This is a genomic window from Nonomuraea angiospora (assembly GCF_014873145.1).
GTDB classification, from domain to species: Bacteria; Actinomycetota; Actinomycetes; order Streptosporangiales; family Streptosporangiaceae; genus Nonomuraea; species Nonomuraea angiospora.
Genome location: NZ_JADBEK010000001.1, coordinates 2,096,991 through 2,211,928 on the forward strand (window position 1 = coordinate 2,096,991; position 114,938 = coordinate 2,211,928).

100 protein-coding genes, 5 pseudogenes and 1 riboswitch (2 of these 106 cut by a window edge) are annotated in these 114,938 nt (G+C 71.5%); of the genes and pseudogenes, 48 read left to right on the forward strand and 57 right to left on the reverse strand.

From position 1 onward, the window contains the following. Positions 1–1,192, reverse strand: the 5' portion of a protein-coding gene (locus H4W80_RS09540) for an aromatic ring-hydroxylating dioxygenase subunit alpha (RefSeq protein WP_192784756.1). Its footprint begins 23 nt before the window's first position; the window shows 1,192 of its 1,215 coding nt (coding positions 1–1,192); its start codon is at positions 1,190–1,192; its stop codon lies off the left edge, out of view. Between the two features lie 206 nt (positions 1,193–1,398). Between H4W80_RS09540 and H4W80_RS09545 the strand changes: the two genes are divergently transcribed. Both H4W80_RS09545 and fdxA read left to right on the forward strand, forming a co-directional pair. Continuing rightward, positions 1,399–2,373 carry an NAD(P)/FAD-dependent oxidoreductase gene (locus tag H4W80_RS09545; RefSeq protein WP_192784757.1) on the forward strand — a complete coding sequence of 325 codons (975 nt, stop codon included), beginning with the start codon at positions 1,399–1,401 and terminating at the stop codon, positions 2,371–2,373. A gap of 15 nt (positions 2,374–2,388) precedes the next feature. Beyond that, a complete protein-coding gene (fdxA, locus tag H4W80_RS09550; RefSeq protein WP_192784758.1) occupies positions 2,389–2,730 on the forward strand; it encodes a ferredoxin in 342 nt (113 codons plus the stop codon). Here the strand turns inward: fdxA and H4W80_RS09555 are convergent, their stop codons facing one another. The 8 genes and pseudogenes from H4W80_RS09555 to H4W80_RS09590 form a co-directional block, all read right to left on the reverse strand. Then, a complete protein-coding gene (locus tag H4W80_RS09555; RefSeq protein ID WP_192784759.1) occupies positions 2,731–3,501 on the reverse strand; it encodes an enoyl-CoA hydratase/isomerase family protein in 771 nt (256 codons plus the stop codon). Positions 3,502–3,509: 8 nt separating this feature from the next. Then, positions 3,510–5,846 (reverse strand): CaiB/BaiF CoA-transferase family protein, encoded by a 2,337-nt coding sequence (locus tag H4W80_RS09560; protein ID WP_192784760.1) that lies wholly within the window; start codon positions 5,844–5,846, stop codon positions 3,510–3,512. Positions 5,847–5,938: 92 nt separating this feature from the next. After that, the gene (locus H4W80_RS09565) at positions 5,939–7,507 is read right to left on the reverse strand and encodes an AMP-binding protein (protein WP_192784761.1); all 1,569 of its coding nucleotides are present in this window, start codon (positions 7,505–7,507) and stop codon (positions 5,939–5,941) included. A gap of 102 nt (positions 7,508–7,609) precedes the next feature. After that, positions 7,610–7,735: pseudogene (locus H4W80_RS09570) on the reverse strand (respiratory nitrate reductase subunit gamma); the annotation flags it as partial. 169 nt (positions 7,736–7,904) lie between these two features. Continuing rightward, entirely contained in the window at positions 7,905–11,234 is a 3,330-nt protein-coding gene (locus H4W80_RS09575; RefSeq protein WP_192784762.1) for a fibronectin type III domain-containing protein, read from the reverse strand. A 31-nt stretch (positions 11,235–11,265) separates the two neighbouring features. Continuing rightward, a complete protein-coding gene (locus tag H4W80_RS09580; protein WP_192784763.1) occupies positions 11,266–12,189 on the reverse strand; it encodes a carbohydrate ABC transporter permease in 924 nt (307 codons plus the stop codon). Beyond that, a complete protein-coding gene (locus H4W80_RS09585; protein WP_192784764.1) occupies positions 12,186–13,085 on the reverse strand; it encodes a carbohydrate ABC transporter permease in 900 nt (299 codons plus the stop codon). Before H4W80_RS09585 ends, H4W80_RS09580 begins: the two co-directional genes overlap by 4 nt. Positions 13,086–13,132: 47 nt before the next feature. Then, on the reverse strand, positions 13,133–14,422 hold the full coding sequence (locus tag H4W80_RS09590; protein ID WP_192784765.1) for an ABC transporter substrate-binding protein: 1,290 nt from the start codon (positions 14,420–14,422) through the stop codon (positions 13,133–13,135). Positions 14,423–14,618: 196 nt separating this feature from the next. On the opposite strand from H4W80_RS09590, the gene H4W80_RS09595 reads away from it, so the two are divergent. Both H4W80_RS09595 and H4W80_RS09600 read left to right on the forward strand, forming a co-directional pair. Further along, a complete protein-coding gene (locus tag H4W80_RS09595) occupies positions 14,619–15,356 on the forward strand; it encodes a GntR family transcriptional regulator (RefSeq protein WP_318786777.1) in 738 nt (245 codons plus the stop codon). A gap of 105 nt (positions 15,357–15,461) precedes the next feature. Continuing rightward, positions 15,462–16,532: a mannonate dehydratase gene (locus tag H4W80_RS09600; protein ID WP_192784766.1), complete on the forward strand. Its 1,071-nt coding sequence runs from the start codon at positions 15,462–15,464 to the stop codon at positions 16,530–16,532. Here H4W80_RS09600 and H4W80_RS09605 read toward each other — a convergent pair. Then, positions 16,511–17,524: a LacI family DNA-binding transcriptional regulator gene (locus H4W80_RS09605; RefSeq protein ID WP_192784767.1), complete on the reverse strand. Its 1,014-nt coding sequence runs from the start codon at positions 17,522–17,524 to the stop codon at positions 16,511–16,513. The two genes, H4W80_RS09600 and H4W80_RS09605, sit on opposite strands and share 22 nt — an antisense overlap. Positions 17,525–17,660: 136 nt before the next feature. After that, positions 17,661–19,676 carry a beta-galactosidase gene (locus H4W80_RS09610; RefSeq protein WP_318786778.1) on the reverse strand — a complete coding sequence of 672 codons (2,016 nt, stop codon included), beginning with the start codon at positions 19,674–19,676 and terminating at the stop codon, positions 17,661–17,663. A 99-nt stretch (positions 19,677–19,775) separates the two neighbouring features. On the opposite strand from H4W80_RS09610, the gene H4W80_RS09615 reads away from it, so the two are divergent. Together H4W80_RS09615 and H4W80_RS09620 are read left to right on the forward strand one after the other, a co-directional pair. Next, positions 19,776–20,558 carry an SDR family NAD(P)-dependent oxidoreductase gene (locus tag H4W80_RS09615; protein WP_192784768.1) on the forward strand — a complete coding sequence of 261 codons (783 nt, stop codon included), beginning with the start codon at positions 19,776–19,778 and terminating at the stop codon, positions 20,556–20,558. A gap of 46 nt (positions 20,559–20,604) precedes the next feature. After that, positions 20,605–21,465 carry an SMP-30/gluconolactonase/LRE family protein gene (locus tag H4W80_RS09620; RefSeq protein WP_192784769.1) on the forward strand — a complete coding sequence of 287 codons (861 nt, stop codon included), beginning with the start codon at positions 20,605–20,607 and terminating at the stop codon, positions 21,463–21,465. An 11-nt stretch (positions 21,466–21,476) separates the two neighbouring features. Here the strand turns inward: H4W80_RS09620 and H4W80_RS09625 are convergent, their stop codons facing one another. Further along, the gene (locus H4W80_RS09625) at positions 21,477–23,567 is read right to left on the reverse strand and encodes an NHL repeat-containing protein (protein ID WP_192784770.1); all 2,091 of its coding nucleotides are present in this window, start codon (positions 23,565–23,567) and stop codon (positions 21,477–21,479) included. 153 nt (positions 23,568–23,720) lie between these two features. On the opposite strand from H4W80_RS09625, the gene H4W80_RS09630 reads away from it, so the two are divergent. From H4W80_RS09630 to H4W80_RS09680, 10 genes are all read left to right on the forward strand, one after another. Then, the gene (locus H4W80_RS09630) at positions 23,721–24,746 is read left to right on the forward strand and encodes a LacI family DNA-binding transcriptional regulator (RefSeq protein WP_192784771.1); all 1,026 of its coding nucleotides are present in this window, start codon (positions 23,721–23,723) and stop codon (positions 24,744–24,746) included. A gap of 613 nt (positions 24,747–25,359) precedes the next feature. After that, positions 25,360–26,535 carry a LacI family DNA-binding transcriptional regulator gene (locus H4W80_RS09635; protein WP_318786779.1) on the forward strand — a complete coding sequence of 392 codons (1,176 nt, stop codon included), beginning with the start codon at positions 25,360–25,362 and terminating at the stop codon, positions 26,533–26,535. 97 nt (positions 26,536–26,632) lie between these two features. After that, complete coding sequence (locus H4W80_RS60455) at positions 26,633–28,552, forward strand: glycoside hydrolase family 36 protein (protein WP_225963340.1); 1,920 nt, start codon at positions 26,633–26,635, stop codon at positions 28,550–28,552. Between the two features lie 23 nt (positions 28,553–28,575). Then, positions 28,576–31,395, forward strand: a complete 2,820-nt coding sequence (locus tag H4W80_RS09650) for a hypothetical protein (RefSeq protein WP_192784772.1) — start codon at positions 28,576–28,578, stop codon at positions 31,393–31,395. Between the two features lie 29 nt (positions 31,396–31,424). Beyond that, positions 31,425–32,675: an enolase C-terminal domain-like protein gene (locus H4W80_RS09655; protein WP_192784773.1), complete on the forward strand. Its 1,251-nt coding sequence runs from the start codon at positions 31,425–31,427 to the stop codon at positions 32,673–32,675. 25 nt (positions 32,676–32,700) lie between these two features. Further along, entirely contained in the window at positions 32,701–34,032 is a 1,332-nt protein-coding gene (locus H4W80_RS09660) for an ABC transporter substrate-binding protein (protein WP_192784774.1), read from the forward strand. 1 nt (position 34,033) lies between these two features. After that, positions 34,034–34,933 (forward strand): carbohydrate ABC transporter permease, encoded by a 900-nt coding sequence (locus H4W80_RS09665; RefSeq protein WP_192784775.1) that lies wholly within the window; start codon positions 34,034–34,036, stop codon positions 34,931–34,933. Continuing rightward, complete coding sequence (locus tag H4W80_RS09670; protein ID WP_318786780.1) at positions 34,930–35,775, forward strand: carbohydrate ABC transporter permease; 846 nt, start codon at positions 34,930–34,932, stop codon at positions 35,773–35,775. The genes H4W80_RS09665 and H4W80_RS09670 overlap by 4 nt, the downstream gene beginning before the upstream one ends. After that, positions 35,772–39,662, forward strand: a complete 3,891-nt coding sequence (locus H4W80_RS09675; protein WP_192784776.1) for a hypothetical protein — start codon at positions 35,772–35,774, stop codon at positions 39,660–39,662. The genes H4W80_RS09670 and H4W80_RS09675 overlap by 4 nt, the downstream gene beginning before the upstream one ends. Then, the gene (locus H4W80_RS09680; protein ID WP_192784777.1) at positions 39,659–40,450 is read left to right on the forward strand and encodes an NAD-dependent epimerase/dehydratase family protein; all 792 of its coding nucleotides are present in this window, start codon (positions 39,659–39,661) and stop codon (positions 40,448–40,450) included. The genes H4W80_RS09675 and H4W80_RS09680 overlap by 4 nt, the downstream gene beginning before the upstream one ends. Before the next feature lie 73 nt (positions 40,451–40,523). Here H4W80_RS09680 and H4W80_RS09685 read toward each other — a convergent pair whose 3' ends face one another. Genes H4W80_RS09685 through H4W80_RS09695 form a run of 3 tightly spaced genes read right to left on the reverse strand, consistent with a single transcriptional unit; the run spans position 40,524 to position 44,805 of the window. Further along, positions 40,524–42,476 (reverse strand): ABC transporter ATP-binding protein, encoded by a 1,953-nt coding sequence (locus H4W80_RS09685; RefSeq protein ID WP_318786781.1) that lies wholly within the window; start codon positions 42,474–42,476, stop codon positions 40,524–40,526. Then, entirely contained in the window at positions 42,473–44,209 is a 1,737-nt protein-coding gene (locus H4W80_RS09690) for an ABC transporter ATP-binding protein (protein WP_192784778.1), read from the reverse strand. The genes H4W80_RS09685 and H4W80_RS09690 overlap by 4 nt, the downstream gene beginning before the upstream one ends. After that, a complete protein-coding gene (locus H4W80_RS09695) occupies positions 44,209–44,805 on the reverse strand; it encodes a TetR/AcrR family transcriptional regulator (RefSeq protein ID WP_225963341.1) in 597 nt (198 codons plus the stop codon). Before H4W80_RS09695 ends, H4W80_RS09690 begins: the two co-directional genes overlap by 1 nt. Before the next feature lie 105 nt (positions 44,806–44,910). Here H4W80_RS09695 and H4W80_RS09700 point away from each other — a divergent pair, with 105 nt between their 5' ends. From H4W80_RS09700 to H4W80_RS09720, 5 genes are all read left to right on the forward strand, one after another. Further along, a complete protein-coding gene (locus H4W80_RS09700; RefSeq protein ID WP_192784780.1) occupies positions 44,911–45,861 on the forward strand; it encodes a DMT family transporter in 951 nt (316 codons plus the stop codon). Between the two features lie 94 nt (positions 45,862–45,955). Next, positions 45,956–47,038, forward strand: coding sequence for a hypothetical protein (locus H4W80_RS09705; protein ID WP_192784781.1), 1,083 nt, complete (start codon positions 45,956–45,958; stop codon positions 47,036–47,038). Positions 47,039–47,053: 15 nt separating this feature from the next. After that, positions 47,054–48,196 carry a toxic anion resistance protein gene (locus H4W80_RS09710; RefSeq protein WP_192784782.1) on the forward strand — a complete coding sequence of 381 codons (1,143 nt, stop codon included), beginning with the start codon at positions 47,054–47,056 and terminating at the stop codon, positions 48,194–48,196. After that, the gene (locus tag H4W80_RS09715; protein ID WP_192784783.1) at positions 48,193–49,755 is read left to right on the forward strand and encodes a VWA domain-containing protein; all 1,563 of its coding nucleotides are present in this window, start codon (positions 48,193–48,195) and stop codon (positions 49,753–49,755) included. Before H4W80_RS09710 ends, H4W80_RS09715 begins: the two co-directional genes overlap by 4 nt. Further along, entirely contained in the window at positions 49,742–50,362 is a 621-nt protein-coding gene (locus tag H4W80_RS09720) for a hypothetical protein (RefSeq protein WP_192784784.1), read from the forward strand. Before H4W80_RS09715 ends, H4W80_RS09720 begins: the two co-directional genes overlap by 14 nt. Before the next feature lie 71 nt (positions 50,363–50,433). On the opposite strand, the gene H4W80_RS09725 is transcribed toward H4W80_RS09720, so the two are convergent. Next, a complete protein-coding gene (locus tag H4W80_RS09725) occupies positions 50,434–51,483 on the reverse strand; it encodes an aldo/keto reductase (RefSeq protein ID WP_192784785.1) in 1,050 nt (349 codons plus the stop codon). Positions 51,484–51,776: 293 nt separating this feature from the next. On the opposite strand from H4W80_RS09725, the gene H4W80_RS09730 reads away from it, so the two are divergent. After that, positions 51,777–52,271 (forward strand): hypothetical protein, encoded by a 495-nt coding sequence (locus tag H4W80_RS09730; protein WP_192784786.1) that lies wholly within the window; start codon positions 51,777–51,779, stop codon positions 52,269–52,271. On the opposite strand, the gene H4W80_RS09735 is transcribed toward H4W80_RS09730, so the two are convergent. After that, positions 52,220–54,352 (reverse strand): ATP-binding protein, encoded by a 2,133-nt coding sequence (locus tag H4W80_RS09735; RefSeq protein WP_192784787.1) that lies wholly within the window; start codon positions 54,350–54,352, stop codon positions 52,220–52,222. The two genes, H4W80_RS09730 and H4W80_RS09735, sit on opposite strands and share 52 nt — an antisense overlap. A gap of 237 nt (positions 54,353–54,589) precedes the next feature. On the opposite strand from H4W80_RS09735, the gene H4W80_RS09740 reads away from it, so the two are divergent. Then, positions 54,590–55,819 carry an MFS transporter gene (locus tag H4W80_RS09740; RefSeq protein ID WP_225963342.1) on the forward strand — a complete coding sequence of 410 codons (1,230 nt, stop codon included), beginning with the start codon at positions 54,590–54,592 and terminating at the stop codon, positions 55,817–55,819. Between the two features lie 52 nt (positions 55,820–55,871). Here the strand turns inward: H4W80_RS09740 and H4W80_RS09745 are convergent, their stop codons facing one another. Beyond that, positions 55,872–57,230, reverse strand: coding sequence for a serine/threonine-protein kinase (locus tag H4W80_RS09745; RefSeq protein ID WP_192784788.1), 1,359 nt, complete (start codon positions 57,228–57,230; stop codon positions 55,872–55,874). Positions 57,231–57,424: 194 nt separating this feature from the next. Here H4W80_RS09745 and H4W80_RS09750 point away from each other — a divergent pair, with 194 nt between their 5' ends. Next, on the forward strand, positions 57,425–57,844 hold the full coding sequence (locus H4W80_RS09750) for a hypothetical protein (RefSeq protein ID WP_185075970.1): 420 nt from the start codon (positions 57,425–57,427) through the stop codon (positions 57,842–57,844). 42 nt (positions 57,845–57,886) lie between these two features. On the opposite strand, the gene H4W80_RS09755 is transcribed toward H4W80_RS09750, so the two are convergent. After that, entirely contained in the window at positions 57,887–58,921 is a 1,035-nt protein-coding gene (locus H4W80_RS09755; protein WP_192784789.1) for a hypothetical protein, read from the reverse strand. Positions 58,922–58,948: 27 nt separating this feature from the next. After that, complete coding sequence (locus H4W80_RS09760) at positions 58,949–60,049, reverse strand: YeiH family protein (protein WP_192784790.1); 1,101 nt, start codon at positions 60,047–60,049, stop codon at positions 58,949–58,951. A gap of 70 nt (positions 60,050–60,119) precedes the next feature. On the opposite strand from H4W80_RS09760, the gene H4W80_RS09765 reads away from it, so the two are divergent. The 3 genes from H4W80_RS09765 (at position 60,120) to H4W80_RS09775 (ending at position 62,796) form a co-directional block, all read left to right on the forward strand. Next, positions 60,120–61,016 carry a LysR family transcriptional regulator gene (locus H4W80_RS09765; RefSeq protein ID WP_192784791.1) on the forward strand — a complete coding sequence of 299 codons (897 nt, stop codon included), beginning with the start codon at positions 60,120–60,122 and terminating at the stop codon, positions 61,014–61,016. A 56-nt stretch (positions 61,017–61,072) separates the two neighbouring features. Then, on the forward strand, positions 61,073–61,540 hold the full coding sequence (locus H4W80_RS09770; protein WP_192784792.1) for a hypothetical protein: 468 nt from the start codon (positions 61,073–61,075) through the stop codon (positions 61,538–61,540). Positions 61,541–61,683: 143 nt separating this feature from the next. Beyond that, the gene (locus H4W80_RS09775; RefSeq protein ID WP_192784793.1) at positions 61,684–62,796 is read left to right on the forward strand and encodes a hypothetical protein; all 1,113 of its coding nucleotides are present in this window, start codon (positions 61,684–61,686) and stop codon (positions 62,794–62,796) included. Between the two features lie 58 nt (positions 62,797–62,854). Here the strand turns inward: H4W80_RS09775 and H4W80_RS09780 are convergent, their stop codons facing one another. Both H4W80_RS09780 and H4W80_RS09785 read right to left on the reverse strand, forming a co-directional pair. Beyond that, entirely contained in the window at positions 62,855–63,574 is a 720-nt protein-coding gene (locus H4W80_RS09780; RefSeq protein WP_192784794.1) for a hypothetical protein, read from the reverse strand. Positions 63,575–63,677: 103 nt separating this feature from the next. Next, positions 63,678–65,036, reverse strand: coding sequence for a lactonase family protein (locus tag H4W80_RS09785; RefSeq protein ID WP_192784795.1), 1,359 nt, complete (start codon positions 65,034–65,036; stop codon positions 63,678–63,680). Positions 65,037–65,349: 313 nt separating this feature from the next. Here H4W80_RS09785 and H4W80_RS09790 point away from each other — a divergent pair, with 313 nt between their 5' ends. After that, the gene (locus tag H4W80_RS09790) at positions 65,350–66,408 is read left to right on the forward strand and encodes a helix-turn-helix transcriptional regulator (RefSeq protein ID WP_225963343.1); all 1,059 of its coding nucleotides are present in this window, start codon (positions 65,350–65,352) and stop codon (positions 66,406–66,408) included. A 78-nt stretch (positions 66,409–66,486) separates the two neighbouring features. Here H4W80_RS09790 and H4W80_RS09795 read toward each other — a convergent pair whose 3' ends face one another. The 4 genes from H4W80_RS09795 to cobF all read right to left on the reverse strand — a co-directional run bounded on the left by H4W80_RS09795 (position 66,487) and on the right by cobF (position 69,504). Beyond that, positions 66,487–67,329: an SMP-30/gluconolactonase/LRE family protein gene (locus H4W80_RS09795; protein ID WP_192784796.1), complete on the reverse strand. Its 843-nt coding sequence runs from the start codon at positions 67,327–67,329 to the stop codon at positions 66,487–66,489. A 157-nt stretch (positions 67,330–67,486) separates the two neighbouring features. Next, complete coding sequence (locus H4W80_RS09800) at positions 67,487–68,089, reverse strand: superoxide dismutase (protein ID WP_192784797.1); 603 nt, start codon at positions 68,087–68,089, stop codon at positions 67,487–67,489. Between the two features lie 50 nt (positions 68,090–68,139). Beyond that, the gene (locus tag H4W80_RS09805; RefSeq protein WP_192784798.1) at positions 68,140–68,568 is read right to left on the reverse strand and encodes a Fur family transcriptional regulator; all 429 of its coding nucleotides are present in this window, start codon (positions 68,566–68,568) and stop codon (positions 68,140–68,142) included. Between the two features lie 186 nt (positions 68,569–68,754). After that, complete coding sequence (gene cobF / locus H4W80_RS09810) at positions 68,755–69,504, reverse strand: precorrin-6A synthase (deacetylating) (protein WP_192784799.1); 750 nt, start codon at positions 69,502–69,504, stop codon at positions 68,755–68,757. Positions 69,505–69,566: 62 nt separating this feature from the next. Between cobF and H4W80_RS09815 the strand changes: the two genes are divergently transcribed. The 4 genes from H4W80_RS09815 to H4W80_RS09830 are packed head-to-tail and all read left to right on the forward strand — an operon-like array spanning position 69,567 to position 72,773. After that, positions 69,567–69,953, forward strand: coding sequence for a pyridoxamine 5'-phosphate oxidase family protein (locus H4W80_RS09815; RefSeq protein ID WP_192784800.1), 387 nt, complete (start codon positions 69,567–69,569; stop codon positions 69,951–69,953). Further along, positions 69,950–71,164: a precorrin-6y C5,15-methyltransferase (decarboxylating) subunit CbiE gene (cbiE, locus tag H4W80_RS09820; protein ID WP_192784801.1), complete on the forward strand. Its 1,215-nt coding sequence runs from the start codon at positions 69,950–69,952 to the stop codon at positions 71,162–71,164. The genes H4W80_RS09815 and cbiE overlap by 4 nt, the downstream gene beginning before the upstream one ends. After that, a complete protein-coding gene (gene cobM / locus H4W80_RS09825) occupies positions 71,161–71,916 on the forward strand; it encodes a precorrin-4 C(11)-methyltransferase (RefSeq protein ID WP_192784802.1) in 756 nt (251 codons plus the stop codon). The genes cbiE and cobM overlap by 4 nt, the downstream gene beginning before the upstream one ends. Then, entirely contained in the window at positions 71,901–72,773 is an 873-nt protein-coding gene (locus tag H4W80_RS09830) for a cobalt-precorrin-6A reductase (protein WP_192784803.1), read from the forward strand. The genes cobM and H4W80_RS09830 overlap by 16 nt, the downstream gene beginning before the upstream one ends. 24 nt (positions 72,774–72,797) lie before the next feature. On the opposite strand, the gene cobJ is transcribed toward H4W80_RS09830, so the two are convergent. From cobJ to H4W80_RS62565, 3 genes are read right to left on the reverse strand one after another with little or no spacing between them, the layout of a single operon-like run. Continuing rightward, positions 72,798–74,288 carry a precorrin-3B C(17)-methyltransferase gene (gene cobJ, locus H4W80_RS09835; RefSeq protein WP_192784804.1) on the reverse strand — a complete coding sequence of 497 codons (1,491 nt, stop codon included), beginning with the start codon at positions 74,286–74,288 and terminating at the stop codon, positions 72,798–72,800. Between the two features lie 5 nt (positions 74,289–74,293). Then, on the reverse strand, positions 74,294–74,914 hold the full coding sequence (locus H4W80_RS09840; RefSeq protein WP_192784805.1) for a precorrin-8X methylmutase: 621 nt from the start codon (positions 74,912–74,914) through the stop codon (positions 74,294–74,296). Further along, positions 74,911–76,425: a nitrite reductase gene (locus H4W80_RS62565; RefSeq protein WP_192784806.1), complete on the reverse strand. Its 1,515-nt coding sequence runs from the start codon at positions 76,423–76,425 to the stop codon at positions 74,911–74,913. Before H4W80_RS62565 ends, H4W80_RS09840 begins: the two co-directional genes overlap by 4 nt. A 17-nt stretch (positions 76,426–76,442) precedes the next feature. Further along, a riboswitch (cobalamin riboswitch) is annotated at positions 76,443–76,638 on the forward strand. A 36-nt stretch (positions 76,639–76,674) separates the two neighbouring features. On the opposite strand from H4W80_RS62565, the pseudogene cobN reads away from it, so the two are divergent. Further along, positions 76,675–80,261, forward strand: a pseudogene (gene cobN, locus H4W80_RS09850) (cobaltochelatase subunit CobN). On the opposite strand, the gene H4W80_RS09855 reads toward cobN, so the two are convergent. After that, positions 80,216–80,641, reverse strand: coding sequence for a hypothetical protein (locus H4W80_RS09855; RefSeq protein ID WP_192793382.1), 426 nt, complete (start codon positions 80,639–80,641; stop codon positions 80,216–80,218). The pseudogene cobN and the gene H4W80_RS09855 sit on opposite strands and share 46 nt — an antisense overlap. A 592-nt stretch (positions 80,642–81,233) precedes the next feature. Between H4W80_RS09855 and H4W80_RS09860 the strand changes: the two genes are divergently transcribed. The 3 genes from H4W80_RS09860 to H4W80_RS09870 all read left to right on the forward strand — a co-directional run bounded on the left by H4W80_RS09860 (position 81,234) and on the right by H4W80_RS09870 (position 84,280). Next, positions 81,234–82,391, forward strand: coding sequence for an FAD-dependent oxidoreductase (locus H4W80_RS09860; RefSeq protein WP_192784807.1), 1,158 nt, complete (start codon positions 81,234–81,236; stop codon positions 82,389–82,391). A 155-nt stretch (positions 82,392–82,546) separates the two neighbouring features. Further along, positions 82,547–83,086: a hypothetical protein gene (locus H4W80_RS09865; protein WP_192784808.1), complete on the forward strand. Its 540-nt coding sequence runs from the start codon at positions 82,547–82,549 to the stop codon at positions 83,084–83,086. A 12-nt stretch (positions 83,087–83,098) separates the two neighbouring features. After that, on the forward strand, positions 83,099–84,280 hold the full coding sequence (locus tag H4W80_RS09870) for a cytochrome P450 (protein WP_192784809.1): 1,182 nt from the start codon (positions 83,099–83,101) through the stop codon (positions 84,278–84,280). Positions 84,281–84,289: 9 nt separating this feature from the next. On the opposite strand, the gene H4W80_RS62570 is transcribed toward H4W80_RS09870, so the two are convergent. From H4W80_RS62570 to H4W80_RS09880, 3 genes and pseudogenes are all read right to left on the reverse strand, one after another. Continuing rightward, the gene (locus H4W80_RS62570; protein WP_264085972.1) at positions 84,290–84,940 is read right to left on the reverse strand and encodes an FAD-dependent oxidoreductase; all 651 of its coding nucleotides are present in this window, start codon (positions 84,938–84,940) and stop codon (positions 84,290–84,292) included. A gap of 31 nt (positions 84,941–84,971) precedes the next feature. Next, positions 84,972–85,370, reverse strand: a pseudogene (locus H4W80_RS64450) (FAD-dependent oxidoreductase); the annotation flags it as partial. After that, complete coding sequence (locus tag H4W80_RS09880; RefSeq protein WP_192784811.1) at positions 85,367–86,752, reverse strand: amidohydrolase; 1,386 nt, start codon at positions 86,750–86,752, stop codon at positions 85,367–85,369. The pseudogene H4W80_RS64450 and the gene H4W80_RS09880, both read right to left, overlap by 4 nt. A 70-nt stretch (positions 86,753–86,822) precedes the next feature. Here H4W80_RS09880 and H4W80_RS09885 point away from each other — a divergent pair, with 70 nt between their 5' ends. After that, entirely contained in the window at positions 86,823–87,416 is a 594-nt protein-coding gene (locus H4W80_RS09885) for a TetR/AcrR family transcriptional regulator (protein WP_192784812.1), read from the forward strand. Between the two features lie 22 nt (positions 87,417–87,438). Here the strand turns inward: H4W80_RS09885 and H4W80_RS09890 are convergent, their stop codons facing one another. From H4W80_RS09890 to H4W80_RS64460, 4 genes and pseudogenes are all read right to left on the reverse strand, one after another. After that, positions 87,439–87,735 (reverse strand): hypothetical protein, encoded by a 297-nt coding sequence (locus H4W80_RS09890; RefSeq protein WP_192784813.1) that lies wholly within the window; start codon positions 87,733–87,735, stop codon positions 87,439–87,441. Between the two features lie 132 nt (positions 87,736–87,867). Further along, the gene (locus tag H4W80_RS62580) at positions 87,868–88,227 is read right to left on the reverse strand and encodes a TetR/AcrR family transcriptional regulator (protein ID WP_192784814.1); all 360 of its coding nucleotides are present in this window, start codon (positions 88,225–88,227) and stop codon (positions 87,868–87,870) included. Between the two features lie 99 nt (positions 88,228–88,326). Next, positions 88,327–88,437 (reverse strand): annotated as a pseudogene (locus H4W80_RS64455) (TetR/AcrR family transcriptional regulator); the annotation flags it as partial. Positions 88,438–88,703: 266 nt separating this feature from the next. Beyond that, positions 88,704–89,129 (reverse strand): annotated as a pseudogene (locus H4W80_RS64460) (FAD-dependent monooxygenase); the annotation flags it as partial. Here H4W80_RS64460 and H4W80_RS60485 point away from each other — a divergent pair. From H4W80_RS60485 to H4W80_RS09925, 4 genes are all read left to right on the forward strand, one after another. Continuing rightward, on the forward strand, positions 89,035–89,529 hold the full coding sequence (locus H4W80_RS60485) for a TetR-like C-terminal domain-containing protein (RefSeq protein WP_318786783.1): 495 nt from the start codon (positions 89,035–89,037) through the stop codon (positions 89,527–89,529). The pseudogene H4W80_RS64460 and the gene H4W80_RS60485 sit on opposite strands and share 95 nt — an antisense overlap. A 156-nt stretch (positions 89,530–89,685) precedes the next feature. Beyond that, the gene (locus tag H4W80_RS09915) at positions 89,686–90,045 is read left to right on the forward strand and encodes a DoxX family protein (protein WP_192784815.1); all 360 of its coding nucleotides are present in this window, start codon (positions 89,686–89,688) and stop codon (positions 90,043–90,045) included. A gap of 58 nt (positions 90,046–90,103) precedes the next feature. Beyond that, entirely contained in the window at positions 90,104–90,724 is a 621-nt protein-coding gene (locus tag H4W80_RS09920; protein WP_192784816.1) for a TetR/AcrR family transcriptional regulator, read from the forward strand. Between the two features lie 134 nt (positions 90,725–90,858). Then, positions 90,859–91,254, forward strand: coding sequence for an MFS transporter (locus H4W80_RS09925; RefSeq protein WP_192784817.1), 396 nt, complete (start codon positions 90,859–90,861; stop codon positions 91,252–91,254). A gap of 315 nt (positions 91,255–91,569) precedes the next feature. Here the strand turns inward: H4W80_RS09925 and H4W80_RS09930 are convergent, their stop codons facing one another. Further along, on the reverse strand, positions 91,570–94,338 hold the full coding sequence (locus H4W80_RS09930; RefSeq protein ID WP_192784818.1) for a helix-turn-helix transcriptional regulator: 2,769 nt from the start codon (positions 94,336–94,338) through the stop codon (positions 91,570–91,572). Positions 94,339–94,610: 272 nt separating this feature from the next. After that, positions 94,611–95,660, reverse strand: a complete 1,050-nt coding sequence (locus H4W80_RS09935; RefSeq protein WP_192784819.1) for a saccharopine dehydrogenase family protein — start codon at positions 95,658–95,660, stop codon at positions 94,611–94,613. A gap of 100 nt (positions 95,661–95,760) precedes the next feature. Between H4W80_RS09935 and H4W80_RS09940 the strand changes: the two genes are divergently transcribed. Further along, positions 95,761–96,363: a TetR/AcrR family transcriptional regulator gene (locus H4W80_RS09940; protein ID WP_192784820.1), complete on the forward strand. Its 603-nt coding sequence runs from the start codon at positions 95,761–95,763 to the stop codon at positions 96,361–96,363. Positions 96,364–96,377: 14 nt separating this feature from the next. On the opposite strand, the gene H4W80_RS09945 is transcribed toward H4W80_RS09940, so the two are convergent. From H4W80_RS09945 to H4W80_RS09955, 3 genes are all read right to left on the reverse strand, one after another. Then, positions 96,378–97,019, reverse strand: coding sequence for a carboxymuconolactone decarboxylase family protein (locus tag H4W80_RS09945; protein ID WP_192784821.1), 642 nt, complete (start codon positions 97,017–97,019; stop codon positions 96,378–96,380). 5 nt (positions 97,020–97,024) lie between these two features. After that, positions 97,025–97,918 (reverse strand): SDR family NAD(P)-dependent oxidoreductase, encoded by an 894-nt coding sequence (locus H4W80_RS09950; RefSeq protein ID WP_192784822.1) that lies wholly within the window; start codon positions 97,916–97,918, stop codon positions 97,025–97,027. 112 nt (positions 97,919–98,030) lie between these two features. After that, positions 98,031–98,222 carry a hypothetical protein gene (locus H4W80_RS09955; protein WP_192784823.1) on the reverse strand — a complete coding sequence of 64 codons (192 nt, stop codon included), beginning with the start codon at positions 98,220–98,222 and terminating at the stop codon, positions 98,031–98,033. Positions 98,223–98,488: 266 nt separating this feature from the next. Between H4W80_RS09955 and H4W80_RS09960 the strand changes: the two genes are divergently transcribed. Then, entirely contained in the window at positions 98,489–98,734 is a 246-nt protein-coding gene (locus tag H4W80_RS09960) for an alpha/beta hydrolase family protein (protein ID WP_192784824.1), read from the forward strand. A 59-nt stretch (positions 98,735–98,793) separates the two neighbouring features. Here the strand turns inward: H4W80_RS09960 and H4W80_RS09965 are convergent, their stop codons facing one another. From H4W80_RS09965 to H4W80_RS09975, 4 genes are read right to left on the reverse strand one after another with little or no spacing between them, the layout of a single operon-like run. Continuing rightward, positions 98,794–99,510, reverse strand: coding sequence for a hypothetical protein (locus H4W80_RS09965; protein WP_192784825.1), 717 nt, complete (start codon positions 99,508–99,510; stop codon positions 98,794–98,796). A 25-nt stretch (positions 99,511–99,535) separates the two neighbouring features. Next, positions 99,536–99,745, reverse strand: a complete 210-nt coding sequence (locus H4W80_RS63495) for an AMP-binding enzyme (RefSeq protein WP_318786784.1) — start codon at positions 99,743–99,745, stop codon at positions 99,536–99,538. Beyond that, on the reverse strand, positions 99,664–100,284 hold the full coding sequence (locus tag H4W80_RS63500) for a hypothetical protein (protein WP_318786785.1): 621 nt from the start codon (positions 100,282–100,284) through the stop codon (positions 99,664–99,666). The genes H4W80_RS63495 and H4W80_RS63500 overlap by 82 nt, the downstream gene beginning before the upstream one ends. A gap of 34 nt (positions 100,285–100,318) precedes the next feature. Continuing rightward, a complete protein-coding gene (locus tag H4W80_RS09975) occupies positions 100,319–100,936 on the reverse strand; it encodes a DUF4158 domain-containing protein (protein ID WP_192784827.1) in 618 nt (205 codons plus the stop codon). Positions 100,937–101,166: 230 nt separating this feature from the next. On the opposite strand from H4W80_RS09975, the gene H4W80_RS09980 reads away from it, so the two are divergent. After that, positions 101,167–102,132 (forward strand): endonuclease/exonuclease/phosphatase family protein, encoded by a 966-nt coding sequence (locus tag H4W80_RS09980; protein ID WP_225963346.1) that lies wholly within the window; start codon positions 101,167–101,169, stop codon positions 102,130–102,132. A gap of 102 nt (positions 102,133–102,234) precedes the next feature. On the opposite strand, the gene H4W80_RS09985 is transcribed toward H4W80_RS09980, so the two are convergent. From H4W80_RS09985 to H4W80_RS09995, 3 genes are all read right to left on the reverse strand, one after another. Continuing rightward, positions 102,235–102,858, reverse strand: a complete 624-nt coding sequence (locus H4W80_RS09985) for a hypothetical protein (protein ID WP_225963347.1) — start codon at positions 102,856–102,858, stop codon at positions 102,235–102,237. Between the two features lie 153 nt (positions 102,859–103,011). After that, the gene (locus H4W80_RS09990) at positions 103,012–103,473 is read right to left on the reverse strand and encodes a hypothetical protein (RefSeq protein WP_192784828.1); all 462 of its coding nucleotides are present in this window, start codon (positions 103,471–103,473) and stop codon (positions 103,012–103,014) included. A gap of 303 nt (positions 103,474–103,776) precedes the next feature. Further along, positions 103,777–104,268: a hypothetical protein gene (locus H4W80_RS09995; protein ID WP_192784829.1), complete on the reverse strand. Its 492-nt coding sequence runs from the start codon at positions 104,266–104,268 to the stop codon at positions 103,777–103,779. 157 nt (positions 104,269–104,425) lie between these two features. Between H4W80_RS09995 and H4W80_RS10000 the strand changes: the two genes are divergently transcribed. Further along, positions 104,426–104,818, forward strand: coding sequence for a RidA family protein (locus H4W80_RS10000; RefSeq protein WP_192784830.1), 393 nt, complete (start codon positions 104,426–104,428; stop codon positions 104,816–104,818). A 4-nt stretch (positions 104,819–104,822) separates the two neighbouring features. Here H4W80_RS10000 and H4W80_RS10005 read toward each other — a convergent pair whose 3' ends face one another. Next, the gene (locus H4W80_RS10005; RefSeq protein WP_192784831.1) at positions 104,823–105,815 is read right to left on the reverse strand and encodes a DUF5937 family protein; all 993 of its coding nucleotides are present in this window, start codon (positions 105,813–105,815) and stop codon (positions 104,823–104,825) included. A 128-nt stretch (positions 105,816–105,943) separates the two neighbouring features. On the opposite strand from H4W80_RS10005, the gene H4W80_RS10010 reads away from it, so the two are divergent. Next, on the forward strand, positions 105,944–106,117 hold the full coding sequence (locus tag H4W80_RS10010) for a hypothetical protein (protein WP_192784832.1): 174 nt from the start codon (positions 105,944–105,946) through the stop codon (positions 106,115–106,117). A 98-nt stretch (positions 106,118–106,215) separates the two neighbouring features. Here H4W80_RS10010 and H4W80_RS10015 read toward each other — a convergent pair whose 3' ends face one another. From H4W80_RS10015 to H4W80_RS10030, 4 genes are all read right to left on the reverse strand, one after another. Then, entirely contained in the window at positions 106,216–107,646 is a 1,431-nt protein-coding gene (locus tag H4W80_RS10015) for an FAD-dependent monooxygenase (protein WP_225963348.1), read from the reverse strand. After that, positions 107,643–108,260, reverse strand: coding sequence for a TetR/AcrR family transcriptional regulator (locus tag H4W80_RS10020; RefSeq protein ID WP_192784834.1), 618 nt, complete (start codon positions 108,258–108,260; stop codon positions 107,643–107,645). The genes H4W80_RS10015 and H4W80_RS10020 overlap by 4 nt, the downstream gene beginning before the upstream one ends. A gap of 128 nt (positions 108,261–108,388) precedes the next feature. After that, on the reverse strand, positions 108,389–109,357 hold the full coding sequence (locus H4W80_RS10025) for a quinone oxidoreductase family protein (RefSeq protein WP_192784835.1): 969 nt from the start codon (positions 109,355–109,357) through the stop codon (positions 108,389–108,391). Next, positions 109,354–110,826 carry an FAD-dependent monooxygenase gene (locus tag H4W80_RS10030; RefSeq protein ID WP_192784836.1) on the reverse strand — a complete coding sequence of 491 codons (1,473 nt, stop codon included), beginning with the start codon at positions 110,824–110,826 and terminating at the stop codon, positions 109,354–109,356. The genes H4W80_RS10025 and H4W80_RS10030 overlap by 4 nt, the downstream gene beginning before the upstream one ends. Positions 110,827–111,302: 476 nt before the next feature. Here H4W80_RS10030 and H4W80_RS10035 point away from each other — a divergent pair, with 476 nt between their 5' ends. Then, a complete protein-coding gene (locus tag H4W80_RS10035) occupies positions 111,303–111,500 on the forward strand; it encodes a TetR/AcrR family transcriptional regulator (protein WP_192784837.1) in 198 nt (65 codons plus the stop codon). Here H4W80_RS10035 and H4W80_RS10040 read toward each other — a convergent pair. Next, positions 111,484–111,813: a RidA family protein gene (locus tag H4W80_RS10040; protein WP_192784838.1), complete on the reverse strand. Its 330-nt coding sequence runs from the start codon at positions 111,811–111,813 to the stop codon at positions 111,484–111,486. The two genes, H4W80_RS10035 and H4W80_RS10040, sit on opposite strands and share 17 nt — an antisense overlap. Before the next feature lie 177 nt (positions 111,814–111,990). Between H4W80_RS10040 and H4W80_RS10045 the strand changes: the two genes are divergently transcribed. Then, positions 111,991–113,238 carry an MFS transporter gene (locus H4W80_RS10045; protein WP_192784839.1) on the forward strand — a complete coding sequence of 416 codons (1,248 nt, stop codon included), beginning with the start codon at positions 111,991–111,993 and terminating at the stop codon, positions 113,236–113,238. On the opposite strand, the gene H4W80_RS10050 is transcribed toward H4W80_RS10045, so the two are convergent. Together H4W80_RS10050 and H4W80_RS63505 are read right to left on the reverse strand one after the other, a co-directional pair. Continuing rightward, a complete protein-coding gene (locus H4W80_RS10050; RefSeq protein WP_192784840.1) occupies positions 113,208–114,164 on the reverse strand; it encodes an NADP-dependent oxidoreductase in 957 nt (318 codons plus the stop codon). The two genes, H4W80_RS10045 and H4W80_RS10050, sit on opposite strands and share 31 nt — an antisense overlap. Before the next feature lie 245 nt (positions 114,165–114,409). Continuing rightward, positions 114,410–114,938, reverse strand: the 3' portion of a protein-coding gene (locus H4W80_RS63505; RefSeq protein WP_192784841.1) for a winged helix-turn-helix transcriptional regulator. Its footprint extends 161 nt past the window's final position; 529 of the gene's 690 nt are visible here — the last part of the coding sequence; its start codon lies off the right edge, out of view; its stop codon occupies positions 114,410–114,412.

Consider the following 114,938-nt stretch of genomic DNA (forward strand, 5'->3'; position numbering starts at 1 on the left):
TGAGGCGTTCCGCGCGCTCCTCCGTGACCTCCTCGGCCAGCTTGCGCCACTGCAGGAGCGAGTCGTCGGGGCGGTACAGCCGCTCCGGCGGCGCGTCGGTCACCTCGACCATCCACTTGTCCTGGCCGGAGAACTGGCCGTGGAAGAGCCAGCGCACGGCGCCGAGGTATTTGGCGTAGAAGGGCAGCGTCCTGATGCCCTTCTCGAAGTTGGCCATCACGCCGACGTAGAGGTGATTGTCCGCGTCGACCGGCACGTAGAACTCGTAGTGGATGAAGGTCGGGTAGACGATGCGCAGGACGCCCGGCATGCTGACCGAGGCGAACCCGGGGAACTCCTCGGCGGCGATGGCCGGGTTCACCTTGCGGTGGCTGCCCGTGTTGCCGATGTTGGCGACCTGCTTCGGCGGCTTGAGCTTGTACCACGCCTGGTTGCTCCACCTGCCCAGGCCGGGGAAGTCGGCGTCCCAGTGCTGGGCGTCCTGCACCCGGAAGATCCACCGGCCGCGGCGGACGATCCGGGTCTCGTTCCACACCGGCATGGCCTTGAACAGCCGCCACAGCGCCGTGCGGTGCAGGTATTTGGCGTGTCCCTCGTCGTAGCCGTTCTCGCAGGCGAAGCGCCAGTTGCCCACGCGGGACTGGATGCGCGCGCCGATCACGGCGGGGTTGTCGCGCAGTTCCTCGGGGAGCTGGTCGTCGATGGGCGGGGCGTCCTCGCCGTCCCCCACGAAGATCCACACCATGCCGAGGCGCTCCTCGACCTCGTAGGTGGGCTGGGTCACCTTCCCGCAGATCGGCGACCGCGGCCCGTCCGTGATCACCGCCTTGAGCGCGCCGGTCTCCAGGTCGAACGTCCAGCCGTGGTACGGGCAGGAGATCGTGCCGGGGAACTGCTGGTTGCCGTAGCTCAGCGGCACGCCCCGGTGCGGGCAGCGGTCCTTCAGCGCGTAGGCTTTCCCGCCGTCCCGGATGACGACGATGCGCTCGCCGAGCAGCGTGATCGCCTTCGGCTTCCCCGTGATGTGCGAGGAGAACGCCACCGGATACCAGTAGCCGCGGAACCCGCTGGCCGCCGCCTGGTAGTGGGGCCAGCTCGACCAGTCCTGCCGGCCCGGCAGCCGGCCCCGCCGCGATGGCCGGCGCCTGGCGTCTCCCCCGATCGCAGCCGGCGTACCCGCCTCCGCACTCATTCTCGCCTCCGCTTCCATGGCTTGTCCGCGGCTCCCGATGCGCCGCGACAGGCAGTTCACCACCCGCGGGGCCGAGCGGCCCAGCGCGGCATCCCGCCCAGCGGACCGTGTCCCGCTGAGCGAGCCGTGTTCCGGTCAGCGGGCCGCGACCCGCGGGGAGCGGCGCGGGCGCTGTGTAGCTTCCGTGGCCGGAAAGGAGTGCGACGTTGGAGATCGAAACCGATATCGCGATCATCGGAGCGGGGCCGACCGGGCTCTACGGCGCCTACTGCGCCGGGTTCCGCGGCCTGCGCACCGTGCTCGTCGACGCGCTGCCCCAGGTCGGCGGGCAGATCTCGGCGCTGTACCCGGAGAAGGAGATCCGGGACGTGGCCGGGATCCCCGGCGTTCCCGGGCGTTCGCTGGTGGCGGCGCTCTCGGCCCAGGCGGCCGCGTACGATCCGGTCCACCTGCTCGGGCGGCAGGCGGTCGAGCTGCGCCGCGACGCGGACCCGAGGCCGGTCGTGGTGCTGTTGGACGGCACGGCGGTCCGCGCCGGTGCCGTCGTGCTCACCTCGGGCATCGGGACGTTCACCCCGCGGCCGCTGCCGGCCGGCGAGGAATGGCTCGGCCGGGGGCTGACGTACTTCGTGCCGGACCCCTCCGCGCACGCCGGCCACGACGTCGTGGTGGTGGGCGGCGGCGACAGCGCGGTCGACTGGTCGCTGGCCCTGGCGCCGCTGGCCAGGTCGGTCACGCTGGTGCACCGCCGGGCCGCGTTCCGCGCGCACGCGGGCGGCGTCGCGGCCGCCCGCGCGGCGGGGGTCCGCATCGTCGTGGACAGCCAGGTCGTCGGGCTGTCGGGCGCGGAGCGGGTCGAGCGGGCGCACCTGCGCACGCGCGGCGAGGCCGACCGCGCGGTGCCCGCCGACTCCGTCATCGCCGCGCTGGGGTTCATCAGCGACCTCGGCCCGCTCGCCGGCTGGGGGCTGTCGCTGCGCGGCAGGTCGGTCCTGGTCGACCAGCGCATGCGTACGGGCCTGCCCCGCGTGTACGCGGCCGGCGACCTCGCCGAGTACGACGGCAAGGTCCGCCTGATGTCGGTGGGCTTCGGCGAGGTCGCCACCGCGGTGAACAACGCCGCCGTCGAACTGGACCCCGAGCTGCCCCTCTTCCCGGGGCACTCCACGGAAAGCGTCTGAGCACAGGAGAGATTCATGAGCTACGTCATCGGCCCCGCGTGCGTCGACGTCAACGACCGCGCGTGCGTGGACGTGTGTCCCGTCGACTGCATCTACGTCGGCGACCGCAAGAGCTACATCAACCCCGCCGAGTGCATCGACTGCGGGGCGTGCGAGCCGGAGTGCCCGGTGGACGCGATCTTCGTCGACCGGGCCGCCCGGGGCGACGAGACGCGCACGCTCTTCCTCGACGACGCCAGGGCGTTCTTCGCCGAGGTGCTGCCCGGCCGCGAGGCGCCCCTCGGCAGCCCGGGAGGCGCCCGCAAGGTCGGCGACCTCAACGCCGACACGGCACTGGTGACCGGCTACGGCGCCTGATCAGCGGCCGGTGAAGCGCGGAGGGCGCTTGTCCAGGAACGCCTGGAGCCCCTCCGCGGCGTCCTGGGTGCCGATCAGCTCCAGGACCGCCTGCCACTCCAGCTCCAGCGCGTCGTCGAGGGGCAGGTCGTAGCCCGCCTCCACGATGCGCTTGAGCAGGCCGATCGTCGTGGTCGGCCGGGCCGCCAGGTCCTCGGCGTGCCCGGCCACCACGCGGTCGAAGTCGTCGTCGTCCGCCACCACGTCCACCAGCCCCAGGTCGAGGGCCTCGGCGGCGGACAGGCGGGCGCCCTCGATCATCAGGCGCTTGGCACGGTGCGGGCCGAGCAGGCGCGGCAGCCGCTGGCTGCCGCCCGCTCCGGGGAAGAGGCCCAGGCTCGTCTCGGGGAAGCCGATGGTCGCCGAGGAGGCCAGGATGCGCAGGTCGCAGGCGAGCGACAGCTCGGCCCCGCCGCCCAGGGCGTGGCCGTTCATCGCCGCGATCACCGGCTTGGGCGCGCGTTCGAGCAGGCGCTGCACCTCGACCCAGCGGCGCATCTTGACGTGGTTGGCCACGGACAGGTCGCGCATCACGGCGATGTCGGCCCCCGCGACGAAGAAGCGGCCGGTCCCGCGGACGACCAGGCAGCGGACCGAGGGGTCCCCGGCCAGCGGCGGGATCACCTCCAGGAACTCCTCGATCAACGCCGGGTCGACGGCGTTGGCGGGCGGCCGGTCGATGACGATCGTCGCCGTCCCCCCATCCCTCCGCACATCCAGATATTTCGTCATCTGCGCTCCTATTCCAGTGCGCCGGCGTCACGCAGCCGGGCGAGCTCTTCGTCGTCCAGATCGAGCAGGTCCTTCAGCACGCGGCCGGTGTGCTCGCCCAGCAAGGGGGCGGGCGCCGTCAGCGCTCCGGGGGTGCCGGACATGCGCACCACGATGCCCTCGTGCCGCACCGGGCCGATGAGCGGGTGCTCCAGCACCGGGTAGAAGCCGCGGGCGGCCAGGTGCTCGTCCGCCTCCACCAGGTCCCGGCCGGTGGCGACGACGGCCGCGGCGATGCCGAGTTCCTGCAGCTCGGCCGCCAGCGCCTCGCCGTCGCGCTCCGAGCACCAGGCCGCGAGCGCGGCGTCGATCTCGTCCTCGTGGCGGCGCCGCTCCTCCAGGCCCGCCGAGGCCGGCCCCGGCAGCCCGGCGTGCTCGGCCAGCCGCCGCCACTCCTCGTCGCCCCGTACGGCCAGCGCGATCCAGCGGTCGTCGCCCCTGACCGGGTAGACGCCGTGCGGGACCATGCGCGGGTGCCGGTTGGGCCGGGTCACCAAGGGGCGTTCGCCGAGCTCCGCCTCCAGGACGGCCGGCCCCATCGACGCGGCCATCGCCTCCAGCTGGGAGAGGTCCACGTGTCCCCCGCGCCCGGCCGCGACCAGGTCCAGGACGGCGAGCACGGCCGCGTTGGCCGCCACCATGTCACCCAGCCCGAACGTCAGCCCCTCCGGCGCCTCCCCCGGATCGGCGGTCTCGCTGGTGAGGCCGGACATCGCGGCGAGCGTGTCGGCGAAGGTCACCGCGTTGCGCCAGGGGCCGCTCTGCCCGACCCCGGCCATCGACACCAGGATGATGCCCGGCCGCAGCTCCGCCAGCCGGTCGTAGGACAGCCCCCACCTGGCCAGGACGCCGGGGCTGAAGTTCTCGATGACCACGTCGCACTCGGCGGCCAGGCGCCGCAGCACCTCGAGGCCGGGCTGGGTGCGCAGGTTGAGGGCGACGCTGCGCTTGCCGCGGTTGAAGTTGACGAAGTAGCCGCCGTCGTCGATCCCGGCATCGGGACGCAGCCGCATGGACGGGGCGAAGCGCGTGGGGTCGCGGCGGTGCCGGGATTCGATCTTGATGATGTCCGCGCCGTGCTCGGCCAGCGTCTTGGTGGCGTACGGGCCGGCCAGCACCCACGTCAGGTCCAGGACGCGGATCCCTTCTAGCGGGCGCGCGCCGGGCCCGCGGGCGCCGTCGCGGCGGCCCCGGGGGCCTTCGCTCCGCCAGGGGGCCTCGGCGGGGGCGGGCAGGGGCTCGGTGAGGCGCACCGGGCGGCGCAGGGCCGCGACGCCGGTCACGCCGTCCCCGGGCAGGGCCGCGAAGGGGAAGCCGACGTCGGTGACGCCCTCCTCGGGCAGTCCCGCGCCCAGGACGCGGGCGAAGAACCCGCGCTCGGCGAGCTGCGGGTTGCCGGGCAGGCTGGTCGCCGTGGAGACCTCCGCCCACGGCAGCGCCCGGGCCCGCCCCTCCTCCGCCAGGGAGGCGGCCGAGCGCCTGGCGACGAACCTGGCCACGACCTCGTCCACGTGCTCGCGCCCCCGCCAGCGGAAGACGGGATCGGACCACTTGTCCTCCGTCAGGTCCTCCGCCTCGCCGCACTCCGCCATCCAGGCGAGCAGATCGGTCCACATCCGGTCGCTGCCGGAGTATCCGCCCGCGACGTGGCCGTCGGCGGCGCGGAAGACCCGGTGGGCCACGTGCTCGTACACGCCGCCGGTGCGGGACGGGTACCGTCCCGCGTGGATCCAGGCGATGGCGCCCGTCTCGAGCGTGGCGGCCACCGCCTCCTGCGCGGAGACGTCGATGAGCTGGCCCTGCCCGATGCGGTCGCGGGCGATGAGGCCGAGCAGCGCGGCGATGGCCGCGTGCGCCCCCGCGAGCTGCGTGGCCTGCTCGCGGGGAGGGGGCTTGGGCGGCCCGCCGGGCTTGCCGCCCAGCCAGGCCATGCCGCCGGCGGCCGCGGCCACGAGATCGCCTGCGCGCCAGTCACGCCGGGGGCCCGTCGTCCCGAACGGCGTGACCACGACGTGGACGGCCCGCGGCCAGCGCGACGTGACCGCGCCGGAGTCCGTACGGACGCCGCGCAGCTCGCCGAACGGGCCGCTCTCCATGACGATGTCCGCCTGCCCGGCGAGCCGGTCGAGCGCGGCCGGGCTCACCGGCGCGCTCACGACCCGCTTTCCGGCGTGCCAGTGCAGGGTCTCCGCCCGCGACAGCGCCGGGCTCCCCGGCCGTTCCACGCGTACGACGTCGGCGCCGAGGCCGACCAGCAGCCTCGCCCCGTTGAAGGCCAGATCGTCGGTGAGGTCGAGAACCCGCAACCTCGTCTCCTCCCGTGTGTGCCGGAGCCTCGACGCTAGAGCGCGCCCTCACCCGGGCGCGACCCCGCCGGTCTGTCCAGCGGTCCACGCGATCAGGCCGTACGGGCGTCCCACGCGTCCGGCGGCACCCCCTGCTCGCGCAGGTCGCCCTTGACCACCTTCGCCGAGGCGTTCCTCGGCAGGGCGTCGAGCACGCGCACGTACCGGGGGACGGCGTGGCGCGGGAGCCGGTCCAGGCACCAGGCGTGCACCCGCTGCGGGCTGAGCGTGGCCCCGGGCGCCGCGGTCACCGCCACCAGCACCTCCTCCTCGGTCAGCTCCGACGGCACGCCCACCGCGGCCACCTCCAGCACGCCCGGCATCGCGGCCACCGCCTGCTCCACGTCCCAGGTCGCGATGTTCTCGCCGCGCCGCCTGATGACGTCGGCGCGGCGGCCGGCGAAATGGAGGAAGCCGTCCTCGTCGAGCCGGCCGCGGTCCCCGGTCATGAACCAGCCGTCACGCAGGACCTTCCCGGTGGCGGCGGGGTCGCCGGCGTACCCGCTGAAGATCATCGACTCCGCCCGGGGCCGGACGGTGATCTGCCCGATCCGGCCCGCCGGGACCGGCAGGCCGTCGTCGTCCCTGATCACCACCTCGTACTCCGGGACGGGTCGCCCGGCCGAGCCCGGCCGCCGGGCGCCGGCCGTGCTCGCCGCCACGTCGCCGAGCTCGGTACACGCGTACGCCTCCAGCAGCAGCACCCCGAACCGCTCAAGGAACCGCCGCGACAGGCCCTCCGGCGCCGGTCCCCCGTAGGCGCGGCGCACCTGGTGAAGGGTGTCGGAGCCGGTGGCGGGCGCCCGTTCCAGGATGGCCGCCACGGCGCCCATGAAGTTGAACGCGGTGACCCCCTCCCGCCGGCAGATCTCCCAGAACCGGGAGGCGGAGAAGCGCCGGTGGGCCACCAGCGTGGCGCCGGAGATCAGCGCGGGCAGCAGGCCGGCGTGCCGGACGTTGATGTGGTTCCAGGGGAAGACGTTGAACAGCACGTCCCCCGCCTCGTAACCCATGGTGCGGGCCACCCGCCGGGCGTGCCGGACCCCGGCGAAGTGCGGCAGCAGCGCTCCCTTGGCGCGGCCCGTGGTCCCCGAGGTGGCCATGACGACGGCGGGGTCCGCCGGTCCCGGCCGCCGCGCCGGAAGGCGGTGCGGCGCGGCGAGCAGGTCGTCCAGGTCGGCCGAGCCCGGCACCTCGGCCGCCTCCCGCCCGGTCACGAGCACCACGCGCTCCATCCCCGAGGCCAGCGCGGCCAGCCCGGGGTTGGCGCGCACGGCGTCCGTGCCGGCGATGAGCACGCGCACCCCGGCGGCCCCGGCGAGCCGCCGCGCCGCGTCGAGCCGTACGTCCAGGGCCAGCGGCACCTCCACGGCGCCGAGCCTGGCCAGGGCGAACGTCACCTCGACCAGCCGCGGCCCCGGGGGCAGGCACGTGAGGACCCGGTCGCCGCCCGCCACCAGGCCCGCGAGCCCGCCCGCGACGGCGCTCGCCCGCTCCAGGCACTCACCGACCCGCAGCGAGGCGCCGCCCTCGAACCGCACGAGCTCCGCCTCCGGCGCGCCGGCCGCCCGGCGCTCCAGCACGTCGAGCATCGTCTCCGGCGCGGCCGTGACATCGTCCATGTGCTCCCTCACGATCAGGACATTCCACCCATCGGATGTGGATGACAGGATGTCCCATCCCTCGGGGGACGACCCACAGGGGGGTTTGCCTGGCGGGCCGGCTCATCTCGTGATGGCGCCCCCGCGTGACCGGTAGAGGATGTACGGCCTGGCCAGGTAGGCGAGCGGCGCCGCGAAGGCGTGGATCAGGCGGCTGAAGGGCCACAGGGCGAACAGGGCCATGCCGAGCCGGTCCCAGCGCGGCCATCGCGTCCAGCGTCGCTTCCACCAGGACCAGCGAGGCCTCTTCGATCTGCCACGCCGAGTCGTTCATGCCCGCGTCCGCGCCCGGGGCCGCGAGCGGGGCCGCGAGCGGGCCCGGGGCGTCGGACGGGAACGCCTCGGGCACGGCGCCACCCTATCGGACGATCACCGACAGGGGCGCGCTCCTCGTCGATCCCAGGGCGTTGGCGAACTCCACCACGTACTCGTACTCCCCCGCGGGCTTGCCCGTGACATCGAGCGACGCGTGCTGCGCCTTCGGCGTCGCGGCCACGAGGTCGCCCTGGCCCACCTGCACGCCGTTCTCGAAGAAGCGGTAGCGCGTGGCGTTGGTGCCCCACCACAGGTCGGCGCGGACCGTGAAAGCGCCGTCGTGGTCCCGGTTGTCGTCGCTGAGCGACGGCGCGCCAGGAGCGGCGTCCTTCACCGTGACCCGGAGCGGTTCGACGGCGCGGACGCCCTTCGAATTGACCAGCTCGCCGGTGTACACGTACGAGCCGTTCCGCCGTCCCGAGAGCTTGACCTCGGCGTGCTGCGCCCCGGGCGAGTTCATCGTCAGCTCCGTGGTGCCGATCAGCTCGCCGTTCTCGAAGAGGCGGAAGCGAGTGGCGTTCTCGCCGTGCCAGAGGTTCATCGAGATCGTGTAGGCGCCGTCGAGCAGGCCGGTGTCCCACCCGTTGTCCGACGTGAGCGCGGCCGTGGCCGGGACGGTCGTGGCCCCGTCGTTCACGGCGGTCACCGTCCACCGGTCGAAGTCGTAGACGACGGAGGCGCCGTCCACCGAGGCGGTGAACGTGGACCCCAGCTTGTCCTGCCGCAGCCACGGGGTGTCGAACAGCTTGAACGAGTCGTAGTCGATCGCCGTGCCGTTCACCAGGTGGGCGGCGCCGGGCGCCTGGGCCGCGGAGTCGAAGGTGATGTCGAGCTCGTCCCCGTTCAGGCTGTGGTAGACGAGCCGGGGATCGGCGTCCTCGAGGTGGCTCGCGTCGATGCTCGCGGTGCGGACCAGGGCGCTCGCGAACGCGTCGAGGTCGGCGTACGCGGACTTGTCGGCCGTCTCCAGCGCCCACCCGTTCCTGTCGGCCTGGCTGCGCAGGATGTCGTAGCTGTAGCTGAGACCGGCGGTCGGGTGGGTCTGCGCCGTCGTCTTCACCTTGTTCGCCGGGTCGTTCGGCGTCTGGTGGTACCACTTCCCCGGCTTCACCAGCTTGTACGCGAAGTACATGGACCCGGCGTCGGCGACCGTCCACCCGTCCACCTCACGCCGCTCGCGGATCGAACCGGAGGTGGGGAACAGCGCGTTGACGTAGTTGGAGGTCTGGTCGCCCGACGACTTGTAGACGCCCACCGCAGTGGGGCCGTTCTGCATCACCCGCTGGTTGGCGGGCTGGTTGTAGGTGCCGATCGGAGCGGTGCCCTGGTCGACCGACAGCCGGAACAGCGGATTCGCGGCGTCGGAGTGCCAGCGGAGCACGACGGGCAGGTCCTCGATCCAGTTGTCGACCCGGCGGTACTGGACCTCCGTGCCGAGACCCCAGGTGGGGCGCACGTAGCTGGTGCGGTAGATGTCCATCGCGCGCCCGCTCGAGTTCTGCAGGTTCGTCTTGCGGGAGGTGTACGACTTGTCGGTCAGCCGGCCGATGCGCACGGCGAGCTCGGGCGGCGCGTACGTCATGCCCTTCCAGGCGGCGAGGCCGGCGTACTCGAGGTTCGGACGGTAGGCCGCCGGCGCCGGGTTGTCCGATTCGCCGACGCCCTGCTGCGCGCGGTGGCCGCCGAAGTACGTCCAGGCGAGCGTCGAGTGGTCCGCGGCCCGCCACGTCGGGTCGTTGGCCGCGTGCGCGTCGCCCTTGGCCCGGCTCTCCGACGAGATCATGTAGCCGTTGATCCAGTCGTTGGCCCACTCGAACCACATGACGTCCATCGCCATCTTCACCCGCTGCCGGAGGTCGGCGTCGCCGGCCCACTGGTAGATGGCGTTGAGGCAGAAGTACGTCATGAAGGTGTACTCGGGGCTCTGGTACTCGGCCCATCCCCGCCGCACGCCCGCGTCCACCATCTCGAGGATGTTGGCCTTGTTGATGCTCTTCAGCCGCTCACCGGAGTTGCCGTTCAGGTCGGCGAGGTCGGGGAAGTACTGTCCGACGAGGTAGCCGGTGGCGTAGTTGCTCATCCGCAGGTTCTCGGTCTGCGCCAGCTTCTGGTAGGCGTACGAGGCGAAGTAGCTCCGCACGTGCGCCAGCGTGCCGGCGTCGAACTGGTCTCCGACCATGAGGTACGCGTACATCTTCGCCATGGTCTTGTACTGCTCGTAGTCGTAGCTCTGGAAGAGCGTGTCGAGCTTGGCGAGGTTCGCCGCCACGTTCTCGTGATCGGCGAGTTGCGCGGCGTACTGCGCCACGTTGACGGCGCCGCTCTCCTCCTTCATGGCCTTGGTCTTGTCCCACAGCCAGCCCGCCCGGGTCTCTTGGGTGCCGGGGAACGGGGCGGGCGACTCGGGCACGTACGGGCCGGTCGTGACGGAGAGCGGGGAGCTCGGCGCGCTGACGTTGCCGCTCGCGTCCTTCGCCCGGACCGTGAACTCGTAACTCGTCGCGGGCATCAGGCCGGTCACGACCGCGGAGGGGGCGTTCCCGCCGACGGAGGCGGCCAGGTAGCCGTCCCGGTAGACGTCGTACCCGGTCACGCCGACGTCGTCGGTGGACGGCTGCCAGCTGAGCGAGACGCCACCGGCGGAGACGACCCCGCGGGTGAGCGCCGTCGGCGCGGTCGGGGGACCCGCGTCGGAGACGCTGCCCAGCTCGTAGATCCCTACGTCGTCGACGTTGATCGCCTCGTCGGTGCCGCCGGTGTCGACGCGCACCGAGAATCCGAGCTCGACCGTCGAGATGACCCGCTGCCCGCCGTTGGGCACGATCGTGAAGCGGTACTGCGGGATGTCGGTCTCGTCGACCTGCGACAGGGCGCCGGAGGCGCCGGTGTAGGCGGAGGTGGTCGTGACGCTCACGGCCGGGACCGGGAACCGGGGCACCAGGTTGTTGTCGAAGTTGCCGAACTGGATCTGCGCGTAGATGTCCTTCGCGACCGGCTTGTCGCTGGCCGCGCCGCGCCTGAGCTCGTAGCGCAGCGCGAACTGCTGGGCGGGGCTGCCCACCGGCTGGCGGTAGACGGCGTTGATGCGGTCCTTCAGCGCGCCGGCGGACCAGCGCCGGTAGAAGTAGCTCGAAAGATTCGCGCCCTGGGCCGCGTCCCTGAGCTCGACGGCGTTGTCGCCGCCCACGCTCACGATCTGCTGCGTGCCTCCCGACGCCGGGTTGGCCACGGTCAGCGGGCTCGTGCCGCCGTCGAACCCCGTGTCCATGTCCGCGGCGAGGAGGTTGACCGGTGGGGTGTCGGCCGCTGCCTGCGGCGCCACGAACAGCGCCGCGGCGCATAAGGAGGCCAGGGCCCCGGCCAGGATGGTCATGAGTCACGCCTTTCGCTGGTGTGCGGGTCGGCTACTTGACGGCCCCCGTCGCGAGGCCCTTGCTCCAGAACGACTGCAACGACAGGAACATGGCGACCACGGGCACGACCGAGACGAGCGCGCCTGTGACGACGGTGCTGTAACCGATGGGATAGCCCTGCAGTTCACGCCAGCCGACGAGGCCGACGGTCACCGGCTGGAGCGAGGTGTCGGCGAGCATGAGCGAGGGCAGGAGGAAGTTCGTCCAGATCGCGACGAACTGGAACAGGAAGATCGTGACCATCGCGGGCGCCATGAGCCGCACGCCCATCGCGAAGATGCGCAGCTCTCCGGCGCCGTCCATCCGGCCCGCCTCCAGCAGGGCGTCCGGTATCGAGGACGCGGCGTAGATCCGGCTGAGGTAGACCCCGAAGGGACTGACGATGCTCGGGATGAAGACGGCCCAGAACGTGTTGATGGTGCCGGTGAAGCTGAACACGAGGTAGAGCGGGATGGCGAGCACGGGCGCGGGCAGGAGCACCGCGGCCAGTACGGTGCCGAAGACCGCCTCGCGCCCCGGGAAGGAGAACTTCGCGAGCGCGTACCCGCACATGGACGCCAGGATCGTGGAGACGATCCCGCCGCCCACCGCGTACAGCAGCGAGTTGAGCAACCAGCGCGCGTAGATGCCGCCCTGGGCCTGGAACAGGGTTTGGACGTTCTCCACGAGGGCGAAGTCCTCGCCGAACCAGAAGCCGTTGCCCGAGAAGACCTCCCCGCCGCCCTTGGTGGCGGAGACGACCAGCCACCACACCGGGAGCAGGAAGTAGACGGCGAAGAGGGTCATGACGGCCAGCACGAACGCGCGTGAGACGGGGCTCACGGTCCGGAGCGGATGCGTGCGGGGCCGCTTGCGGCGGCTCGGCGCCTTGGCGGCGGGCTCGGTTCGCGGGGGCGATTGCAGTGCGGCGGTCATCGGGTGACGCTCCTGGCCGAGGCGCGGAAGACGAGGACGGACAGCACGCAGATCAGGGCGCCGAGCACCACGGACTGCGCGGCCGCGTAGTTGAAGTCGTTGGCCGAGAGCGAACGCACCGCGGCCATGATCGGGGTGTAGGTGGAGGGCAGGTTCGGCGCCACCGACTTCATCGTCACCGGCTCGTTGTAGAGCTGGGAGGTGCCGATGATGGAGAAGACGAGGGTGAGCAGCAGGGCCGGCCGGACCAGCGGGACCTTGATGAGCAACGCGGCCTTCCAGCCGGAGCAGCCGTCCAGGGCGGCGGCCTCCATCGTCTCCTCGGGGATGGCCTGCAGCGCCGCGAAGATCAGGATCGTGTTGTAGCCGGTCCAGGCCCACGTCAGGATGTTCGCGATGGAGAACGGCAGGGCGCCGTCGGTGACGAAGCTGGCGTCGACGCCGATCGAGGCGAAGAACCCGGCGATGGGGCTCAGCGTGGGCGCGTACAGGAACGACCACACCAGGGCCGCGATCACGCCGGGCAGCCCGTAGGGCACGAAGTACGCGATCCTGAAGAACTTGCGTCCCTTCGGCACGGACGAGTCCAGCAGCAGGGCGAGGAAGAGCGCGATGCCCAGCATCACCGGCACCTGGATGACGCCGATGAAGCCCACCCGGCCCAGGGACGCGATGAAGTCCCCGTCCTGGAAGACCCGCAGATAGTTGCCGAGTCCCGCGAAGACGGTCTCGGCGCCGCCGAGGCCCAGGCCCGAGCGTTTCACCGCGAAGAAGCTCTGCACCACGGAGTAGCCGGTCGGCACCAGGTAGACGACGACGAAGAGCAGGAGGAACGGCAGCACGAACGGCGCGGCCCGCCGAAGCTCGCGAAGTCGGCTCGGCCGCTGTCTCGTCACAGGGGACACGGTGACCTTATCTGTCGAAGTACCGGGGAATGCGCGGGCTACTTGCTGACGGAGAAGCCCTGGGCCTGCAGCGCGGACACCGTTCCCGTCTGGGCGGCGTTCAAGGCCTCCTGGAAGGTGGCGCTCTTGGCGGCCACCTTGCCGAGGCCGTCACCGAGCGCCGAGGCCGTGGTGGACATCACCGGGCCCCACCGCCAGTTCGGGTTCACCTTGGCCGACTCCGCGCGGAACAGCTGGTAGATGGCCTGGCCACCGTAGTAGCTCTCCGGAGCGTCGAGCGCCTTGCTGGCGAGCCCGGACTTGGAGGCCGGCAGGATGGCCGCGGATTCGATCAGGTTCGACACGGACTTGTCGTCGGTCGACATCCACAGCGCGAACTCGGCAGCCTCCTTGGGGTGCGCGCAGCCCTTCATGACGGCCGTGGCCGAGCCGCCCGAGTTGCCGACCGTGTCCGCGCCGTCCCAGCGGGGCATGGGCGCGACGGCCCACTTGCCCGCGGAGCTTGCGGCGTTGTCCCGGATCAGCGACGCCGACCAGACCGGGCCGACCTCCGCCCACACCTTGCCGCTGTTCCACGCGGTGTAGAGGGCCGCGTCGAAAGCCGGATAGGACGTGACGAGATCCTGGTCGAAGAGCCCCTGCCAGTAGCCGGCGACCTTGCCGTTGGCGGCGCTGTTCACGGAGACCGTCCAGGCGTCGCCGTTGACCCCGAACCAGGGGGCGTCGCCCTGCCAGGCGAAGCCGGCGTAGAGGTACGGGTCGGTCGGCAGGTTCATGATGCGGGACTTCGGGTCGGCGGCCTTCACCGCGGCGGCGGCCTTGCCGAACTCCTCCCAGGTCTTCGGGACCTCGATCTTCGCGTTCTTGAAGAGGTCGGAACGGTAGAACAGGCCCATCGGCGCGGTGTCGACCGGCACGCCGAAGATCTTGCCGTCGATGCCGACATTGCCCCACACCCAGTCGGGGAACTCGGCGCGCCGCGCCTTGGTGTGCTCGCTGACGTCCTGCAGCAACCCGGCGGCGAGGAAGCTGGCGAACGTCTCGTAGCCGATCTGCGCCAGGCACGGGGCCGTACCCGCCTTCGCGGCCGTGAACATCTTGTCGTAGCCGCCCGCGCCGCCGTTGGCGATGGCCTCGTACTTCACCTGGATGCCGGGATGGGACTCGTTCCACAGCGCCACGGACTTGTCGTAGCCCGAGGCCCAGCCCCAGAAGGTGATGGTCACGGGGCCACCGGTGCTCGCCCCGGTGGTGCTGGAGCACCCCGTCAGCGCGAGGCCGGTGGCGACGACGGCAGCCGCGGTGAGTCGCGCGTTTCGGTTGAGCATGACGTCCTCTCAACAGTTCGTTCAGGTCTTGATGGGGGATCACCGGCGGCATGCACGGCTGTTGAGAGCCTTCAGCACCTGCTACGGGGTCCGACGGCTGACCGCGTCTCGAAGGGCATTTATTTCCCCTTTACGACGATCAGGTTAATGGCTGGATACTTGCATACAAGCTTCCGGGCATGCAACGATCAATTTCGTGAGTCCCCCTCGAGCGCTCGTCCCCGAGCCCACGCCCGCCGGCCGCGACCCGATGCTGTCGCCGGTCACCCGAGACCGCGCGCCGGCACGGACCTCCGATCGCGTCTACGACGAGTTGGTCTCCGCGATCCGCGACCTGCGGCTCGCCCCCGGCGCCTCCCTGTCCGAGACGGACCTCGCAGAACGGCTGCACGTCAGCCGCACGCCGGTGCGGGAAGCCCTCGCGCGGCTCGTCGACGCGGGGCTCGTACGCGTGGTGCCGCAGGTCGGCACCCGGGTCGGGTTGATCAGCCTGCGCGATGTGGAAGAGGCGCGCTTCGTCCGCGAGAGCCTGGAGGTCGCGGCCTTCGAGGTGGTGTGCGCCGATCCGGCGCCCGACGTGAGCGTGCTGCGCGAGCTGCTCGACCGGCAGGAGCACAGCTACCGCACGGAGGACTACGACGCCTTCTTCGCGGCCGACGAGGCGCTGCACGGCGAGATCTTCTCGCTCAGCGGTTATCCGCGCGCGTGGCAGGCGGTGCAGCGGATGAAGCTGCAGCTCGACCGGCTGCGCCGGCTCGCTCAGCCCGACCTGGCCTCGGTGCGCGAGCTGATCGACGAGCACACGAAGATCGTCGACGCGCTGGAGGCCGCCGACCTGCCGACCGGCCGTGCCCTGATCAGCCGGCACGCCAGGCGGGCTCTCGAGCTCGGCCCGTCGCTGCGCGCCGAACACCCCGACTACTTCACGGACTGAGCGCGCCGGTCCCCGCTCCGGCGGCTACCGCGATTCCGGCCTGCCCGCAGGTCCCTACCATGAACGGACGACCATGAGAATCATCGACGTGCTGGGCCGGCACGCATGACCATCCGTATCTCCCTGGGCCACATCGACCGGTACGACTCCCGCGTCGCGACCTTCGCCCACCAGCTCGCGCTCACCGGCGTGCAACTGCACACACCCGACCTGCTGCCCGGGACCGACGGCTTCTGGAGCCTGGCCGAACTGCGGGCCCTGCGGGAACGCTGCGACGCCGACGGGCTGTCGATCGACGGCCTGGAGAACGTCCCGCTCGCCCACTTCTGGAAGATCCAGCGCGGCCTGCCCGGCAGGGACGAGCAGATCGAGAACTACCAGAGGACCCTGCGCAACCTGGCCGCCGTAGGCATCGACCTGCTCGGCTACAACTTCCTCGCCACCTATGTCTGGCGCACCGACATGGCCGCGAAGGGCCGCGGCGGCGCCATGGTCACCGCGTTCGACCTGGACGACGCGCACCGCGGCAACGCGCTCGCCGGCTACCGCCTGACCCCGGACCAGCCCGTGGACGAGCCGATCACGGCCGACCAGATGTGGGCCAACCACCAGTACTTCCTCGACGCCGTCCTCCCCGTCGCGGAGGAGGCCGGCGTGCGGCTCGCCCTGCACCCGGACGATCCCCCCGTCGACGAGCCCCTCGGCGGCGTCGCCCGGATCTTCACCTCCCCGGCGGCCATCGGGCGGGCGCGCGAGCAGGCCGGGGGCAGCCCGTCCTGGGGGCTGAACCTCTGCCTCGGAACGGTGTCGGAGATGGCCGGCGAGCAGAGCGTCAACGAGGTCATCGACCTCCTGGGACCGGCCATCTTCTACGTGCACTTCCGGGACGTGCGCGGCACGGTGCCGCGCTTCAGCGAATGTTTCCTCGGCGAGGGGAACTACAACCCGGCACGAGTGATCCGCCGGCTCGCCGGCTCGGGGTTCTCCGGATTCCTCATCGACGACCACGTACCAGCCATGATCGGAGACCTGGACACCTGGGGCGACACCTCGTCCGAGGCCTACTGCAGCCGGGGCCGGGCCCACGCGATCGGATATCTGCAAGGCGTGCTGAACGGCCTGGCACTCGACGAGCCGGACGACGCCCCCGCGCTTCAGCTGCCGGCACAGGTGTGATGTTTCTCCGAGCCCCTGAGGATGAGCCGGGTGGGGAGCACGCGGGTGGCGAACGGCGAGGTGTCGCCGTTCAGGCGGCCGAGTACGAGCTCGGCGGCGGTGCGCCCCATCAACTCGATGTCCTGGCTCACCACTGACACGGGAGGGTCTCCGAGCAGGGCCGTCTCGAAGTCGTCGAAGCCGACGAGGGGCAGCCGCCGCCCGGCCTGCTGGAACGCGAGCAACGCGCCGATCGTCGCGCGGTTGTTGGCCGCGAAGAGGGCGTCAGCCGAGTCGTCGCGGAGCACGGCGCCGACCTCGCGTTCGGCCTGCTCCCGCGTGTGCGCCGTGGTGATCGTGAGCAGGTCGCCGGCACCGCCCAGCCCGGCCTCGGCGAGCGCCGCGGCGTATCCGGCGTGCCGTTCGCGCATCGTGTAGATGTCGAGCGAGTCGCCGACGAAGGCGATGCGCCGCGACCCGGCGCGGGCGAGCGCGAGGGTGGCCGCCCGCGCGCCGCCCGCGTTGTCGGCGAGCACGGCGTCGGCACCGGCGTACGACACGGGCCGGTCGAGGAGGACCAGCGGCGGGATCGGCGCGGCGACGTCAGCCCAGTCGCGGGCGGCCCGCCGCGGCGGCACCACGATCAGGCCGTCCACCCTCTGCTCCATGAGCCGGTCGACCAGGCGATCGTGCCGCCGGCCGTCCTCTTCGGAGCTGGCGATCGTGACCAGGTAGCCGGCGGCGTCCGCGACGCTCTCGATGGCCCGGGCGAGCGTGGAGTAGTAGGGGTTGGCGAGGTCGCTGATGACCAGGCCGATGGTCTTGCCCGTACGGCCGGGCCGGATGCTCGCCGCGGAGAGGTTGCGGCGGTAGCCGAGCTTCACGATCGCCGCGCTGATGCGGCCGGCGAGGTCGGGATCGATGTTCGTCTCCCCGTTGACGTGCCGCGAGACGGTCTTCAGGCTGACTCCCGCCTCGTGCGCGACATCCTTCATCGTGGGGTTGCGAACCACCAGGTCTCTCCAGTCCGGCGGCCGTACCGCCCGATCGTGGCCTGCCGTCCCCGGCAGGCAGGTGCAGTGTACGTGCGGCGCGGGCCGTTCAGCGGGCCGTTCAGCGGGCCGTTCAGCGGGCCGTTCAGCGGGCCGTTCAGCGGGCCGACGCGACGACCCGGACCCCGCCCGCGGGCACCGTGATCTTTCCTTCGTGAACCGAGCCGTCCAGCAGGTCGGTGCCGGTCCCCGGGACGGTGGTCTCGGTGTCGCCGTGGTTGATGAGGAAGACGTACTCGTCGCCGGCCGAGCGGCGGGTCACGATCTCGAGCTCGCCCTGCGGACCCCGCCGCGCGATGGCCTCCAGCAGCCGGGCGCGGGCGCCGGCGTCCAGCTCGACGCCCACGTACCAGGCCTCCCCCGCTCCCCTGGCCGCGCGCGTGATCGCCGGCGCGCCCGCGAAGTCGCCGCCGACGTAGCGGGCCGCGGCCACCGCGTCCATCAGGTCGATCTCCTCGTGCCAGGTGGAGACCCGGGCCGGCCCCGTGACCCCGTCGATCTCCACCGAGTCCGCCTCCGTCATGGGCGCGAACTCCTCCACGCGCACCCCCAGCAGCTCGCGGAACGCCCCGGGGTAACCGCCGAGCCGTACCCGGTCGAGCGGATCGACGATGCCGGAGAAGTAGGTGACGATCACGGTCGCCCCCGCGTCCGCGGCCGCGGCGACGGCGCCCGCGTCCCGGTCGGAGACCAGGTAGAGCATGGGCACGACGATCAGCCGGTAGCCCGACAGGTCGGCCGACGGCGGCACGACGTCGACGGTGACGCCCGCCTTCCACAGGCTCCGGTACCAGCCGAGCGCGGACTCCGCGTACGACAGGCCGTTGTGCGGATGCGACTCCCGCTCGGCCGCCCACCACGACTCCTCGGAGAACAGCAGCGCGCAGTCCGCGACGACCCGGGCCCCGAGCACGCCGGCACAGGATCTCAGGTCCGCACCGAGCGCCGCCACCTCCCGGAACTTCCGGCTGCCGGCGCCGGCGTGCGGCAGCATCGCGGAATGGAACCGCTCGGCACCTGCCCGCGCGGCCCGCCACTGGAAGAAGCAGATCCCGTCGGCTCCGCGGGCGACGTGGGAGAACACGTCCCGCCGCAGCTGCCCGGGGCTCTTGGCGGGGTTGACGGAACGCCAGCTCGTGGCGCCGGTGGCCGTCTCCATGAGCAGCCACGGATCGCCCTTCGACAAACCGCGCGCGCGGTCGGCCGAGAACGACAGCTCGACGTGCGCGTCAGGCGTCGGCCTCAGGTAGTGGTCGCTCGCGATGAGGTCCAGGTCCGCGGCCCACGAGCTGTAGTCCATGTTCTTGCCGGCGTCGAAGAGCACCATGTTCGTGGTGATCGGCACGTCCGGGGTGATCCGCCGCAGCACGGCGATCTCCGCTCGCAGCTGCTCGCGCAGCTGGTCGGAGCTGAACCGGTCGAAGTCCAGCACCTGAGTGGGGTTCGAGTCCGTGAACGTGAGCCTCGGAGGCTGGATCTCCTCCCACGCCGAGTACGTCTGGCTCCACGCGGCGGTCGTCCAGGCGGCGTTCAGGTCGTCGAGCGAGTCCTGGTACCGCTCCCTGAGCCAGGCCCGGAACGCCACGGCGCTCGCTTCGCCGTAGCACCGCGAATTGTGGCCGCCGAGCTCGTTGGAGACGTGCCACAGCGCGAGCGCGGGGTGCTCGCCGTAGCGTGCCGCCAGCTTCTCCACCAGCGCGAGCGAGTGCTCGCGATAGACCCGCGACGACGGCGACCAGGCCTGGCGACCGCCCTGCGACATCGTCCGGCCGTGCCGGTCGACGGGCAGCACCTCCGGGTGGCGGGTGGTGAGCCACGGCGGAGGCGAGGCGGTGGCGGTGGCGAGATCGACGGCGATGTCATTCGCGTGCAGGAGGTCGAGCACGCGGTCGAGCCAGCCGAAGCTCCACCGGCCGGGCGCGGGCTGCAACGTCGACCAGGCGAAGACGCCGACCGTGACGAGGTTGACCCCGGCCTCGCGCATCAGCCGCACGTCCTCGTGCCACACGCTCTCGTCCCACTGCTCGGGGTTGTAGTCGCCGCCGAAGGCCAGGGGTTCGCCGCCGAACCGGGCCACGACGTTGGCGGGCCACCGGATCCATTCAGCAGTCACGCGCTCTTCTCCTCACCTTCAGGCCGCGGGGAGATCAGACTAGCGGCTTGAGACAACGTTGTTTTACAGTGATCCCGCGTAAGTGAAGGGATGTGAATCGTGGCGGAGTTCGACGGCAAGGTCGCCATCGTCACCGGTGGGCACAGCGGCATCGGCCGGGCCACGGCCCGGCTGCTCTCGGCGCGCGGCGCGACGGTCGTCGCCGCGGGTGTGCCGCCGACAGGCGGCGCCGACGCTCCGCTTCCGGGCGTCGAACACGTCGAGCTCGACGTCACCGACGAGAGCGCCACCGCGCGGCTCGTCGAGCACGTCGCCGCCGCGCACGGCGGGCTCGACATCGTCGTGGCCGCCGCCGGGATCCAGCGCTACGGCACGGCGGCGGAGACCGGCGGCGACGAATGGAACGAGGTGCTCGCCGTCAACGTGACCGGCGCCTTCCACGCCGTCAAGCACGCGCTGCCGCACCTGCGCGCCCGTAAGGCGGGCTCGATCGTGATCGTCTCCTCCGTTCAGGCCTTCGTCACCCAGAGCGCCGTCGCCGCCTACACCACCAGCAAGGGAGCGCTCAACGCGCTGGCCCGCTCGATCGCGATCGACGAGGCGAAGAACGGGATCAGGGCCAACACCGTCTGCCCCGCGTCGGTGGACACCCCGATGCTGCGGGCCTCGGCCCGTGCCTTCTCCGACGGCACCGACCAGGGCGCTCAGGAACTGGTCGAGTCGTGGGGACGCATGCACCCGATGGGACGGGTGGCACGGCCGGAGGAGGTCGCCGAAGCCATCGCGTTCCTGGCCGGCGAGCGCGCCAGCTTCATCACCGGCATCGCGCTGCCCGTCGACGGCGGGCTGCTGGCCAACGCCGCCGTGGTGCTCCCGGGGTGAACGCCGCACGAGGACGAGCATCGGACGAGACGAACGGGGAGCACGGATGACGGTCGAGGTCGAGGTCGCGGTTCCCGGCAGGGCCAGGGTGGGCGAAGGCCCGGTGTGGGACGCCGGGGCCGGCCGCCTGCACTGGGTCGACATCCCCGCCGGGCGCCTCCACACCAGCGACCCGGCCACCGGCCGGACCACCACCATCGAGCTGCCGACGCTCGTCGGCGCCGCGGTGCCCCGGCGTGGCGGCGGCTTCGCCGCCGCGACGGCCGAAGGGTTCGCGACCGTCGAACCCGACGGGTCGATGACCGTCCGGCTCGCGATCCTGCCCGACGGCGAGCGCATGAACGACGCGAAGTGCGACCGGCGCGGGCGGCTCTGGGCCGGCAGCACCGCGATGGACTTCCAGCCCGGCAAAGGCGCGCTGCACGTCCTCATGCCGGACTGGACGAGCCGCGTCGTCCTCGACGGCCTGGCCCTGCCCAACGGGCTCGACTGGAGCCCCGACGGGCGCACTTTCTATCTCGCCGACAGCGTCGCCGGCGAGATCTCGGCATTCGACACCGAACCCGGGTCCACCACCATCAGCCGGCGACGCACGCTGTTCCGGATCCCGGCGCGCTCCGGCATGCCGGACGGTCTCACCGTGGACGCCGCGGGGTGCCTGTGGGTCGCGGTCTGGGGCGGCGACCGCCTGGCCCGGATCTCGCCGGACGGGGACCTGCTCGGCGAGATCCCGATGCCCGTGCACCAGCCGTCTTCGTGCGCGTTCGGCGGGCCCCGCCTCGACATGCTGTACGTCACCTCGGCCCGGGAAGGGCTAGAGCTTCCCGACGGCGACCCCGCCGGATCGGTGTACGCCCTCGACCGGCCGGGCACCGTCGGCAGACCATCGACGGCGTTCGCCGGCTGAGGCCGGGGCCGTCAGCCGGGCAGCCAGCTGTACAACAGGACCTTGTTGAACAGGTCGTCCTCGACGGTGATCTGGTACGAGCCGTCCGACCGCTTCATGGCGTTCAGTCCGTACGGGATGTCCACCCAGCCGGTGCGCGAGACCCCGCCGACGTTCGCGCCCGGCAGCCAGTTCCCGGCCGCCGACCCGTCGGCGGCCCGCCAGGCCCACACCTGGCCGCGGGTGGTCACGCCGCAGCTGAAGAGGTAGTCGCCGGCCGGGGCCCAGGACACCGTGGTGACGGGCGGCGTCGCGGACACGTTCCAGGGCAGCAGGATGGTCCAGGTGGGCGTGGTGTTGCCGGTGCTCCACCGGTCGTAGCGGGCCAGGACCTTGCCGCACTCCTTCCAGTACGCGTTCTCGAACGGCTGGGCGGCGGTGTATCCGGACATGTACATGACGTCCGTGGCGACCTCGTAGTGCAGCCGCCGGACGTTGGTGAACGGCTGCGGCAGGGGTAAGGTCACCCGGCTCGTGTAGTCGTACATCGGGTTGAGCTGGCCATCGAAGCCCTGCAGCGGGTAGCGGCGCAGGTTGCGGTCGCCGCCCTCCCAGATGTCGCCGCGGTCGTCCACGAACCACACCCAGCAGTTGCCCGGGGAGTTCGCGCCGGTCCCGGTCGTGATGTACTCGTCGGCGGTGAACTTCCCGTCGCCGTTCTTGTCCCGCCAGATCCACTCGCCGGACGCGGGCTGGTACGGCGGCCAGGTCGGGTCGTCGCCGGTCCAGTGGGCCTTGAAGATGGCGCCGGACGGCTTGGCGATCTCGCCCTCGTAGCGGTAGATGAGCAGGTGCGAGCAGTACATGCCGGTGGCGTACATGTACAGCCGGTTGTTATTCAGCCGCCTGAGGGACGGCGAGCTGACGTGGTGCTGGTGCCCCGTCAGGAACAGCCGCGGGTCCTGCGGGTACTTCACGGAGTCCAGGGAGTAGCCCACCCAGGTCGCGTTGCCGCCCGGCGGTTTGGTGTAGTCCATCCGGTAGTGGTTCTGCTGGCTGTAGACGTCCTGCCCGTCCGTGCCCGGGTCGAAGTCCGCCGTGGTCACGAACTCGGCGCCCATCAGCTGCCACACCAGGTTCCCGGCGGGGCCGTACTTGCGCAGCCAGGTTCCGAACTCGCACATCGCGACGTACACGTTGCCCGCCGAGTCGCCGCCGACCCCGGTGATGCCGAACAGCTTGTCCGGCCTGACCAAGCCGGGGTTGCCCGCCCCGATGCCGCCGGCCTGGCCCAGGCTTCTGGCCTTCACCGGCGTGGCCGCGGACAGGTCGGTGTAGGTGTGCACCTGCCGCAGCGGGCCGTTGTCGCCGACGAGCAGGTTGCGGTCGCGGTCGATCGCGAGCGAGGTGGGGATCCAGTCCGGCGACGGGCCGGCGATGGTGCCGGGCAGCACCGCGCCGGTGTTGGAGAAGTGCAGGATCCGCGCGGGTTCGGCGCGGTCGACGTGCCAGAAGTGGCCGTCGTTGGTGTCCCTGGTCACGTTGGCGACGACCCAGATCTCGCCGCTCGTCCTGTCGACCGCCACGGCGCCCGGCCGGTTGACGCTCCACGTACGCGTCAGCGCGCCCGTCTTGGCGTCGAAGACCATGACGCGATTCCTGGCCCGGTCGGTGGCGATCACCTGGGTGTCGCCCGCGGCCGCGGCCGCGGGCGGGCTGCCGACGTCGAACGTCAGTGACGTCGCGGCACCGGCCAGGGTGAAGGCGGTCAGGCCGGTGCCGATCGACAGGTAGGCGTTGGTGCTGTTGACGGCGACCGCGTCGCCGTTGGCGCGGGGGCAGTTGCCCGTCATGTGAGCGTCCTTGTAGACGCCGGCGTAGTTGCCCGCCTCGTCCCAGAAGCTGACGGTGTAGATCGTCCCGTCGGGCGTGACCGCCATGTTGAACACGAAGTCCTGCACCCACTCGGTGGCACCGGAGAAGGTGTTGCCCACCCAGGAGGTGGTGACGTCCGGAGCGGCGGCCCGCGCCGGTCGCTCCCCGGCGAACAGCGTGGTGAACAGGACGGCGCCGCCGCCCTGGACGAGGATCTGCCGGCGGGTCATGTGTGGCTTGTCGTCCATGCCAGAATCCTTTGTTCCAGGCGATGGGATCGGTCAAGTGAACGTTCACTCGCCGAGGATGACGTTAAAATCGGATTACCGGGGTGTCAACGGCTTGTAATATGCCGGTTTCCGGAATATCGTCACGTGAACGTTCATGCCAGGGGAGACGCGATGCCAGGCCAGCCGACCATGCGCGACGTCGCGGCGCGCGCGGGAGTCTCGCACCAGACCGTCTCGCGGGTGGTGAACGGCGAGCCGTCGGTCACCGAGCCCGTCCGGCAGCGCGTGGTCGCGGCCATGGCCACGCTCGGCTACCGGCCCAGCGCCGGCGGGCGGGCCATGGCCCGCGGCCGCACCGAGGTCGTGGGGCTGGTGGTACCACACGACCCGGGGTTCACCTTCGCCAACGACCACCTGATGCGCCTCATCGGCGGCGCCGAGCAGGAGGTCGCCGCGCGCGGCTACGGGCTGCTGCTCTCCACCCGCCAGGCGGCCGGCGACGCGGCCTCCGCCTACCACCGCTTCGACCGGCGGCGCCTGGTCGACGGGCTGCTCGTGGAGGGCGGCGCCGGGCTGCGGTCGCTGTCCGGCCTGCTCGCGCAGGGCTACCCGACCGTGGTGATCGGGTACGCCGAAGGCGACCTGCCCATGGTCCACCCCGACGACGAGGGCGGCGCCTACGCCGTCACCCAGCACCTGCTGGCCCTCGGCCACCGCCGGATCGGCGTCATCGACGGGGCGGCGGAGAACCGCCTGGCCATGGCCGCCCGGCTGCGTGGCGTCGAGCGCGCGTTCGCCGACGCGCGGCTCGCCCCCTCCGCCGAGCTGATGGTCCGCGGAGACTTCACCGTCGAGTCCGGCTACACCGCCGCCGGGCTGCTCTTCGACCGCCCCGAGCCGCCGACCGCGGTCTTCGCGTTCAACGACGGTATGGCCCTCGGCGTGCTGCGCCGGCTGCGCGAGCGCGGGCACGCCGTGCCGCGTGACGTCTCGGTCGCCGGATTCGACGACACCTCCGCCGGCGCCTTGTCCGAGCCGCCTTTGACCAGCGTCGCGCTGCAGAGCGTGGATCTGGGTCGGCGCGCCGCCCAGATCCTCCTCGACCTGCTGGACGGCCAACAGCCGGCCGATCGCCGGACCGTGATAGCGAGCCGCCTCATGGTCCGCACCTCAACCGCCCCACCTCCACCGCCGTAACCACCGCCCGCGCGCCGTAACCACCGCCCGCGCGCCGTAACCACCGCCCGCGCGCCGTCGCAACCGTCACCGTGACCCGGCCGGGCCCACGTCACCGTCACCGTCACCGTCACCGTCACCGTCGCCGTCGCCGTCGCCGTCGCCGTCGCCGTCGCCGCCATCATGGTCACCACCGTCACCGCCACCCCGTCACCGCCAGCCCCGTCACGGTCGCAGCCACCACCGACTCAGTCACACCGTCGCCCTCTCTACCGCCACCGTCGCTTCTGTCATCGGGAAAGGACTCCCGTGCCCGTGGCCACCGAGCCCCCACGCACCCACACCAAGGACGCTGCCCCCGGGCGCGGGCCCCCTCCGCCGCGAAGGTAGTCCCTTGTACGTGCGCGCGTTGCGGCCCGGCACCAAGCCGCGCCCACTGGCGGCGACCGGAGCAACCGGAAGCCAACCGGAAGCCGACCGGGGACCGACCGGGAGCCGACCGGGGCGACCGGGGCGGGCGGCGCTTCCCGCCACCCGTCCCGTGACACGGTGGCCCGCGCCGGCGGTAAAGTGTGCGCACGAGACAACGACGGCACCAGCTCGGGGCCACCGACCTGGAAGGGGCCGCACCCAGGTGAGCACGCCCGGCGCAGGAGGGAGCGGGCCGCGCCGCCCGACCATGGCCGACGTCGCCCGGTTGGCCGGCGTCAGCCTGAAAACCGTCTCGCGCGTGGTCAACAACGTGCCCACCGTCGACAGGGAGCTGGCCGAACGGGTCACGAGCGCGGTGGCGGAGCTGGGCTTCCGGCGCAACGACATGGCCAGGAACCTCCGCGCGGGCAACACCTCGGCCACGGTCGGCCTGCTGATCGAGGACCTGGCGAACCCGTTCTACGCCGGCATCGCCGCAGCGGCGGCGCAGTACGCCCTCGAACACGACACGATGCTCATCACGGCCAGTTCCGAGGAGAACGCCGGGCGGGAGCGCGCCCTGCTGCTGGAGATGTGCCAGCGGCGGGTGGACGGCCTGCTGGTGGTCCCTGCCGGCGACGCCGATCACGTCTACCTGCGCCCCGAGATCGAGCGCGGCACGCCGGTGGTCTTCCTGGACCGCCCGCCGCGCAACCTGCTGGCGGACACGGTCCTGATCGACAACGCGGGCGGGGCCCGGCAGGCCATCGAGCACCTGGTGGCCGCCGGGCACGAACGCATCGGCGTCATCTCGGACTGGCTGAGCATCTCCACGATGGCCGAACGGCTCACCGCCGCGCAGGAGGCGCTGGAGCGGGCCGGGGTGCCGTACCGGGCGGACCTGATCAAGTACGGCCTGCACACCGTTCCCGACGCCCAGGCCGCGGTCACGGAGATGCTGGCCGGACCGGAGCCGCCGACCGCGATCTTCGCTCTGAACAACCGCCTGACACTCGGCGCACTCGGCGCACTCGACAACCGTCTGAGGCCTGACGCGCCCGGCGGAACGCCCGGCCACCCGCCGAGGACGCCACACCACGGAGCAACGCCGGATGCGCCGCACCGCCGCACGACGCCGGACGCGCACGGCGCGATGGGCGACCGGCCGGGGCCGGGCGGCGGCGGGTCGGGCGGCGGAGGCGGGCGGGTCGAGCTGGTCGGGTTCGACGACTTCGAGACCGCGGCGTTCGTGCCGTGGCGGCTGACCGTCGTGTCCTACGACGTGCGCGAGATCGGCCGCATGGGTGCTGAGCTGCTGTTTCGGCGCATCGCCGGGGACAGGTCACGGCCGCGGAAGGTCGTCGTCCCCACCGAGCTCATCGTGCGCAGCGTGGGCTGAGCCGGCATCCCCGGGAAGATCCCGGCGTATGACGAGGCTCTAGACAACGTTGTCTCGACGTGATTATGGTTCCCCCAACCCTTCGAGAGGAGCGGCGATGGCGAACCTCGCCGACCCGCGTCGGCTGTGGGCCGACGGCAAAGCGATTGACGTGCATGGTGTGGCCGTTACCCGCCTGACCGCAGGCCCCGCCCCCACCACGCTCGCCGCTGCAGGCCAGGGCGTCATCGAGGTCCTCGGAGTTGAATCCGAGACAACGTTGGTACGGCTGGACGTCCCGCTCGATGGTGCCGTCGGCTTCTGGCACCCCGCTGCCGGCTGGGACCGGCACCTGACGGCGGACTGGATGGCGACCGGCCTGCGTACCGTCGGCCTCGTCGACTCGGCGCCGCTCGGCTGTCTTTACGACGACGCCGGGCGCGCGGTCTTGGCATTCGCCTCGGACCGCCTCGTTCACACGACCCGTCTCCGGTTCGGCGTCGGGGAGCGGGCCGGCCGGTTCGGCGTCTGGCTCGCGATGGACCTGGGGCCCGGCGAACTCTGCCGCATCCGGATCGCGCCCCCGGGCGGAACGGTCGCGGAGACGGTGCGGTCGCTCGTGCGCCGGCAGTCCGGCACCGCCGCGCTTCCGGTCCCCGAGGCCGGACGCGTCCCCGCCTACTCGACCTGGTACTCCTACCATCAGGAGGTCAGCGCGACCGCCATCGAGGCGGAGGCCGAGCTCGCGGCCGAGCTGGGGTGCGGGCTCCTCATCCTCGACGACGGCTGGCAGCGCGGCGCGTACGGCGGGAGCTACGCGGGCTGCGGCGACTGGGAGCCCGACCCGGAGAAGTTCCCCGACTTCGGCGCGCACGTCGAGACCGTCCACGGCCTCGGCCTGAAGTACCTGGCCTGGATCGCGCCGCTGCTCCTCGGCGACGACAGTGCGGCCCGCGACCGGCTCGCCGCCTTCGCACCGCACGCCAGGCCGGAGTGGCGCTGCCACGTCCTCGATCCACGGCACGAAGAGGTCCGTCGCTTCGTCGTCGACACCTGCGTCCGGCTCGTCGACCGGTACGGCCTGGACGGGCTCAAGATCGATTTTCTCGACGCCGCCATGGTGTACGCCGAGGACAGCACCCGTCGTGAGGAAGGCACCCGTTCTGGAGGTGGTGTCGCTCCCGCGGAAGACGCCCGTCCCGAAGGCGGTGCCGGTCCCGCGGAAGGCGTCCGTCCCGAAAACGGTGCCGGTCGCGAGGACCGCGCAAACCTCGAGGACCACGCAAACCCCGAGGACCGCGGACGGCCCGAGGACGGCGGTGATGTCGGTGAGTCGATGCGGGTGCTGCTCACGGAGCTCCGCGACGGGCTCATGGCCGTTCGCGGCGCGGAGCTGATGATCGAGCTGCGCCAGCCCTACACCGGCCCCGGCATGCTGGAGTTCGGCAACCTGCTGCGCGCGGGCGACTGCCCGGCCGACGCGGCCGGCAACCGCGTCAGAACCCTGGACCTTTCCGTCGCCGGTCGGGAAAGCGCTGTCCACTCTGACATGCTCATGTGGGACCCGCAGGCGTCGCCGCAGGTCGCGGCCCGCCAGCTGCTCTCCGTCCTGCACGCCGTCCCGCAGATCTCCGTGCCCCTGGCCCAGTTGCCCGCCGCCCAGCGCGCGATGGCCGGTTTCTGGCTGGCGTTCTGGCGGGAGCACCGCGACGTCCTCACCCGCGGCGCCCTGGACGCGGGGCGCCCCGACGGGCTCCACCCGGTGGTCATCGCCCGCGACGCCACGCGCGCGGTGGTCGTCCACCACGTCAGCGACCACGCGGCCACGCTCGACCCCACCCGGTTCGCCGAGATCGCCGTGGTCAACAACACCGGCGCGGAACGCGTCCTCCTCGACCTCACCCACCCCGCCGCGGTCCGTCTCGACGTCCGGGACGCCTGCGGTACCCCGGTCCGCTCCGAGACCGCGTGCCTGGACCCCGGCCCGCGGTGGCTGGCCGTCCCGCCGTCCGGCCTGTGCCTGATCAGGCCGGCCTGACCCCCCGTTACGGAGGCCCCTCCATGTCCGACCCCAAGCAGATCACCCGCCGTCAGGTCATGCGGTACGGCGCCGCCACCGCCGTCGGCCTGGCCTGGCTCGGCCCTGCCACCCGGGCGGCGGCCGCCGCCACGACCGCAGCCGCCCCTCCGCTGGTGGAGGTCAACTACGCGGACCCCACCGGCCTGTACCCGATCGACGCCGCGGGCACCGCGTCCCCGGTGCTGACCGTGACGTTCAACAGCCCTGCCGCGCTGAGCGGCACCATCGCCTGGTCGGTGTCGGCCCGCGGCACGCAGGAGGCCGGCCAGGGCCGGACCGGCTTCACCGCGCCCGCCGGGCAGGCGAGCACGACCAGCGTCCCGCTGGGCACGCTCGGCCCCGACTACTACGCGGTCGCGGTCACCGTCACCGACGCGGCCGGCACGCAGTTACTCAAGGAGACGCACGGTCTCGGCGTTCTCCGCCCGACGATCCAGGGCCGGCGCCCGGGCTCCTGCTTCGGCATGGGGATCCGCGGGGAGTCGGCTCCCCTGGTCACCAGGCAGATCGCGCAGCGCATCGGCGTGAAGTGGACGCGCGGGGTCTTCTCCGTCCTGCCCGACACGGTGTGCCCGTCCCGCGGCGTCTTCTGGGGCCAGGCGGACATCGACCGGGCCCGCGCCGAGGTCGTGGAGTGGCACGGCTACGGCATCGAGCCCACCGGGTTCATCAACTACAACATGTCATGGAACGTCCAGCCCGGCGCGGACGGCAAACCCGTCCGGCCGCACCAGAACCGCCCCAAGGACATGGTGGCGCAGGCCGACATGGTCTACCACGCGATCGCCCCGCTCCAGGACCTCGTCAAGAACTGGGAGGTGTGGAACGAGCCGTGGGTGCACGGCTGGGCCTGGCAGACCGGCGACGCCCAGGACTACCGGGACATGACGAAGCTGATCTGGGACCGCGTGAAGCCGGAGTTCCCCGACGTGAACCTGCTCGGCGGGGGCTCGGTCAGCTACAACCGCGACATCGTGTACGCCAGGGGCTCCAAGGACACCGGCTACATCGACGGCTCGGTGAACCACGCCTACGGCTACCCGGACGCCACGCAGTACGCGATGGCCAAGACCCAGATCAAGATGGACCGGCTCTGGTCCCGGACCGGCGGCCGGGCCGGGCAGTGGCAGACCGAGCTCGGCACCGCGGAGGTGCACTCCTTCCCCGGCCTGCCACCGAACGAGGCCGGGTACGCCGTGGCCAGGACGCTCGCCCCGACCCATCTGCTGCACATGCTCGCCGGGGCCGAGGAGGACTCGCCGATGCGGATCTTCTGGTTCTCGCTGTGCTACGACAAGCCGTACTCCGGCCAGGAGTTCAACATCTACGACATCAAGACCAAGAGCCCGCGGCCGGCGGTCGTCGCCTACGCCACGATGACCGGGCTGCTGGAGGACTGTGAGCTGCTCACCGAGCTGTATCCGAAGGCGAGGTCGACCTGGGGCTTCCTCTTCAAGGCCGCAGACGGCCACGGCCGCGCCGCGGTCTACGCCGACCAGCTCTTCGACGGCACGATGGAGCACCAGGACGCCGGGTACAAGGGCACTCTGACGCTGCACCGCGCGCGCGGCGTCCGGGTGTACGACTACCTGGGCCGCCTGCTGTTCGACGGCGAGGCGGCGCGGACCACGCTGAAGCTGTCGCCGTGGGAGGTGCTGTACTTCGACAGCGACCTGAGCCCGGACGAGCTCAAGGCGGCGCTCACCACCGGCGCGGTGTTCGCCTACGACACGCCGCTGGCGATCACGCCGCTGCCCTTCACGAAGCCGGTCGGTCCGGACGGCACCGTCGACGTCCGGGTCGAGAACGTCTCCCCGCACACCCTCCACGCCATGCTGCGCGTCACCGCGCCCGAGGGGTGGAAGATCGCTCGCCGGGACAACGTTATCCCCCGGCTGAAGCCCGGCGAGGCGCGGGTCGTCTCGATCCCGGTCGTCTCCGCGCGGACGGATGCGGCCAACCGCTACGCCGTCGGCTTCGAGGCCACGATCCTCGGCCGGCCGGGCTTCCGCCAGACCGGGTCGCGCACCGTCCAGGTCGCCCACGCCCCGTTCAGGACCATCACCGTCGGGGCCGCCGCGAGCCAGTGGGAAGGGGTCGTGCCGGTGACCATGACCGGCGGCACCAAGGAGTACACCTTTCAGACCGCCTGGGATTCCGACTTCCTGCACTTCCGGGCCCAGATCCAGGACGACCTGCAGGTGTCGAACGACCCGTTCCCGGTCAACGGCTACCTGTTCCCGTTCAAGGCCGACAGCATCCAGCTCGCCTTCGACGCGGTGAAGGACAAGACGGAAGACCTGCTCGCCGGGGACGCGCACTACGACAAGGCGATGCGCTCGATCTCGCACCTGTACGTGGCGACGCTGGCCAAGGGCGGCCTCCCCGAGCTGCACCGCCAGCTCGCCCCCGGCACCAACTACCAGACCTACTACCCCACCAACGCGCCGCTCCCGACCCCGCTGGGAACGATGGACGCCCATCCGGACTCCGGCTCCGAGGGCCGGATCCTGGTGACGCGGGACGAGGCCGCGAAGGTCACCACGTACGAGGTCGCGCTGGCCTGGGACCAGCTGCCCGAGCTGGCCGCGGCGGTCAAGGCGCTGCCGGAGGGCGCGGTCCACGAGGCGACGATGGGCGTCCAGGTCCAGGACAGCGGGACGGGCGGCCAGGGCACCGCCTACTGGACCGCGCAGAACGAGGCCCCCGCGTCCGGGTGCTACAACTTCGCACCCTTCTGGTCCAGCGGCGCGCAGTTCACCGGCGGGCGCGTCGACACCCGCTGGGGCATCGGCCGCTAGACCCTCCACCGGACAAAGGGAGCACATCCATGAACGACATCCCGGACCCGCCGTGGGCGGACGGCTCGGGCCTGCGGATCACCGGGGTCAGGACCATCCTCACCGCACCGGCGGGCACGACCCTGGCCGTCGTCCGCGTGGACACCAGCGAACCCGGCCTGTACGGGCTCGGCTGCGCGACGTTCACGCAGCGGGCCAAGGCGGTGCGCACCGCGGTCGACGAGTACCTGGCGCCGCAGCTGATCGGCCGCGACCCGGCCGACATCACCGACATCGCCGCCATGCTCCACGTCAGCGGCTACTGGCGGTCGGGGCCCGTGCTCAACAACGCGCTGTCCGGCGTCGACATGGCGCTGTGGGACATCAAGGGCAAGGTCGCGGGGCTGCCCGTGTGGCAGCTGCTCGGCGGGCGGTGCCGTTCGGCGGTGCCGCTCTACACCCACGCGGCCGGGATCGACGCCGAGGCCGTCGCCGACGAGGTGCGGCAGTGGCTCGACGCGGGCTACCGGTACGTGCGCTGCCAGGTCGCCGTGCCCGGCGGCGGCACGTACGGCGCGCCGAGCGCCGCCGGCCCGGCGAGCGCACGGCCGCCGCTGACCCCGGGCGCGTGGGACCCGGCCGCGTACCGGCGCACGGTGCGCGGGCTGTTCGACCATCTCCGCGCCGAGGTGGGCGCGGAGGTGGAGCTGATCCACGACGTGCACGAGCGCGTGGACCCGACCGACGCCGTCCGCCTGGCCAAGGACCTGGAACCGTACGACCTGTTCTACCTCGAGGACCCCGTGGCGCCCGAGGACCTCGACTGGCTGCGCGCGATCCGCGCACAGTGCGCCACACCGATCGCCATCGGCGAGCTGTTCGTGAACCCGTCCGAGTACCGGCCGGTGGTCGCCGAGCGGCTGTGCGACTTCATCCGGGTGCACATCTCCGCGATCGGCGGCATCACCCCTGCCTGGCGGCTGGCGAACCTGGCCGAGGCGTTCGGCGTGCGCACCGCCTGGCACGGCCCCGGCGACGTCTCGCCGGTCGGCCACGCCGCCAACCTCGCCCTGGACCTCGCGAGCCCGAACTTCGGGGTCCAGGAGCAGCACCTGTTCGGCGAGCGGGTACGGGAGGTCTTCCCGGGCTGCCCCGAGATCCGCGACGGCCACCTGTGGCCGAGCGAGCGCCCCGGGCTCGGCGTCGACCTCGACGAGCGCCTGGCCGCGAAGTATCCCCCCGCCGCCACCGCCGCCTGGCGTCCGCCGCGCAGGGCCGACGGCGCTCTCCAGCGGCCGTGATCCATCCCCCCAAGGAGCACTTTTCATGAGAACCCCCCTGCCGGTCGCCGTGGCGATCGTCCTCACCCTCGCCGGGTGCACCACCGGCAACTCCTCGTCCGCCCCCGCGACCGCCACGCTGACCGTCGCCCAGTGGACGAACCCGGGTGCCATCGAGTTCACCAAGCGGCTCAACGCCAAGTTCGAGAAGGCGCACCCGGGCGTCACCGTCAGGCTGCAGAGCACCGCGACCGCCAACGGCGCGTGGGCCCAGCTGTCCAACAGCCTCCTGCAGGCCAAGTCGGTGGACGTGCTGGCCAGGTTCGCCCCGACGCAGGGAGGCTTCCCGCCGGAGTACACCAGGATCCAGCCGGCCGGGGCCGCCGCCCTCATCACGGCGGGCCAGCTCACCGACCTCAAGGACCAGCCGTTCATGAAGAACTACGACGCGGCCACGCAGGCCGCGGCCGTGGGTTACAACGGCGGCGTCTACGGGGTCATGGCCGCCGGCTACGCGGCGGCCGGGGCCATCTGGTACAAGAAGGACCTGCTCGCCCAGTACGGCATCGCCGTGCCGACCACGTTCCAGGAGTTCCTGGACGCCTGCGAAAAGCTCAAGAAGGCGGGCAAGACGCCGATCTTCCTGTCGGGCAAGGTCGGCATGCAGGGCGGCATCTGGCAGGGCATCGAGAACCAGTTGCTGATGAAGGGCCGCGAGCCCGCCGAGTCGGTGCGGGTCTCCGCCGACCGCGCGAAGGCGTTCTGGGACGGCACGCAGAAGTGGACGGACCCGATCTACAAGGAGGTCGGCGCCCGCTACGCGAAGGTCATGCAGTACGTCGTGCCCACCGCCTCGGGCATCGACCAGCAGACCGCGCCGGGGGTGTGGGCGGTCAAGACCGACGACTACCCCTTCCTGGTCGACGGCTCCTGGGACGGCCTGACCATCCAGCAGGCCAACCCGAAGCTGAACCTGGGCTTCTTCACGCTGCCGGGCACCGACGACCCGGCGGCCAACCGGGTGGCGTTCAAGCCGGACCTGACCTGGGTCGTCCCGGCCTCGGCGCCGCACAAGGACCTGGCCATGCAGTGGCTGGCGATGTTCTCCGAGCCCGAGAACTACCAGGAGTGGCTGAAGCTGACCGGCTCGCTGTCGGCGCAACCGGCGCTGCGGAACACCGGCCTGCCGTGGATGGACTGGCTCAACCAGCACAGCGAAGGCTCCTTCACGCAGCTGACGCCGCCGTGGACCCCGGCCGGCGCGCCGCCGGACGCCGCCGGGCCCGACTTCTACAAGCTCGCGCCGATCGGCCCCGACAGCCTGGACACGATCCTGTCCCGTTCGGCCTCCGCCTACGCCAAGTCGGCAGGCCGGTAACGTGGCCGGCAGTCCCTTCGGAACCCGGCGTACCCGGCGGTGGATCCCGTGGGCGAGCATCGCGATCCCCGGGATCGGGTGGCTGCTGTTCGGGCTCTACCCGTCGCTGGCCACCATCGGATACTCCTTCACGCAGTACTCCGGCCTGCCGGGCACGCCGCTCAACTTCTGCGGGCTGTGCAACTACACGGCGGCGTTCACCGCGCTGTCGGCACAGGTGTGGGAGTCGCTGAAGGTCACGCTGATCTACGTGGTCGGCGTGACCGTGCTGCAGAACCTCGTGGGCCTGGGGCTGGCGCTGCTGCTCAACCGGCCCGGGCGCTCGTACACGTTCTACCGGGCGCTGATCTTCATGCCGCAGATCTTCTCGGTCGCGGTCGTCGCCACGATGTTCGCGCTGATCCTCGACCCGGTCACCGGCCCGGCCGAGCAGGCGTGGCAGGCGGTCTTCGACAGCACGACGGCGTTCCTGGGAGACAGCTCGCTGGCGCTGCCGTTGGTGATGCTGGTCAACATCTGGATGTTCGCCGGGTACACGATGCTGATCTACATCGCGGGCCTGCGCAACGTCCCCAAGCCGGTCTACGAGGCGGCGGCGCTGGACGGGGCCGGGCGCTGGCGGTCGTTCCTGCACGTGACGTGGCCACTGCTGGCCCCCGCCACGACCGTCAACATCTTCCTCACCGCGATGGGCGCGCTCGGCGAGTACGCGCTGATCCTCGTCATGACCGGCGGCAACTTCGGCACCAAGACGCTGGGGCTGTACATGTTCGACTCCGCGTTCGGCGGCACCAGCCAGCTCGGCTACGGCTCGATGCTGGCGATGTTGCAGTTCGCCCTCACCGTGGTGATCGGCGGCACGCTGCTGTTCACCCTGCGCAGGCGGGAGATCCAGCTGTGAGGGCGACGGGCCGCAACCTGCTCTGCTTCGCGATCGCGGCGGTGCTGTTCGCGGCGCCGCTGGTCTACATGCTCCTCCAGTCGTTCAAGACGTTCACCGGCTTCCTTCAGGATCCGACGGGCCTGCCGGACCCGTGGACGCTGGAGAACTTCGGCGAGGCGTGGACCCAGGGCGACTTCGGCCGGCAGATGCTCAACAGCCTGGTCTACGCCGTCATCCCGGACACGGTCACGCTGGTCCTGGGCGTCTTCCTCGCGTTCCCGGTCTCGCGCGGCTACTTCAAGCGCTCCAACGCGGTCTACGCCTTCTTCGTCTTCTCCGGCTTCCTGCCCGGCGGCCTGATCCCCCTGTTCATCGAGGCGCAGGCGCTGGGCCTGTACAACAGCATGCCCGGCTATCTGATCCTCACCAGCCTGTCGGGCGCGGGATTCTTCTTCTTCGTCGGCTACGTCAAGGGCATCCCGAAGGAGATCGACGAGGCGGCGGCACTGGAGGGCTGCGGCTACGTCCGCTTCATCTTCACGATCATCATCCCGCAGATGAAGCCGGCGCTGGCCACGTTCGCCATCTTCGGGTTCGTGCACGCCTGGAACAACCTGATCCTGCCGCTGGTCATGCTGTCGGACCAGCAGCTGTGGCCGGTGACCCGGGGGCTGTACTCCTTCTTCGGCGAGCACACCCAGAACTGGCCGCTGATCGCGGCGGGCACGTTCATCGTCGCGGCGCCGATCCTGCTGCTGTTCGTGACGCTCCAGCGGTACCTGGTGGAGGGCGTCGCGGGCGGCGCGGCGTTCGGCACGCAGGGCGTCGCGGTGCCGGCCGAGCGGGGTGAGGCGAGGTGACACCGTGGCCGGAGGGAGCTGACCGGGTGGTGTTCCGGCTGGCCGAGGCGATCGGGCATCCGGAGTTCGCGTGGCCGCGGACGCTGCTGCGCTACCCCGTGCGCTGGGAGCGGCCGTCGCTGCGGATCGGGGAACTGCGGCTGGTGGACGACGCCGGGGAGGCTGTGCCGTTCCAGCCGGCCGACGTCGTCGAGGCGGACGGCCTCGCGGTCTCCGCCGTCATCTGCTTCTTCGCCGACCTGGCCCCGGAGCGGACCCGCGCCTTCGTACTCTCCGCGGGGACCCCGGCCCGGCCGGACCGGCCCGTGCGCGTCGAGGTCTCCGACAGTCACACCGTCCTCGACAGCGGAGTGCTGCGCGTACGGTTGCCCGCCTCGCAGGCCGCCGACGGGGTCGCGCCGGGGCCGGTGACCGCGTGGGACCGGGGACGCGGCTGGGCCGGGCGCTCGCAGGTCCGCGGCGGCGTGGAACGCGTGGAGTCCCGGCTGTTGGAGAGCGGCCCGCTGTTCGCGGACTACGAGATCGCCTACCACTTCACGCACGGCGCACGGTACACCGCGACCGTCCGCTGCCTCCAGGGCTGCGACTTCGTCGAGCTCTCCGAGGAGATGACCGGGCTGGAGCACGCCGGTGCCGCCTGGGAGCTGGCCTGGACCGGCTGCTCCCCCACGCATCGCTTCTCCTCCGCCTGGCCCGGCTCGCAGGACGCCGCCGACCACCTCGACCCCGGGAGTCCGGAGACGTACCGGTGGCCCGGCATCGACGAGCCGCTGACCCTCGGCGGCGGCGGCGAGGACCCGAACTTCTCCGGCCCCGGCGGCACCGAGCGGCCGCACGAGGACTATCTGTTCACCGTCGGGCCGTACGCGCCGAGCTTCGCGTGGAACGTCCGGCCGCACGCTGCCTTCTGGGACGTGCGCACGGATGACGCGATGGCCGTCTTCATCCGGGACCACGCGCGGTGGGACGACCGGTCCTACGCGTCCTGGGCCTCCTCCGACCTGCTGCAGATCCGGTTCAAGCACGCCGAGGGGGTGCTGCGCTGGACCTGGCCGCTGCGTACCGGGACCCGCTCGACCGGGATCGCCTTCTACGACCACGAGCGGGATCGCGAGGTGCTGCGGCGGCAGGCGGACGGCGTCGGCGCCGCCTACCAGAGCACCTACGCGCGCGACCTGCACCACTGGCAGGGCACGCTGAGCCTGGACCGCGTCAAGGACTGGCGGCTCGCCTACGACGGCAGGCGTCCCGAGCGGGTCGCGACCGAGGGCGAGTTCGCGACCGCCGAGGACTTCCTGGCCGCGCTGTTCGCGGGCGACGAGGGGCCGCGCCTGATCGCCCGCGGCGTCAACGACCTGGCCGGCTACCTCAACATCGGGCAGCGTCCGCTCTACGACCGGTTCCTCGACGGCTACGACCGGCTCGCGGGCCGGCTGAGCCCGGGGCAGCGCCGCCAGGTGGACGCGCTGCTGCTGCTCACCGGCTACGTGTCGGCGAACGAGGAGATGACGCCGATCCTGCGGATGTTCGGCGGGCATCCGAACTTCCTGGCCGACGGCAAGGCGGCCCTGGCCTGCCTGGCCTGGCTGTTCCCGGGCCACGAGGCGGCGCCAGGCTGGCTCGACCAGTTCGGGAAGGCCGCCGAGCTCGCCGCGCGCTTCCACACGCGGCCGGCGCTCCCCGGCCAGGAGTCGTCCGCTGGGCGCTGGACCGAGAGCCTGTCCACGTACGTGTGGGCCTTCCTGCGGCCGATGACGCTCGGCAACGCCCTGGCCCGGCGTGCCGACGGGCGCAACCGCCTGGCGACGCCGGAGTTCGCGGCGGTCGGCGACTGGCTCGTCAACGCCCTGACGGCGCCGGTCCTGACCTCCGAGCACGGCGCGGCGCGCCTGCATCCCGCGCAGGGCGCGCACGCCTTCTGGCCCCGCCGTCCCCCGATCGAGATGCGGCTGCTCGGCGAGGCGCTGCGCCATTTCCGGCCGCTGGTCGCCGAGCACCTGCTGTGGGGCAGCGACGCCGAGGCCAAGCACCTGGACAGCCGTCCAGGGGCACCGGACCCGTGGCGCCCGCTCGTCGAGACAGCGGGCAACACCGGCACGAACCCCCGCCTGCGCAGCTCCAAGTACACCGGCTACGGCATCACGCTGCGCGCCGACGTGGACGAGCCCTCCGAGGTCGCCGTCTTCCTCCAGCAGGTCGATCACGGGCCGAACTACCGCTGGGGCATCGCCGACGACAACGGCTCCGGGCACCTCTACTACTACGCCGCGGGGCGGTCCTACAGCGGCCACGGTCCCGAGGACGCGGGTGACCGGCGCGTCCCCGACGCCACGTTCGCCACGTCGTGCGCCGTGTGGAAGGACGGCTCGTTCCGCTCGATCGGCCAGAACACGCTCGACAGGCCCTTCCACGACCTCGGCTGGGCGCAGTTCGCCGAGATCGTCCCGCATCCGGACGGTCCGGTGGCCGGCGCGTACCGGAGCCGGAGCGTCCTGCTGATGGGGGCCGACTACATCGCGACCTACGACGCGTTCGCGCCCGATCAGCGCACCGTCTGGACCTGGTCGGCGCTCACGCGGCCCACGGGCCACGACGCCAACAGCTTCACGTTCCTGCCGGACCGCATGCCGTACATTCATATCGTGCGAGGCGCGCGGCGGGACGGCGAGATCGTGACACCGGCCTCGCGGATCCTGCGCCTGGAGGGCGGCGACGGCGACATCCTGGCGATCGTCAGCCACCGCGAGGACCTGAGCGTGACCACCACGGCCCCTTGGGGAGCGCGGATCAGCACGCCGCACGCGGTCGACCACGTGTTCCGCCACGAGGGCGGGCCGGTGGAAGTCGCCGCGGACGGCCTGCGCTTCCTCGGGACGGCCGGCGCCGTCCGGCTCCGGCACGACGGCCGGCGGCAGCTCGCCCTGTTCCGCGGCACGCTCATCGGCGCCGGCGACGTCACGCTGACCAGCGGCGATCCGGAGCTCGCCATCAGCCTCGACTTCCGGGAGCCGCGCGCGATCGAGGGCACGTACCAGACGCGGAAGGCTGCGACGGCGCGGCTGCGCGTCGCGGGCGGTCTGGGTCGCGCGCGGATCTTCATCGACGGCGTCCCGGCACGCGCCACCCCGCTCAGTGACGAGGAGGTCTCCGTCGAACTGCCCGAAGGGCGGCATCGCTGGGAGCTCACCGAGGGCGTGCCGCGTCCGGTCCCCTCGCGGGTGCTGCGGACCGAGAACGTCAGCGGTGGCGCCGTCGTGCATTTCACCCACTCCGCCGCGGCGGACTCGTACGACGTCCAGCGCAGCACGGACGGCGGCGTGACGTGGGAAAGCGCAGGCTCGGCGCGGCGAAGCCCCGTCACGCTGTCCGGCCTGGCGAACGGCGCCAAATACCACGTCCGCGTCGTCGCGGGGAACGGCGAGCCGGGCCCCGACTACCCCGTCTACGCGACCGGCGGGCCTCCCCCGGCTCCCGACGGGCTCCGGCTCCGGCTGTCGGACGGCAAGGTGACCGCGACGTGGGGCGAGGTCCTCGGCGCCGGCCGGTATCGCCTGTACCGGCGGCGCAAGGGCACCGACGGATACCGCGAGGTCTTCGCGGGCTTGGCGTTCGGCCACAGCGAAGACGTGGCGGGCGTGGTGCCGGGCCTGGCCGAGCCGTCGTCCGGTGAGCTGCCCGCGGGCGTCACGGTCCACGAGTACGCCGTCGCCGCCGAGAACGGCAACGGCGTCGGAGCGAAGTCGCCCCCGGTGGACACCGACCCGCGCGGCTGGCGGCACTGGGAGCCGCCGGTCGAGGAGGCGTTCCGGCGCCGGCACACCTACAACCGGCCCCCGTACACGCCCGATCCGGTGACTCCGGCGCACTACACGGAGGATCGCCGATGACCCGCCGGATCCTCGTCACGGGGGCTGCGGGCCGCATCGGAACGGCGCTCCGCCCGCTGCTGGCCCGGCCCGGCAGAACGCTGCGGCTGCTCGACATCGCGCCGCTGGGGCCCGCCGCCCCGGGCGAGGAGCTCCGGCAGGTGTCCTTCACCGACCCCGACGCCCTCGGCGAGGCGTGCCGGGGCGTGGACGCGGTCGTGCACCTCGGCGGGCTCAGCGGTGAGGCGTCATGGGAGCGGATCCTGGCGGCCAACGTGGACGGCACCCAGAAGGTCCTCGAAGCCGTGCGCGGGCAGGGCGTGCCGAAGGTCGTCCTCGCCTCCAGCATCCACGCCGCCGGGTTCTGGACCAGGGACGACGGTGTCCTCCCCGCGGACGTGCCGCCCCGCCCCGACACCTACTACGGCGTCAGCAAGGCGACGGTGGAGGCCCTCGGCAGCCTGTACCACTCCCGTTTCGGGATCGACGTCAGCTGCCTGCGCATCGGGGCGTTCCGGCCGCGGCCCGTCGCGCTTGCCGACCTGGCGATCTGGCTCTCGTACGGGGACGCGGCGCGGCTGGTCGAGGCGTGCCTGGCCGCGAAACCGCCGGGGTTCCGGCTGCTGTGGGGCATCTCGGCCAACACCCGGCGCTGGTGGTCGCTCGCCGAGGGCGAGGCGATCGGCTACCGGCCGCTGGACGACGCCGAACGCTTCGCCGACGGCATTCCCGGGGCGGACGCCTTCGACCCCGCCGATCCACTGCTCCACCGGGTGGGCGGAGGCTTCTGCGACATGCCTCTCGGCTGATCCGGCGGGGACCTCCGCGACATGCCGTTCGGCCGATCCGGCGGGGCGGGCTTCCCGCCCCGCCGGGAACGGGTCAGTCGACCTCCACGACGGCCTGGGCGAACTGGGCCGAGTACAGGCGGGCGTAGGCCCCGCCCTCGGCCAGCAGCGACTCGTGCGTGCCCTGCTCCACGATCCGGCCGTCCTCCATGACGAGGATCAGGCTGGCGTCGCGGATCGTGGACAGCCGGTGGGCGATCACGAAGCTGGTGCGCCCCTCGCGCAGCGAGCTCATCGCCCGCTGGATGAGCACCTCGGTGCGGGTGTCGACCGAGCTGGTGGCCTCGTCCAGGATCAGGATCGCCGGCTCGGACAGGAACGCCCGGGCGATCGTGATCAGCTGCTTCTCGCCCGCGCTGACCGTCCCGCCCTCCTCGTCGATCATCGTGTCGTAGCCGTCGGGCAGCGTGTGCGCGATGCGGTCCACGTGGGCGGCCTCCGCGGCGGCCTCGATCCGCTCGCGGGTGGCGCCCTCCGCCCCGTAGCCGATGTTGTCCGCGATGGTGCCGCCGAACAGCCAGGTGTCCTGCAGCACCATGCCGATGTTGGCGCGCAGCTCCTCCCTGGACATCTCGGCGATGTCGACGCCGTCGAGCGTGATGCGGCCGCCGGTCACCTCGTAGAAGCGCATGATGAGGTTGACCAGCGTCGTCTTGCCCGCTCCCGTGGGGCCGACGATGGCCACGGTCTGGCCGGGCTCCACGGTCAGCGACAGGTTCTCGATCAGCGGCCGGTCCGGCGCGTACCGGAAGGACACGTTCTCGAACGCCACCCGTCCCCTGACCTGCGCCGGCCGCTCCGGCTTGGCCGGCTCCTCCGACTGCTCGGGAGCCTCCAGCAGCTCGAAGACCCGCTCGGCCGAGGCGACGCCCGACTGCACCAGGTTGGCCATGCCGGCCACCTGGGTCAGCGGCTGGCTGAACTGCCGCGAGTACTGGATGAAGGCCTGCACGTCGCCCAGCGAGATCGAGCCCGAGGCCACCTTGAACCCGCCCACCACGGCGACCAGCACGTAGTTGAGGTTGCCGATGAACATCATCGCCGGCTGGATGATCCCGGAGATGAACTGGGCGCGGAAGCTGGAGGTGAACAGGGCGTCGTTGTGCTGCTCGAAGATCTCGGCGGCCTCCTTCTGCCTGCCGAACACCTTGACCAGCGTGTGGCCGCCGTACATCTCCTCGATGTGGCCGTTGAGCTTGCCCGTCGAGGACCACTGCTTGATGAACTGCGGCTGCGAGCGCTTGCCGATGACGGTGGTGACGTAGACCGACACCGGCACGCTGACCAGCGCGATGAGGGCCAGCACGGGCGAGATCCAGAACATCACCACGAGCACCGCCACGACCGTCAGCACCGAGGAGATGAGCTGGCTCATCGTCTGCTGCAGCGTCTGGGCGATGTTGTCGGTGTCGTTGGTGGCGCGGCTGAGGATCTCGCCGCGCGGCTGGCCGTCGAAGTAGCTCAGCGGCAGCCGCCCCAGCTTGGCCTCGATCCGCTCGCGCAGCCGGAACGCCGCCCGCTGCACGATGGTCGTGGTCAGCCGGAACTGCACGATGCCGAGCAGCGCCGCCACCACGTAGATCGCCAGCACCCAGGCCAGCACCTGGGCCAGCGCGGTGAAGTCGATGCCCTGGCCGGGCACCACGTTCATCGACGACACCAGGTCGGCGAACGTGCCCTGGCCCTTGGCGCGCAGCCCCGCCACGGCCTGTTCCTTGGTGACCCCGGCGGGCAGCTGGGCCCCGATGATGCCGGCGAAGATCAGGTCGGTGGCGTGGCCGAGGATCTTGGGACCCGTCACGGTCAGCGCGACGCTGGCCGTGCCGAGGGCCAGGACGACGGCCAGCAGCGTGCGCTCGGGGCGCAGCAGCCGCAGCACGCTGCGGAGCGTGCCGCCGAAGTCGAGGGCCTTCTCGGCGGGCCCGGACATCATCCTGCCCGGCCCGAAACCGGGCTGGGGCCGGCGCGCGGGCGCTTGGGTCGTCATGCCGCGGCCTCCTGTTCGGTGAGCTGGGACAGCACGATCTCCCGGTAGGTCGGGCAGGTCGTCATGAGTTCGGCGTGGGTGCCGCTGCCGACCACGCGGCCCTCGTCGAGGACGAGGATGCGGTCGGCGTCGCGGATGGTGTTCACCCGCTGGGCCACGATGACCATCGTGGCGTCGGCGATCTCCTCGGCCAGCGCCGCGCGCAGCCGGGCGTCGGTGGCGTAGTCGAGGGCGGAGAAGGAGTCGTCGAACAGGAAGATCTCGGGCCGGTGCACCAGGGTCCTGGCGATGGCCAGGCGCTGGCGCTGGCCGCCGGAGACGTTCGTGCCGCCCTGGGAGATCGGCTCGTCGAGGCCGCCGGGCATCGCCTCGACGAACTCGCGGGCCTGGGCCACCTCCAGGGCCTTCCACAGCTCCTCGTCCGTCGCGTCCGGCCGGCCGTACCTCAGGTTGGAGGCGACGGTGCCGGAGAAGAGGTAAGGAGACTGCGGGACCAGGCCGACCGCCCGGGAGAGCGCGGCCTCGTCGAGGTCGCGCACGTCGACGCCGTCGACGAGCACCTCGCCGGCGGTCGCGTCGAACAGGCGCGGGATGAGGTTGAGCAGCGTCGTCTTGCCGCTGCCCGTGCTGCCGATGATCGCGGTCGTACGGCCGGGCCGCGCCGTGAAGCTCACGTCGCACAGCACCGGCTCCTCGGCGCCCGGGTAGCGGAAGTCCACGGACCGCAGCTCCAGCTCGCCCAGATGTCTGTCCGGGGTGACGGGGGCCTTCGGCGGGTGCACGGTCGGCTCGGTGTCGAGCACCTCCTCGATGCGCTCGGCGCACACCTCGGCCCGCGGGATCATCATGAACATGAACATCGCCATCATCACCGACATGAGGATCTGCATCAGGTAGGAGATGACCGCGGTCAGCGCGCCCACCTGCATGGATCCGTCGGCGATGCGGTGCCCGCCGAACCACACCACGGCGACGCTGGAGACGTTCACCACCAGCATCACCGAGGGGAACATCAGCGCCATCAGCCGCCCGACCCGCAGCGACACGTCGGTCAGCTGGTCGTTGGCCACGCCGAAGCGCTCGCGCTCGTGCTTGTCGCGGACGAAGGCCCTGATGACCCGGATGCCGGTGATCTGCTCGCGCAGCACCTGGTTGATCCGGTCGATGCGCTCCTGCATCGTGCGGAAGAGCGGGCGCATCAGCACCACGATCACGCCCACGATGACGATCATCACGGGCAGCACGACGAGCAGCAGCGACGACAGCGCCGCGTCCTGGCGCAGCGCCAGCACGATGCCGCCGACGCACATGATCGGCGCCGCCACCATCATCGTGAACGTCATCAGCACGAGCAGCTGGACCTGCTGCACGTCGTTGGTGGTCCGGGTGATCAGGGACGGGGCGCCGAACCTGTTGACCTCCTGGGCGGAGAAGTGCTGCACCCGGTGGAAGATCGCGGCCCGCAGGTCCCGGCCCAGGGCCATCGAGGTGCGGGCGCCGTAGTAGACGGCCACGATCGAGCAGACGATCTGGATGAGGGTCACACCGAGCATCACCAGCCCGATGCGCATGATGGTGCCGGTGTCGCCCTTGACGACGCCGTCGTCGATGATGTCGGCGTTGAGCGTGGGGAGATAGAGCGTGGCCAGGGTCTGCACGAACTGGAAGAGGACCACGAGCGTGATCTCTTTCCCGTACGGCCTGAGCTGGACCCGCAGGAGACGGAGCAGCATCAAGAGGAGCTTTCTGTCGATGGGGTGGTATCGGGCCGCACGAGCAGCCCGTCGAGCAGGACGGAGACGATCTCCTCGTCGTCCAGGTCGCCGAACTCGCCGATCCGGCCGAAGCCGCGGTGCTCGCTCGACGCGATCAGCACGAGCAGCAGCTGCGCCGTGGCCTGGGGCGAGCGGCGCAGCCGGTCGCGGTCGGGCTCGATCAGGGCGGCCAGGCCGTCCACGATCAGACGCCGGCCCTCCATGATCTGCTCGAAGAACTCGGCGTCGTCGGCCATCAGCTGCTTGGGCACGGCCATGAGGTTGGCGTTGGCCCTCATCCCCTTCCGCAGCATCGCGACCGCCTCGCTCAGCCGCTCACGCAGCTCGGCCCGCGTGCCGATGGACGCCAGCGCCTGCGCCGCCGGCCGCGAGTCGAAGGCGACCATCAGCGTCGCCCGCAGCAGCGAGGCCTTGTCGGGGAAGACGCCGAAGATCGTGCCCTCGGCCACGCCCGCGGCCTCGGCGATCTGACGGGTGCTCACCGCGGCGCCGAACTCGCGCAGCAGCGGGAGCGTGGCGGCGATGAGCGCGGCACGGCGGTCTTCCGGCGCCATGGCCGGCACCCTTCGTCTCCTCCTGTTCATAGCGGGCAATCCTAATGAGCGAGTACTCACTCGTTCAAATGGTTATACGTCGGGACCAACCGCTACGCTCCATCCGTGCTCAAACCTTGGTTGCCCGGTTTCCTGCTGCTCGCCGCCATCTGGGGCAACAGCTTCTTCTTCATCAAGGTCGCCGTGGAGGCCCTGCACCCGCTCCAGGTCTCCTTCGGCCGGATGGTCGTCGGGGCGCTGGTACTCCTGCTGGCCGTGCTGCTCGGCGGCAGGCGGCTGCCGCGCGACCCGCGCCTGTGGGGCCACTTCCAGGTCGCCTCGATCGTGCTCACCACGCTGCCGTTCACCCTCTTCGCGTACGGCGAGCAGTACGTCTCCTCCGTGGTCGCCGCCATCTGGAACGCCACCACCCCGCTCTGCACGCTCGCCTTCACCCTGCTGCTGCGCACCGAGAAGGCGACCACCGGCCGGGTGGCGGGCCTGGGCCTCGGCTTCGCGGGCGTCATGGTCGTGCTCGGGATCTGGCAGCCGATGGGCGGCGGGCAGCTCGGCGGCAGCCTGGCCTGCTTCGCCGCCGCGGCCTGCTACGGGATCGGCGGCGCCTACATGGGCCGCTTCATCACCGGCCGGCGCCCCGAGCCGCCGGTCGTGCTGGCCGCCGGGCAACTGCTCAGCGGCGCGGTGCAGCTGGCCGTGATCACGCTGCTGGCCGGGGTGCCGCTGGTGGACCCGCACGCGCCCGCGGCGGTCTGGTGGAGCCTGGCCGGGCTCGGCGGGCTGGGCACCGGGCTGGCGTACCTGCTGCTGTACTGGGTGCAGGTCCGCGCCGGGGTCACCACGACCTCCACGGTCACCTACCTGCTGCCGGTCTTCGCCGCGATCTCCGGCGTGGCCGTCCTGAACGAGGGCCTCAGCTGGAACCAGCCGGTCGGCGCCGCCGTCATCCTCGCCGCCATCGCCCTCACCCAGCGCGCCGCGCCCCGGCCCGTCCCCGCTCAGCCCGAGCAGGTCCCCGGCACGCCGGATCACCCGGCCCCGACCGTGAACGGGGGATGAATTCTGCCGTAAGGTCGCCTTTCCGACGGCGCGGACCCGGTAATCGCCCTCCCATAATTCCAGCCATGGGGGTTATTTCAAGAGACAGGGTGCGATGAAGCGCTGGATCGGGGTCATTCTGGCGGCGGTTCTGGCCGGGGTGGCGGGCGTGGCGATCCTCTTCGGGAACCGGGATGACGAGGCCCCGCAGGCGCTGGTGGTGCGGGGGGTCATCGGGTCGGAGAAGAAGCCGTTCTTCGACGATCCCCGGGTCAAGGCGGCCTTCGCCAAGCACGGGCTGCGGGTCGAGGTGGACACCGCGGGGTCGCGGCAGATCGTCGCCGACGTGGACCTGAGCCGCTACGCCTTCGCCTTCCCCTCCAGCGTTCCGGCCGCCGAGCGGATCAAGCGCGACCGCAAGGCGGTCACCACGTATTCGCCGTTCTACTCGCCGATGGCGGTGGCCACGTTCGAGCCGATCGCGAAGCTGCTGGCGGGGGCGGGCGTGGTCCGGGATTCCGGCAAAGGCTACCAAATCCTCGATATTAGGAAATATCTCGATTTAATAGGCAAAGACACTCGCTGGGATCAGCTTCCCGGCAATTCTGCTTACCCGGCTCGTAAGCGGGTCCTCCTCACCACCACCGACATCCGTACCTCCAACTCCGCCGCCATGTACCTGTCGGCCATCGGCTATGTCGCCAACGGCGAGGACGTGCCCACCTCCGACGCGCAGATCGCCAAGATCGCCCCGATGATCGCGCCCGCCGTGCTCGACCAGGGCTTCTCCGAGTCCACCAGCGAGGCGTCGTTCGACGACTACCTGGCGCTGGGCGCGGGCAAGACGCCGCTGCTGGTCGTCTACGAGGCGCAGTACCTGGCGCACGTCTTCGCCGGCGACGGCGCGATCAAGCCCGAGATGCGGCTGATCTATCCCTCGCCGACCGTGCTCAGCAAGCACACGCTGGTCCCGCTGACCCAGCCGGGCGACCGGGTGGGTCAGTTGCTCACGAAGGACGCCGAGCTGCAGGCCCTTGCGGCCGCGTACGGCTTCCGCACCACCGACCCGAAGGCGTTCGCCGGCCTGGTCGCCAAGACCGGGGCGCCGGCGGCGGCCGAGCTGGTGGACGTCGTCGAGCCGCCCACGTACGAGCGGCTGGACCAGCTCATCACCACCATCGATTCAGCCCGGCCCTAGCAAGGAGACCCGCACGTGTCCGATCTGGTGCTCACGCCGCCCGAGCCGGTCGCCCCGGTCCCGGCCGAGACGGCGGCCACCATGCTGCCGATCGCCGGCGAGCGCGCCGCCGAGCTGGCCGCCAAGGCCCGCGACTTCGCCGGCGAGCTGAGCGGGCTCGACCACCGCTCCCCCGAGTTCTCCCGCAAGGTGCACGACATCTCCTCGATGGGCGACACCGAGATCAAGTCGGCCTCCCAGGTGGCCAACCGCATGCTCAAGCGGCCGGTCGCCGCCCTGGACGCGGCCCGGGGAGAGGGCGCCGACGCCCAGGCCAGGGTCGCCAAGGAGCTGGTGGCGCTGCGCCGTACCGTCGTGGACCTGGACCCGAAGCAGGCGGCGAGCGGGACGCGCAAGCTCCTGGGGCTCATCCCGTTCGGCGACCGGCTGCGCGACTACTTCGCCAAGTACCACTCCGCGCAGAAGCACATCGACGACATCATCCGCGCGCTGAAGTCCGGCCAGGACGAGCTGCTGCGCGACAACGCCGCCATCGAGGGCGAGAAGGCGAACCTGTGGGAGACGATGACCCGGCTGCAGGAGTACGCGGTCCTGGCCCAGGCCATGGACGCCGCCCTGGAGGAGCGCATCGCGCTGGCCGACGAGGAGCGGGCCACGGCGCTGCGCTCCGACGCGCTGTTCACCGTGCGCCAGCGCCACCAGGACCTGCTCACCCAGCTCGCCGTGTCGGCCCAGGGCTATCTGGCGCTCGACCTCGTACGCAAGAACAACCTTGAGCTGAGCAAGGGCGTGGACCGCGCCACCACGACCACGGTCGCGGCGCTGCGCACGGCGGTGACGGTCGCGCAGGCGCTGGCGAACCAGAAGCTGGTGCTCGACCAGATCACCGCGCTGAACGCCACGACCGGCGACCTGATCCTGGCCACCAGCGAGATGCTGCGCACCCAGGCGGGCGCGATCCAGAACCAGGCGGCCTCGACGACCGTGGACCTGGACACGCTGCGGCAGGCGTTCGACAACGTCTACGCCACGATGGACACGATCGACGCGTTCCGGGCGAAGGCCGTGGACAACATGGCGGTCACCGTCGACAGCCTGTCCGCCGAGCTTGGGCACGCCAAGACGTACCTGGAGCGGGCGCGGGAGGGCGAGCGATGAGACGAGCCCCGAGACGAGCGCTGCCCCTCGTCCTGCTCGCCGCCCTGCTGGCGGGCTGCGGCGGGAGCGGGGGCGGGGAGCCCGCCGACGCGCCCGACGTGCTCCGGGTGCTGGCCGGCAGCGAGATCAAGGACCTCGAGCCGCTGCTCAAGCGGGCCGAGGCGGAGGCCGGCGTCAAGGTGCGGCTCACCTACACCGGCACCCTCGACGGCGCCGAGCAGGTCGCGAGCGGCCGCGCCGACGGCCGGCTGGACGCGGTCTGGTTCTCCTCCAACCGTTACCTGTCCCTGATCGACGGCGCGCAGGCCAGGCTGTCCACCCAGTCCAAGATCATGGTCTCCCCCGTCGTGCTGGGGCTGAAGCCCGCCAAGGCCCGCGAGCTAGGCTGGGACGGCAGGCAGGTCACCTGGGCCGACATCGCGCGGGCGGCCAAGGAGGGCAGGTTCGGCTTCGCCATGACGAACCCCGCCTCCTCCAACTCCGGCTTCTCCGCCCTGGTCGGGGTGGCCGCGGCGCTGTCGGACGCGGACGGCGCGCTCAGCGCCGGGCAGGTCGCGTCGGTGACGCCGCGGCTGAAGGAGTTCTTCTCGGCGCAGCGCCTGACGGCCGGCTCGTCGGGGTGGCTGGCCGACGCCTACGCCCGCGACCGGCGCGTGGACGGCATGGTCAACTACGAGTCGGTCCTGCTGGGGATGCGCGAGCCGCTGACGCTCGTCTACCCGTCCGACGGCGTGGTCACCGCCGACTACCCGCTCACGCTGCTCGCCTCGGCCCCCGAGCCCAAGAAGGCCCTGTACGGCAAGCTGACCGCGTGGCTGCGCAGCCCCGCCGTGCAGAAGGACATCATGACCGGCACCCACCGCCGGCCGATCGCGCCCGGCGTGACCCCTGACCCGCGCTTCGGCGGCAGGCAGCTGATCGAGCTGCCGTTCCCCAACCGGCGCAGCACCGCCGACGAGCTGATCGCCACCTACCTCAACCAGGTGCGGGTCCCGGCGGAGGCGCGGTTCGTGCTGGACACCTCCGGCTCGATGGCGGGCGAGCGGATCGACGCGCTGAAGCAGGCGCTGGTCGCCCTGACCGGCGCCGACACCTCCGCCTCCGGCGCGTTCTCGCGCTTCAGCAACCGCGAGGCCGTCACGATGATCCCGTTCAGCGACACGCCGATGAGGCCGGTCCCGTTCACCGTGCCCGAACGCGACCCCGCGCCGGTGCTCGCCCAGATCAAGAAGTTCGCGGAAGGGCTGTCCGCGGGCGGCGGCACCGCGATCTACGACAGCCTGGCCGCCGCCTACGACCGCCCGGTGACGCCCGGGCACTACACCTCGGTCGTGCTCATGACCGACGGCGACAACACCGACGGCTCCGACTACGCGGCCTTCGAGGCCCGTTACCGGGCGCTGCCGGAGGAGCGGCGGGCGCCGGCGTTCGTGGTGCTGTTCGGCGAGAGCGACGTCGAGGAGATGCGCAAGGTCGCCGAGCTGACCGGCGGCGCCGTGTTCGACGCCCGCAAGACGTCGCTGAGCAGCGCGTTCAAGGAGATCCGTGGCTATCAGTGAGCGCGTGCTGCGCTACCTGGGCTCGAACCGGAACATCGCCGGCTCCTGCCTGGCGCTGCTCGGCCTGGTGGCCCACTTCCTGGGCCTGGCGGGCGCGTTCTGGCCGGTGGTCGTGGTGGCGCTGTACGGGGTGGGCGCCCTGCTCGCCCCGCCGGACCGGGTCCGGCTGACGATCTCGCACGCCGAGGTGGAGACGCGGGCGCTCAGGGCGGACCTGGACGAGCTGCTGCGGCGGATCGGCGGGCGTTTCCCCGACGACGTGCACGCGGCCGTGGACGCGCTGGCCGAGGTGCTGAGGGGCGTGCTGGACCGCGCCGAGCAGCTCACCGCCTCCCCCGACCAGCTGCACGTGGTGTCGCAGACGATCCGCCAGTACCTGCCCGCCAGCCTGGAGGCGTACGCGAACCTGCCGCGCGGTTACGCCCTCACCCGCCGCGGCGGGCGGGAGCGCAGCGCACACGAGGAGCTGCTCGCCCAGCTCGCCCTGCTCGACGCCCAGCTGCGCAAGGTGGCCGAGGCCATCCACCGGGGGGACGAGCAGGCGCTGCGCGATCAGGGCCGGTTCCTGCGGGACAAGTTCGGCGGCTCCGAGCTGGACCTGGGCTGAGGGCCCCACGAGCTCGCGGGCTCGGGAGCTTGCGGACTCGTGGGCTCGGGGGATCCGCGGGTTCCGGGGGCTCAGCCTGCGGCGCGGTCGGCGGGCAGGCGGCGCCGGCGGGCGGTGTCCGTCAGCGCCGGGCGGCGCCAGGCGCCGTCGGCGCGGTAGAGGTCGGTGCCCGGCGGGATGATCTCGTCGATGCGGTCGAGGGTCCGGTCGTCGAGGGTGAGCGCGGCGCCCTTGAGCGTCGCCTCCAGCTGCTCCATGGTGCGCGGGCCGATGATCACCGAGGTGACGGCCGGGTGCGCGGCGGGGAAGGCGACCGCGAGCTCGGGCAGCGAGCAGCCGAGGTCCGCCGCGAGCTCGATCAGCTCCTCCACCACCTCGAGCTTGGCGGCGTTCTCGGGGATGGAGGGGTCGAAGCGGTTGGGGCTGAGCGAGGCGCGGCCGGTGGTCAGGTCGATGGGCTGCCCCTTCCTGATCCGTCCGGTCAGGAAGCCGGACGCGAGCGGGCTCCAGGTCAGCACGCCCATGCCGTACCGCCGGCACACCGGCAGCACGTCGGCCTCGACGCCGCGGGCGAGCAGCGAGTACGGGGGCTGCTCGGTCCTGAAGCGCCGCAGGCCGCGGCGCTCGGCCACGTGGTGCGCCTCGACGATGTCCTCGGCGGGGAACGTCGAGCAGCCGAACGCCCGGATCTTGCCCTGCCCGACGAGGTCGCCCAGCACGTCGAGCGTCTCCTCGATGTCGGTCGTGTGGTCGGGCCGGTGCACCTGGTAGAGGTCGATCCAGTCGGTCTGGAGCCGCTTGAGGCTCTCCTCGACCTCCTTGAGGATCCAGCGCCGCGAGTTGCCGCCCCGGTTCGGCCCCTCCCCCATCGGGAAGTGCACCTTCGTGGCGAGCACGACGTCGTCGCGGCGGCCCCGCAGCGCCTTGCCCACGATCACCTCGGACTCGCCGGCCGAGTACATGTCGGCCGTGTCGATGAAGTTGACGCCCTGGTCGAGGGCGTGGTGGATGATCCGGGCGCAGTCGTCGTGGTCGGGGTTGCCGACGGCGCCGAACATCATGGCGCCGAGACAGTGGACGCTCACCTCGATGCCCGTGCCGCCGAGGACGCGGTAACGCATGATCAGACTCCTAGCGATGTGGATGGGGGTGCTGGGCGCGCGTCGGAGCCTACGAGCTAGAGCCGACTCTAGATCAAGCCGGAGCCGTGCGGCCGGGACTACGTACTTACGTTCGACCGACTAGGTAGTCATACGGGTATCCATCCCGTACCGCTCGCGCCGCCGCCGTACGCACGCTGGATCCATCGACAACACCGTCGAGAGAAGAAGGAATCGTCAACCATGTGCAAGCACCGGCCACGGTGCCCATCCGCATTCGTCGGCGACCACCGACTCACATGTGGGAGTGCCACATGAACGACCACGCCTTGATGAACCAGAGCACCGGACACCATCTCGACCTGAGCTTCCTGGGCCGCGTCTGGGACTGGATCAGGTCCAAGATCCTGGGTTCCGACGAGAACGAGGTTCCGGGTGAGCGGATCGCCTCCTGGTCGCTGTCGTCGGACACGCGGGCGCGGCCCCTCATCCATGCCCGGCTGGCCTCATGGGGGCTCGACGGGCTGGCAGAGGCCGCCGAAGTGCTGGTGGACCAGCTGGTCGCCGATGTCGAGGAGCACGCGCCCGGGCCGTACCAGCTGACCGTCTGGGCCACCGAAGGCGTGCTGCGCTGCGAGGTCGGGACGGAGGACGCGGACGACGGGCCGATGCCGCATGATCTGCGGGTGTTCCGGCGGCTGGCCTGCTGCTGGGGCGCCACGGACCATGCCTTCTGGTTCGAGATCCCGATGAATGCTCAGGACGAGTGCCGCAACTCGGACTGGACCGCCGGAAGCCGGACCGCGTAGGTGACGGCGCGGCCGACGCCGAGCTTCGCCCCGTGGCGGAAGGCGGACGTGAACGCCGGTTTCCCGAGGGCGTGGCGGGCCTGCCGCGTGCAGCGTTCGTGCCAGGCGGCGTGGTAGCAGAGCCGTTCGGGTGAGGCGCCCGCCGCCTGCCACAACGCGTGGGCCGCGCCGAGAAGTTCGGCCGCCCTCTCGTGCTCCTCGCGGGCGCCGGCGATCCAGGCGAGCACTTCCAGGCACTGGGTGAGGCACCACCGGTCGTCGATCTCCCCGGTGAACTGCGCGGCCGACGTCAGGAGCGCCTCGGCCTGCTCGTAGTCGCCCAGGTTCCACCGCGCGACGCCGAGCGCGAACTGGGCGTACGCACGTGACACGAGCGCGTGGTGGGACTCGCTCAGGGCCAGCAGCTCCTCGCCGAACTCCGCGGCGAGACCGGGATCCTCGATCGATCCGTACGCGGCGGCGAAATAGAGGTTGAACATGAGCCCGTCCATGTCGTTCAAGGACCGGTGGAGGGCGAGCGACTCGCGCAGCAGGGCGAGGCCGCGCCGGGTGTCGCCGGCGGTGCAGGCCGCCACGCCCGCGGTCCGGACGGCGTACGGCACGAGGTCCTCGTTCCCCGATCTGGCGGCGAGGGCGCGGCAGTCCTCCAGCAGCGGCAGCGCCGCGTCGAGATCTCCCTGACGCAGGGCGAGCATGCTGTCCGCCCAGAGCGCCGTCGCCCTGGCCCGGCCGGGCTCCGGCACCAGCTCCAGGCCGCGTTCGATCCAGTAGCGGCCCTCGGTGAGCGCGCCGGCGAGCACCCAGAAGCACCACATCGCGGACGCGGTGCCCAGCCCCAGGGGCGCCAGCGCCGGCTCGTTCAGGCACGCCTGGAGCGCGACGCGGATGTTGGGCAGCTCCTGGCGCAGGGCGAGGTACCGATCGAGCTGGTCGGGCACCAGCTGGTCGGTCCGGTGCGTCTCCGTCAGCTCGCGGTAGTGGCCGACGAAGCGCCCGCGCAGCCACTGCCGCTCGGCGGGCGTCAGCTGCTCGCAGCCGTACGCGCGCAGGCTCTCCAGCATGCGGAAGCCGAGCCCGCCCCGGCACAGGACCGACTTGTCCACCAGCCCGGCCAGGAGGTCGAGCACGTCGGCCGCGTCGATGCCCTCGCCCGAGCACACCGTCTCCGCCGTGTCCAGATCGACTCCCCCGGCGAACATCGACAGCCGCGCCCACAGCCGGCGCTCCTCGGGCGAACAGAGCCGGAAGCTCCACTGGATGGTCGCCCGCAGCGTCTGGTGCCGCGGCAGGGCCATGGGACCGCCGGTGGCCAGCACGTCGAAGCGCTGGTCCAGCTCGTACGCGAGCTCCTCCAGCGGCAGGGTGCGCAGCCGGGCCGCGGCCAGCTCGATCGCCAGCGGGATCCCCTCCAGCCGCCGCACCAGCCGCACCACGCAGGCGAGGTTGCCCGCGTTCAGGCAGAAGCCCGGCACGACGTGCGCCGCGCGCTCCACGAAAAGGCGCACCGAATCGTGTCGGGCGGCCTCCCGTACGGTGGTGCGGCCGGGCGTCCGCGGGCCGGCCTGCGCCTCCTCGTGGAGCGCCGCGTCGGCCTCGACCTCATGGAACGGATGGGCGGGCTCGGGAACGGACAGCGGCGGGACCGGGAGCACCTGCTCGCCGTTCACGCCCAGCGAGTGCCTGCTGGTCACCAGGACCTGCAGGCGGGGCGTGGCGTGCAGCAGCCGCTCCACGAAGTGCCCGCAGAGCAGGTCCAGGTGCTCGCAGTTGTCCAGGACCAGCAGCATCCGCCTGTTGGACAGGTGCTCCACCAGCACCCCCATGGGAGCCCGGTGAACTCCGCGCAGGCCCAGGGCCGCGGCCACCGCCGGCTCCAGCAGCTCGCCGGTCTCCAGGGTGGCGAGCTCGATCACCTCGACGCCGTCCCGGTACTTGTTCCGCAGGTTCTCCGCGAGCCTGAGCGCCAGCCGGGTCTTGCCGACCCCGCCGGGGCCGGTCAGGGTGAGCAGCCGCGTCCTGGACAGGGCCTTGCGCGCCGCCGACAGTTCCCACCTTCGCCCAATGAAGGTCGATTTATCCAACAAAAACACCATGAGGGGCCCTGCCACTCCCGTGAGAAACCGAACGGCGCCAAGCCTCCACACCCCAGAGTATTCCTGGCCCGTTTCCCGGCACAGCCGCCCGGGAGTCGCCGCAGACGCGAGTTCTCATTTCCCGGCAAAAGGCGTCCCGCACCATCTTTGCCAATGAGAGCCATAAATTTGCCGGACGCTTGATTTCGATGAATCGCACCGGCTCCCTGTGATTCCTTGTTCATCATGAGTCTCGCCGAGGAGCCGGTCGTCGCCCGCCGCCCGTACCGCTGGGTCGTGCTGGCGCTGGCGTGGGCGTCGTTCACGATGACCGCCGTGGACCGCTCCACGTGGGGTCCCGCCTCGGTGGCGGTGGGCGAGCACCTGGACGTGTCGCCGGCCGGGCTCGGCGTCTTCGCCACCGGCTACTACGTCGGCTACGTCGTCTCCAACGCCGCGGGCGGCGTGCTGACCGACTGGCTCGGCCCCCGGCTGGTCGTCGGCTGCTCGCTCTTCCTCGCCGGCGGGTTCATGATCCTCTTCGGCGGGACGGACTCCGTGGCGACGGGCATCGCGTTCCAGGCCGGGGTGGGGGTGTTCGCCGGGTGCGACTACTCGGCCGGGGTCAAGCTCATCTCCCAGTGGTTCCCGGCCAAGGACCGCGGGTTCGCCATGGGCGTGTTCATGACCGCCACCTCGCTGGGCACGGTGATCGCGAACGCGGTCGTCCCGAGCCTCATCGCCGCCTCCGGGTGGCGTACGTCCTACCACGTGTTCGGCGCCGCCTCGATGGTCGTCGCGGTCCTGTGCCTGCTGCTGCTGCGCGACACCAGGGCCGCGTACGCCGCCCGCGCGGTGCCGGACCTGCGCCCGCTGGCCCGCGACCGGGACCTGTGGCTGCTCGGGCTGGCCGGGTTCGGCGCGCTGTGGGGCACCTACGGCTTCATCACCTGGTCCAACGCGCTGATGATCAAGGGCAGCCACCTGACCCCCGTGCAGGCCGGCACCGTGGTCGCCGTCTTCGGCGTCACCGCCGTCGCGGCGAAGCCGTTCATGGGCATGGTGTCCGACCTGCTCGGCGGCCGGCGCAAGCTCCCGGCCGTCGCCGTGCTCGCCGCCTTCGTCGTGGCGCTGCTGGTGTTCGGCACCCGCGACAGCCTGAGCGGGTTCCTGTGGGTGGCGCCGTTCCTGGGGGTCGCGGCGTACGTGTACAGCCCGCTGATGATCGCGCTGATCCCGGAGCTCGCCGGGGTCCGGCTCGCCGGGTCGGCGGCCGGCGCGACGAACGCGTTCTGGCAGCTCGGCAGCACGATCGTGCCGGTGGTGCTCGGCGCGGTGTTCCAGGCGACGCACTCGTTCTTCTGGGCCTTCGCCACGCTCGCCGCGGGGCCGCTGCTCGGCCTGGTCCTCCTGCTGGGGGTCCGGGAGCACAGAGCCGGCGCGCGCGTGCCCGCCGCGACGGCTCTCGCGGGGTGAGGGCAGGCAGGCACGGTGAACGGGCAGCGGCTCCCGCGGCTGTGAGATCCGGTCAGCACATCGAGGGAATGCAGGTGAAGGGGTTCTGGAGCGTGGGCGCCGGCTGCGTCTGGGCGGGGGCGGCGGTGGTCTCCGCGGGCCGCTCCGGGGGATCTTCGGAGCTGGGGCCGGAGGTCGGACCGGAGGTCGGACCGGAGGTCGGGCCCACCCCCGAATCGTCGCTCACCGGGGCGCTCACGGATTTCTCGGTGCGGGTCGGCTCGGGGGCGGGCGCCGAGGTCTTCGGGCGGGGCGTCCGCCTGGGTGCCGGGGCTGACGTCGTCCGGCGTTCCGCCTTGTCGGTCTGCGCCGGCGTCGTGGGCTCGGCCGTGACGGAGGGCACGAGGGACTGGGACGTCGTGCTCTGCCCGGGAGGCGATCCCACCGGCCGGCCGCCCCCGTTGATCAACAGGCCGCCCGTGACGATCAGCGCCGCCGCCGCGACACCGGCCGCCGCCATGATCGCCGTACGGCGGCGCCTGGCGGCCGGAGGGCGCGGGGGCGAGGACAGTGCGGCCGACGCCGGCGAGGCGCTCAGCGACGGCAGCGCGCTTGGCGAGGGCAGCGCGGTCGGCGAGGTGAGCCGGGCGACCAGGTCGTCGGCGCGCGGCCGCTCGGCGGGGTCCTTGGACAGGCTGGCGGTGACGAGTTCGAGCAGCGTTCCGGCCAGCCCGGAGATCTCCGGCTCCCTGTTGAGGATGCGGTTGATCACCGCCGGGGTGGAGTCCGTGCCGAACGCGGCCCGCCCCGAGGCGGCGAACACCATGGTCACGCCCCACGCGAAGACGTCGGCCGCCTCCGTCACCGGCAGCCCGCCGAGCTGCTCCGGCGCAAGGTAGGACGGCGTCCCCATCACCGAGCCGGTCGAGGTGGTGCCCGGCGCGTCCAGGGCGCGTGCGACGCCGAAGTCGATCACGACGGGCCCCTCCGGCCCCATCAGGATGTTGCCGGGCTTGAAGTCCCCGTGCAGGATCCCGGCGCGGTGGATCGCGGCCAGCGCGGTGGCGGTGCTGATCGCCACCCGGTCGAGCGCGGCCCCGCGCCGCGGCCCCTCGACGGTGACCAGGTCGTGCAGGGAGGGCCCGGGCACGTACTCGCTGACGATGTACGGCCGCCGCCCCGCGAGGTCGGCGTGGAGCACGGGCGCGGTGGAGAACCTGGCCACGCGCTGGGCCAGCTCCACCTCGCGCAGGAACCTGTTGCGCTCCCTGGGGTCGGTCAGCAGGCCACGATGCAGGAGCTTGACGGCGACCGGCTCGCCGCCCGCCGCCCGCCCGAGGTAGACGACGCCCTGGCCGCCCTCGCCGAGGCGGCCGACGATGTCGTACGACCCCAGCCGTCGCGGATCGTCCTCCACCAGCGGCTGATTCACCGAGCCCCCCAACAGCACCAACAGACCGGACAAAAGCTTCCCACACTCGCGATCAAGAGGCACCGGTATCCACAGATCACAATTTCCGCATAAATGCGGACAAATGTTGACCCTTCCACTTTCCTGATGGTTAATCGGAAGGGAGTGCGCCGCTTTCAACGGGGGAAGCGGCTCTTCATGGCCATGGGGGAAACATGACCAGGAGTCTTGTCGGCATGCTCTTAGCCGCCACCGTCGCGACCGGGGTCATCGCGGTGACGCCGACGGCCGCCTCCGCGTCCGAGCTGGGGCAGAGCGCCGCCCGTCCTCACCTGCTCGACTACAAGATCTACTTCGGTAAGTGCGAGGACACCTGCCGCATCAAGGTGCGGATCAAGAGCGTCACTCGCCTGAAGCTCTACGACGTCAGCCTGAACGCCCGGCTCTGGGTCAACGGCAAGAAGGTCGGGTCCTGCTACGACTACGTCGGCAGCATCCGCCCCAAGGGGGTCCGCTGGGCCGGGTGCACCGTACGGTCCTCGAAACTGTCGACCATGTGGAACCGCTACAACGACGGCGAGATCGACTTCAACACCGAGACCAAGACCAACGTCCACTACGAGTGGTATTCCTGACCGGCGGGCCAGGGGCCGGGCCTCCTCGGCCCCTGGCGTCACCTATCTGAGGGCGAAGACCGCGGAGGTGGAGTCGCTCTCGCTCTGCCGTACGGTGCCCGCGGCCCAGACCTCCGTGGTGCCGGGGACGAGCGCCAGGTCCCACAGCTTGATCACCTTTCCGGCGACCTGAGGAGTGCTCACCGACCACTGACCCGCGGCCGAGCGGGACAGCACGCGGGAGCTCGTGTCATCCGGCGGGTCCGCGATCACCCGGATGCCGCCCCCGCCGTCCGCGACGGCGTCACCGAGACGCCACGCGGGAGCCGCCGGGGCCGGGACCTCGACCGGCGACCAGGCGCGGCCGTCGAAATGCGCGGCGAACACCTTCTCGTCGCGGTCGCCGAAGACCCAGACATCATTCTTGGCCACCGCGAGAATGCCGGTCAGGCTGACGGTCCCCTTGTCCCGGCCGGCGGGAAAGCCGGCCTTCTTCCAGGCTCTGCCGTCGAAGTGGGTGACCTGGCAACAGCCGATCGCCCAGACGTCCTTCTGCGACACCGCGCTGGTCCGGACGACGTCCCTCGGCGCGCGCCGCTGCCAGGTGCGGCCGTTCCAGAACCAGGACGCCGAATGGCCGTCCGAGCCGAAGGCCCAGACGTGGTGGCGGCCGAGCACCAGGCCGCGGCTGAGGTTGGGGCGGGGGCCCATGGCGGACCTGCCCGCGTCCGTCCAGCGACGGCCGTCGTAGCGGAGGGCGGCGGACTCGCCGGTGTCGCTCGTGGTGAAGGCCCACACGTTGTCTGATGAGGACGCGCCCGCCGAGCCGATGGCGCCGTAGTGGCGGCCGGGCAGCTCGGCGGCCCGCCAGGCGCGGCCGTCCCAGTGCTGCGCCACCGGGCGGGCGGTCCCCGCGCATTCGTCGTCGATGGGCTCGCTCTGGCCGAACACCCAGACGTCGCTCCGGCTCAGCGGCACGACCGCCGACATCGAGTCGCAGCCGCCGTGATCGTGCATCCGGATCAGCTCCCAGGCCGGCTGGTTCACCGGGGGCGGGGCCGTGACCAGACCGACCGTCAATAACATTCGTGTCAGCACGGACCCATCATGCTGGGTGTCCGCGCCTCACCCCAGCAGCCACACCCCTGCCAGCGAGATCGTCCCGACGAGCCCGGTGGCGATGCCGCCGAGCAGCATGACCCGGCCGCCCTTGAGCAGCTTCCGCAGGTCGATCCCCGTGCCGAGGGCGAACAGGGCGGCGGCCATCAGCGCGTTCGTGATCGCCGGGACGTTCCCGGTCACCATCGGCGGCAGCAGCCCCGTGCTCCGTACCGCCACCATCGCCAGGAACCCGGCCACGAACAGCGGCATGATCGGCGGCCTCTTCCGGGGAGCGGCGGATGTCGGTGCCACCGGCCGGGTGAGGGTGGCGCCGTGCCCGGCGGACCCGCCCACCGCCATCCGAGCAGGCGGGACCACAGCTGTCCGAGCGGGCACGGCCACCGCCGTCGGGGCGGGGGCGCCGGGCGGGCGGCGCAGGGACGTGGTGATCGCGACGATGGGCGCGAGCAGCACGACCCGGGCCAGCTTGACCGTCACCGCCGTCGCGAGCACTCCCCCGGCGGCCCCGATCGCCGCCACCTGGGCGACCTCGTGCACGGCCGCTCCCGCCCACACCCCGAGCTGCTCGTGCGAGAGCCCCAGCCAGGACGCCAGCAGCGGGAGCACCACGATGGCCGCGCTCCCGTAGAGGACCACCACGCTCAGCGCGCCCGCGGCGTCCTCGTCCGAGCTGTCGGCGCTGTCGTGCATGGCCGCGATCGCCGCCGCCCCGCAGATCGACACGCCGGTGGCGACCAGCAGCGACGTGCCGGGCGAAAGGCCGAGGCGGCGGCCGGCCAGTGGCGTGAGCACGAACGTGAGCCCCGTGGCGGCGGCCACCACCGCGAGCGCCTGCCACCCGAGCGCGAGCACCTGCGGCACCGCGATCTGCAGCCCGAGCAGCACGATCGCCACGCGCAGCACCCGCCTGGAGACGAACAGCAGCCCGGGACGCAGCGGCTCGCGGATCACCCCGGCGCCGGCCAGCGCCGCCCCCAGGGCCACCGCGGCGGTGGCGGGGCTGAGTCCCGGCACGAACCGGTTGACGACCAGGGCGGCCACCGTCGCCAGCGCGCACGCCACGATGCCGGGCAGGCAGGACGTCTTGGAGGGGGCAGAAAGCATGATCCCAGTCTTCGGGGCCTTCGGCGGGCCCGGTAGCCGCGCGTTGTCTGGGAGGTCATAGCCTGTGGCTATGACCGCGCTGCCCGATCTCGACTCCCTCAAGCTCCTCGTGGACGTGGGCGAGCTCGGCAGCCTCGGGCAGGCGGCCAAGCTCGCGGGCATCGCGCAGCCGTCGGCGAGCAAGCGCATCGCCCAGCTCGAACGGCGGCTCGGCCTGCCGCTGCTGGAGCGCACGCCGCGCGGCTCCACGCTCACCGCCGAGGGCAAGATGGTGGCGGGCTGGGCCGCCCAGGTGCTCGCGGCGGCGCAGGAGCTCATGCGGGCCGCCGAGGCCGTCCGGCACGGCGAGGCGGCGCACCTGCGGGTGGCCTCCAGCATGACGGTCGCCGAATACCTGGTGCCGCGCTGGCTCGGGGAGTTCCAGAGCAGGGAGCCCGGCGTCCAGATCGGCCTGGACGTGCTGAACTCCGCCGACGTGGCGGCGCTGGTGCTGTCGGGCGCCGGGGGCGTGGAGCTGGGGTTCGTGGAGGGGCCGAACGTGCCCGACGGGCTGGCCAGCCGGGTGGTGGGCACCGACCGGCTGGTCGTCGTGGTCGCGCCGGGCCACCCGTGGGCGCGCCGCCGCACGGTGCTCAGGGGCGCCGAGCTGGCAGCCACCCCGCTGGTCGTACGCGAGCGCGGCTCGGGCACCCGCGAGACCCTGGACGTCGCCTTCACCGGGCTCCACCAGGCCAGCCCGCGCCTGGAGCTCGGCTCGAACTCGGCCGTCAAGGGCGCCGCCCAGGCGGGCGCGGCCCCGGCGGTGCTCAGCGGGTACGCGGTCGAGGCCGAGCTGGCCACCGGCCGCCTCGTCGAGGTGCCGCTGGCGGGCCTCACCCTGGTCAGGAACCTGCGCGCGGTCTGGCGCCGGGGCCGCTCCCTGACGGGCCCCGCCGCGACCCTGCTGACCATCGCCAGCCGCCCCTGACCCACACCCGGCGGGGTCTGCGCGCTCGCCGGGCAAACAGGGGAGAATCTTCAGCGATGAACATCACTCCCGCCCAGTTGCGCGACCTGGCCGGCCGCGCCGACGCACTCCAGGCCGAGGCCCGCGCCCTGTACGCCGGCCTGCCCGCCGATTCCCCCGAACGCGCCCATCTCCAGGCGGCGCACCACGCCGCCGAATGGCTGAAGCGAGCGGGCGAGGACCTGCTGCGCGCGGCCGGAGACCTGGCCCAGTATCGGGCCCTGGCCGAGTCGACGTGCGCCTTCCCGTGGGGCGTCTGTCCCGAGCACGGCAACACGATCTCCTCCATGGCCAACGTGTCCACCTGCCGGGTGTGCCGCCGCACCTGGGACTACGACCGGCGCGGCCAGAAGTGCGGCGAGCCGGTGACGTGGAAGGTGACCGACCGGGTGGGGACGGAGTCGCTGATGTGCGACGGGCACGTCCTCGGCGCTCGCGCGGCCATGCAGGGCGCCACCTTCATGCGCCTCGACGGAGGGAGGTAACCGAGAGCCCCAGGAAATTACCCCCTCATCTCGCCACAAAAGCGCTGATCAGCGACCTGCAACAGCCGCAAACAGCCCCCCGATCAGCGGTGCATCCTGCATCCTGGGCATGCATTCGCGTTTTCCCCCTTCAAGGAGCTGCCGTGACCCGGTATGCCGTCGATCATGCACGGAACGCGCTCGTAGCCCACTGGAGCACCGGCATCGGGGATGTCGCGGTCACCGTGGCCCCCCTTGCCGCGGCCGGCCCCTCTGACGCCCTGCGCCTGGCCGCCTGCCTGACCGAGCTGTCGCAAGCCTGCTGGCGCTGCTACACCCACCCGGCGAGCATCTCCGACCAGCACGGACCGGGCAGCCTGGGCTGGCACCGGCAGCGCGAACGCGACGCCTTCGCCGGCGTCGTCCCGATCCTGACCGCCTCCGCGCACGTCCCCGTCTCCGCCAAGGTCGGGGACATCGCCCAGCGCACCGGCCGCGCCCTGCGCGCCCTCGACAGTCCCGAGCTCACCGTGCAGGTCGTCGCCGACGTCGCCGCCGAGCTGTCGGCCGTCGAACAGGCCGAGCGCGGCGACCTGTCCGGACGCGCCCAGCAGGCCGTCACCCTCAGCCGCGAGGACGCCTCACCCCTCCAGGTCGCCCAGGCGGACGCCTTCCTCAACCGCCAGCCCTTCGGCTGCGAGGAGCTGATCACCCAGATCGACCCCGCCGCGGCCGCGATCGCCGCCGCCCACTGGCTGCACGCGGCCGCCGCCACGACCGGCCGCCGCGTCCGGCAGCATCCGGTACAGGTCGTGGCCGAGAGCGACCATCTCAGACCCCTCGCCGTGGAGAGCCTCGTCGAGATCGTGAGCGCCATCAGCTTCGGCGCCACGCCGCGCCAGACGGTCATGCCGCTCATCCGCCACACCCTGCACGTCGCCGAGGGCCACCTCTGCGGCGTGACCGACGCCAAACGGCGCATCGCCGCCGCCGAACGCCTCGTGGCCAGGACCCGGATCGACCACCCCCACTCCGGCTCCGACTCCGTCTGCCTGCCCATCACCTCCCTCGACCCCGCCCGGCCGGCCCTCGATCTGCTCGACAACCTCATGGCCGGCATCCACGGCTGCTGGCTGCAGTACGCCGGCCATGCGCGTACCCAGGACGCCTTCTCCTGGCAGGATCCGGACGGCGACCGGCGGCAGGAGCGCCACGCCGAGCTGTTCCTCACCGAAGTCCGGCAGGAAGCGGCCACCCGCCACCAGCACCTGCTCTGACGCGTGGCCACGCGGCGCGTCCGCGCACGCTTCGGCCGGCCCGTCGAGTCGCGAGGCCTCAGGCGCGGCCGAAGTGCTCGTGCAACCGGCGGGCCGCGCGGATGAGCCCGCTGGACCCGTCACGCGCGGCGATGCCGGCGACCTCGGGGATCGCGCCGCGCGCCCCGGCCCAGCCGGCCACTTCGGCGGCGAACTCCAGCGCCCGGGTGTGGACGCCGTTGGCCCGCTCCCCTGGCCTCGGCAGGAAGGCCGGCAGCAGGCCACTCATGATCTGCCAGACCTCCCGGTGGGCGCCCTGCCGCGCGCACGCGTCGAGCGCCCGCAGCACCGGGCCGAGCTTGACGTCGAGCAGGCGCAGGCTGTGCCCCAGCTGCTGTCCGCACTCGGCGGCGGGCAGGGTCTTCGTCGCGACCGCCCGCAGCAGCAGCGCCTGGCAGTGCCCGGCGTTCCAGCCGCGCTCGCCCAGCAGGATGCCGAGCAGCAGCGCCATCCCCTCGCCCGCGGGCCCGTCCTGGTGGCAGAGCCGGGTCACGTGCGGGTGCAGGCGGCCCCGCCCCTCCCAGTCGGCGAACAGGGGCGGGATGAGGTGCATGGCCACGACCTCGCGGTCCGAGGGCAGCACGAGCCACCACGACGACTCGTAGCAGGCGCCGTGGGATGGCCGGTGGCGGGGCGGGTCGCAGAACAGCGCGTCCACGAACGCGATCCCCGTCGGCTCCTGCCGGATGCGCGGGCGCGGACGGCCGCCGGGCTCGGCGGGCCATTCGACGCTCGTCACGGGCTCCGGCCGTGCCTTGAGCCAGCGCACCAGCGTGGCGCCCGCCGTTCCTTGAGCCAGCGCACCAGCGTGGCGCCCGCCTCGGAGGTCAGCCGGCCCCCTTCTACGATGTCATCCGGGTGAACTGGGTGATCGCCCCGCGCGCGTGAACACCCAGGCTGTAGACGACCTGCGAACTGCCGGGAGCGAGCACCGGCCCGGCGTGGTTCATCACCCCCGTCAGCCCGATCGGGCGGCACAGCTGCGGCAGGCCCTCCCCGATGCACCCGGCGTACGTCAGGTCTCCCTGGGCGGAACGGCGCAGGTGGGTCACCGCTCCCCAGGCGAAGGCCGGGTCTTGGGTGCTCCCGTAGACGCTCGTGCCGTCGGCGCTGACCGCCACGTCGACGTACTGGCCCTGAGGCCCGGTGGCACGGCACCCCGCGGCGTAACCGATGCAGCCCCAATAGGCGATGTTCCCGGTGGCGGTGTCGCGGTGCAGATGGGTGACGCCACCCGGTCCCGACACGTAGAGGCTGTCGCCGGCCTGGGTGATCGCGCCCTGGGTGATGCCGAGCAGGCCGTCGGTGTCGGGGATCGCGCAGCCGCCGACCCCGGACTCGCCCACACAGCCCGCCTCCGTGAGCGAGCCCGTGGTGAGGTCCCGCCGGAAGTGCGTCACCGAGCCGGGCCGCTGGGCCACGACGTAGAGGCTGCGCCCGTCGGCGCTGACGACGGCGTCTCCCGAGGAGGTCATGACGCCGGTACGGCCGATCGAGGTGCAGCCCGGCGTCGCCTCCCCGATGCAGCCGCTGTATGCCAGGCGGCCAGTGGTGCCGTCGCGCCGCAGGTGGTAGACCGCGCCCTTGCCGCCGCCTGCCGCGTACAGGTACAGGTCGCGGCCGTCCGCGGTCGCCGTCAGGGCGTTCTGCGACGTCGCCCAGGGGGCGAGCCCGGGCAGGGCCGCCACGCTGCCGCATGACGGGTCCCAGACGCAGAAATCCGTCACGAGGTCGCCGTTGGCCGCCGTGCTGAAGCCCACCACGGCGGCGGGAGTGGACACGTACACGTGGACGCCCGCCGTCACCACAGAACTGGCTGCGTACAGGCGGCCCGGGATCTCCTCGTTGTTCACCTTCGTCGGGCGGCACCCCGCCAGACCACCCATGCAGCCGGTGAGGGAGAGCGTGTCGTTCGCGGCCCGGCGGAACGTGGAGATCGCCGGCTGCGCCGTGCCCGACCCGCCGTCGCCGCCGGCCACGACGTAGACGGTGCTCCCGTTGCCCGGCAGCGTCGCCGCCGACGCCCAGTCCAGCGGGTTGACCGGGCCGATGTCCACGGCGCCGGACACGTTCTGCGTGATCGTCCGGACGAAGACGAGGTCGCCCACCGCCGCCTGCGCGCTGGTGGGGAACCCCACGATCAATGCCAGTGCCGCGGCGATCCCCGCGGCCCACCGTCTTGTACGGCCAAGTGCCAGCACTTGCGCTCCTTTCGTCAGATCGACGATCGGAGATGGTCCTGCCGGTTGGGAACGCGTCCTGAATTATCCGTACAAGCCCGTACAGGCGCCGGCCGCTCACCTGGCCGGGCTGTCATCGAGCCGACCGGCTCGAGCGTGTTCTTTAATTCCGACACCTAGCCACTCTTTCCCGCAGGACCTTAAACTGCAGGTCCTGACGCATAGTAAACGTGGCATACCGATCTCCATATAGCGCCGAATTTGCGCCGCCATCGGCTCAGCACACCCCAATTACCGCCAAATCACAGGAAAGGCCCGACGAAAGGGAAACGCGATGGACGGTGAAGGGCGAATCGCCCGTGAGCTGTGCGCGGCGCTCGGTCCGCCCGCCACGGCGGCCGACGTGGGCGCGGCGATCTCGCAGATCGTCGGACGCCAGGTGCCGCACGACGCGCTCCGGCTGGTCGCCCTGAACCCGGCGATCGGCATGGGCCTGGGCGCGTTCAGCTTCTGGCACGAATACCAGCCCGCGCTGATCAGCGCCCTGGTGCTCAACGGATATCTGCACGGCGACCCGTGCCCGCTACCGGCCCTCGCCCGGCACAGCGTGCCGGTGTGCGTCGTCGGCGCGGGCGCCGGCGACGGCCGGCGCAACACGCTGTTCCGGCAGGTCCTGGCCGCCCACGGAGCAGGCAGCGAGCTGCGCCTGGTGATCCGGGACCGCCACGGGGTGTGGGGTCTGCTCGGCCTGCTCCGCGCCGAGGGCGCCAGGCCCTTCGGCGAACGGGACTTCCACCGGATCCAGCGACTCGCCCCTGCTCTACCGGCGGCGTTGCGCGGATATGTGACGGCCGGCCCGCTGACACCCACCGTTCCGGCCCTGCCGACGGGGGTCATCACGATCAGCCCCGACCACACGGTCCGATCCATATCGCCTCAGGCGGGGGCATGGGTACGGCAGATGTGGCCCGCCGCCGGGAGCGGGGTGCCGGACTGGATCGCCAACGCCTTCTGGGTCGGCCTGTCGCTGCACGTACGGGCGCATACTCGCGATCCGCGCGCCTGGACGCCGCTGATCTGCGCGCCGGCGGCGAACTTCGGACGCTGGATACTGATCCACGGCCAGCCGCTGGACGAGAACGGCGACAGCGACGTGGCCATTCTCATCCAGGCGGCGGGCGGCGAACTGCTGCTGCCGTCATTTTGCGATTGGTACGGCATCACCACCGGCGAACGGCGCGTCATCGAATACCTGTACGCCGGGGACTCGGCGAAACAGATCGCCCGGATCCTCGACCTGTCCACTTACACCATCAACGACCATTTGAAATCGGTCTACCGCAAGACCCGGGCGCAGAGCCGGGACGAACTCATCGCGGCCATCGCCGGCTGACCACCGTTTCCCGGCGTCCCCTCCGGCCGCTGATGCCGCCCGCACGCCCCCCAGACTCCCGGGCCCACGGGACGCACGTCACGGCCAGCCGGCCCCGGGCACCTCGACCTCGACCGCGATCACCTGGCCGGAGCCGGGCACGACCAGGTCAGCAGCCGTCATCCCCTGCCACTCCGCCACCACGACGAACAACGTCCTCCCGTCCGCCCCGCCCAGGGCGCAGGCGAACCCGCCACGGTCGAGCGCGACGCTCTGCAGTGCCTTGCCGCCTTCGGCCACGCGTACGCAGCAGCGGTTGGGCACGTCGGCGTACCAGACCGCGTTCTCCTCATCGGCGCAGATGCCGTCCGGGGTGCCCTCGCCGAGCTCGGCCCAGACCCGGCGGCCGGACAGCGAGCCGTCCGGCGCGATGTCGAAGGCCACCAGCTGGTGGCGGTAGGAGTCGGCGACGATGAGGGTGGAGTTGCCGGCGAGCACCGCCATCCCGTTCGGGAACGCGACGTCGTCCGCCACCTGCCGCACCGCCCCGCCGGCCGTGACCAGGTGGACGTGGCCGGGCCTGAACGACTCCCCCGCCATCGGGTCGAAGCCGCAGCGGTTGACGTAGGCGTTGCCGCGGCCGTCCACCACGATGTCGTTCCACCCGGCCTGGCCGAGCTCCGCGTGGGTGACCAGAGACCCGTCGGGCTCCAGGCGCAGCAGCCGGCCGTCCGGGGACGAGACGATCAGGAGCCTGCCCTCCGGCGACCACGCGGTGCACAGCGGCAACGACGCGACACGCGCCACGACCTCGCTGTCACCGTCCAGGTCGACGGCGACGACCTCGCCCGCGGACCAGTCGGAGAAGTACAGCCTGTCACCGTGCCACCGCGGCGACTCGACCAGCCCGCGCCCCGTCACCAGTGTCCTTGTCCCGCTCATGCCCACCGCGTCCTTCTTCGTCGTGAGACGTCGCCCTGTCGCCTTTCATACGAACGGCAGCCGATCAGATCGACAGGTTCCCCCGAGCGTGGCGAGGGCCCACCGGTCCCGCGGACCAAGCTCGGACCGGTGGGCGGGCGACGCCGGCGTCGGGACGTCAGGCGCCGCGGGCGGCGTCGTAGCGGGCGATGACGTCGTTCCAGTTGATCAGGCCCCAGAGCTTCTCGACGTAGTCCGGGCGCACGTTGCGGTACTGCAGGTAGTAGGCGTGCTCCCAGGCGTCGAAGACCAGCAGCGGGGTGGTGTTCATGCCGACGTTGCCGTGGTGGTCGTAGACCTGCTCGACCACCAGGCGGCGGCCGAGCGGCTCCCAGGCCAGCACGCCCCAGCCCGAGCCCTGCACGGTGGCGGTGGCTGTGGTGAGCTGCTTCCTGAACGCGTCGAACGAGCCGAAGTGCTCGGTGATCGCGTCGCCCAGCTCGCCGTCGGGGCGGTCGCCGCCGTCGGGGGACAGGTTCTGCCAGAAGATCGTGTGCAGGACGTGGCCGGACAGGTTGAACGCGAACGTCTTCTCCAGCCCGACCAGGCCGCCGAACTCGCCCTTGTCACGCGCCTCGGCCAGCCGCTCCAGCGTGTCGTTGGCGCCCTTGACGTAGGCGGCGTGGTGCTTGGCATGGTGCAGCTCCAGGATCTCCCCGGTGATCGCGGGCTCCAGGGCCGCGTAGTCGTACGGCATGTCCGGAAGGGTGTACTCGCCCATGGGCGTTCTCCTCAAAAGATGTTCTTGCAAATATCTTGCAAGAACAATAATCACGCAAGTGCGTCGCGTCGACACCGGCGGCAGTAGCCGCGCAGCACCTGGCCGACGGGGTCCATCGCGAAACCGGTGCTCTCCATGACCGCCGCCTCCGCCGGGGCGAGGCGGTCCGCCGGGAGCTCGACGAGCACGTCGCAGCGGCGGCAGATCAGGTGGTGGTGAGGCGTCGCGGCGAGGCCGAAGAGCGTCTCACCGGCGTGGTCGACGCTGTGCAGGACGCCGCGGGCGGTCATCACCGTCACGTTCCGGTAGACGGTGGACACGCTGATCATCTCGTACGCGGAGATCACCAGCCGGTGCAGGCGCGGCACGCTGAGATGGGTCGCCGCGTCGCGCAAAGCGGTCAGGATCGTCAGCCGCGGCACGGTCCTGCGCAGGCCGAGACGCGTCAGCGTCTCCCCCAGGTCCTCTCCCTCGCTCATGCCCGCCCGGCCACGGTCCCAGGCGCACCCAATGGCACGTCCGGGCGCGCGCCCGGCGCGACCCCCGAACCTCCGAACGCGGGAACCTCGATGTGCGACCCCCTCCCCGCTTCGCCGCCAGATGATCAGTTTGCATCGAATATGCTCTTGCGAACAACTGGCGACTGAGCGACCTGGGACGGGCCGTCAGTGCTCCAGACGGCGCAGCAGGTACGTGTCCATGATCCAGCCCTTGCGGGCCCGCGCCTCGGCGCGCAGTTCGCGGATGCGGTCGCCGACCTCGGCCACCGGCCCGGAGACCAGGATCTCGTCGGGCGTGCCCAGGTAGGCGCCCCAGTGGATGTGGAAGTCGTCGAGGCCGGCGAAGGAACAGTGGGCGTCGAGCATGACGACCACGTCGTCGGCGCTGGGGCCGTGCTCGGCCAGGCGCCGCCCGGTGGTGAGGTGCACGGGCCGCCCGACCTGGGTGAGGCTCGTGCGGTGGCGGGCGGTGAGCGCGGCCACGCTGCTGATCCCGGGAATGACCTCGTACTCGAATGTCACGTTGCCTCGCCGGAGGATCTCCTCGACGATGGCAAGCGTGCTGTCGTACACGCCTGGGTCGCCCCACACCAGGAACGCCCCGGTCTGGCCGTCGCGCAGCTCGTCGCGGACGAGCGCCTCGCAGGCGAGCGCGCGGCGCGAGCGCCAGTCCTCCACGGCGGCGGTGTACGCCGGCGTGGTCCGGTCGCGCTCGGGGTCGCGGGCCTCGGCGATCCGGTACGGCGCGCGGCCGTGCTCGGCGATGAGATCCAGCCGGAGCTGGACCAGTTCGTGCTTGACCTCACCCTTGTCCACGATGAGGAACACGTCCGTGGCGCCGATGGCCTTGACCGCCTGCAGGGTGAGATGGTCGGGATCTCCGGCTCCGATGCCGATGACGAGTAGCCGCTTCACTCGCAAGAGTCTGCCAGAAGGGCAGATATACGATATGCCTCGCAAATCCCCCAAGGAGGGCTGTGAATCTCGTCGAGCAGGGCGACGCCTTCGCCGCGTTCTGGCAGGAGCGGCACCTGTGCACGCTCTCCACCGCGCGCCCGGACGGCCCGCCGCACGTGGTGCCGGTGGGCGCGACGCTGGACCTGGCCACCGGCATCGCCCGGGTCATCACCTCGGGCACCTCGGTCAAGGCCGGGCTCATCGGCACCGACGGCGCGCCGGTGGCGCTCTGCCAGGTGGACGGCCGCCGCTGGTCGACGCTGGAGGGCCGGGCGGTGCTGCGTACCGAGCCTGAGCAGGTGGCCGACGCCGAGCACCGCTACGCCGCCCGCTACAAGCCGCCCCGCCCCAACCCGGCGCGGGTGGTCGTGGAGATCCAGGTGACGCGCGTCCTGGGCAACGTGTGATCACGGTCGTCGGCATCGGCGCGGACGGCTGGGACGGGTTGTCCCCGGACGCGCGGCGCGCGCTGGAGGCCGCCGAGGTGCTCATGGGCGGGCGCAGACAGCTCGACCTCGTGCCCGCGCCGGCGGCCGAGCGCGTGGCCTGGCCCTCCCCGCTGCTGCCCGCGCTGCCCTCGCTCATGGAGGCGTACGCCGGGCGCGAGGTGTGCGTGCTGGCCAGCGGCGATCCCCTGTTCCACGGCATCGGCTCCACCCTGGTGCGAATGCTGGGCGCGGCGAGCGTCCGCGTGGTGCCGCACGTCTCGTCGCTGTCGCTGGCGTGCGCCCGGCTCGGCTGGCCGGTGGAGCAGGTGGACGTGGTCAGCCTCGTGGGCCGGCCCCCTGCCGCGCTGAACGCCGCGATCCTGCCCGGGCGGCGGCTCGTCGTGCTCGGCGCCGGCCGCGACTCCCCGTCCCTCGTGGCGGGGCTGGCGACCGGGCTCGGGTACGGCCCCAGCCCCATGACCGTCCTGTCGGACCTGGGCGCGGACTCGGAGAGCGTACTGACGGGAACGGCGCAGACGTGGGCGGCACGGGAAGCCGACCCCTCCCCGCTGAACGTGATCGCCCTCGAGTGCGTCCCCGCCCCCGGCGCCGAGCCCCTCGCCCGCGTTCCCGGCCTGCTCGATGCGGCGTTCGAGCATGACGGGCAGCTCACCAAGCGGGAGGTCCGCGCCGTCAGCCTGTCGCGGCTCGCCCCGTTGCCCGGAGAGACGCTGTGGGACGTGGGCGCCGGCGCGGGCAGCATCGCCATCGAGTGGATGCGCAGCCACCCGGCGTGCGCGGCCGTGGCGATCGAGAGCAGGGCCGACCGCGCCGCCGCCGTCGCCCGCAACGCCGACCGGCTCGGCGTGCCGGCGCTGCGGGTCGTCGAAGGCAGGGCGCCGGCCGCGCTGAAGGGCCTGCCGGCGCCGGACGCGGTGTTCGTCGGCGGCGGCCTGACCGTGCCCGGGCTGCTGGAGACGTGCTGGGCGGCGCTGCGGCCCGGCGGCAGGCTGGTGGCGAACGCCGTCACCCTGGAGTCCGAGTCCGTCATGGCCCAGTGGTACGCCCGGCTCGGCGGCGACCTGGTACGCCTGGCCGTACAGCGGGCCTCACCCGTCGGCTCCTTCACGGGCTGGCGGGCCGCGATGCCGGTGACCGTGTGGTCGGTCACCAGGAAGGACGTGCCGTGACCGTGTACTTCATCGGGGCGGGCCCCGGCGCCGCCGACCTGATCACGCTGCGCGGCCTGCGGCGGCTGCAGTCGTCGCCGGTCTGCCTGTACGCGGGTTCGCTCGTGCGCCGCGAGCTCCTGGACGCCTGCCCCTTGGGCGCCAGGCTCGTCGACACCGCGAACCTCACCCTCGACGAGATCGTGGTGGAGCTGCTCACCGCCCATCGCGCGGGCCTGGACGTGGCGCGGCTGCACTCCGGCGACCCGTCGGTGTTCAGCGCGGTGGCCGAGCAGATGCGCAGGCTGGACGAGCTCGGCGTGCCGTACGAGGTGGTCCCCGGGGTGCCGGCGTTCGCGGCGGCGGCGGCCGCGCTGGGCAGGGAGCTGACCGTGCCCGGCGTCGGGCAGACCGTCATCCTGACCCGCACCTCGGCGCGGGCCACGCCGATGCCCGAAGGGGAGGACCTCAAGACCTTGGGCGCGAGCGGCGCCACGATCGTGCTGCACCTGGCCGTGCAGCGGATCGAGGCGGTCGTGGAGGAGCTGCTGCCCTCGTACGGGCCGGACTGCCCGGTGGCGGTGGTGGCGCGGGCCAGCAGGCCCGACGAGGTGGTCCTGCGCGGCACGCTGGCGGACATCGCGGGGCAGGTCCACGCGGCCGGGATCCGGCGTACGGCGGTGATCGTCGTCGGCCGGGTGCTGTCGGCCACGCAGTTCCCCGACAGCCACCTCTACAGCGCGGAGCGGGAACGGCCGTGCGACGGGTCCTGATCCTGGGCGGCACGGCCGAGGCGCGGGCGCTGGCCGCCGAGCTATCCGGCGAGTCGTCCGGCGGGTCGTCCGGCGGCGGCGTTCACGTGGTGTCGTCGCTGGCCGGGCGGGTGAGCAACCCGCGGCTGCCGGTCGGGGAGGTGCGCGAGGGCGGGTTCGGCGGGGCGGACGGGCTGGCCGCCTGGCTGGCGGCCGAGCGGATCGACGCCCTGGTGGACGCCACGCACCCGTTCGCCGCGCGGATGACGGCCTCGGCGGCCGAGGCGTCGGCGCGGACGGGGGTGCCGCTGCTGGTCCTGCGCCGCCCGGGGTGGCGGGAGGGACCGGGCGACGCCTGGCAGCGCGTGCCCTCCCTGCCCGCGGCCGCCGCCCGGCTGTCGGAGGCCGCCGCGCGGCCGGGCGACGACCCGGCACACGCGCTCCTTCCCGAGGTCGCCGCGCAGCCGAGCGGCGGCCCTGCACGCTCGTTCCTTCCCGGGGCCGCCGTACGGCGGGGCGGCGGTCCGGTGCGGGTGTTCCTGACCACCGGCCGGCGGAGCCTGCCGGTCTTCACCGGGCTGGCCGGGGTGTGGCTGCTGGCCAGGTCCGTCGATCCGCCAGAGCCGCCGGTCCCGGACCATGTGCACGTCCTGCTGGACCGCGGGCCGTACACGGTCGAGGGCGAGCGCGCCCTCATCCGCGAGCACCGGCTGGACGTGCTGGTCACCAAGGACAGCGGCGGGCCGATGACCACCGCCAAGCTGGTCGCGGCCCGCGAGCTCGGGCTGCCGGTGATCATGGTGGACCGGCCGCCACTGCCCGCCGGCGTCCGGCTGGTGGAGACCGCCGCGGAGGCGGCCGCCTGGGCTCGGGGATAGCGGCGGGGAGGCGGCCGCCTGGGCTCAGGGGTAGCGGCGCGGCGTGTAGACGACGCCGCGCTCGGTGACCCGGGTCGTCGAGGAACCGACGATGAGCAGGCAGCGCATGTCCACCTGCGCGGGGTCGAGCTCGCCGAGCGTGGTGACGGTGACGCTCTCCCGCTCGCCACCGACGTCACGCCCGATCACCACCGGGGTGGCGGCGTCGCGGTGCTCCAGCAGCAGGTCACGGGCTGCGGCGACCTGCCACGTACGGCTGCGCGAGGCCGGGTTGTAGATCGCCAGCACCAGGTCCGCCTTCGCGGCGGCGCTCAGCCGGCCGGCCACCACCTCCCACGGCTTGAGCAGGTCCGACAGCGACAGCACGCAGTAGTCGTGGCCCAGCGGCGCGCCGACCCGGCTGGCCACGGCCTGGGCGGCGGTCAGCCCGGGGACGATCCGCACCGGAACGTCCGGGAAGCCGGCCGCGGCCTCCAGCACGGCGCTGGCCATGGCGAACACGCCCGGGTCGCCGGAGGACACCACGGCCACGCGCGCGCCGTCGCGGGCCAGCTCCAGCGCGTGCCGGGCGCGCTCGGCCTCGACGCGGTTGTCGGTGCGGTGGCGGCGCTGGCGCGGGTTCGGGGCGACCCGGTCCACGTACGGGCCGTACCCGACGAGGTCGGTCGCCGCCGCCAGCGCCTCCTGCGCCTCGGGCGTGAGCCACGGCCGCCCGGCGGGCCCGAGGCCCACCACGACCACCTCGCCCTGGGCGTCGGCCCTGCTCTCGGTGGGGGACGGTTCGGGGACGAAGGTCCGCTCGGCGGGGCTGGCGAGCAGGGCCAGCGAGAAGTACGGCACGCCGTCGGCGTCCACGTCCTTGAGCGGCGCGACCCGTTCGGCTCCCATGGTGGCGCGCTCGACGTACCAGGCGTCGTCCAGCCGCCCGGCCTCGGCCAGCGCGTCGCGGACCTTCTCGAACGTCCGGCCCAGCTTGAGCACCGCCGCCGAGTCGGTGCCGCGCAGCCTGTCCGCCAGCACCCCGGCGGGCAGCGTGCCGGGCAGCACGGTCAGCACCTCGTCCCGTTCCACCAGCGGCCGGCCCAGCACGGCCGAGGCGGCGCTGACGGAGGTGACGCCGGGCACCACCTCGGTCGGGTAGCGGTGGGCGAGCCTCTTGTGCATGTGCATGTACGAGCCGTAGAACAGCGGGTCGCCCTCGGACAGCACGACCACGGTCCGGCCCGCGTCCAGGTGCGCGGCCAGGCGCTCGGCGCAGTCGGCGTAGAAGTCGTCCAGCGCGCCCTGGTAGCCGCCGGGGTGGTCGGTGGTCTCCGTGGTCAGCGGGTAGAGCAGCAGCTCCTCGATCTGCCCTTCCTTCATGTACGGCAGCGCGATCGAGCGGGCGATGCTGCGGCCGTGCCTGGCGGCGTGGTAGGCGATCACGTCGGCCTCGCCGATCAGCCGGGCCGTCTTGACCGTGACCAGCTCGGGATCCCCGGGACCGAGCCCGACCCCGTACAGCCGTCCCGTCATCGCCATCACTCCGTCTCGTTCGCGATGGCGTTGACCGCCGCCGCCGTCATCGCACTGCCGCCGCGGCGGCCGTGCACCACCAGATATTCCAGGTCGCTGTCCGCCAGCGCCCGCTTGGACTCGGCCGCGCCGATGAACCCCACCGGGATGCCGAGCACGGCGGCGGGCCTGCCCGCGCCCTCGGCGACCAGTTCGAGCAGCCGGAACAGCGCGGTCGGCGCGTTGCCGATCGCCACCACCGCGCCGTCGAGGCGGTCGCGCCACAGCTCCAGCGCGGCGGCGCTGCGCGTGGTGCCGAGCCGTTCGGCCAGCTCGGGAACGCCGGGGTCGCCCAGCGTGCAGACCACGGCGTTGTCGGCGGGCAGCCGGCGCCTGGTCACGCCGGAGGCGACCATCTGCGCGTCGCACAGCACGGGCGCGCCCCGGCGCAGCGCCGCGCGCGCCCGGACGACCACGGCGGGCGACCAGTCCAGGTCGGTCACGAGGTCGGTCATGCCGCACGCGTGGATCATCCGCACCGCCACCTGCGCGACCTCGGGCGGCATCCCGGTGAGGTCGGTCTCGGCACGGATGGTCGCGAACGAGCGCCGGTAGATCTCGGCCCCGTCGCGGAGGTAGTCGCTCACTGATGCCTTTCCTGGTATCCGTCGCCGGTGGCGACCATCTGGACGACCCGGCCGCGCGGCAGCCCGCAGCGCCGCTCGCAACCGGCCCAATGCACGGGCGTCGCCGGAGGGCCGTCCAGGGTCGCCACCCAGCGCCGCGCGTCCTCCTGTACGTCGGCCAGGGACTTCGCGCAGCCCGGACGGCCGGTGCAGGCGCTCACCCCGGCCCACGGCGACGCCGGGTCGGTCACCAGCCCGGCCGCCTCCAGCATCCGCGCCGCCCGGCCGGCGGCGGCGGGCGGCAGATCGAGCAGTACGACGGTCCGCCACGGCGTGAGCCGGACGGGCACGCCGGTGCCTCCTCCCGGCCCAGGCACGCTTGCGGTGCCCTCCGGACCGGCCGCACCGGTGGCGCCTCCCGGATCCGGCGCAATGGTGACGCTTCCCGGCCCAGGCACGCCTGCGGTGTCCTCCGGACCGGCCGCGCTGGTGGCGCCTCCCGGATCGGGCGCGTCACTCGTGCCGGCCGGGCCGTTCGTCTCGGCCGCTGCGGCGATGGCGCGCGCCTGAGCGGCGGACAACCGTCCGAGCGGCACCACGACCTCCAGCGCCACCCGCCCGTCCCGCTGCTCCACCCGCCCGGCACGCGGCGCCCGCACCGTGCCGCGGACGCCCGGAGCGCGCGGCGCCTCGGCGTCCGGGGTCGGCCCGGCGTGCGGGTGGGGCCCGGAGCGGCCGTCGGCGGCGCGGTCGGTGGTGCCGGTGGCATTGACGGGGAGGGCGCAGTCGGACGCGACACCGTCGAGCGCGGCATCGCGGGGCGTGTGTGTGGCGCGGGCGGGAGCAGCGGTGTGGTCGTGGGTGGTGGCGGTGTGGAGGCGGGTGGCGATGCGGGCGGGGCCGTTGTGCAGCTCCGCGATCCGCCACGCGCCCCCATCCCCTTCCGCCCGTTCGTCGAGGAACGCCTCGGCGGCGGCGATCATGAGTCCGGCCGCCGCGTCCGCCCCCACGGCGAGCCCGGCGTCCACCCCCGCCAGCAGCACCCGCCCGTCGAAGAACGTGACGTCGGCCCCCAGCGCGAGCATGTCACCGCTGCCCTCGTCCACCGCGAACAGGAACCGCCCCGGCAGCCCCGCCAGCCGGGGCCGCGCGCACAGGGCCCGGTCCAGCGCCTCCACCAGGGGCTGCGGGTCCAGCAGGCCGAGGCCCGTGCGGCCGCCGAGCGGCGAGGCCACGATGTTGCGCACGCGCTCGTGGGCCTCCGACGGCAGCAGGCCGGCGGCGGCGATCCGCTCGGCGAAGGCGGCGGGTGAGCGCAGGCCGCGCACCTGGACGTTCGCCCGGGAGGTGAGCTCGATCACGTCCGAGCCGAGGCCGGCCGCGCAGGCGGCCAGCTCGCGCAGCCGGGCGGGTGAGATCGCGCCGCCGGGCAGGCGGACCCGGGCCAGCGGGCCGTCGGCGGCCTCGTGCACCTGTAGCGCCCCCGGACAGGCGTCGGGACGCATACGTCCGGAAAAGTCGGCTATGGACACGATCAGGATGGTAACGCCACTTCTGGCGGGGGTCGGTCCTGTCGTAGGCTCCTTCCAGGCGATGGCTAGGGAGGAAGCCGGTGTGAATCCGGCGCGGTCCCGCCACTGTGACCGGGGAGCGAACCCCACCACAGGCCACTACCCGGCGACGGGTGGGAAGGCCGGGGTGAGCGCTGATCCGGGAGCCAGGAGACTCCGGCCGCCGCGACACCCGCGACCGGGGCGAGGACCCCGAGGGAGGATTGCGCCGTGCCTGGCGACAGCCGTACCGTCCTGCTGCTCTCGACCTCCGACACCGACCTGCTCAGCGCCCGCGCGAGCGGTGCCGCCTACCGGTGGGGCAACCCGGCCCGGCTGGTGGCCGAGGATCTGCCCGCCCTGCTGGAGGGCGTCGACGTGGTCGTGGTGCGCCTGCTCGGCGGGCGCCGCGCCTGGGAGGAGGGCCTGGACGCGCTGCTGGCCGGCCCCCTGCCGGTGGTGGTGCTGGGCGGCGAGCAGGCGCCGGACGCCGAGCTGATGGAGCTGTCCACGGTCAGCGGCGGCGTCTGCGCCGAGGCGCACGCGTATCTGGCCCACGGCGGGCCGCCGAACCTGGCCGAGCTGCACGCGTTCCTGTCGGACACGGTGCTGCTGACCGGACGCGGGTTCGCGCCGCCGGAGGCCACGCCCTCCTGGGGGCTGCTGGAGCGCGACGCGCGACCAGGGCGGGGGCCGGTGGTCGGGGTGCTCTACTACCGGGCGCACCACCTGGCGGGCAACACCGCGTTCGTGGAGACGCTCTGCGCGGCCGTCGAGGAGGCGGGCGGGCAGGCGCTGCCGGTGTTCTGCTCCTCGCTGCGCACCGCCGAACCCGAGCTGCTCGACACGCTGCGCGCCGCCGACGCGCTGGTGGTGACCGTGCTGGCGGCGGGCGGCTCGCGCCCCGCGACGGCGAGCGCGGGCGGCGACGACGAGGCGTGGGACGTGGGCGCGCTGGCGGCGCTCGACGTGCCGATCCTGCAGGGGCTCTGCCTGACCACCAGCAGGCGGGCGTGGGAGGAGAACGACGACGGGCTCTCGCCGCTGGACGCCGCCTCGCAGGTGCCATCCCGGAGTTCGACGGGCGGATCATCACGGTGCCGTTCTCGTTCAAGGAGATCGACCCCGAGGGGCTGACCGTCTACGTCGCCGACCCCGAGCGGGCCGCCCGGGTGGCGGGCATCGCGGTACGGCACGGGCTGCTCCGGCACACCCCGCCCGCCGAGCGCCGCCTGGTCGTGATGCTGTCGGCGTACCCGACCAAGCACTCCCGGGTGGGCAACGCGGTCGGCCTGGACACCCCGGCCAGCACGGTCAGGCTGCTGGCCAGGCTCGACGAGGCCGGCTACGACCTGGGCGAGGGCTTCCCAGGCGTGGCCGAGCAGGACGGCGACGCGCTCATCCACGCGCTGATCGCCGCCGGCGGCCAGGACCAGGACTGGCTGACCGAGGAGCACCTGGCGGGCAATCCGGTACGCATCTCCGCCGCGTCCTACGAGCGCTGGTACCGCACGCTGCCCGAGGAGCTGCGGACGGAGATGGAGCGGCACTGGGGGCCGCCGCCCGGAGAGCTGTTCGTGCACGAGGGTGACATCGTCCTGGCGGCGCTGCGGGCCGGGAACGTGGTGGTGATGGTGCAGCCGCCGCGCGGCTTCGGCGAGAACCCGATCGCCATCTACCACGACCCCGACCTGCCGCCCAGCCACCACTACCTGGCCGCCTACCGCTGGTTGTCGGCCGGCTTCGGCGCGCACGCGATGGTGCACGTGGGCAAGCACGGCAACCTGGAGTGGCTGCCCGGCAAGTCGGCGGGCATGTCCGCCGCGTGCGGCACCGACGCGGCCATCGGCGACCTGCCGCTGGTCTACCCGTTCCTGGTGAACGACCCGGGCGAGGGCACGCAGGCCAAGCGGCGGGCGCACGCCGTGCTGGTGGACCACCTGGTGCCGCCGATGGCGCGGGCGGAGACGTACGGCGACATCGCCCGGCTGGAGCAGCTGCTGGACGAGCACGCCACGATCGCGGCCATGGACCCGGCCAAGCTGCCCGCCATCCGGGCGCAGATCTGGACGCTCATCCAGGCCGCCCGGCTCGACCACGACCTGGGGCTGGCGGACCGGCCGCACGACAGCGAGTTCGACGACTTCATCCTGCACGTGGACGGCTGGCTCTGCGAGGTCAAGGACGCGCAGATCCGCGACGGCCTGCACGTGCTCGGGCAGGCGCCGGCCGGGCAGGTGCGCGTGGACCTGGTCCTGGCGATGCTGCGCGCCCGGCAGCTGTGGTCGGGCCGCGAGACGCTGCCCGGCCTGCGCGAGGCGCTGGGCCTGGCCGAGGACGGCACGGCGGGGCTCGGCAGCGTGGACCGGGCCGAGGCGGCCGCGCGGGCGCTGGTGGAGGCCATGGAGGAACGCGGCTGGGCGCCGGACTCGGCGGCGGAGGTCACGCGGGAGGTGCCGGACGACCGGCGCGACCTCGTGACGCGGGTCCTGACCTTCGCCGCCACCGAGGTGGTGCCGCGCCTGGCCCGCACCACCGACGAGCTCGACCACGTCCTGCACGCCCTGGACGGCGGCTACGTTCCCGCCGGGCCGAGCGGCTCGCCGCTGCGCGGCCTGGTCAACGTGCTGCCGACCGGCCGCAACTTCTACTCCGTCGATCCCCGCGCGGTCCCGAGCCGGCTCGCCTGGGAGACCGGCCAGGCCATGGCCGAGTCGCTGCTGGAGCGCTACCGGTCGGACACCGGCGAGTGGCCGCGTTCGGTGGGGCTGTCGGTCTGGGGCACCAGCGCCATGCGCACGGCGGGCGACGACGTGGCCGAGGTGCTGGCCCTGCTCGGCATCCGCCCCGAATGGGACGAGGCCTCCCGCCGGGTCACGTCCCTGGAGCCGATCCCGCTCGCCGAGCTGGGCCGTCCGAGGATCGACGTGACGGTGCGCATCAGTGGGTTCTTCCGCGACGCGTTCCCGCACGTGGTGGCCATGCTCGACGACGCCGTACGGCTGGCCGCCGGGCTGGACGAGCCGTACGAGGACAACTACGTGCGCGCCCACGTCGCCGCGACCGGGGGCGACGAGCGTCGGGCGACCATGCGCGTGTTCGGGTCGGCGCCGGGCGCGTACGGGGCCGGACTGCTGCCCCTGATCGACAGCCGCAACTGGCGCGACGACGCCGACCTGGCCGAGGTGTACGCGGTGTGGGGCGGCTTCGCCTACGGCCGCGGCCTCGACGGCGTGGCGGCCCGCCCGCAGATGGAGGACGCCTACCGCAGGATCGCGGTGGCCGCCAAGAACGTCGACACCCGCGAGCACGACATCGCCGACTCCGACGACTACTTCCAGTACCACGGCGGGATGATCGCCACCGTCCGCGCGCTGACCGGCCGGGCCCCGGCCGCGTACGTCGGCGACAGCACCCGCCCCGACGCCGTCCGCACCCGCACCCTGTCGGAGGAGACCTCGCGCATCTTCCGGGCCAGGGTCGTCAACCCGCGCTGGCTGGCCGCGATGCGCCGCCACGGCTACAAGGGGGCGTTCGAGCTGGCCGCCACGGTCGACTACCTGTTCGGCTACGACGCCACGACCGGGGTGGTCGCCGACTGGATGTACGACAAGCTCACCGAGACGTACGTGCTCGACCCGGAGAACCAGGAGTTCATGGCGCGCTCCAATCCCTGGGCGCTGCACGGCATCGCCGAACGCCTGCTGGAGGCCGCCGAGCGGGGCATGTGGCAGCATCCCGACCCGGAGGTCCTGCGCGGCCTGCAGGAGGTCTATCTCAAGACCGAGGGCGACCTGGAGGACGACACCAGCCGCTGAGCCGTCATCGGCTGCCCGGCCCAGTGCAGGTGCAGGTAGGACGCGGTCACCAGGGCGTCGCCGAACCCGTCGGCGCCCCTCTCCCAGCGGAACAGCGGCTCGCCGGCGTACTCGACGGCAGTGCGGTGGAACTCGTGCCCCCGGAAACGCTCGCCCGGCTCCGTCAGCGGCGAACGCCTGAGCGCGACCGCGTCCCGGTAGCCGAGCGTCAGCCTCGGCGTCATCCGTGCCCGGCCCGGCACCCGCCCGTCCAGCTCCTCACACAGGTAGAGCAGCCCGGCGCACTCGGCTGGTCTCTTGGCGTCGGACGCATCGGCGCCATCATCGGGCCGCTCGCCGTGGGCCTGTTCATGGACGCGTAAGCGGCCTATATCTGGAATTTCTACCTATTTGCGGGCTGCGCCATTCTCGGGGCCGTCGCCGCCCTGCTCGTGCTGCGCCGAAACAGCCAGCCCGCCTGATTGGCGTGGAAGATCCTCGTGCCTTGATGACGCACCGGTCACATGACGGATACGAGATCCCCCATGTGCTCATTAATGTGAGTAGTCACAAGATCCGATACTCCACAAAGGACGCAGACATGTCTTTACGTATGCGTTTCACGGCTGCCCTCACCATGATCCCGGCCGCCTCGGCCGTAGGCACGCTCATGACCACACCAGCCAGCGCCAGCTCTCCGTCGGCTGGAGCACTGGGCTGCGGCTTGGAACTGAAGCCAGGGGGCGGGTGCGCGCCGTCGACTGCCGTGACCCCGGCCCCGCGAGCACCGCCAGGCACCGATAACAGCTGGGAAGATCCAGCATGCCCAGCCTCTGGCGCGAAAGGCTGGGCGATGTTGCTTCTGGCTCGCCCATCTCCGGCCGTAGCAGCCGGCCGTCAAGAAGTACGCCGGGCTTGCGGTCTCGCCCTCGGCCTGTCCCTTACCATCGGCTCAGTTAGCCTGCCGACGTCTGTCGGCAGGAGGGAAAACTCATGAACAACACCGACGTCCTGATCGTGGGAGCGGGACCGGTCGGCCTGACCGTGGCCATCGTGCTCAAGCAGCTAGGACACGACGTGACCGTTCTCGACGCTCAGGCCGAAGGAGCCAACACCTCGCGCGCGGCCGTCGTACACGCGCACACGGTGGAACTGCTCGAACGCTACGGCGTGGCCGAGCCTCTGGTGGAACGCGGCGTCCACACCCCCACCTTCACCATCCGCGACCGTGACCGGCTCCTGGTGCCAGTGCCCTTCCATGGCCTGCCCACGCGCTACCCCTACACCTTGATGATCTCCCAGGCCGACACCGAGGCGTTCCTGCTGACCCGGCTGAAGGAACTGGGAGCAGAGGTGCTGCGTCCCTGTCCCGTGACCAAGGTGGAACAGGACCTCCAGCGGGTCACCGTCACACTGGAGGACGGCCGGGTGCTGCACGCCGGCTACCTCGTCGGCGCGGACGGGATTCACAGCACGGTACGCGAGCAGTCCGGCATCGGCTTCACCGGCGGCACGTACGCCGAGTCCTTCACCCTGGCCGATGTGCGCCTGAGCGGTGGCGTACCGCATAACGAGGTCATCCTGTACTTCTCGCCTGCGGGACTGGTCGTCGTGGCTCCGCTGCCAGGCGGCCTGCACCGCATCGTCGCCATCGTGGACGACGCACCTCGTGATCCGAGCATCGCGTTCGTACAGGCTTTGCTCAACAAGCGCGGTCCGGAAAAGCAGCCCGCCATCGTGCACGAGGTGCTGTGGGGCTCAAGATTTCGCGTGCATCACCGTGTCGCCGAGACCTTCCGCAAGGGGCGTGTCCTCCTCGCGGGCGACGCGGCACACGTGCACTCCCCCGCCGGCGGCCAGGGCATGAACCTGGGGATCGAGGACGCTGTCAGCCTCGGGGAAACACTCGCCCGCGTTCTCGACGGCGACTCGCCTGCTCTGCTGGACAGTTATGCCGGTATCCGGCGCCCGGTCGCGGAGAAGGTCGTCGCTCTGGCCAGCCGGCTCACCGGGCTCGCCAACGCGACCTCCGCCCGCCGCCCTCTGCGCAACCTCGTCCTCGGCCTGGCCGGCAAGATCCCTGCTGTCCGCCGTCGGCTGGCGTGGCAGCTTTCCGGCCTCGACCGTCGCCGCAACATGCCGTTTCGCTGAACAAGCGGGAAAGCGGCCACGTCGTCGACAGGACAAAAGCTCCGAAACCGCAGTGAAGGACTGCACCTCGGCTCGACTGGGGCCGGCGCGCAGGCGGTACGCGCCGGCCTGCCCTTCTCAGTTCGCGGTCCGCGCTCGGCGGAAGGAATGTGGGGGTGTCCTTCCGGATAGCCGACCACGCACACCTCGCCGGCCGCGTCGGCGTCGGCGTCGGCGAGGGCGGACAGATAGTCCATGAGCTCCGGCTCGGATGTCAGGCGGCGGGCCGACACATGCGGAACGGCACGAAAGCCGAGCCGCCGTATGACACGTGCGGCGTTCACTCGCAGTATGGTGCCCTCACCGGCGAGAAACGTCACATTGACGCGCGTTCCCGCCGGAACAAGTCCGGCCGCGTGCTCCAGCGCGGCGGCGTCTTTTCCGGTCATCTCCAGCGAGAAGTCTTCCAGCAGGTCAACACCATGCTCGCTGATTCCGAGTTCGCGATCGGCCTTCACCGGCCACACCTTTCCGATAAGCCCGGCCTCTGGGACGGGGCCCGATCCAAAGGTAGGACGGCGGGCCCGATGTCAAGGCGAGATTCTGTATCGCAGAGTGGACGTTCACCGGCGATCGGCTCATGCGATTATTTCCGCCTTGCCGCACAGGAGAATTTCCGGCTTGTTCTCGTTTCACCTGCCATGACGGCTGTGTGAAGGGTGGTATTCATGAGCGAAGACTTCCCGATGCCGCGGACCTGCCCCTTCGACCCACCACCGCGATATACCGAGCTACGCGAGCGCGCACCGGTCACCCGGGTCTCGGTCCCAGGCGGTAGATCGGCCTGGCTGGTCACCGGTCACGCGAACGTACGCGCGACACTGACGGACCCGCATGTCAGCTCCGATCGCACGCATCCCGCTTTTCCGCTGGTCATGCCCGGGTTCGGGCAGAACCTCAAAGGTTCGATCCTGACGATGGACCCGCCGGAGCACAACAGGCATCGGCGCATGGTCACCCCCGAGTTCACGGTCCGGCGGGTGCAGGGCCTGCGACCGCGTATCCAGGAGATCGTGGACCAGCGAATCGACGAGCTCATGGCCGGCCCGCGCTCCGCCGATCTGGTGGAGGCGCTGTCGCTGCCGGTTCCCTCCCTGGTCATCTGTGAGCTGCTCGGCGTGCCGTACTCCGAGCGGGACTTCTTCCACGCCAGGACCGCCGAGATCGTCAGCAAGAGCACCACGGCCGAGCGGCGCACGGCGGCCATGGGGGAAGTGCGGGAGTTCCTGCACGAACTCGTCACTCACAAAGTGGGCGATCCGGGAGAGGACCTGCTGAGCCGCCTGGTAGTGAAATATCAGGAAGCCGGCCTGTTCGACCACCAGGTGATGTCCGCCATGGCGCTCACCCTGCTCATCGCCGGGCACGAGACCACGGCCAACATGATCTCCCTCGGCACGGTGGCGCTGCTCGAGAACCCGGACCAGCTCGCCGAGCTGAAGAAGGATCCGTCGTTGATGCCGGGTGCGGTGGAGGAACTGCTGCGCTATTTCACCATCGCCGACGCGGCGACCTCCCGGGTGGCGACACAGGACATCGAAGTGGACGGCATGCTCATCCGCGCAGGCGAAGGTTTCATCGCGGCCGGGGCCTCGGCCAACCGTGATCCCCGCGTCTTCGAGGACCCGGACACGTTGGACATCCACCGCTCGGCACGGGGTCACCTGGCCTTCGGCTACGGCGTCCATCAGTGTCTAGGGCAGAACCTGGCGAGGCTGGAGCTGGAGGTCGTCTACACGAAGCTGTTCCGCCGGCTGCCCGGTCTGAGGCTGGCCGTGCCCTTCGACGAGCTGCCGTTCAAGCACGACGCGAACGTGTACGGGCTCCACAGCCTCCCGGTGACATGGTGACCCTGCCCGTCACGGTGACGGGAGCCGGGGCGCTCCCGTCCTGGCAGGGGTGCGGGTGACGCACGACACCATCAGCGCCGCGCGTCGACCGAGCGGTGGCACGAGCCCGGCCAGCGCGAACGCCGCCGTCCGCACCACGTGCACGGCCCGCGTGTCGAGGCTCACGAGCCGCATCAGGCGGTCGGTGAAGCCGACGACCTGCCGGGCCGCAGCCATCCTGCGGCGCCGGTAGCCGGCCAGCATGGCGTACGCGTCCGCGCCGCCGTGGACGGCGGCCAGCGTGGCGGCCAGGTCATAGGCGTCCTGGATGCCGGTGTTCATGCCCATTCCGCCCGCGGGGCTGTGCACGTGGGCGGCGTCCCCGGCCAGAGCGACCGATCCACGGCCGAAATCGTCGGCGAGGCCGTGGTGCAGGAGGACTCCTGCGCTCTTGTGCACGGTGGTGACCGTGGCCCGCGGCAGGCCGCGGCGCCGCAGATGCGCCTGCACTTCGCTGAGTGTGGGCGGGTCTGGGCGCTGGCCGCCGGGAGAGCGCACGGAGATGATCAGGCGCCACTTGCCGCCGGGCATCGGGGCCATGAAGAGCAGCCCGTGACGGCTGGGCGTGATGTGGGCCAGGGCGCGGTCGGGCGCGCCGGCCAGGTCCACGTCGGCGGTCAAGAACGCGGTGTCGTAGGTGTGCTGCGGGAAGCCGATGCCGAGCGCCTCCCGTACGGTGCTGTGCAGGCCGTCCGCGCCGACGACGCATCGGGCGCAGGACGCTCTCCGTAACCGCCTGCGGAACGATGAGGAGGTACGGGAAGGCGGTGGCCACGGTGCCGAGCGGGATGTGCATGAGCGCGCGCCCGCGCACCGCGATGCGGAAGGTGTCCACCGGCGTGCCTCGCTCCAGCAGGTCCGCGGCCACGCCGAGTTCGTCGAGCACCTCCAGAGCACCCGCGTGCACGACCAAGCCGCGCGACTCCTTGACGGGGCCGTGGTTCTCGTCGAGCAGGACGAACGGCACGCCCGCGCGGGCCAGGCCGAGGGCGGTGACCAGCCCTGCCGGTCCTGCGCCGATGACGCAGGCGAAGGTCTCCTGAACGCTCATCGCCGGCCCGCCACGTCAGCCACCGAGAGCGCGCGCACTTCCCGGGCGGCGGCGGCGACGTCGACCCGGGTGACCTTGCCCCCCTCGACGACGGGTATGCCGTTGACCAGGACCAGCGCGGCGATGTCGCTGAGCCCGGTGAACAGCAGGGCGGCCAGCGGGTCGTGCGCGCCGGCGCGGTCGACGGTGGTCAGGTCCCAGCAGGAGATGTCGGCGGCCTGTCCCACGGCCAGCGAGCCCAGGTCGGGCCGGCCGAGGCAGGCGGCGGAGCCGCGGGTCGCCATCGCCAGCAGTTCCCTGGCGGTGGGCCATTCCTCCGGCTCGGTTCGGGGGGCGCGGTGCGCGAGCGCGGCGAGGCGCAGGTCGCCGAGCAGGTTGGCGCCGTCGTTGGTCATGGAGCCGGTGGTGCCGAAGCCGAGCGTGACGCCGGCGTCGAGGTAGCGGCGGACGGGGGCCAGGCCCCAGCCGAGCTTGAGGTCGGCGGCCGGGATGTGGGCGACGCCGATGCCGGCCGCCGCGTACTCGGCGATCTCCTCCGGCGGCGGCGTGACCCCATGGGCCACCCACAGCCGGTCGCCGGTGAAGCCGTGCTCGTTGAGGATCCGCCACGGCGAGGTGCCGAACCTGGCCTGGGCGAGCCGGGTGTCCTCGTGGTGGTGCAGATGGGTGTGGAGCCGTACGCCGGGGTGTGCCGCGGCCAGGTCGGCGAAGGCCCGGAACATCTCCGGCACATCGGAGACCACCCCGGAGGGGGCGAGCACGATGCGGGTCATCGCGTACGGCTCGGGGTCGTGGTGGGTCGCGATCAGGTGCTCGGCGTGCCGGAGGACGGCGTCGACCGGTTCGGCGAAGACGTCGTCGATCATGCCGCCGCGGGTGCGGGAGAAGGTCACGCTGCCGCGGCCCGCGTGCAGGCGCACGCCGACCTCGGCGGCGGCCTCGATGACGGCCTCGACGTACGGCTCCGGCTCCTCACCTGGGAAGACGGTGTGCTGGTCGGCGACGGTGGTGACCCCGCCGAGCACGGATTCGGCCAGTGCGGCGCGGGCGATCGCGCCGATGTCGGCGGCGCGGAAACGGCCTTCCTGCCAGCGCCGCAGCACCAGCTCGTTCTGCAGGTCGAGGAAGCGCGGCATGCCGGAGCGCTCCAGCGGCGGCAGGGTGCGCAGCGAGGCCTGGAACAGGTGCTGGTGGGCGTTGATGAGCCCAGGCAGGGCGAGCAGGCCGGTGCCGTCGATGACCCGTTCGACGTCGCCGGCGGGCAGGTCGTGGCCGATGGCCGCGATGCGTGGCCCGTCAATGAGGATGTCGGCGTCCGTCAGCTCCCTGTCTTCGGTGTCGAACGTGGCCACGTACGCCAGCCGGCGGAGGAGGATTTTCATGATCACCTCTACTGTAAACAGACGTTTGCAAACGATCGTATGCATACGGGTACTGATATTGTCAATCGGCATGGACGAAAAAGGCGGCGAGGGGTGGGCGCCGGTCATGCGCTTCAGCGAGCGCTCGGCGCCGACCCGGCGAGCGATCCTGGAGGCCGCACGGACCAGGTTCGCCAAGGACGGCTATGACAGGGCCACCATCCGGGCGATCGCCGCCGACGCCGGGGTGAGCGCCGCGATGGTGGTGCGCTATTTCGGCAGCAAGGCCGACCTGTTCGCGCTGACCACCAAGGCGGGCTTCCTCTCGCTGGACCTGACGTGCGTGCCCACCCAGGAGATCGGACGCCGTTTCGTCCGGGCCGCGCTCGAACCGTGGGAGCGCGGCGAGGACGAGGCCATGGCCGCGCTGCACCGCTCCGCCATGACCCACGAGGATTCGGCCAAGGCCGTGCAGGGGCTACTCACCCACCAGGTCCTGCCCGTCCTGAAAGCGGCATTCCCCGACGACCCCGACATCGAGGCGAAGGCCGGCCTGGTGCACGCTCAGGGGCTCGGCCTCATCGTCGGCCGCTACCTGCTACGGCTGGAGCCGCTGGCCTCCATGGACTTCGACACCATCGTCGCCAGCGTGGGCGACAGCGTGCAACGCTACCTGGACGCTTGAATTCAGGCGTGCGAGGCCAGGACTACGGCTTGCCTCGAAGCGGCACGCCTCTGCTCTCGAGCTCGTCCAGCAGAGCCAGCCCCTCCTTGGCCCACTGGATCTCCATGCGCGCCTTGGCGATCTGCCCCCTGAAGGTCAGCTTGCGGAAGGCGACGATGGCCTCGTGCTCCTCCTCCGGCCGCTGCGCCAGGCGCTCGCGCAGCAGCGAGACCCGCGACGATCGGGTCGTCTCCGCGGCCACCGGCGAGCTGAAGCAGATCAGGCGGATCGCGAGGCACTCCGTCGTCTTCGTCGTGACCGAGACCCGCAGGCTCACCACGAAGCGCGGGTTGCCCGTTCCCTGACTCCGCGCAGCCGGATCCGTGCCGCGAGCAGCGCGGATGAGCAGCGCAGCCCCTTAACGGTCGTGGCGCTGCCTGCTTATCTGGACGCGCGGCGCCGCGGCGAGGTGTCAGCCGAGGTCTCCGGTGAGGTGGCGCTGCACGACAGGGGCCTGGACGGCGACCAGCCGCTCACGGTCGAGCGAGGCGAGCGGTTCCACGCGCAGCACGTATCTGGCCGTGGCCACCCCCAACAGGTGAGCGCCCGTCAGATTGGCCCGCAACTCGGCGTGATCCGCCCCGATGGCGCGGGCCAGGGGCAGCATCACCTCCTCTGACATGAACGCCGACACCATCGCCGACGCGCTGGGCGACGCCGATGCTCCACGCACCACCGCCAGAAGCCGTGCTCCCGTGTCCGGCGTTTCCCACAGCTCGAGGTATCGGCGCAGCAGCCGCTCCCCCAGCGTTTCGATCTCGCCCTCGTACACCAGCCTCAGCAGGGACCGGGTCGGCGGGTCGACCCGCAGGGCGGCGTCGAACAGCCCGTCCTTGTTGCCGAAGAACTGCAGGACCAGCGCTGGGTCGACGTCGGCCGCGGTGGCGACGCCCCGGATGGTGGTGGCCGTGTAGCCGCGCTCGGCGAAGCTCTGCTGCGCTGCTCGGCCGGCAGGCTCGCGGCGGTGTCGAGCAGGACGCAGCGGCCGTCGCCGAGGTGCTCATACAGCCGGCTCGTCCGCCCGTCCAGCAGGAGCGGCAGGTCGGGGACGCGGGTGCCGGCGAGCGGAGACTCGGTGACCTCGGCGGGTACGGGATAGGCGATGCCCAGACCCGAGAGCGTCAGCCGGGCCGCTTCGGAGACTCGTGGGTGGTTGACGACGCGGGGGAAGACGTACGGCCGGATCGCCCGGACGGGTGCGGGTGCCTCGACGACGCGCCGCAGCGTGTCGGTCAGGCGCAGGACCGTCTGGCCGACCGGGTGGCGTTCGGACTGGTAGGTGTCGAGCAGCCACGGCGGCGCCCATCCCCGGTCGGCGGCGATCAGCTTCCAGGACAGGTCGGCCGCGTCCTGGATGCCGGTGCTCATGCCCATGGCGCCCAGCGGCGAGTGCACGTGCGCCGCGTCCCCCGCCAGGAAGACCCGGCCTACGCGGTACTCGCCCGCCTGACGGCGCTCGCTCAGGAACCGGGTGGACCAGCGCATCTCGGCCACGCCCAGGTCCCGACCGGTGATGCGGAGCAGCGCGTCGCGTACCTCGTCGATGTCCACCGGCTTCTCGACGGGAACGCCCTGGCGGGTGCGGTCCCAGATCGTCGCGCGGAACCAGCCGTCGCCGTACGGCGGCAGCAGCGCGGCCCCGTCGTCGGCACCGCGCTGTGCGCGCCGTCGCATCGAAGCGTTCTCCCAGGTCAGTCTCGACCGTTTCCGCCTGACCGACACCGGCTCCGTCCGCAACGACCTGTGCGAGCTGCTGACCGTCATCATGCGGGAGTTCGGCAGGCCGCAGATGCGCATGCTGCTCAGGCACGGGCTGGGCGAGACGTGCCGCGACCCGGACTTCACCGAGCTGTTCCGGGAGGTCATGAATCGCCGCTTGGAGCTGATCGCCTCGCTGGTGGATCGGGGGATCGAACGCGGCACGTTCCCACCCGGCACCGACGCCAAGCTGATCGCGGACCTGATCTCGGGAGTCATCTCCATCCGCGTCGCCGACGGCACTCCCCTGCCCGGTGCCGAAGAGATCTCTGCGCTGGTCGACGGCCTGCTCTACGGCTTCGCCACGCCGAGATAGACGCCGCCGGAACGCGGGGGGTCAGAGATCTTCGGCGAGACGGCGACAAGCCCTGACGGCTGCCATCTCTTGAGGCAGGCCGGTGGCGATTGCCGTACCGTACCGTATGGTATGTTCGTGTCAGGTTGTGCGTCGTCCGATGATCCGAGGAGAGACATGTACGCATTGCCCGACCCCATCTGGCCGGTCGCCATCCTGGCCTTCATCCAGGCCGGTGACGCCGTCATGTGCATCAAGCCCCTCCCGTTCATCGCCCAGTGCTTCGAGGACGTGAACTGGCCACGGCGTTACTGGTGGATGATGCCGCCGCTGAAGTTCGCCGCGGCGGCCGGCCTGATCGCCGGCATCTGGCTGCCGTACCTCGCCGCCATCACCTGCGCCGCGCTCGTGCTCTACTTCATCGTCGCCATCACGATGCACCTCAGGGCCCGCGACTTCGGCCGCAACCTCTTCCTCAACGCCACCGGCATGCTCGTGATCTGCATCGCCACCGGCGTCTACAGCTTCCTGCCATGAGGCCGGCCGGCGCTCGCGCGCACTCGGGCCGGCCCGTCGCCTGTGCTACGTTCGCCGAATGAGCGCGGCACGTGACCGGTGGCTGGACGAGGGGTTGAAGGTCCTCGCGGAGGAGGGTGCGGCGGGTGTTCGCATCGACCGGATCGCCGCCCGGCTGAAGCTGTCGAAAGGCTCCTTCCACCACCACTTCGACGGCGCCGAGGGATACAAGCGAGAGCTCCTCGCGCACTTCGAGCGCCTGTCGCTGGAGACGCTCGACCGTGCCATCACCGAGGCGGCCGGATCGACCGACGCCCGCGCCGTGCTCGCGCACCTGACGCGGCTCGTCCGCCCCGACGGCACCGGCCTCTACCGGCCCGAGCTGGAGATCGCCTTGCGGGCCTGGGCCACCTGGGACGCGGACGTACGCGCCGTGCAGACCCGCCTCGACGAGGCACGGCTGGCCGCGCTCCAGAGGGTGTGGCGACCGGCCGTGGCCAATGACGAGGAGGCCCGGACCGCGGCCCTGCTGCCCTACCTGCTCGCGGTGGGCGCGACGGTCGTCTTCCCGCCCGTCGACGCCGACCGGCTGCGTGCCCTCTACGAGCTGCTCCTGCTGCTCGTCCCGGACACCTCAGCAGCGGCAAGCCAACCTATGCCGACGGCCTCACCGCGGCGCTCGCGCACCGGTTCGGCCTGACCGTCCCGCGACAGCGGCCATCACCGGAGCCGGCCGCCCAGCCCCTCTTCCGTGGACGCAACCTGGCGGCCACCCTCTGCTTCTGGGCGGCCGCCTTCACCTGGTACGGCCTGGGCACGTGGCTGCCCCGCATCATGCTCTCGGCGGGATACCCGCTGGGGCCGGCGATCGGCGCCCTGCTGGCGCTCAGCGTCGGAGGAACGCTGGGATCATGGGCCACCGCCGCGGCCGGCGACCGGTTCGGGCACCGCGCCACGGTCGTCGCCTCCTTCCTCCTCGTCGCGGCCTCCTTCCCCACCCGCCCGGCTGGGGCGCTCGGCTGGTCCCTGGGTGTGGGACGTACCGGCGCCATCCTCGGGCCGCTGGTGGTGGGCGTCCTCATGGACGCGCAGGCGTCCTACACGTGGAACTTCTACCTTTTCGCGGGCTGCGCCACGCTCGGCGCCGTCGCCGCCCTGCTCGTACCCCGGGCGCTTGGGGACGGCACCGGTCAGCTGACTGATGCACGACGATCGTCGCGTGCTCAATAGTGTGACCCGTCGCAAGATCCACAATCCCCCAAGGAGCACACACATGTCTGCGATCAAGCGTTTCACGGCCGCTCTCGCCACGGTCGCGGCCGTCTCGGCGGCGGGCGCACTCATGGTCGGCCCCGCCTCCGCCGCGGACAGGACGTTCGGCGCGTCTTGATCAACGGTGCGACATCGCGAGCGTCATTTCGCGATGCGGTGTAAGTCGTCTCACTCGCCTCGACCAACTGGCGGTCAACAGCCCAGTGCTGGCTCCCGTAGTGCGGCCACCTGCTCGGAGGCCATTTCTGCCAAGGCGCGGGAGGGCTTACCGCCTCAGCCGGTGAGATGTCCGCCCTCGTCGAGGTCGAGCCTGGCCAGCTCCGCCCGGGAGGCCACACCGAGCTTCGGATATGCCTTGTACAGGTGGTAGCCGATCGTGCGCGGGCTCAGGAAGAGCTGCGCCGCGATTTCCCTGTTGCTCAGGCCCGTGGCCGCCATCCGGATGATCTGCAGCTCCTGCGAGGTGAGCCGGTCCAACACGCCCTCGGAGAGACGCCCCTCGCCGGTCTGGCGCTCTCCCGCGGCACGCAGCTCCGCGCGAGCCCGATCGGCCCACGGACGCGAGCCGAGCCGTTCGAAGATGTCCAGAGCCGAGCGCAACTGGTGGCGGGCGTCGGCACGCCGGCGCAGCCGTCGCAGCCACTCTCCGTACAGCAGTTCCGTACGGGCCCGTTCGAACAGCCGGCCGCCCCGCAGGTGCAGGTGCAGTGCCTGCTCGTAGTACCGCTCGGCATCCTCGTCGGAGGCCAGCAGCGCACGGCAGCGCAGCGCCACCGCATCCGCCCAGGGCGACGGCGTCTGCGCCGCCCACACCTGCACCCGCTCAGACGCCGCGACGGCGAAGTCGTTGCGGTCGGCCCGCACCGCCGCCTCCACCAGGTCCGGCATGCGATGCATGACCATGACGGTCCGGGCCGCGGGCCCGAACGCACCGAACTCCTCGGCCCTGCGCAGAGCCGTCTCGGGCCGGCCCAGCGACAGGTCGAGCAGGTTCAGCGAAACGCACCGCATGCCGCCCGTGGCGGCGTCGTGAACGTCGGCGATCTGTTCGGCGAGTTTCAGGCACCGCTCCTCGTCGCCTTCGATCGCGGCCAGGTACGTCAGGACGCCCACGAGCAGCGCCGCGTAGTAGCCCTGCTCGGTGTCCCGGGCGATGCGCAGCCCTTCCTCGGCGCTGGCCAGCGCCTCGCGGTGCATGCCGAGGAACATCTGTGAGCGCGCCACCAGAGCGAGAGCCAGCGGCAGGAGCCCGATCGCGCCCTGGGCCCGGCACTGGCGCTCGATGGCCACGGCCCTTTCGTGGGCCAGCGTGTCGTCGCCGATCACCAGGTCCCAGATGGCGAGCTGGGCACGTTCCTGCAGCTCCGCCGGCTCGGAACGGTCGCGCAAACCTTCGATCATGTCGCGCAGCCACGCCAGGCCCCCTGGCGGCTCCTCACCGGCCAGGCCGCCCATGCCGGCCAGGACCCGCGTCATCGGCTGGAGCTGCCCGGCTTTCGTGCTGTGCAGCTCGGACACGCGGGTGGCCGTTCGCGCGAGTGCCGCGTAGTTGCTGCCGATCCAGGCGGGGGTGAGCGCTTCGAAGAACAGCGCGATGGCGACGTCCTCCGCCTGGCCGATGATGGCCTCGGCCGTGCCGGTGAGTAGCGCGTGGGCCGTTTCCACCTCGCCGTGCGCCATCGCGATCATCGCCCGGGTGCGGGCGAGATAGGCCAGCACCTTGGGGTCGGCCACGTCCGAGGCCGCCTGGTCGGCAAGTTCGCAGGCCCGCTCGTACAGGCCCGCCTCGGCGGCCGCGGCGGCGGCGAGGGTCAGGCGGCGGCCTCGCTCGCGAGGGTCGGGGCTGAGCTGGGCCGCGCGCTCGCATGCGGCGGCCACCGCCGCGTGCCCTCCCCGGGCGCGCGCGTGTTCGGCGCTGCGCTCCAGCGCCGCCGCGCTCTCCTCATCAGGCCCGGTGGCGGCCGCGGCCAGGTGCCAGGCCCAGCGGTCCACGTCGCCGGGCCGCCCGGCCAGCGTCTCGGCCAGCGCACGGTGGGCGGCCAGCCGCCGCATCAGGGAGGTGAGGTGGTAGACGGCGCTGCGGACAAGCGGGTGTCGGAAGAAGACGCGCCCGTCGCCGACATGGACCAGGCCCGCGGCCTCAGCGGTGTCGAGGTCCGCCAGGTCCACGCCGAGTTTTCGGGCCGCCGTCAGGACGACGTCGAGAGCGCCGGTGTCGTCCGCCGCGGCCACCAGCAGCACCGTTCGCGCCGCCTCGGGCAGGCGCGCGATGCGGTCGCGGAAGGCGTGGTGCACCCGTCCGGGGGCGGGACATGAACCGATGCCGAAGGCGTGGATGGGTGACTCGTCCGCCGATTGTGCCGCGGTGAGCAGCGCGGGTAACTCCAGCAGGGCCAGGGGGTTGCCGTGGGCCTCACGCAGGAGACGTTCGCGTGCCCGCGGCGCCAGGTCGCCGGCGTACGTGGCCAGCAGCTCCGCGGCGCAGCTGGTGTCGAGCCCGGTCAGGTGCAGGTCCGGCACGCCCGCGGCGGGGAAGGCGTGCTCGTCCTCGCGGGCGGCGAAGATGAGCACCACTCCCTCGGCTTCCAGCCGGCGGGCCGCGAACAGCAACGCCTCAGCCGAGGCGTGATCGAGCCATTGCGCGTCGTCCACCAGGCACAGCAGCGGGCGCCGCTCGGCCAGGTCGGCCAGCAGGGTGAGCAGGGCCAGCCCGACCAGGAACCGGTCCCCGCTGAAGCCGGGCTCCATGCCCAGCGCGCCGCGCAGGGCCCGGGCCTGCGCGGCGGGCAGCACGTCGATGGTGTCGACGGCGCCGCGCAGCAGCAGGTGCAACCCGGCGAAGGGCAGCTCGATCTCCGGCTCGAAGCCGGCCCCGCGCAGCACCCGCATCTCCTCGCCCGCTGCCTCGGCGGCGTAGTCGAGCAGCGCCGACTTGCCGATCCCGGCTTCCCCGCGCAGCACGAGCGATCCGCTCTTCCCGGCCCGGGCAGTGGCGAGCAGCCCATCGATCGCCGCCTGCTCCTTGATCCGCCCTATGAGCATGAGCATCCCCATTCGCCCGGCGTTGTCCGGCCACGCTGCCGGCGCCGTCCGTTTCCGCCCTCGTCACGATGAGGTGCCGGCCGCCCCGGCCAGGGCCCCGATGCCTGGCCTGATCCGCCGGTCACCAGCACGGATCCGCGCACAACGCCCTCCCCCAGCGGTCCCGTCTGCGGCGATGTACCGTGACGGGGCAGTCACCGGGCGGTTCGCCTTGTTCAGGGTAGAGGCACGGTTTCGTGTGCGAATCTGGCAAACGACTAGTCAGCTCGCGTTCACTTCTCGTCGGCGACGACGCTCCATTCGACGCCGTACGGGGCGAGGGAGTCCAGGAAGGCGGCCGAGTCGAACGCCTGCGCCGGGCTGAGCACCCCGGCCTTGGCCTCTCCCGCAACCACGCGGCGCGCTGCCTCGACGGTGAACACCGCGGCGCTCCCGTAAATGTCGGTGGCGCGCACCACGCCGGTGGCGCGCCGGCCGTCAACGCCGACAGCCTCGGCCACGATGGTGAAGCCGGAGGCGGGGCGGCGTTCCTCGGAAGGACCCTCGGGCAGCTGGTCGATGATGGCGTCCCCCTCCTCGGCGGGCAACTGCGTGAGCGCGATCAGCTCCGGGCCGAACACGGCCGCGTCGGTGATGATCTCGACGCGCCGGGCCCGCACGTGACGGGGAACGGTCACGATCTCCGCGCCCGGCCACCGCGCCGTCAGCCTCTCCTCGGCCTGGCCGGGGAAGGTGAACGACGTGCGCTTGACGGCCAGGCCCTCGGCGGAGCGCCAGCGCCCGTCCTCGTAGGCGAGATCGCCGTCCCGCAGGACCTGCAGCGATGACCGGATGGTGCCCCGGGTCATGTCGAAGTCGTTGGTCTGGTAGGCGATCGTCAGCTCGTCGAGCGGCTCGACCCGTGCCCCCGCGAGGTGCGCGATCATGTCGCCCGGCAGGATGTCGAAGCCCACCGCCGGGACGACGCTCACCGCGGCCCGCTCCGCCTGCTCGGCGTAGGTGTCGAAGACGTGCCGCAGGAACAGCTGCTCGGCGGAGGTGTCGACATAGTGGACGCCGGCCGTGATGGCCGCCCGGACGACCGGGTCGCCGACGTGGGAGAACGGCCCGGCACAGCCAATGACCACGTCGCAACCCTCGAACGCGCGAGCCAGCGCCGGAGCGTCGTTCACGTCGGCCACGGCGACCTCGGCTCCTTCGGCGACCTCCCGCAGCCGGGACGCGTCCCTTCCGGAGACCACCACGTCGAGCCCTCTGCGGCGCGCTTCGGCCGTGACCAGTCTCCCGGTGTAGCCGCTCGCCCCGTACACCGCGACCTTCATGTCGGACTCTCCTTGCTCGTCGTGATCGATGCCCCGACCATAGAAGCGTACGATCGTACTTGTCAATGCGATCGATCGTATTCCGACGTATCATGACGGCATGCCGACAACCCGCCCCGGAGACGAACGTCGCCGCGCTGTCCTCGAGCGTGCCCTGAACGTGGCCACCCTCGACGGACTGGAAGGCATCACCCTAGGCAAGCTCGCCACCACGCTGGGCATGAGCAAAAGTGGTGTTCAGGGCCTGTTCGGCACCAAACAGGAGCTGCAACTGGAGATCGTGGCGGCGGCGACGCAGGTCTTCGAGGAGCGGGTCCTGCGCGTGGCCGAACGCGCCGAGGACGGGCTCCCCCGGCTGCGGGCGCTGGCTGACGCCTGGATCGGCTATCTCGACACGTTCGACGGCGGATGCTTCTTCTGCGCGGTCGCCCCCGAGTTCGACGGCCGCGAAGGGCCCGTCCGCGACGCGATCGCCGAGGTGGCGCTCACCAGCGACAAGATCCTGCACAAGCAGATCCGCCTCGCCCAGCGCCTGGGCGAACTCGCCGACGACGTGGATGCCGAGCAGCTGATCTTCGAGATTCACGCCGCCGTCCTGCAGGCCAACTACGCCCGCCGGCTGCTCGGCCGGCCGGACGCCTACGACCGTGCGCGCCGGGCCATCCACGATCGCCTCGACCGCGCCCAGCCCGCACGTGCGTAGTCATCGCCCGGCCGTCAGCCTGCCAGGGCGTTGAGCGCGGCGAGGGCCTGCCACACCTTGCCCGCGCCGAGTTCGCTCATGAGGCGCAGCAGGTTGCGCAGGGTCTCCTCGTCGGCGCCGGCGGCCTTGGCCGCCTCGACGTGGGCGCGGAACGGCTCGCCGAGCGTCTGGTGGAAGACATCGACCACCACGCAGAGCAGGGCCCGCTCGCGGGCGGTCAGCAGCGGGCGCTGCCAGCGGCTCTCCTCCTGGTGCCGGAGCCAGCCCGCGAAGTCGCCGTCCACGTCATCGGGCAACGCGGGCGGCTCCCCCGCGGGATCGCCGCTCGGGGAGGTGGTGGAATCCGCGCCGTCCGCGAACTCCCGCATGCGCACGAAGGCCTGCACGACGGCCGGATAGCCGGCGTACGGGGCCAGGTGCCGCAGCACCTCGCGCAGCTCCTGCCAGGACATCCCCGCCTGGAGCCCCAGCGTCAGATGCAGCTCGTACGGCACGCCGAGGTGCCCGTTGCAGACGTCGTTGGCCAGCCAGACCAGCACCTTCTCCCTAAGAGTCAGCCCGGGCACGCTCATCGCGTAGCCGCCGGCCTCCACGGCCATCGTCCCGAAGTCGCCGTCCAGAACGACGACCCGATCAACCGGCAGATCCACCGACATGATCGTTACACCCCCGCAGTGGTCGAAGAAGCAGAAGAGGAGGCTCGGTCGAGGCCGAGCATGCGCAGGAACAGGGCGTCCATCGCGCGGTCCGGCAGCACCCGCTGCAGCCGGGTGAGCAGCTTGGCGTGCCCGCCGACGGGGTAACGCGTGCGCGGCCTGGGCGCGGTCATCGCCTTCACCACGGCACGGGCGATCACCTCCGGAGGGCTGCCCGTACGTTCATGACCTGAGGCGATCTTCTCGATCACGTGCATGAACGTCGCACCGTAATCGGCACGGCCGCGCGCCGGGAACAGCTCGGCGACGGCGCGCCGGCCGTTCTCCACCAGCTTGACGGGGGCCCTGCTCTGCGTGGCGCCCGGCTCCACGATGCTGACCTGAACGCCCCAGGGACGCAGCTCCATGCGCAGCGCGTCGGTCACCGAGACCAGCCCGTGCTTGGCGACCGTGATGGGACCGAGGAACGGCAGAGTGATCCGCCCGCCCTCGGAGCCCACGTTGACGATGCGCCCTCTGGCGCGCTTGATCAGCGGCAGGAACGCCTGGGTCACGGCGAGCTGACCGGTGAGGTTGACCTCCAGATGGTCCCGGAACACCTCCAGCGGCACGAGCTCCATCGGCCACGGCGCGCCGTTCCCGGCGTTGTTGACGAGCCCGGACAGTCCCGCCGCCCCCGTGGCCTCCTGCACCTGCGCCACGGCGGTGGCGATCGACTCTCCGTCGGTGACGTCGATGCGCACGGGGACGATGTCACCGCCGGACGCGGTACGCAGGGCTTCGCCGTCCGCGGGATCGCGGACGCCGGCGAACACGGTGAAGCCCCTGGCCTGCAGCGCCAGAGCGGAAGCGCGGCCGATCCCCGACGAGGTTCCTGTGATCACTACGGATCGCGGCATCGTCGTCTCCTCCCGAGATAACTCAACGATGGTGAGTTCACCATAAACGAGGGCCAACACGAACTCAACACTGGTGAGTTGACTCTGCGGCGAAACCCGGCAGGAAGAACTGTCACACCACGCCGCCCTGCGCCCTCCATAGATCGATCAACTCACCGTCGAAGGAATCGACATGAATCTCTTCCGCCGATCCGTGACCGCGGTGCTCGCCGCGCGCGGCCGCGATGGTCGCGGCCCTTCCGGCGTCCGCCCAGGCCGAGCCTTCCCCTGCGACACCTGGTGCCAGGCCGCCCAGCAGCAGCAACAGGCCAACGCCCTGACCCGCACGCGTTTCTACGACGCCCCCGCTCCCCTGCCCTGGGCGCCTCCACGACCTGCGCGCGGCCCGCCACGCCGTCCCCGGCCTGTCGCGGAGCTGGGCCGTCTGGGGCCACTCGCAAGGAGGGGCCGGGCGCTGGCCGTCGCGAAAACGCAGGTGCGCCGGCCTGAGCCCGGCTACCTCGGCGCCGTGGTCACCTCACCCGGCGCGTCGCCCGCTACCTCGAGCGCAACAGCACGGGGCAGAGCCCGGTGGCCGGTCCGCTGCTGCTGCTCCAGGGCGAGGCCGACACCTTGGTCACCAAGGCCATGACCGATGAGGTGGCCGGCTCGCTGTGCCGGACCGGCTCGCGCGTCGACTACCGGACGTATCCGGGGCTGGCGCACGACACCTATCCCGGCCAGGTCACCGGCGTCGACGACGGCGCCATGCCCGACATCCTCGCGTGGATCGGCGACCGCTTCGACGGCAAGCGGGCCACCTCGACCTGCGCCTGACGCTCCGGGCTTGAAGACAGCACGCCCGATGATCTCGATGGTCGCGTTATCACCGGGCACTAACGTTGTTTTCGTCGGCGTGGCCGCTGCCGATGCGGTGCGGGAACGCGATCGACCGCCGGCCGCACCGGGGCGGCCCGCCTCGCCCGCGCGGACTTCTTGCCCGGCCGGACGGAAAGGCCCGCGGTGACCAGGCCGCCGAGCCCGGCCAGCGTCAGGAGCGCGGCCTCGACCCACAACGCCGTGCCGATGCCCTGCAGGTCATCACTGACCTGCGGCCGGACGCGCCGTCGCGGATCCACCATCACCTCGATGGTCGTGCCGACGTTCGCCTCGCACGCCGCACGATCCGGCTGGGTATCGACGGGGAAGTCGTCGTTCCACTGATCGGCGAAGATCCCGCCCAAGATGTATCGGCAGTGCACGCCACGCCTGGCCTTGTCGTCCACCTGCACCAGGGAGACCCGTGCCTGCTTGGGCACGCCGTACCAGTGCTGGTAGGCCTGCTCCAGGTGGATGGTCCCGTTCACGCCGAGACCGGCACCGAGCAGCATCGCCACAGCGAAACACCCGATCAGGGGCGCCGGGTCCCCCTCCGAGAAGACGCCGGCCACGACACACAGCACGGCACCGGCGAGTATGGCGAGGACCAGCGCCGAAGCCGCCCACCCCATGCTGGCCGTCGCCGCGAACACCCCCACGGCGGCGCTCACGGGCAGCAGGCAGACCAGCAGGAAGGCGGTGCCGGCCAGTAAGGCCCGCGGCACTACACCCATACGTCGCTCAGCCGCCGGCGGCGGCTTACTCTCCTCCTGCGCCACGAAGCTCTCGTCGGAGGATCTTGCCCGAGGCGGAGCGCGGCACCGCGTCGACGAACCGCACCTGACGCACCTTCTTGTACGGGGCCACGAGCCCTGCCACGTACGCCATCACATCGTCCTCGTCCAGCTCGCTGCCCGGCCGCCTGACCACGAAGGCCCTCGGCACCTCGTCGCCCTCCGCATCGTACACACCGACGACGGCGGCGTCGGCGATCGCCTCGCGGGCTCCACCGGCATCAACTGCTGGGGCACGACCGTCCACGCGGCGGCCGGCAAACTGCGCGACCTGCTGGGTGGCTCGATCCCGGCCGAAGGCGTCGAGGTCACCGCCGAGATGCCCGGCAACCCGTACCTCGCCCAGTACGAGATGTACTGCTTCGGCGCCCAGTTCGCCGAGGTCCATGTGCGCGAGGCCACCGGCGAGGTGCGGGTGCTCCTGGCCCGCTCGACCAGCGCCTCATCCGTCTTGGACTTCGCCCGCGACTCCCGCGCGCCGACGGCCTGGTCGAACAGGGACACCACCTCATCCAACTGGTCGCCCACGGCCTGGGCGACGAACGCCAGCAGGATCGGGAACTTGCGCTCCTTGCGCCGCTCCAGCCCCTGGTTGGTAGAACGGCGCGCGACCTGCGCCAGGAACCGGTGCCGCTCGTTCGGCAGCGCCGACACGTCCATCTGGTGGGCGTCGATCGCGCGTAGCCAGGTCAGCTTGTCGATCGCGGTCTTCACCGACGTCGCCGAGGCGTCCCGGGCCGGGCTCCAGTCACTCCAGCCGGGTCATCCCCTGCCCCGCATTCACGGCCGGCATCCGCTCCAGATCGGCGCGAACCTCCGCCGTCAGCAGGTGCCCCACCAACTGCGAGGTCAGATCGGAGGCCGCCTTGCGGGCCGTGCCGACCATCTTGGCCAAGATGAGCACGCCGGGCCGGATCACCTTGGCCACCATCAGATACTCGCGCGCCAGGTTGAACAGCAGCGTCGGCGAGTCATGTTCCATCGCCCGGTCCAGCAGGAACTGCTCCAGCTCCTTCATCGCCTGGCTGCCCGCCTTGGCGATCAGGCCCAGATGATCCGAGCGGGTCTGATCGCGCTTGCCGTACAGCCGCAGCGCCTTCGGGCTCACCCCCAGCCGCTCCGCGACCCGGGCCACAGCCGCCGGCGGAGCCGAGGCCACATCGTCGGGCACAAACCCGAGCCACGGCAGCGTACACAGCTGGACCAGCATGCCCAGCCGGTCAACCGGGCCCCGCCCCTTGCCCGGATCGACGAACGCCACGTCAGCCGACGTCGGCGTGAAATACCGGATCAACTCATCCGCGCTGATCCCCGGGAACGAGCGCAGCTGCTCCAACTGCTCCTCGGGGAACATCTTCTCTGACAACGCACCGCTCCACGTGCCGTACCGAACAAAACCGGAACGAACGTGCCGGCAGTGATCACCAACCTGTCAAATATAGTCGTTTCGCAGGTCAGAGACCACTTCGTTGAAAATTGATTCTGCTACTGAGATCCCATCTCCATGAGAAACACCAGTCGATTGACAGATTCGCTAGAGATCGACGGTGAATAGCGTCGGGGCTGACAAGAACAGCCTCGATGGGAGTACGTGAGATGAGAATGATCGCCCGGTTGATGGTCGCCGTGGTGACCTTGGGCGCGACACTACTGACCGGCGGCTCGGCGCACGCCGCCGATTCGGTGAAGACCTACAACGTGTGGCAGTGGAATGTGTCCGGCTGGAAGATGAACGGCGGGTCCACGACCAACGGAATGGTGGACGCCGCAGCCGATTCGATCCGGACCAGAGACTCGGATTTCGCGGCCTTCAACGAACTCTGCTGGAGTCAGTACCAGGCGCTGCAGAAAAAGCTCATAGAGAACGGCTGGGTGTCCGAGGGCACAAGCTTCGCCCGCTTCGCGGCCATCCGAAACGGGGAAGAATCGGACGATGACCCGGCCTGCAACGAAGAGCCGTTCGGCATCGCCATCTTCAGCCGGCGAGACCTCGGCACCGCCGAGAAGTACGACTTGCCGAAATACACCCAGAACGTCGTGTACAAGCTTCTGTGCGCGCCGCTTGTCGGCCTCCAGCATATGCGGTTCTGCACCACGCACATCACCAGCAAAGACTCGAACATCAACGGAAGCCCCATCAATGAGCAGCAACTGAACGCGGTACAGGAGCATCTCGAGGACCTCTACAACGCCGGCAACACCGTGATCATCGCCGGCGACTTCAACGCACGCCCCCACCTTCAACGGCTCAACGACTGGTACTCTCCGACGGTCAACGGGCCGAACAACCACAACAACACCGGTGCGTACAGGGAGCTCGACGACCTGGATCCGCGATGCCCCGGCGTCGGCGAACCCACCACCCTGGACACGCTCCCCGTTGAGAAACCCTGCAACGACCGCCCCAAGATCGACATGATCTTCGTACGGGAGAGCTTGATCGCCGGCGCGTACTCCGGTGACGCGCTGGGGGAGGGCACCGGGGGCACCGCCTGTGGTGGCGGGCCGTGCTCCGACCACCGCGTGCTGATCGGCACGGTCACGGTCCGCGTCAAGGTCTGACGGCGGGACCACTGAGCGAATTCCCTCTTGAATCCGCAGGTCACAGGCCTTGTGTGAGTTCGGTTGGCGGCGCTCGGGCAGGTGAAGGCGCGAGATCATCCGTCACCGGGTGATCTCGCTGGTGGTCAGCACCAGCAGGGCGCGCAGCAGCATGGTGGCTCGGGCTGCGTTCAGGCGGAGCTTGGTGAGGATTCTCCAGTTCTTCAGGTGGCGAAGCCGTGCTCGACCGGGGCGCGTTCGCTGGCGATCAGCTGGTTGACCTGCTTTTGGGCGGCTGTGAGGGGCTTGCCGCGGGCGGCTTTGTATCCGGTGATGTCGATCGGGTTGTCGCTGTCGTCGTCCAGGCCGACGAAGCCGAGGCCGGCCAGCGCCCAGGCCGGCGTCGCGGAGTTTCTGGGCGAGGTGGTTGTGGCGGGCGGTGGTGATGTCGCTGGAGCGTCCGGGCCGGGCCGCGGAGATCCACAGGACCTCGCTGACCCAGCGGCGCACGGTGCTGGGCGAGACGTCGTTGCCGCCGGCCATGTCGGCCAGGCGCTGGTCATGGCGCAGGACCGCGAGCACGATGACCGCGATCTTGGCTGCGGGGAGTTTGCGCCAGCGTGAACCGATCACTTTCAGGTGGTCGCGTAGCAGGTCGGCGACGAAAGTGACGGTCTTGGACGACAGCGGCAGCGCGGCCTGATAGACAGCAGGTGCGCCCTCGGCGGGCTTCTTGGTAGTGGTCACACGCCGCCAAGCCCCTGCCGGGGCGCTGTTTCTGCGTGAGCGCCGGCAGGGGTTATCGCCGCTGGTCGGGGGTGTGGGGCGGCGGCGAGGCGTCGCGGGCATGGGCGTGGTGACCGCGTCTTGGTGATCGCGGGCCAGGTCAGGATGTCGAGGTCAGGACATCGAGGTGAAACTCCCGGTCGCCGTCTTGCGCAGCCAGCCCCGTTCGGCCAGCCGGTTCGGCTTGGCGCGGGTGCCCTCCACCTGTCCCGATTCGGTGCTCAGCCCCGCTGCCTGCAAATGTCCTTGCAGATCAGCGGGCCGATCGCGGCGGTCACGGTCTGGAGCAGGAGTTGGTAGTCGGTGGGGAGTTCGCCGAGGCCGAAGGTCTGCTGCCGGTGGGGGATCTCGCCGCTGGTCGATGGACGGCACCTGGGAGAAGATCCTGGACGGGCTGCGGACCGGATGTGAGCCCAGGCCCGCGTCTGACTCGCCTTGGAACTTCCACTGCGGGCTGGAGGCCCAGTACAGCGAGGCCATCGTCCACGCGGTCGCCTTCGGCGTGTACACCTGCGGGTCGATGAACACCGGATACACCGTGTCCGGGCCCCGCAGCACGCCCAGGTCGGGCTTCAAGGTCAGCTCGCCGCCGGACGGCACGTCCGCGTCGACGGCCGCCGGCTTGCCGCTCTCGCCCGCTCCCGGCTCCTCGGCCGCGCGCGGCTGTGGCGGATCCGACGCTGGAGTCCCACATCAGCCGGCTGCGCCGCCTCGAACACCGTGCCTCCGGAGCCGTTGTCGGTCACCGACAGCCCACCCGTCTCGGTCTCCTTGACGGTCATGCCGTCGGCGGCCATGCCCAGGCGCAGGCCGGTCAAGCCGGGCGTCGGCCGCGGCCACGGCCGGCTTGACCACCAGCACCTGGCTGTAGCCGTCCTCCTACGCCGTCATCCGCAGATCCACACCGGGCAGGGCGTCCGGGTATGTCGCGGTGTCGCCCTCCAGGCGCGGCGCGGGAAGCGGGCCCGGCCACGACAGCGCCAGGCGGCGGCCCGCCTGGGTCAGCTGCACCAGGGGCTTCTCCCCACCGCCGGAGAAGGTGAGGCCCACCGTGGCGGCCTTGGGCGCCACCATGCCGTCGCCGGTCGTGGCCAGGGTCGTGTCGATCGGCTTCCACGCGCCGGAGATCCTGGTCCGGATCGGGCGCAGGTATTCGCGGGCCTCAAGCTGCCCGTCAGGGATCACGAAGACATCGCTGCTCTCCCCACGCAGCGCGGCCACCTCCACCGGCACGCCCAGTTGCTCGGCCTTGACGGCGGCCTCTTCCTCGCTCGCCTCGACAGGCTCGGCCCCGGCCGCGCTGGACGGCGGCGCGGACGCAGGGGATGGGGTGAGGGCCGATACCGGCCCGGCAGGTAAAGCGGTAAGCATTCACGCCCTGCACATTTCGATGCTGGATGGTCGTGGGGTGTGATCGTCTTTGGGCGTGGATGCTTACAGGCCCACTTGGGACTGGGCCTCCCCGAACGATTTGATGAATCCTCGAAGTATTTGTGACCTGTGTGGCCGCGTACCTATCGTCGCCGCCATGGAAACGTCCCTGACACAGCCGATCAATCCCGCGACGCTCCCGGACGCGACGGGCAACTACACGCATGGCACCTTGGTGGCTGGTGTCCGCCGCACTGTGTTCGTCAGCGGCCAGGTCCCATGGGCCAGGCAGGGCGCAGTTCCCGAAGACTTCGACTCCCAGTGCCGCTTGACGTGGCACAACGTCTTCGCCGTACTGGCCGAGGCCGACATGGGCGTACGAAACCTCGCCAAGGTCACGACGTACCTCTCCGACCGCATGTACCGGGAAGCCAACAGCCGCATCCGCCAAGAGATTCTCGGAGACCACCGTCCTGCTCTCACCATCATCATCACCGACATCTATTCCGAGGAATGGCTGCTGGAAATCGAGGCGATCGCCGTCGAGTGACCGATTATCCGATGTGCGCGTCCAGCAGGTGCCGGCCCAGCGGAGTCAGCTCGTGCCGGGCCGTTCGTGCCACCCGGATGGTGACGACCAGCCCGGCACGTCGCAGATTCGCCACATGCGTCGAGGCGGTTGCCGGCGTGACGTCTAACGCCGCGGCAAGGTCCGTGGTGCCGCAGCCGGGGCGATCGGCAAGAGCCCGCAATACCGCCGCCCGGCGCTCACCGATTGCCCCGGCCAAACGCCCATCTGGCCAGCTGCGCCCACCGTTGTCACGCCAGAACGCCCCGGCCGTGCGCGCCGGATAGAAGAGCATCGGCTGCTGCCGGTCGTTGAGCTGCCGGTGCACACCATCGGTCAGGAACATGCTCGGCACCAAAACCAGCCCGCGGCCGCCGAGGGCGAAATCGGGCGCGCCCGGCCCGTCGAATCCCAGATGCGGATACTCCCAACGCACGTGTGGAGGGCACAAAGTGGCGAGCATGGCGTCCAGACCATGCTGCGCCGCGAGCCGTGCACGATAGGCCACATCCGCCGCCAACTGGGCGTGCAGCCGTGGCCAATCGGCAGCCAGCACCGCTTGGTGGAACGCCGTGAAAGCGTGCCTCAACGTTCGCCGACCGCGGTCGGGATGGTGCAGCAGCGTGTCGACGACCACTGGAACGGTCTCCAGTACGCCGGCGAACGCAGCCGTGTCCTGTTGCACCGGCACGGATGGGTCGTCAAGCGCCGCGTGGAGTTCGTCCTCGAACGACATCGAGTCAGTAGCAGGCTGCGGCGTCAGAAAGTCCGGCAGATGCTGGGTGTGCGCCGAGCACAGTGTCACCACCGGCCGAGCCACCGCAGGCAACACTGCACGCCTGGCATGACGCCACGCGGCCAGGCCAGGCGGCGGTTTCGGCAGCCCGAGGCCACGCGCCGCTTTCAGCGTTTCCTGAAAGGGCAGGATGGCGAATCGGACACGACCGAGGTCCGAGTCGGAGAACACCAGGCGAGGCATACGCCGGAGGTTAGCGGCATCCTCTTTCTATAGAGACATTCAGCCTGCGCGCGACAAGCGACGGGCATTCTGGTCTCGTCACATCGTGTGACTTTGATCATCTCGGCCGGGCGTGGTGAGCTCGTGGGGTGTCTGGCCTGGAGGAGTTGTCGCGCGAGGAGCTGATCGCTCTTGCGCGGGCTCTGGCCGGGCGGGTCAGCGCGCTGGAGAAGGAGAACGGCGAGCTGCGTGAGCGGGTCGCGGTTGGAGCAGTTGATCTCGCGCAACAGCGGGAACTCGGGGATGTCGTCGTCCGGGGATGATCTTCAGGCTGGCACGCATCTGTCGTGTGACTGGTTCACACGGTCACGGCGATCAAGGCGTTTTCCTTGTTGGAGACGCCTGCGGGCAATGTCCTCCGTCAGGAGGCGGGGCCGCACCAATCGGCCAGCGGCCGGGCCAGGTCTCCGTCCCCGGCCCAGGCGAGATGGCCGTCAGGCCGGATCAGCATGCTGCGCATCCCACGATCGGCGGGAATGACGTGCTCGACGCGGTCACTCCAGCCGGACGGCGGAACCAGCGGAGTGCTGAGCACGAACCTGCCGCCGCGCAGTGCCTCGTACAACCTGCCGGCCGCACCGTCGAGCGCGAAGTCGGGTACACGCCGCCCCACCCACGGATGGGCACCTTCGGGTGCGGCGTAGCGATGGGAGATGCCGGAGAGCATGTTGAGGGCCACGGCCCGGCGGATCGGCGTGATCCGCATGGCCGTGCCACTGATCCGGTTGCGGAGCGTACGCAGGAAGGGTGAGCGCAGCAGCGCCATCCGGCTGTAGATCCCGCTGGTGCGCAGAACGGCCCGGCCCACCGGGTGACGCTCGTTGTCGTAGGTGTCCAGCAGGCCGGGCCGGGCCCAGCCGCGTACCGCGGCGACGAGTTTCCAGCTCAGATTGGCCGCGTCCTGCAGGCCGGTGTTCATGCCCTGGCCGCCGGCGGGCACGTGCACGTGGGCGGCGTCGCCGGCGACGAACACGCGCCCGGCCCGGTAACTGGCCGCCTGCCGCTCGTCACTGTGGAAACGCGACATCCAGCGTGGGCTGTGCATGCCGAAATCGGTGCCGTACGCCTTGCCGGTCAGCCACTTCAGCTCCTCCAGGTCGACCGGAGCCTCGTCAGGCAGGTCGCCGTTGAGATGGTTGTAGCAGATGACGCGATACCAGCCGTCGCCGAACGGGGCGATGAACACGAACCCTTCGCGCACCCCGTTGACCGACAGCACGTTCTTGGGCTCCTCGGTCAGCCGGACGTCGGCGAGCATCATCGAGCGGGTCACGGCATGGCCGGGGAAGGCGATGCCGGCCGCCTCGCGAACGACACTGCGCCGCCCGTCGGCACCCACCACGTACAGCGCACGCAGGGTGCTTTCCTCTCTGTCCGGCGTGCGCACGTGCACGCTGACATCGTCGGCGCCCTGTTGCAGGCCGGTGACGGCGTGTCCCGCCAGCAGGTGCACCCCGGCCTCCAGGGCTCGCTTCAGCAGCAGCCGCTCGATCTCGTACTGCGGTGTGATGAGCATGTACGGGAACCGGCCCGGCAGCTCGGCCATCCCGATCATGACGTGGTCCCAGGCGAGCAGACCGGGAACCGTCCTGCCGGTGGCCAGAACCTCCTCGGCCAGGCCGCGCATGTCCAGCACCTCCATCGTGCGGGCGTGCACGGCGAACGCCCTGGACAGCGGCGATTCCTCGGTCCGCCGCTCGACCAGCGTGACCCGGATCCCCGCCTGGGCCAGGTCACCGGCAAGCAATAGCCCGATCGGCCCGGCTCCGACAACGACGACCTCCGCATTCATGCTGCTTTCTCCTTGAAGACGATCGTTCTGAGAAACAGGGACACGCATGAGTCGACGTCCAGCGTCGCGGGGGGCCTCTCGGCCGTGGGCGCGACCAGCAGGACGTTCACCAACGCGTGAATGACCAGGGGTGACACGAGCATGAGGGCCGCGCTGTGCAGATCCAGGTCCTCGATCACGTCCGCGTCCCGTGCCGCCGCCAGCAGCCCTCTGGCCACCGCCATCGCCCGGTCGGGGACGGCGCCGCGGAAGGTCTCCCCCACGTGAGGGAGCCGCGGCGTCTCGGCGATGACGATGCGCGCCAGTTCCATGTACTCCCGGTCCATGAGCCCGGCCAGGAGTTTGTCGGCGAAGTTGCGCAGCTCGCGTTCCAGATCGGTTCTGCAGGTGATGACCGTGGTGGCGACGGGCAACTCTTCGGTGGTGGTGATGAGGTGCTCCAGCACGTCCGCCAGCACGGCCTCCTTGCTCGGATACCGCGTGTACAGGGTTTCCTTCGACACGCCCGCTTCCTTGGCCAGGGCCGCCGTGCTCACGTTGGCGAATCCGTGGCGCAGGAACAACGTTTTCGCCGCCGCCCGAATCTGCACGATCTTCACATCGTCGTGACTCATCCGACACCTCACTAGAACCGAACGGTACGGTTCGAGCGTAGTTGTGCGCGGCGGCCCTTTCAAACCACACCCGGGCCCCGTGCGGGACCTGACCGGAGGCGCTTGTCAGAGGGGCTGGCGCCGCCTGGTCAGGGCAGCAGAACGGTCGCTCCCACCACGTCGCGCTGGTCGATGGCCCGATGTGCCTGCTCGGCTTGTTCGAGGGAGAGCGCCTGCCCGATGGTGACATCGAGCTCGCCGTCGGCCAGGTGCTGCACCAGCTTCCCGACGACCTCCGCCAGGCGGGCCGGCTTCTGCATCTGTCCCGGGAGCCCGTAACCGATGATCGACTGGTTGTTGAACATCAGGGACATGCCGGTGACGGCTGCCGGAGAGCCGCTGGCCGCCCCGAAGCTCACCAGCCGCCCGAACGGCGCCAGGCACTCCAGGCTCTTTGCGGCGATGGTGCCCCCCACGGAGTCGAGCACCACGTCCACGCCCTTCCCGTCCGTGGCGTCGAGCACGTGCTGCGGCCATTTCTCATCGGTGTAGTCGACGGCGACGGCGCCGAGACCGCGGATGTGCCCGAGCTTGTCGGGCCGGCTGGCGGTGCCGATGACCGTGCTCGCACCGTGCAGGCGGGCGAACTGCACAGCCAGGTTGCCCACGCCTCCCGCCGCGGCGTGGATGAGGACGGACTCTCCGGGCTGCAGGCGAGCGGCGTCATGCAGGGTCTGGTACGCCGTCACTCCTTGCACCGGCAGGGCGGTCGCCTCGCGCACATCGACGGTGTCCGGCAGCGGAACGACCGCCGAGGCAGAGGCCAGGGCGTACTCGGCATAACCGTGCTCCACCCAGGCCATCACGCGGGAGCCCAGAGCCGGCGCGCTCACCTCGGCACCGACCGCGGCCACGCTTCCCGCCGCGACGAGTCCCAGGCCCGCGGGAAGAGGCAGGTCGGGCCCGAATCCGCCCTGGCGCTTCATGACGTCGCCGTAGGTCACGCCGGCGGCCTCCACCTTCACCAGGACTTGGCCGGCTCCAGGCTGAGGGACGTCGATCTCGCCCAGGCGCAGCACTTCGGGGCCGCCGACCGCGTGCATCTGGATGGCTTTCATGTGTTCCTCCGTGATCCGAATGTCGTGGTGAGATAGGTGGAAAGGTGGTGAACGTCGCCGCCGAGCAGGGCCAGGTAGCCGTCGGGGCGGACCAGGACGAGCCCGTCGTCCTGGATTCCGCAGCGCTCCCGCGTCCTTGCGTCCGAGATGAGCCGGACGTCGATCAGGTCGTCGAGGTCGCCGAGCACGCTCCGCAGGGTGGGCGGCTCCATGCCGAAGACCAGCAGCGTGTGCTTCCAAGGGTGCTGCAGGCCGATCTCGGGGAATCGATCGCCGACGGCGAGCCGGTCGTCGTTGCTGCCACCCGAGCCGTCGCGATACGACACATCGAGCTGGGTCAACGCCCGCGACAGGGGCTTCTGCACGGCGGGAAGCGGAGTGATGTGCGGCGCCAGGATGCGCCGGGCCGCCGTGGCGATCGGGTTGCTCAGCAGCGTCATGCGGGTCGCCCGACGCGTTCCTTTCACCAGACGTGCCGCGACCGGCGAACGCTCCGCGGCATAGGTGTCCAGCAGGCCGGCGGGCGCCCGGCCCTGGACCACCGCGGCGAGCTTCCAGCCGAGGTTGAAGGCGTCCTGGATGCCGGTGTTCATGCCCTGGCCGCCGACGACGGAATGGACATGGGCAGCGTCACCGGCGAGGAAGACGCGATCGACCGAATGGCGCGCCACCTTGCGCTGGTTGATGCGAAAACGGCCAGACTCCAGGATCTCCACCAGGCGGGTGCCCGGCGGGGAGCAGACGGCCACGGCGGAGCGGACCTCCTCGAACGTCACCTCACCCTGCGGGACGTGGCCCGGCGGGTAGGCGATCGTGATGCGGTGCATGCCGCCGGGCATCGGGAAGTAGGCCACGAACCGGCCCTTGTTGAGAAAGGCGTGGAAGACGTCGTAGGGCACCGGCCAGTCCACCCGGCCGTCGGCCACGGCGAAGTTCTCCTCGAACGCCTCACCGACGAAGGGCACGCCGAGCCGGTGGCGTACGGTGCTGTGCGCGCCGTCGCAACCGATCAGCCACGGGACGTGGGCCTGCTCCGTCGTACCGTCGCCGTGCAGCAACTCGGCCTGGACCTCGCCGGGCCCCTGGGACAGAGCGGTCAGCTCGACCTCGCGCTCGACTTTGACGCCGTAGTCCAGGAGCCTCCGGGTGAGGACCTCCTCCACCCTCGGCTGCGGCGCCATCAGCAGGTACGGGTAGGGCGTGTCCAACCGGCTCACGCTCAGGTCGAGGAACTGCTTGTTCTCGCTGAAGATGTGGAAGTCGGCCACCGGGACCCCCGCGGCGATCGTCGCCTCCGTCAGCTCCAGCCGATCGAACAGCTCCAGCGTCCTCGGCTGAACTCCCAGCGCCCTGGTCTCGGTGGTCGGCGCCGGGAGGGCGTCGATGACGCGTACGTCGATGTGGCGCCTGGCCAGCTCGACCGCCATGGTGAGCCCGGTCGGCCCGGCGCCGACGATCAATACGTCCACGCTTGCCCCTCCGCGTCATCCTGGCACGTGCGTTTCATTGGCTACTCCCCTCGAACCGAACCGAACGGGACGGTTCGAATAGTACGCCGCGCCCGCCCTCTCGCCCAGCTCTTCCACCGCTCCTGGGCCACAACCAGTCATTCGACAGATACGCCATGCCCGCCGGCCGGTTGTGGTGAAGCGGGCTCGTGCCCGGCCAGGCGGCCCCTGCCTCCCCGGCTCAACGCCGGTCACCCGCGACGGATTCGCAGGAGACCAGCACGTCGCCAGCATCCGCTCAAGGCGCTGATCAGAGCAGGCGCACGGCCGAGGACGGATTGTCGGATGGATGAGAAGAACCGGCCGCCCGCCAGGTCTCGTGGCAGACGGTCAGCGGCGTCCAAGCCCGCCGTCGAGGAGATTCTGGAAGCGGCGCGGCGGAGTTCGGAAAGAACGCGCGCGCTGGTCGCCCTGTGGATCCCGCCAGTGCGCAAGCGATGCGCATCCTGCTGAAGGGCGTGTGCTCGGAGGAGAAGCTGCTGGAAGCGGTTCCCGGCATCTTCGCCGACGCCTCGGCCCCGCTCCGGACCGGCGTGCTCCATGCCTCCCTCCTCGGCTTCGTCGTGCTGCGCCACGTGCTCCGGCTCGAACCCCTGGCGTCCATCGACCGCGAGGACCTCATCGAACTGGCCTGACGCCCAGCTTCCAGGCGGCCCGGCCGATCCCCTCCAGCAGCAGGGGCATCTTGTCGAGGGTGTAATCGACGGCATAGATGGTCACCTTCGCCACGTCGCCGAAGGAACCTCCCGCCGCCGCCAGCGCGATGGCGACGTTGAGATAGCACTGCTCGGTCTGAGCGGCGAGGTCACTCTCCCCGACTCTGTTTCCGTCGGCGTCGCGGGCGACCTGACCGGCGACGAAGACCAGCCTCGATCCGGTGGCGACCGGCAACTGCCGGTACGCCTCGCTCTGCGGCACTCCTTCGGGATTGATCAGAGTGACGGCCATACGGACTCCTTCGTCACCTCGGCGTGGCCAAGATCCGGACTAGAGCCCCGCCGAGCACCGGTCACGTTACGGATGCACCCTCACCCATCGCCGGTATCTACTGGTGGCCTGGGGGGTGACCGGAGTGGTTCTGACGACCGATGCGACAGGCGGAGCGGCGCATCACGCTGCTGAGGCATGAGGCGTCCGGAGCCCGGACAACGGGCCCTCCGCCGCCCGGGCCTCATACGAGGCTGGCGCCTGGTCGGCGCACTGGCCGCCACCCAGACGATCGGGTTCGGTGTCCTCTATTACAGCTTCACGGTCGTGCTCCGCTCGATGAGCGAAGAGCAGCACGCCGATGCCTCGCAGCTCTCGCTCGCCTTGACGCTGTCGGTTCTCATCACCGCGATCGGCGCACCGGCCGTGGGCCGGTACCTGGACGTCCACGGTGGCCGGGGGCTCATGACGGCGGGGTCCGTGCTGGGCGCCTTGTCGCTCCTGACCTGGTCGCAGGTGGGCACGGTGGTCCAGCTGTACGTGGTCTTCGCCGCCATCGGCGTCGCCTCGGCCATGGTGCTGTACGAGGCGGCCTTCGCCGTGATCGTCGCCCGCCTTCCGGCAGGGGCCCGCGCCGGGGCGCTGCCGGCGGTGACGGTCGCGGCCGGCTTCGCCTCCTCCATCTTCATGCCGCTGACGGCCCTGCTCGTCCATGCCTGCGGCTGGCGGCAGGCCCTGGTCGTCCTCGCCGCCGTCTACGGCGTGACCGCCATCCCACTGCACGCCATCGCCGTACGCAGGCCACGTCCTGCCGACGCCCCACCGCAGGCGGCGACCGTCCCGCGACCAGGTGATCGGGCCGGGCTGGTCCGCGCCGCCACGCGTCAGGCGGCGTTCTGGTTGCCGGCCACCGCCTTCACCCTGTACAACGCCGCAGTGGCGACCATCTCCATCCTGCTGATCGACTACCTCGTCGGCCTCGGCCACGAGCCACTCCTGGCCGCCGGTGTGGCCGGGCTCCTGGGAGTGCTGTCGGTCACCGGCCGGCTGGTCACCACCGGCCTGCAGCGCCGGCTACCCGTCGCGCTCGTCGCCGCGGTCATCTTCACCCTGCAGGCCGCGGGCGCCGCGGCACTGCCGTTCGTCGGCGCGAGCCGGGCCGGCGCGATCGCCGCCGTGCTGTTGTTCGGGCTCGGCCTCGGAGTGGGCACCATCGCCCGGCCACACCTGCTGACCGGGCGCTACGGCACCACGGCCTACGCCAGCCTGTCCGGCCGGCTCGCTCTGCCCGCCACCCTCGCCAAGGCCGACGCCCCCACCGCTGCCATGGCCATCGCCGGCACGGCCGGATACGGATGGGTGATGGCCGCCGTCACCGTCGCCTGTCTGATCGCGGCGGCGTCACTGACCGCCTTTCATCGCGTGCCCTCGGGGTCGGCCACCTGAAGGACGACCTTGCCCGTGGTCCGCCCCTTGGCCACCAGGTCATGGGCCGCGGCCACCTCCTCCAGCGGGAACTCCCGCTCCACGTGCACCGCGAGCCGGCCCTCGCGATACAGCCGCGACAGCGACTCCAGCCCGGCGGCGTCCGGCTCCACCAGGTACGACAGAGCGCGCACACCGAGCTCGCCGGCCCGCTCGGTCATGCCGGGCGTCCACGCCCCCTGCCCGCTCACCATCAGCCCGCCAGGCCGCAGGCACTCCAGCGTCTGCAGCCCGGTGTCCCCACCGAACATCTGGATGGCGACGTCGACGTCTCGCACCTCCTTCGTCACGTCCACCGCGGTGTAGTCGATCACCTCGTCGGCACCCATCCGGCGGACGAAGTCGTGCTTGGCCGCGCTGGCCGTACCGATCACGTAGGACCCCTGCGCCTTGGCGACCTGCACGGCCAGATGCCCCACTCCCCCGGCCGCCGCGGCCACCAGCACGCGCCGGCCCGGGCCGGCCCCGGCGATGTCGACTGCCATCTGCCACGCCGTCAGGCCAGCCAGCGGCAGAGCGGCCGCCTCGGTGAACGACATCCCCTCCGGCATCAGCGCCAGGTGCCGCGACGGCGCCGTCACGTACTCGGCGTACGCGCCCGCCTCACGAGGGAACCACGGCATGCCGAACACCCGGTCTCCTTCCTTGAACCGGGTGACCCCGTAGCCCACTTCGACCACGATGCCCGACAGGTCCCAGCCATTGATGAAGGGCAGGCTCAGCACCCGGTTGTAGGCCACGCCCATCCGCGTGTAGAAGTCCACCGGGTTGATTCCCGCGGCGACCACCTTGACCAGCACCTCGGTCGGGGCCGGCTTCGGCGCCGGTACGTCGACGACCTCCAGCACCTCCGGGCCGCCCCATTCACGCTGTTGCACCGCACGCATGTTTTCTCCGCAAGTTCGGGATTTCTGCTTGTGACGCTATTACGGAATATGTTCGACGGAATCTGTACGACGACCGGCGCCTTTTCGCCGCTGCGCCACCTCATATCCGCCACAGTGCGGAATGACGAATCGAAAGCGCGCAGTGCGGGCGGGTCCGGTTTTCCCCGGATGACGAAATCCTTTTCCCGGCTGTGAACGCCCATTCTCCGTAACGGCCGGCCCGCTCGCGCGATGCCTGCCCGGGGTCACGAAGGAGAGGACGACTCCGCTGAGCGGGTTCGCTGACGCGGCAGCCGGAACAGGTGGTGGAGCCGGCGCAGGGCGTGCCGGTCGCCGGAGGCGGAGGCGGCGCCGCTGTCGAGCGCTTCGGCGAGCGTCAATCTGCTGGAGGCGAGGTCGCGAAAGGCTCGCCGGCTGCTGGTGATGACCACATCCGGCTGCTGGGCGGGGCCGTGCACGGTTTCGATCGCGCCGTCGTGGACGCGGGCGTGGAAGACTTCCTCCTCCACCCGGAACTCGTAGACGGCCCGCAGGCCTACGGCGGCTTCGGGGTCGAAGCAGGCCTTCAATCCGAGCACGGCCCAGCCGGGGTGGAAGGCCTCCTGTTCACGAGGTTCGTCCATCGCCCACGTCAGCCCCCACCGGGCCAGGGCCAGCACCACGGGCTCGAGGTCGGCCCCGGCCTGGGTGAGGGCATAGGCGGCGGTACGAGCCGGCGGCGGCAAGGTGACCTTGCGCGCCAGTCCCTCACGTTCCAGGTGCTTCAGCCGCGCG

Excerpts from the sequence above, each read along its gene's own strand:
- fdxA (WP_192784758.1), top strand. The coding sequence starts at position 2,389 with ATGAGCTACGTCATCGGCCCCGCGTGCGTCGACGTCAACGACCGCGCG.
- H4W80_RS09555 (WP_192784759.1), bottom strand. The coding sequence starts at position 3,501 with ATGACGAAATATCTGGATGTGCGGAGGGATGGGGGGACGGCGACGATC.
- H4W80_RS09565 (WP_192784761.1), bottom strand. The coding sequence starts at position 7,507 with ATGGACGATGTCACGGCCGCGCCGGAGACGATGCTCGACGTGCTGGAG.
- H4W80_RS09575 (WP_192784762.1), bottom strand. The coding sequence starts at position 11,234 with ATGACCATCCTGGCCGGGGCCCTGGCCTCCTTATGCGCCGCGGCGCTG.
- H4W80_RS09580 (WP_192784763.1), bottom strand. The coding sequence starts at position 12,189 with ATGACCGCCGCACTGCAATCGCCCCCGCGAACCGAGCCCGCCGCCAAG.
- H4W80_RS09590 (WP_192784765.1), bottom strand. The coding sequence starts at position 14,422 with ATGCTCAACCGAAACGCGCGACTCACCGCGGCTGCCGTCGTCGCCACC.
- H4W80_RS09600 (WP_192784766.1), top strand. The coding sequence starts at position 15,462 with ATGACCATCCGTATCTCCCTGGGCCACATCGACCGGTACGACTCCCGC.
- H4W80_RS09620 (WP_192784769.1), top strand. The coding sequence starts at position 20,605 with ATGACGGTCGAGGTCGAGGTCGCGGTTCCCGGCAGGGCCAGGGTGGGC.
- H4W80_RS09625 (WP_192784770.1), bottom strand. The coding sequence starts at position 23,567 with ATGGACGACAAGCCACACATGACCCGCCGGCAGATCCTCGTCCAGGGC.
- H4W80_RS09630 (WP_192784771.1), top strand. The coding sequence starts at position 23,721 with ATGCCAGGCCAGCCGACCATGCGCGACGTCGCGGCGCGCGCGGGAGTC.
- H4W80_RS60455 (WP_225963340.1), top strand. The coding sequence starts at position 26,633 with ATGGCGAACCTCGCCGACCCGCGTCGGCTGTGGGCCGACGGCAAAGCG.
- H4W80_RS09650 (WP_192784772.1), top strand. The coding sequence starts at position 28,576 with ATGTCCGACCCCAAGCAGATCACCCGCCGTCAGGTCATGCGGTACGGC.
- H4W80_RS09655 (WP_192784773.1), top strand. The coding sequence starts at position 31,425 with ATGAACGACATCCCGGACCCGCCGTGGGCGGACGGCTCGGGCCTGCGG.
- H4W80_RS09660 (WP_192784774.1), top strand. The coding sequence starts at position 32,701 with ATGAGAACCCCCCTGCCGGTCGCCGTGGCGATCGTCCTCACCCTCGCC.
- H4W80_RS09680 (WP_192784777.1), top strand. The coding sequence starts at position 39,659 with ATGACCCGCCGGATCCTCGTCACGGGGGCTGCGGGCCGCATCGGAACG.
- H4W80_RS09685 (WP_318786781.1), bottom strand. The coding sequence starts at position 42,476 with ATGACGACCCAAGCGCCCGCGCGCCGGCCCCAGCCCGGTTTCGGGCCG.
- H4W80_RS09690 (WP_192784778.1), bottom strand. The coding sequence starts at position 44,209 with ATGCTGCTCCGTCTCCTGCGGGTCCAGCTCAGGCCGTACGGGAAAGAG.
- H4W80_RS09695 (WP_225963341.1), bottom strand. The coding sequence starts at position 44,805 with ATGGCGCCGGAAGACCGCCGTGCCGCGCTCATCGCCGCCACGCTCCCG.
- H4W80_RS09705 (WP_192784781.1), top strand. The coding sequence starts at position 45,956 with ATGAAGCGCTGGATCGGGGTCATTCTGGCGGCGGTTCTGGCCGGGGTG.
- H4W80_RS09715 (WP_192784783.1), top strand. The coding sequence starts at position 48,193 with ATGAGACGAGCCCCGAGACGAGCGCTGCCCCTCGTCCTGCTCGCCGCC.
- H4W80_RS09725 (WP_192784785.1), bottom strand. The coding sequence starts at position 51,483 with ATGCGTTACCGCGTCCTCGGCGGCACGGGCATCGAGGTGAGCGTCCAC.
- H4W80_RS09730 (WP_192784786.1), top strand. The coding sequence starts at position 51,777 with ATGAACGACCACGCCTTGATGAACCAGAGCACCGGACACCATCTCGAC.
- H4W80_RS09740 (WP_225963342.1), top strand. The coding sequence starts at position 54,590 with ATGAGTCTCGCCGAGGAGCCGGTCGTCGCCCGCCGCCCGTACCGCTGG.
- H4W80_RS09750 (WP_185075970.1), top strand. The coding sequence starts at position 57,425 with ATGACCAGGAGTCTTGTCGGCATGCTCTTAGCCGCCACCGTCGCGACC.
- H4W80_RS09760 (WP_192784790.1), bottom strand. The coding sequence starts at position 60,049 with ATGCTTTCTGCCCCCTCCAAGACGTCCTGCCTGCCCGGCATCGTGGCG.
- H4W80_RS09765 (WP_192784791.1), top strand. The coding sequence starts at position 60,120 with ATGACCGCGCTGCCCGATCTCGACTCCCTCAAGCTCCTCGTGGACGTG.
- H4W80_RS09770 (WP_192784792.1), top strand. The coding sequence starts at position 61,073 with ATGAACATCACTCCCGCCCAGTTGCGCGACCTGGCCGGCCGCGCCGAC.
- H4W80_RS09790 (WP_225963343.1), top strand. The coding sequence starts at position 65,350 with ATGGACGGTGAAGGGCGAATCGCCCGTGAGCTGTGCGCGGCGCTCGGT.
- H4W80_RS09795 (WP_192784796.1), bottom strand. The coding sequence starts at position 67,329 with ATGAGCGGGACAAGGACACTGGTGACGGGGCGCGGGCTGGTCGAGTCG.
- H4W80_RS09800 (WP_192784797.1), bottom strand. The coding sequence starts at position 68,089 with ATGGGCGAGTACACCCTTCCGGACATGCCGTACGACTACGCGGCCCTG.
- H4W80_RS09805 (WP_192784798.1), bottom strand. The coding sequence starts at position 68,568 with ATGAGCGAGGGAGAGGACCTGGGGGAGACGCTGACGCGTCTCGGCCTG.
- cobJ (WP_192784804.1), bottom strand. The coding sequence starts at position 74,288 with ATGACGGGACGGCTGTACGGGGTCGGGCTCGGTCCCGGGGATCCCGAG.
- H4W80_RS09860 (WP_192784807.1), top strand. The coding sequence starts at position 81,234 with ATGAACAACACCGACGTCCTGATCGTGGGAGCGGGACCGGTCGGCCTG.
- H4W80_RS09870 (WP_192784809.1), top strand. The coding sequence starts at position 83,099 with ATGAGCGAAGACTTCCCGATGCCGCGGACCTGCCCCTTCGACCCACCA.
- H4W80_RS09880 (WP_192784811.1), bottom strand. The coding sequence starts at position 86,752 with ATGAAAATCCTCCTCCGCCGGCTGGCGTACGTGGCCACGTTCGACACC.
- H4W80_RS09885 (WP_192784812.1), top strand. The coding sequence starts at position 86,823 with ATGGACGAAAAAGGCGGCGAGGGGTGGGCGCCGGTCATGCGCTTCAGC.
- H4W80_RS09915 (WP_192784815.1), top strand. The coding sequence starts at position 89,686 with ATGTACGCATTGCCCGACCCCATCTGGCCGGTCGCCATCCTGGCCTTC.
- H4W80_RS09920 (WP_192784816.1), top strand. The coding sequence starts at position 90,104 with ATGAGCGCGGCACGTGACCGGTGGCTGGACGAGGGGTTGAAGGTCCTC.
- H4W80_RS09925 (WP_192784817.1), top strand. The coding sequence starts at position 90,859 with ATGCTCTCGGCGGGATACCCGCTGGGGCCGGCGATCGGCGCCCTGCTG.
- H4W80_RS09930 (WP_192784818.1), bottom strand. The coding sequence starts at position 94,338 with ATGCTCATAGGGCGGATCAAGGAGCAGGCGGCGATCGATGGGCTGCTC.
- H4W80_RS09935 (WP_192784819.1), bottom strand. The coding sequence starts at position 95,660 with ATGAAGGTCGCGGTGTACGGGGCGAGCGGCTACACCGGGAGACTGGTC.
- H4W80_RS09940 (WP_192784820.1), top strand. The coding sequence starts at position 95,761 with ATGCCGACAACCCGCCCCGGAGACGAACGTCGCCGCGCTGTCCTCGAG.
- H4W80_RS09945 (WP_192784821.1), bottom strand. The coding sequence starts at position 97,019 with ATGTCGGTGGATCTGCCGGTTGATCGGGTCGTCGTTCTGGACGGCGAC.
- H4W80_RS09950 (WP_192784822.1), bottom strand. The coding sequence starts at position 97,918 with ATGCCGCGATCCGTAGTGATCACAGGAACCTCGTCGGGGATCGGCCGC.
- H4W80_RS09965 (WP_192784825.1), bottom strand. The coding sequence starts at position 99,510 with ATGGGTGTAGTGCCGCGGGCCTTACTGGCCGGCACCGCCTTCCTGCTG.
- H4W80_RS09980 (WP_225963346.1), top strand. The coding sequence starts at position 101,167 with ATGAGAATGATCGCCCGGTTGATGGTCGCCGTGGTGACCTTGGGCGCG.
- H4W80_RS09995 (WP_192784829.1), bottom strand. The coding sequence starts at position 104,268 with ATGCTTACCGCTTTACCTGCCGGGCCGGTATCGGCCCTCACCCCATCC.
- H4W80_RS10000 (WP_192784830.1), top strand. The coding sequence starts at position 104,426 with ATGGAAACGTCCCTGACACAGCCGATCAATCCCGCGACGCTCCCGGAC.
- H4W80_RS10005 (WP_192784831.1), bottom strand. The coding sequence starts at position 105,815 with ATGCCTCGCCTGGTGTTCTCCGACTCGGACCTCGGTCGTGTCCGATTC.
- H4W80_RS10015 (WP_225963348.1), bottom strand. The coding sequence starts at position 107,646 with ATGAATGCGGAGGTCGTCGTTGTCGGAGCCGGGCCGATCGGGCTATTG.
- H4W80_RS10020 (WP_192784834.1), bottom strand. The coding sequence starts at position 108,260 with ATGAGTCACGACGATGTGAAGATCGTGCAGATTCGGGCGGCGGCGAAA.
- H4W80_RS10025 (WP_192784835.1), bottom strand. The coding sequence starts at position 109,357 with ATGAAAGCCATCCAGATGCACGCGGTCGGCGGCCCCGAAGTGCTGCGC.
- H4W80_RS10035 (WP_192784837.1), top strand. The coding sequence starts at position 111,303 with ATGCGCATCCTGCTGAAGGGCGTGTGCTCGGAGGAGAAGCTGCTGGAA.
- H4W80_RS10040 (WP_192784838.1), bottom strand. The coding sequence starts at position 111,813 with ATGGCCGTCACTCTGATCAATCCCGAAGGAGTGCCGCAGAGCGAGGCG.
- H4W80_RS10045 (WP_192784839.1), top strand. The coding sequence starts at position 111,991 with ATGAGGCGTCCGGAGCCCGGACAACGGGCCCTCCGCCGCCCGGGCCTC.
- H4W80_RS10050 (WP_192784840.1), bottom strand. The coding sequence starts at position 114,164 with ATGCGTGCGGTGCAACAGCGTGAATGGGGCGGCCCGGAGGTGCTGGAG.